86 protein-coding genes, 1 tRNA gene, 8 pseudogenes and 1 riboswitch are annotated in these 89,147 nt (G+C 35.7%); of the genes and pseudogenes, 51 read left to right on the forward strand and 44 right to left on the reverse strand.

Translation table 11 applies throughout. From position 1 onward, the window contains the following. Positions 1-135 precede the first annotated feature (135 nt). Entirely contained in the window at positions 136-1,275 is a 1,140-nt protein-coding gene (locus JMM81_RS15510) for an AbrB family transcriptional regulator (RefSeq protein WP_375162400.1), read from the reverse strand. A 313-nt stretch (positions 1,276-1,588) separates the two neighbouring features. Here JMM81_RS15510 and JMM81_RS15515 point away from each other — a divergent pair, with 313 nt between their 5' ends. After that, entirely contained in the window at positions 1,589-2,548 is a 960-nt protein-coding gene (locus JMM81_RS15515; RefSeq protein ID WP_256242471.1) for a tyrosine-type recombinase/integrase, read from the forward strand. An 81-nt stretch (positions 2,549-2,629) separates the two neighbouring features. Next, the gene (locus JMM81_RS15520; protein ID WP_256242472.1) at positions 2,630-3,076 is read left to right on the forward strand and encodes a DUF6376 family protein; all 447 of its coding nucleotides are present in this window, start codon (positions 2,630-2,632) and stop codon (positions 3,074-3,076) included. 202 nt (positions 3,077-3,278) lie between these two features. Here the strand turns inward: JMM81_RS15520 and JMM81_RS15525 are convergent, their stop codons facing one another. Further along, a complete protein-coding gene (locus tag JMM81_RS15525) occupies positions 3,279-4,691 on the reverse strand; it encodes an FMN-binding glutamate synthase family protein (protein WP_256242473.1) in 1,413 nt (470 codons plus the stop codon). A 180-nt stretch (positions 4,692-4,871) separates the two neighbouring features. Between JMM81_RS15525 and JMM81_RS15530 the strand changes: the two genes are divergently transcribed. The 4 genes from JMM81_RS15530 to JMM81_RS15545 all read left to right on the forward strand — a co-directional run bounded on the left by JMM81_RS15530 (position 4,872) and on the right by JMM81_RS15545 (position 9,180). After that, complete coding sequence (locus JMM81_RS15530; RefSeq protein WP_256242474.1) at positions 4,872-5,630, forward strand: YqjF family protein; 759 nt, start codon at positions 4,872-4,874, stop codon at positions 5,628-5,630. A gap of 347 nt (positions 5,631-5,977) precedes the next feature. Then, a complete protein-coding gene (locus JMM81_RS15535; RefSeq protein ID WP_256242475.1) occupies positions 5,978-6,589 on the forward strand; it encodes a DUF421 domain-containing protein in 612 nt (203 codons plus the stop codon). A 10-nt stretch (positions 6,590-6,599) separates the two neighbouring features. Further along, on the forward strand, positions 6,600-7,895 hold the full coding sequence (locus JMM81_RS15540; RefSeq protein WP_256242476.1) for a voltage-gated chloride channel family protein: 1,296 nt from the start codon (positions 6,600-6,602) through the stop codon (positions 7,893-7,895). A 298-nt stretch (positions 7,896-8,193) separates the two neighbouring features. Continuing rightward, positions 8,194-9,180: a Gfo/Idh/MocA family protein gene (locus tag JMM81_RS15545; protein ID WP_256242477.1), complete on the forward strand. Its 987-nt coding sequence runs from the start codon at positions 8,194-8,196 to the stop codon at positions 9,178-9,180. A gap of 93 nt (positions 9,181-9,273) precedes the next feature. Here JMM81_RS15545 and JMM81_RS15550 read toward each other — a convergent pair whose 3' ends face one another. Both JMM81_RS15550 and JMM81_RS15555 read right to left on the reverse strand, forming a co-directional pair. Beyond that, positions 9,274-9,735: a CBO0543 family protein gene (locus JMM81_RS15550; RefSeq protein WP_256242478.1), complete on the reverse strand. Its 462-nt coding sequence runs from the start codon at positions 9,733-9,735 to the stop codon at positions 9,274-9,276. After that, entirely contained in the window at positions 9,662-10,807 is a 1,146-nt protein-coding gene (locus JMM81_RS15555; RefSeq protein ID WP_256242479.1) for a DUF2515 domain-containing protein, read from the reverse strand. Before JMM81_RS15555 ends, JMM81_RS15550 begins: the two co-directional genes overlap by 74 nt. 81 nt (positions 10,808-10,888) lie before the next feature. Here JMM81_RS15555 and shc point away from each other — a divergent pair, with 81 nt between their 5' ends. Beyond that, positions 10,889-12,790 carry a squalene--hopene cyclase gene (gene shc / locus JMM81_RS15560; RefSeq protein WP_256242554.1) on the forward strand — a complete coding sequence of 634 codons (1,902 nt, stop codon included), beginning with the start codon at positions 10,889-10,891 and terminating at the stop codon, positions 12,788-12,790. 128 nt (positions 12,791-12,918) lie between these two features. On the opposite strand, the gene JMM81_RS15565 is transcribed toward shc, so the two are convergent. Then, positions 12,919-13,797 (reverse strand): LysR family transcriptional regulator, encoded by an 879-nt coding sequence (locus tag JMM81_RS15565; protein WP_256242480.1) that lies wholly within the window; start codon positions 13,795-13,797, stop codon positions 12,919-12,921. Positions 13,798-14,146: 349 nt separating this feature from the next. Between JMM81_RS15565 and JMM81_RS15570 the strand changes: the two genes are divergently transcribed. From JMM81_RS15570 to thiW, 9 genes are all read left to right on the forward strand, one after another. Next, a complete protein-coding gene (locus JMM81_RS15570) occupies positions 14,147-14,965 on the forward strand; it encodes an alpha/beta fold hydrolase (protein WP_256242481.1) in 819 nt (272 codons plus the stop codon). A 234-nt stretch (positions 14,966-15,199) separates the two neighbouring features. Then, positions 15,200-15,976 (forward strand): SDR family NAD(P)-dependent oxidoreductase, encoded by a 777-nt coding sequence (locus tag JMM81_RS15575; RefSeq protein ID WP_256242482.1) that lies wholly within the window; start codon positions 15,200-15,202, stop codon positions 15,974-15,976. Between the two features lie 48 nt (positions 15,977-16,024). Then, positions 16,025-16,192, forward strand: a complete 168-nt coding sequence (locus tag JMM81_RS15580; protein ID WP_256242483.1) for a hypothetical protein — start codon at positions 16,025-16,027, stop codon at positions 16,190-16,192. A gap of 24 nt (positions 16,193-16,216) precedes the next feature. Next, positions 16,217-16,816 carry an amidohydrolase family protein gene (locus tag JMM81_RS15585; RefSeq protein ID WP_256242484.1) on the forward strand — a complete coding sequence of 200 codons (600 nt, stop codon included), beginning with the start codon at positions 16,217-16,219 and terminating at the stop codon, positions 16,814-16,816. A gap of 74 nt (positions 16,817-16,890) precedes the next feature. Continuing rightward, on the forward strand, positions 16,891-18,159 hold the full coding sequence (locus tag JMM81_RS15590; protein WP_256242485.1) for an aromatic ring-hydroxylating oxygenase subunit alpha: 1,269 nt from the start codon (positions 16,891-16,893) through the stop codon (positions 18,157-18,159). Continuing rightward, on the forward strand, positions 18,156-18,635 hold the full coding sequence (locus JMM81_RS15595; protein WP_256242486.1) for an aromatic-ring-hydroxylating dioxygenase subunit beta: 480 nt from the start codon (positions 18,156-18,158) through the stop codon (positions 18,633-18,635). Before JMM81_RS15590 ends, JMM81_RS15595 begins: the two co-directional genes overlap by 4 nt. Positions 18,636-18,657: 22 nt before the next feature. Then, positions 18,658-19,566 carry a VOC family protein gene (locus tag JMM81_RS15600; protein WP_256242487.1) on the forward strand — a complete coding sequence of 303 codons (909 nt, stop codon included), beginning with the start codon at positions 18,658-18,660 and terminating at the stop codon, positions 19,564-19,566. Between the two features lie 282 nt (positions 19,567-19,848). Then, a complete protein-coding gene (locus JMM81_RS15605) occupies positions 19,849-20,619 on the forward strand; it encodes a DUF3050 domain-containing protein (protein ID WP_256242488.1) in 771 nt (256 codons plus the stop codon). Between the two features lie 120 nt (positions 20,620-20,739). Further along, positions 20,740-20,851, forward strand: a riboswitch (TPP riboswitch). A gap of 90 nt (positions 20,852-20,941) precedes the next feature. After that, a complete protein-coding gene (thiW, locus tag JMM81_RS15610) occupies positions 20,942-21,445 on the forward strand; it encodes an energy coupling factor transporter S component ThiW (protein WP_256242489.1) in 504 nt (167 codons plus the stop codon). 127 nt (positions 21,446-21,572) lie between these two features. Here the strand turns inward: thiW and JMM81_RS15615 are convergent, their stop codons facing one another. Further along, a complete protein-coding gene (locus JMM81_RS15615; RefSeq protein WP_256242490.1) occupies positions 21,573-22,409 on the reverse strand; it encodes a methyl-accepting chemotaxis protein in 837 nt (278 codons plus the stop codon). 403 nt (positions 22,410-22,812) lie between these two features. Between JMM81_RS15615 and JMM81_RS15620 the strand changes: the two genes are divergently transcribed. Together JMM81_RS15620 and JMM81_RS15625 are read left to right on the forward strand one after the other, a co-directional pair. Continuing rightward, the gene (locus JMM81_RS15620) at positions 22,813-23,268 is read left to right on the forward strand and encodes a flavin reductase family protein (RefSeq protein WP_256242555.1); all 456 of its coding nucleotides are present in this window, start codon (positions 22,813-22,815) and stop codon (positions 23,266-23,268) included. A 190-nt stretch (positions 23,269-23,458) separates the two neighbouring features. After that, positions 23,459-24,750: pseudogene (locus JMM81_RS15625) on the forward strand (molybdopterin-dependent oxidoreductase). Between the two features lie 120 nt (positions 24,751-24,870). Here the strand turns inward: JMM81_RS15625 and JMM81_RS15630 are convergent. Beyond that, a pseudogene (locus JMM81_RS15630) lies at positions 24,871-25,254 on the reverse strand (C40 family peptidase); the annotation flags it as partial. Between the two features lie 711 nt (positions 25,255-25,965). On the opposite strand from JMM81_RS15630, the gene JMM81_RS15635 reads away from it, so the two are divergent. From JMM81_RS15635 to JMM81_RS15725, 20 genes and pseudogenes are all read left to right on the forward strand, one after another. Next, positions 25,966-26,787, forward strand: coding sequence for a S1C family serine protease (locus JMM81_RS15635; RefSeq protein ID WP_256242491.1), 822 nt, complete (start codon positions 25,966-25,968; stop codon positions 26,785-26,787). 55 nt (positions 26,788-26,842) lie between these two features. Then, positions 26,843-26,947: pseudogene (locus JMM81_RS23300) on the forward strand (glycoside hydrolase domain-containing protein); the annotation flags it as partial. 14 nt (positions 26,948-26,961) lie between these two features. Continuing rightward, a complete protein-coding gene (locus JMM81_RS15640) occupies positions 26,962-27,147 on the forward strand; it encodes a hypothetical protein (RefSeq protein ID WP_256242492.1) in 186 nt (61 codons plus the stop codon). Positions 27,148-27,242: 95 nt separating this feature from the next. Next, the gene (locus JMM81_RS15645) at positions 27,243-29,027 is read left to right on the forward strand and encodes a LysM peptidoglycan-binding domain-containing protein (RefSeq protein ID WP_256242493.1); all 1,785 of its coding nucleotides are present in this window, start codon (positions 27,243-27,245) and stop codon (positions 29,025-29,027) included. Between the two features lie 235 nt (positions 29,028-29,262). Beyond that, positions 29,263-29,445 carry a hypothetical protein gene (locus tag JMM81_RS15650; RefSeq protein ID WP_256242494.1) on the forward strand — a complete coding sequence of 61 codons (183 nt, stop codon included), beginning with the start codon at positions 29,263-29,265 and terminating at the stop codon, positions 29,443-29,445. 65 nt (positions 29,446-29,510) lie between these two features. Further along, complete coding sequence (locus tag JMM81_RS15655; protein ID WP_256242495.1) at positions 29,511-29,768, forward strand: DUF2533 family protein; 258 nt, start codon at positions 29,511-29,513, stop codon at positions 29,766-29,768. A 317-nt stretch (positions 29,769-30,085) separates the two neighbouring features. Next, positions 30,086-31,291, forward strand: coding sequence for a Bcr/CflA family efflux MFS transporter (locus JMM81_RS15660; protein ID WP_256242496.1), 1,206 nt, complete (start codon positions 30,086-30,088; stop codon positions 31,289-31,291). A 349-nt stretch (positions 31,292-31,640) separates the two neighbouring features. Then, positions 31,641-32,114 (forward strand): hypothetical protein, encoded by a 474-nt coding sequence (locus tag JMM81_RS15665; RefSeq protein ID WP_256242497.1) that lies wholly within the window; start codon positions 31,641-31,643, stop codon positions 32,112-32,114. A gap of 183 nt (positions 32,115-32,297) precedes the next feature. Continuing rightward, entirely contained in the window at positions 32,298-32,966 is a 669-nt protein-coding gene (locus JMM81_RS15670) for a DUF4158 domain-containing protein (RefSeq protein WP_256242499.1), read from the forward strand. 705 nt (positions 32,967-33,671) lie between these two features. Further along, entirely contained in the window at positions 33,672-33,935 is a 264-nt protein-coding gene (locus tag JMM81_RS15675; protein ID WP_256242500.1) for a metal-sensitive transcriptional regulator, read from the forward strand. A gap of 87 nt (positions 33,936-34,022) precedes the next feature. Then, positions 34,023-34,133 (forward strand): annotated as a pseudogene (locus JMM81_RS15680) (DsrE/DsrF/DrsH-like family protein); the annotation flags it as partial. Positions 34,134-34,197: 64 nt separating this feature from the next. Next, positions 34,198-34,539, forward strand: a complete 342-nt coding sequence (locus JMM81_RS15685) for a rhodanese-like domain-containing protein (RefSeq protein ID WP_256242501.1) — start codon at positions 34,198-34,200, stop codon at positions 34,537-34,539. A gap of 14 nt (positions 34,540-34,553) precedes the next feature. Beyond that, positions 34,554-34,850 carry a rhodanese-like domain-containing protein gene (locus JMM81_RS15690; RefSeq protein WP_256242502.1) on the forward strand — a complete coding sequence of 99 codons (297 nt, stop codon included), beginning with the start codon at positions 34,554-34,556 and terminating at the stop codon, positions 34,848-34,850. Positions 34,851-34,904: 54 nt separating this feature from the next. Continuing rightward, the gene (locus JMM81_RS15695; RefSeq protein ID WP_256242503.1) at positions 34,905-35,450 is read left to right on the forward strand and encodes a sulfurtransferase TusA family protein; all 546 of its coding nucleotides are present in this window, start codon (positions 34,905-34,907) and stop codon (positions 35,448-35,450) included. A gap of 42 nt (positions 35,451-35,492) precedes the next feature. Then, positions 35,493-35,738: pseudogene (locus JMM81_RS15700) on the forward strand (glutaredoxin family protein). After that, a complete protein-coding gene (locus JMM81_RS15705) occupies positions 35,738-36,133 on the forward strand; it encodes a DsrE/DsrF/DrsH-like family protein (protein WP_256242504.1) in 396 nt (131 codons plus the stop codon). Before JMM81_RS15700 ends, JMM81_RS15705 begins: the two are co-directional and overlap by 1 nt. Positions 36,134-36,185: 52 nt before the next feature. Next, the gene (locus tag JMM81_RS15710; RefSeq protein ID WP_256242505.1) at positions 36,186-37,319 is read left to right on the forward strand and encodes an MBL fold metallo-hydrolase; all 1,134 of its coding nucleotides are present in this window, start codon (positions 36,186-36,188) and stop codon (positions 37,317-37,319) included. 122 nt (positions 37,320-37,441) lie between these two features. Continuing rightward, positions 37,442-37,669, forward strand: a complete 228-nt coding sequence (locus tag JMM81_RS15715; protein ID WP_256242506.1) for a sulfurtransferase TusA family protein — start codon at positions 37,442-37,444, stop codon at positions 37,667-37,669. Between the two features lie 229 nt (positions 37,670-37,898). Beyond that, positions 37,899-38,339: pseudogene (locus tag JMM81_RS15720) on the forward strand (recombinase family protein); the annotation flags it as partial. Between the two features lie 601 nt (positions 38,340-38,940). After that, positions 38,941-39,513 (forward strand): class I SAM-dependent methyltransferase, encoded by a 573-nt coding sequence (locus JMM81_RS15725; protein ID WP_256242507.1) that lies wholly within the window; start codon positions 38,941-38,943, stop codon positions 39,511-39,513. Positions 39,514-39,638: 125 nt separating this feature from the next. Here the strand turns inward: JMM81_RS15725 and JMM81_RS15730 are convergent, their stop codons facing one another. The 7 genes from JMM81_RS15730 to JMM81_RS15760 form a co-directional block, all read right to left on the reverse strand. Beyond that, complete coding sequence (locus JMM81_RS15730; RefSeq protein WP_256242508.1) at positions 39,639-40,484, reverse strand: DegV family protein; 846 nt, start codon at positions 40,482-40,484, stop codon at positions 39,639-39,641. 353 nt (positions 40,485-40,837) lie between these two features. Further along, entirely contained in the window at positions 40,838-41,056 is a 219-nt protein-coding gene (locus JMM81_RS15735) for a hypothetical protein (protein ID WP_256242510.1), read from the reverse strand. An 864-nt stretch (positions 41,057-41,920) separates the two neighbouring features. After that, a complete protein-coding gene (locus JMM81_RS15740; protein ID WP_256242511.1) occupies positions 41,921-42,697 on the reverse strand; it encodes a hypothetical protein in 777 nt (258 codons plus the stop codon). A gap of 200 nt (positions 42,698-42,897) precedes the next feature. Further along, complete coding sequence (gene parC, locus JMM81_RS15745; RefSeq protein WP_256242512.1) at positions 42,898-45,339, reverse strand: DNA topoisomerase IV subunit A; 2,442 nt, start codon at positions 45,337-45,339, stop codon at positions 42,898-42,900. Then, positions 45,336-47,315 carry a DNA topoisomerase IV subunit B gene (parE, locus tag JMM81_RS15750; protein ID WP_256242513.1) on the reverse strand — a complete coding sequence of 660 codons (1,980 nt, stop codon included), beginning with the start codon at positions 47,313-47,315 and terminating at the stop codon, positions 45,336-45,338. The genes parC and parE overlap by 4 nt, the downstream gene beginning before the upstream one ends. Positions 47,316-47,947: 632 nt before the next feature. Continuing rightward, positions 47,948-48,361: a CoA-binding protein gene (locus tag JMM81_RS15755; protein ID WP_305367826.1), complete on the reverse strand. Its 414-nt coding sequence runs from the start codon at positions 48,359-48,361 to the stop codon at positions 47,948-47,950. A gap of 145 nt (positions 48,362-48,506) precedes the next feature. Continuing rightward, complete coding sequence (locus JMM81_RS15760) at positions 48,507-50,228, reverse strand: glycosyl hydrolase family 18 protein (RefSeq protein ID WP_256242514.1); 1,722 nt, start codon at positions 50,226-50,228, stop codon at positions 48,507-48,509. A gap of 326 nt (positions 50,229-50,554) precedes the next feature. On the opposite strand from JMM81_RS15760, the gene plsY reads away from it, so the two are divergent. The 3 genes from plsY (at position 50,555) to JMM81_RS15775 (ending at position 52,359) form a co-directional block, all read left to right on the forward strand. Beyond that, complete coding sequence (gene plsY, locus JMM81_RS15765; protein ID WP_256242515.1) at positions 50,555-51,142, forward strand: glycerol-3-phosphate 1-O-acyltransferase PlsY; 588 nt, start codon at positions 50,555-50,557, stop codon at positions 51,140-51,142. 199 nt (positions 51,143-51,341) lie between these two features. Further along, positions 51,342-51,587, forward strand: coding sequence for a hypothetical protein (locus JMM81_RS15770; RefSeq protein ID WP_256242516.1), 246 nt, complete (start codon positions 51,342-51,344; stop codon positions 51,585-51,587). 481 nt (positions 51,588-52,068) lie between these two features. After that, positions 52,069-52,359 (forward strand): HesB/YadR/YfhF family protein, encoded by a 291-nt coding sequence (locus JMM81_RS15775; RefSeq protein WP_256242517.1) that lies wholly within the window; start codon positions 52,069-52,071, stop codon positions 52,357-52,359. A 118-nt stretch (positions 52,360-52,477) separates the two neighbouring features. Here the strand turns inward: JMM81_RS15775 and JMM81_RS15780 are convergent, their stop codons facing one another. The 8 genes from JMM81_RS15780 to acnA form a co-directional block, all read right to left on the reverse strand. Further along, complete coding sequence (locus tag JMM81_RS15780; RefSeq protein ID WP_256242518.1) at positions 52,478-52,771, reverse strand: hypothetical protein; 294 nt, start codon at positions 52,769-52,771, stop codon at positions 52,478-52,480. A gap of 43 nt (positions 52,772-52,814) precedes the next feature. Beyond that, positions 52,815-53,234: an acyl-CoA thioesterase gene (locus JMM81_RS15785; RefSeq protein ID WP_256242519.1), complete on the reverse strand. Its 420-nt coding sequence runs from the start codon at positions 53,232-53,234 to the stop codon at positions 52,815-52,817. Positions 53,235-53,325: 91 nt separating this feature from the next. After that, positions 53,326-55,677 carry an AAA family ATPase gene (locus tag JMM81_RS15790; protein WP_256242520.1) on the reverse strand — a complete coding sequence of 784 codons (2,352 nt, stop codon included), beginning with the start codon at positions 55,675-55,677 and terminating at the stop codon, positions 53,326-53,328. A 207-nt stretch (positions 55,678-55,884) separates the two neighbouring features. Then, positions 55,885-56,106, reverse strand: coding sequence for a small acid-soluble spore protein Tlp (tlp, locus tag JMM81_RS15795; RefSeq protein WP_256242521.1), 222 nt, complete (start codon positions 56,104-56,106; stop codon positions 55,885-55,887). 176 nt (positions 56,107-56,282) lie between these two features. After that, a complete protein-coding gene (locus JMM81_RS15800) occupies positions 56,283-56,426 on the reverse strand; it encodes an acid-soluble spore protein N (protein ID WP_256242522.1) in 144 nt (47 codons plus the stop codon). Positions 56,427-56,568: 142 nt separating this feature from the next. After that, positions 56,569-56,700, reverse strand: coding sequence for an FbpB family small basic protein (locus JMM81_RS15805; protein ID WP_256242523.1), 132 nt, complete (start codon positions 56,698-56,700; stop codon positions 56,569-56,571). 298 nt (positions 56,701-56,998) lie between these two features. Continuing rightward, positions 56,999-57,508 (reverse strand): peroxiredoxin family protein, encoded by a 510-nt coding sequence (locus tag JMM81_RS15810; protein ID WP_256242524.1) that lies wholly within the window; start codon positions 57,506-57,508, stop codon positions 56,999-57,001. A gap of 138 nt (positions 57,509-57,646) precedes the next feature. Next, positions 57,647-60,352, reverse strand: a complete 2,706-nt coding sequence (gene acnA, locus JMM81_RS15815) for an aconitate hydratase AcnA (protein ID WP_256242525.1) — start codon at positions 60,350-60,352, stop codon at positions 57,647-57,649. Between the two features lie 311 nt (positions 60,353-60,663). Here acnA and sspO point away from each other — a divergent pair, with 311 nt between their 5' ends. After that, on the forward strand, positions 60,664-60,813 hold the full coding sequence (sspO, locus tag JMM81_RS15820) for a small acid-soluble spore protein O (RefSeq protein WP_256242526.1): 150 nt from the start codon (positions 60,664-60,666) through the stop codon (positions 60,811-60,813). Positions 60,814-61,004: 191 nt separating this feature from the next. Here the strand turns inward: sspO and JMM81_RS15825 are convergent, their stop codons facing one another. Continuing rightward, entirely contained in the window at positions 61,005-61,265 is a 261-nt protein-coding gene (locus tag JMM81_RS15825; RefSeq protein ID WP_256242527.1) for a hypothetical protein, read from the reverse strand. Between the two features lie 111 nt (positions 61,266-61,376). Between JMM81_RS15825 and JMM81_RS15830 the strand changes: the two genes are divergently transcribed. Continuing rightward, positions 61,377-61,514, forward strand: coding sequence for a small acid-soluble spore protein P (locus JMM81_RS15830; protein WP_256242528.1), 138 nt, complete (start codon positions 61,377-61,379; stop codon positions 61,512-61,514). A 1,624-nt stretch (positions 61,515-63,138) separates the two neighbouring features. Here the strand turns inward: JMM81_RS15830 and JMM81_RS15835 are convergent. From JMM81_RS15835 to JMM81_RS15850, 4 genes are all read right to left on the reverse strand, one after another. Next, the gene (locus JMM81_RS15835) at positions 63,139-64,344 is read right to left on the reverse strand and encodes a CapA family protein (RefSeq protein WP_256242529.1); all 1,206 of its coding nucleotides are present in this window, start codon (positions 64,342-64,344) and stop codon (positions 63,139-63,141) included. A 983-nt stretch (positions 64,345-65,327) separates the two neighbouring features. Further along, positions 65,328-67,133: a M3 family oligoendopeptidase gene (locus tag JMM81_RS15840; RefSeq protein ID WP_256242530.1), complete on the reverse strand. Its 1,806-nt coding sequence runs from the start codon at positions 67,131-67,133 to the stop codon at positions 65,328-65,330. 131 nt (positions 67,134-67,264) lie between these two features. Then, positions 67,265-68,620 (reverse strand): type I glutamate--ammonia ligase, encoded by a 1,356-nt coding sequence (glnA, locus tag JMM81_RS15845; protein WP_256242531.1) that lies wholly within the window; start codon positions 68,618-68,620, stop codon positions 67,265-67,267. Positions 68,621-68,865: 245 nt separating this feature from the next. Next, the gene (locus JMM81_RS15850; protein ID WP_256242532.1) at positions 68,866-69,060 is read right to left on the reverse strand and encodes a hypothetical protein; all 195 of its coding nucleotides are present in this window, start codon (positions 69,058-69,060) and stop codon (positions 68,866-68,868) included. Positions 69,061-69,267: 207 nt separating this feature from the next. Between JMM81_RS15850 and JMM81_RS15855 the strand changes: the two are divergent. Then, positions 69,268-69,555: pseudogene (locus tag JMM81_RS15855) on the forward strand (hypothetical protein). A gap of 124 nt (positions 69,556-69,679) precedes the next feature. On the opposite strand, the gene JMM81_RS15860 reads toward JMM81_RS15855, so the two are convergent. The 3 genes from JMM81_RS15860 to JMM81_RS15870 form a co-directional block, all read right to left on the reverse strand. Then, positions 69,680-69,753 (reverse strand) — tRNA-Gln (locus JMM81_RS15860). 28 nt (positions 69,754-69,781) lie between these two features. Next, the gene (locus JMM81_RS15865; RefSeq protein WP_256242533.1) at positions 69,782-70,057 is read right to left on the reverse strand and encodes a hypothetical protein; all 276 of its coding nucleotides are present in this window, start codon (positions 70,055-70,057) and stop codon (positions 69,782-69,784) included. A gap of 332 nt (positions 70,058-70,389) precedes the next feature. Continuing rightward, positions 70,390-71,412: an SGNH/GDSL hydrolase family protein gene (locus tag JMM81_RS15870; protein ID WP_256242534.1), complete on the reverse strand. Its 1,023-nt coding sequence runs from the start codon at positions 71,410-71,412 to the stop codon at positions 70,390-70,392. Between the two features lie 721 nt (positions 71,413-72,133). Here JMM81_RS15870 and JMM81_RS15875 point away from each other — a divergent pair. Next, complete coding sequence (locus JMM81_RS15875; protein ID WP_256242535.1) at positions 72,134-72,313, forward strand: hypothetical protein; 180 nt, start codon at positions 72,134-72,136, stop codon at positions 72,311-72,313. 153 nt (positions 72,314-72,466) lie between these two features. Here the strand turns inward: JMM81_RS15875 and JMM81_RS15880 are convergent, their stop codons facing one another. Next, on the reverse strand, positions 72,467-74,050 hold the full coding sequence (locus JMM81_RS15880) for a hypothetical protein (RefSeq protein ID WP_256242536.1): 1,584 nt from the start codon (positions 74,048-74,050) through the stop codon (positions 72,467-72,469). 120 nt (positions 74,051-74,170) lie between these two features. Beyond that, the gene (locus JMM81_RS15885; RefSeq protein WP_256242537.1) at positions 74,171-75,355 is read right to left on the reverse strand and encodes a M20 metallopeptidase family protein; all 1,185 of its coding nucleotides are present in this window, start codon (positions 75,353-75,355) and stop codon (positions 74,171-74,173) included. A gap of 626 nt (positions 75,356-75,981) precedes the next feature. Between JMM81_RS15885 and JMM81_RS15890 the strand changes: the two genes are divergently transcribed. Further along, entirely contained in the window at positions 75,982-76,668 is a 687-nt protein-coding gene (locus tag JMM81_RS15890) for a phosphoribosylaminoimidazolesuccinocarboxamide synthase (protein ID WP_256242538.1), read from the forward strand. 122 nt (positions 76,669-76,790) lie between these two features. Here JMM81_RS15890 and JMM81_RS23140 read toward each other — a convergent pair whose 3' ends face one another. Next, entirely contained in the window at positions 76,791-76,889 is a 99-nt protein-coding gene (locus JMM81_RS23140; protein WP_375162401.1) for a DUF3953 domain-containing protein, read from the reverse strand. 42 nt (positions 76,890-76,931) lie between these two features. After that, positions 76,932-77,159, reverse strand: coding sequence for a hypothetical protein (locus tag JMM81_RS15895; RefSeq protein ID WP_256242539.1), 228 nt, complete (start codon positions 77,157-77,159; stop codon positions 76,932-76,934). 136 nt (positions 77,160-77,295) lie between these two features. Between JMM81_RS15895 and JMM81_RS15900 the strand changes: the two genes are divergently transcribed. After that, on the forward strand, positions 77,296-77,805 hold the full coding sequence (locus tag JMM81_RS15900) for a hypothetical protein (protein WP_256242540.1): 510 nt from the start codon (positions 77,296-77,298) through the stop codon (positions 77,803-77,805). 87 nt (positions 77,806-77,892) lie between these two features. Here JMM81_RS15900 and JMM81_RS15905 read toward each other — a convergent pair whose 3' ends face one another. The 5 genes from JMM81_RS15905 to JMM81_RS15925 all read right to left on the reverse strand — a co-directional run bounded on the left by JMM81_RS15905 (position 77,893) and on the right by JMM81_RS15925 (position 83,222). Next, on the reverse strand, positions 77,893-78,324 hold the full coding sequence (locus tag JMM81_RS15905) for a hypothetical protein (protein ID WP_256242541.1): 432 nt from the start codon (positions 78,322-78,324) through the stop codon (positions 77,893-77,895). A 170-nt stretch (positions 78,325-78,494) separates the two neighbouring features. Then, positions 78,495-79,067 carry a hypothetical protein gene (locus tag JMM81_RS15910; RefSeq protein ID WP_256242542.1) on the reverse strand — a complete coding sequence of 191 codons (573 nt, stop codon included), beginning with the start codon at positions 79,065-79,067 and terminating at the stop codon, positions 78,495-78,497. 273 nt (positions 79,068-79,340) lie between these two features. Beyond that, positions 79,341-80,750 carry a 23S rRNA (uracil(1939)-C(5))-methyltransferase RlmD gene (gene rlmD, locus JMM81_RS15915; protein ID WP_375162402.1) on the reverse strand — a complete coding sequence of 470 codons (1,410 nt, stop codon included), beginning with the start codon at positions 80,748-80,750 and terminating at the stop codon, positions 79,341-79,343. 406 nt (positions 80,751-81,156) lie between these two features. Further along, a complete protein-coding gene (locus JMM81_RS15920; protein WP_256242544.1) occupies positions 81,157-82,419 on the reverse strand; it encodes an MFS transporter in 1,263 nt (420 codons plus the stop codon). Positions 82,420-82,622: 203 nt separating this feature from the next. Continuing rightward, the gene (locus JMM81_RS15925) at positions 82,623-83,222 is read right to left on the reverse strand and encodes a TetR/AcrR family transcriptional regulator (RefSeq protein ID WP_256242545.1); all 600 of its coding nucleotides are present in this window, start codon (positions 83,220-83,222) and stop codon (positions 82,623-82,625) included. Positions 83,223-83,511: 289 nt separating this feature from the next. Here JMM81_RS15925 and JMM81_RS15930 point away from each other — a divergent pair, with 289 nt between their 5' ends. Then, positions 83,512-83,664: a hypothetical protein gene (locus JMM81_RS15930; protein WP_256242546.1), complete on the forward strand. Its 153-nt coding sequence runs from the start codon at positions 83,512-83,514 to the stop codon at positions 83,662-83,664. Positions 83,665-83,791: 127 nt separating this feature from the next. After that, a complete protein-coding gene (locus JMM81_RS15935) occupies positions 83,792-84,454 on the forward strand; it encodes a YczE/YyaS/YitT family protein (protein ID WP_256242547.1) in 663 nt (220 codons plus the stop codon). Between the two features lie 109 nt (positions 84,455-84,563). On the opposite strand, the gene JMM81_RS15940 is transcribed toward JMM81_RS15935, so the two are convergent. Next, positions 84,564-84,758, reverse strand: a complete 195-nt coding sequence (locus JMM81_RS15940; protein ID WP_256242548.1) for a hypothetical protein — start codon at positions 84,756-84,758, stop codon at positions 84,564-84,566. Between the two features lie 48 nt (positions 84,759-84,806). Beyond that, complete coding sequence (locus JMM81_RS15945; RefSeq protein WP_309143502.1) at positions 84,807-85,070, reverse strand: CGCGG family putative rSAM-modified RiPP protein; 264 nt, start codon at positions 85,068-85,070, stop codon at positions 84,807-84,809. Positions 85,071-85,146: 76 nt separating this feature from the next. Here JMM81_RS15945 and JMM81_RS15950 point away from each other — a divergent pair. Then, positions 85,147-85,290, forward strand: a pseudogene (locus tag JMM81_RS15950) (MATE family efflux transporter); the annotation flags it as partial. 181 nt (positions 85,291-85,471) lie between these two features. On the opposite strand, the gene JMM81_RS15955 reads toward JMM81_RS15950, so the two are convergent. Beyond that, positions 85,472-86,272 (reverse strand): hypothetical protein, encoded by an 801-nt coding sequence (locus JMM81_RS15955; RefSeq protein ID WP_256242549.1) that lies wholly within the window; start codon positions 86,270-86,272, stop codon positions 85,472-85,474. 343 nt (positions 86,273-86,615) lie between these two features. On the opposite strand from JMM81_RS15955, the gene JMM81_RS15960 reads away from it, so the two are divergent. Next, entirely contained in the window at positions 86,616-86,768 is a 153-nt protein-coding gene (locus tag JMM81_RS15960) for a hypothetical protein (protein ID WP_256242550.1), read from the forward strand. A gap of 156 nt (positions 86,769-86,924) precedes the next feature. Here the strand turns inward: JMM81_RS15960 and glsA are convergent, their stop codons facing one another. After that, positions 86,925-87,854: a glutaminase A gene (gene glsA, locus JMM81_RS15965; protein ID WP_256242551.1), complete on the reverse strand. Its 930-nt coding sequence runs from the start codon at positions 87,852-87,854 to the stop codon at positions 86,925-86,927. A gap of 182 nt (positions 87,855-88,036) precedes the next feature. After that, positions 88,037-88,885, reverse strand: a complete 849-nt coding sequence (locus tag JMM81_RS15970) for a CPBP family intramembrane glutamic endopeptidase (RefSeq protein WP_256242552.1) — start codon at positions 88,883-88,885, stop codon at positions 88,037-88,039. Positions 88,886-89,147 lie beyond the last annotated feature (262 nt).

An 89,147-nucleotide genomic window follows, 5' to 3' on the forward strand; every position in this document is an offset into this window, starting at 1 on the left:
AAACCAAGCGTTTTTTCGTGAAAATATACTATTATTTCATATGTTAAATATGTTGTGATTTAACATAGTATTTTTATAGTTGTTTTAACTTTTCTTTACAGTATTAGAACTACCGATTATTAGGATACCTATTTTTTATGCTGACACATCAGAATGCGTACGTTTCCGTAATTCCCAACGATTTAGCAGTCTAAAAAATGGTGGTAACACAAGAATAACAACGACGATGCGAAGTACTTGTACGGTTACAACAAAAGTAGAATCGGCATTGAGGACAACTGCTGTAGTGGCCATTTCTGCAACCCCTCCAGGTGCAAAAGCCAAGACAGAGGTTACGAGCGAAATTCCTGTTGTTTCTGAAACAAGATAAGCACATCCAAACATCGCTAGGATGAGAGCAATCGTGCTTAAGAAAGCAACCACTACTGTTTTTTTAATTCCGATAAACATACTTCTTTGAAATCTTGAACCAATACTAGCGGCAATACAGATTTGAGATAGTATCATGATGCTGTGAGGCCACCAAACGACAAGATCTGAACCAATAAAAAAAGAAGTGAAACTTTGTACAAAAGCCACACAAACCATTCCACCGACAAGTATCGGAGCTGGAAATTTCAACAATTTCCCTACATAATACCCTCCCCATGCTGTTAATCCCAAAACAACGGTTCCAAGAAGCTGACTCCATTGGAATTCAGAATTCTCAGAAGTAGAAGGAAGGCTTGTCACTACTTGATCAACTGAAGAAATAAGCCAAGAAGAAGCAATGATCGGGATCGTTAGGACAACAAGAAAAACACGTAAAGTTTGAACAATACTAACGGTTGCCGTATTTGCTCCGACTTCTTCAGCAATACCAGGCATTGTTGCAATCCCTCCAGGAGCAGTAGCGAAAAAGCTTGTTAGCATATCTGTGCGACTACATTTCCATAGCACCACTCCAGAAAGAAGGGAAAAAATAATCGATAAGAAAAGCATAATTGTAATGGTCAGCCAGTGATCACTAAAAGTTTCTAAAACAGATAAATTCATTTGTCGTCCTAGCTCAATCGCTAAAAGCCATTGTCCTATTTTTAACCAATAGGAGGGGAGACCATTTGATTCTGTTGTGATTTTTAACCAAACAGGTTGTCGAAACGAAAGAAATGCAGCGAGCACAATTGTCCCGATCATCCAACCAATTCCAAGTCCGGTTAAGGAGAGTAGGAACCCTCCAATACTACTTACGATCATAAATATAATACTGTGATAAAATTTTGTATTTGTTTTCAAAATAAAATCCTTCTTTCCTAAAAGTAGTTATTCAAAAATAAGCAAACGATGTTTTGTATATATGAAGTTATGAAATGATGTATTTATAAATATAGTACACTTTTGAAAATAATGAAAATGTATCGCATGAAAACCCTTTATTTAAGGGTATTTCGTAAAATATGTTTAACGTATAATCTGTCATTCTATTAAAAGTAATTCTCTTATATCATGTTTTACTGCATAACCGCGCATAATATCTCTTATGTGCGGTAAATTGATTTTTATAGTATAATAGAAGAAAGCTTAAATATCAAATCATTGGGGGATTATTATGGAAGAAAGTAGGAGTTTAATTATCTCTTGGTATGACGAAGAATTATCCATTTTTCAAACAGATATGGACAATAAAGATTATTCAGCTTTTACCATTGAAAATTACATAAGAGACGTCATCATGTTTTTATCATTTATTACACGTAATCAAAGCGATAAAGTTGATTTAGATAGCGTAAAGAAAATGCAAATCACTCTATACATGAATATGTTAAAGTCAAAGAGAGGAAATGGCGCTACCACAAGAAACCGTAGATTAACGGCTGTACGGTCATTTTATAAATGTTTAATGTCGTACGAAATGGTAAGCCGTAATCCTGCAGCCGAACTAGAAAGTGCGAAAGAGAGGAAGGGAGCGCTTCCTACCTATTTAGAAAAGGATGAACTTAAATTATTTTTTCATGAAATTGAACATGTAAGTCAAATGAGACATATTTTAAGAAACAAAGTCATGTTAAGCTTAATGGCTTTTGCTGGTTTACGTGTGACCGAAATTCATCAACTTAACGTGTCTTTTATTAATACAGAGAAAAAAGGGATCTCTGTATTAGGAAAAGGAAATAAGTCGAGGTACATTCCTTTACCTCATAACCTTTACGAGCTGCTAATGGATTATATAAAAAATGAACGTGAACTTCCGATGAAAGGACAGGAAGAAGCCGTTTTTATTTCGCGGCGAGGGAAGCGTATTTCTAGAAGAAGAATTCAAGAAATTACGGAACGAATTCGTAGTAGTCTAATAGAACAAAATGAATTTGATAGTTGGAAGGCGGGGAGAATATCAAGTCATAAACTGCGACATTCTTTTGCAACCCATTTAGTCCAAGGCGGGACCGACATTCGGACCGTTCAAGAATTACTAGGGCATTCAAATTTAAACACAACACAAAAATACACACATGTTTCAGATAAACAGAAAGAAAAAGCAATGGAAATGGATATTGGAGAGTATTTTTGATGTGGAAACTTGAGGAAGAAATTAGTAGAAGTTATTCAGTATACTTATAGGTGGACTAAACTATTTCAAGGGAGGAAAAAAATGAAGAAAATTTTAATTGCGTTTGGCATCATGGGTATCCTATTTAGTAGCGGATGTTCATTATTGGGAGAAGTGAATGATACGATGGAGTATGCAAACACGACCACTGAGTATATAGATACCGCAAACGCTTTCGCCAATGAAGTACCACAGCTCGCTAACGATGCTGTCACAAATGAAGAATCGAGGCAAACGTTAGAAGAGGAACTGACAAAAATGAAGGAAGAAATCAATCAGTTTAACACGCTAGAGCCTCCTTCCATCGCAGAAGATATCCATAGTCAGATTGTTAGCGCTAATGTAAAGCTTGAAGAAGGAATTGATTTATACTTGACGAATATCGAAAATGGAAAACTAGATCCCGCTTTACTAGAAAATTCAGAGATCATTACAACCGTAAATGAAATATCAAGTTTAATGGAGAATATTCAACAATTAGTAAATTAGTTTAATCATTATTTATCCTAAGAATTTTAAATAAGAAACATAAAAAAACAGTAAACGCTTTCGCATTTACTGTTTTTTTATGTGTTCAGTTTCCAACTTCATTTCCTCATTTTTCTTTGCTCTAAAATCTAAATTTGATGATAATTGAAGATAAAGTATTATATAACGAAAAGAATACTGATAGTTTTATGTAAATATTTGCTTATTTCTCTGTTTGTTTGTCTTCCCAAGCTTCAAATGTAAACGGAATTCCAATCATTTTAGCGGTTAGCTCATCGTATGATACTAAATCTTTTTTTGACAATTCTTTTAAAGAGCGTTTCCCCATCGCTCTTAGCGCCATTTTGATTTCTTCTACACTTGCCGTTAAGAATTTTTCCGCTGATTTTACTCCGTCTTCGATGTTAAATTGATCTTTGAATTTTCCTTGATTCCAAACAGCTTGTGTAGGTGGTTCAAATGGAAGTGCATTCAATGATTGAGTGTGTGAGACAGTAAATAATAGGGCGGATCCTACATAAACAGCATCAGCACCGAGTGCAAGTACTTTTAAAAAATGTCCGGGTACTAAAAGTCCGCCTGAAACAATTAAACTAATTGTTTCTTTCTTATTTCTTTTTTCTAAATGGTTAACAGCACGGACAACAGCATACAATGTCGGTATTCCCATGTCATCAGATAGAATGGGCGCTGCACCGAGCGTGGCTGCTTGGCCACCGTCGATTGCGATATAATCCACACCTAAGTCAATTAAATGGTCAATATCTTCTTCAATTTTTCCACCTGTCCCCATTTTTACACCAATGGGAACACCACCTGTCATGTTCCGAAGTTCCTCAACAAGTTCTTTAATATCCTCTAATGTTTGATCTTCAAAAAAATTGTCAAAAATCACGGCCTCTTCATTTTCTTTAAGTCCCATTACTTCACGAGCACGCCCTGTTAAATTAGTGGGTGAAATCCTGCTACCCACTCCGAATAATGCACCTTGTCCAAACTTAATTTCAATCATGTCAGCACGCTTAATTTTCTCTTCTTCCTTTGACCATTCTGTTTTAGAAAACTGTAAAATATATTTTCCTGCTGTGTCTAATTCTTCAGGAAGAACTCCGCCTTCTCCAGAATTAATCGCAGTTCCTACATTTTTTGCTGCTTCCGCCAAAGAAAGCCTCACTTGTTCACTGAGTGCGATTCCGTAAGCCATTCCGCTGATCATAAGTGGAATTTGAATTTCCATTGGTTTTTTTGCTTTTGGCCCAATTGTGACCGTAATATCTATTTCTTCTTCACCATCGATTGGAAACGGTGTTGTCTGTGCAGGGATAAAGGTAATCGGATCCAAATGCGGCCATTTCTTTGAAGAACCAAGTGGACGATGAAGCACATCGCCTGTTTCGGCACGCAAGCTATTTTCAATCACATTTTGAAAGCCCATATGCTGAATGCCTGGTATCAACTCCATAATATTTTCTTGATAGCTATCGGTTAAAATGATGTTTCCCATCTGCTTCACTATTCGTTTCATTAACCAACGCCAACCAATAAGCATAAATAAAAAAAAGATAAATAATATGGAAATCATTATAAAAGATAAGTAATATAAAATGTTCGACATATTCACTTCTCCACTATCAACATTAATTTAGCAGTTCATACTTTTATTGTTTCTATAAAAAAGATAATTATGTTATCCAAGGCAATAATAACCATAACTTCATAGGGGCAAGCTAATGAGGATGAACATTTCATTTTTTCTCCAACATTAAGTACATTTATAAAAGAAAGGACTATTTCTATGAATATAATGAGAGATATTGCTCACCGCCCTTGGCCATTACCTTCAAAAAATTGGATTATGAGACAAAATTGGGGCCATTTTTTGTTCGTGCATTGGCCTATCCCACTTGAACTTTTGCGGCCGCATATTCCTTCTACCTTAGAAATTGACACCTATAATCGATCTGCTTGGTTGGGAGTGGTTGTATTCGTGATGGAGGGAATATATCCTCGTGGATTGCCACCTATATCACTAACCCCTACATTTCCAGAAATTAACGTAAGGACGTATGTCCAATATGATGGTAAACCCGGTGTTTTTTTCATGTCTCTTGATGTCGGTGACTGGGCCTCCTATACAATAGCAAAGAGATGGTATCATTTACCTTATCAACCTGCAGACATTTCTTTTCAAAAAGAAGAACAAACCTTTCATTGCCAAAGTATTCGTAAAAGGAGTACAAATCCTCCTATTGCATTTCAAGCAAAATACACCCCCATATCGGAAGTGTATTTTCCGAAAGAAGGAACACTAGACCATTGGCTAACCGAACGATATTGCCTCTTTAGCTCAAATAACGGAAGCGACATCTTTTGCGGTGAAATCCATCATCGTCCTTGGCCGTTACAAAAAGTAGAGGCAGAAATAAGTAGGAATACCCTTCTAACTCCTTTTAAGATTGATGGTACTAAAGTGCAACCAATCTATCATTTCTCAAAAGGAGTTGATGCATTTTTTTGGAATATTAAGAAAGTAAGTTCTAGTCTAAAACCATAGATCGATTCATTTTTATAATTCAAGGCTAAAAAAACGAATGCACATTGTATATTTTATAAAATGAATCGTAAGTTCAGTCAATCAATGTGTTAGTTTATGCGCTTACCCAGGAAATCATACTATGAATCTCGCAAAGGTGTACAGCATACTATAGCTTTGCATTTGAAATCCACGGGTTAGGTAATGGATGTTTTTCTATTTTTAAAAATGTTGATATAAATGAAATTGTCTCACCTTTTATAATGATTCAATACTGAGTACATCTTACATAAATAAATTAGTTTCAGTTAAAGATATTGAAAGAAAAGGAAGATAGACGAAGAACTCTTTGGAATGGAGGTTGTGACTTGGATTTACATTTTATATGGAAAGCTATCGTCGTTGTCATTGGTGGGATACTTATTTTACGAATAGCTGGAAGAAAATCAATTTCACAACTGACAGTTGCTCAGACAGTCATGATGGTTTCCGTTGGTTCATTAATTATTGAGCCAGTAGGCGATAGGAATATTTGGATTACGATGATCATTACATTTTTAATGGTACTTACTCTTCTCTTTATTGAGTATATCGTATTGAAATCTGACACCCTCGAAAGATTTTTTTACGGTCAATCGATTTTAGTGGTCGAAAATGGGGAAGTTAATGAAAAAAACTTAAGAAAAATACGTTTAACAGTCGATATGTTGGAAGTGCGATTGAGACAGCAAGGTGTTCAAAATATCAGTGATTTACAATGGGCTACGATCGAATCAAACGGTCAATTAGGGTACCTGCTAAAATCCGAAAAGCAATACGCTACCAAAGAAGATATTCAAATGCTGATATCCATCATTCAATCAAACATGTCTTATTCACCTATTCAAACAACAGATATTCAATCCAATGCATCAGATAACCTATTTACGGAAATTAAAAATAATAAGCATATGGTAGAACCTCCAGATCATTTGAAATGAGGAAAGTAGAATGGACGTAAAACTTACCTATAAAATATTTATGTTAACTTTATCTAAATGGATATTTTGGGGAGGTCTTATTGGTGTAATCATAGGCTCCACAACGGCTTTCCTTTTAACTACGAATGATTTTCTTGGAGAGATTCGCGAAAAAAAATTTTGGCTTATATTTTTCCTTCCTTTAGCAGGAATTGTCATAGGCTATATCTATATGAACTTCGGTAAACGTTTGGGGAATGACTCTGCCAAAGGAAATAATTTAGTCATAGAAGGGGTACATGGTAAAGCCAAGGTGCTACGAAGAATGGGACCTATCGTCTATTTGGCAACATTTATGACAGTCTTCTTTGGTGGGTCAACAGGAAGAGAAGGTGCAGCCGTCCAAATGGGGGGGAGTGTAGCGGAAGCATTAAACCAATATTTTAAAGTAAAGATAATCGATACCAAGATTTTACTGATGAGTGGAATAAGTGCTGGGTTTGGCGCAGCCTTTGGTACACCGATTGCTGGTGCCATTTTTGGAATGGAGATGGTTTCTTTAGGAAAAATGAAATACGAAGCATTTGTCTCCTGTCTTGCAGCCAGTTTTGTTAGTCATTATGTAACCATTTCAGCCTGGGGAGTTAAACATGAGGAAAAAATGGTTATCGAAAATGCACCAGATATATCTGTCATTTCATTTTCAAAAGTGATTCTTGTATCTATTATTTTTAGTCTTGTAAGTGTTTTATATTGTCAATTAAGACATGGCATACAAAGGATTTCTGAAAAATATTTGAAGAAGAACCATATGTTACGAGCCTTTATTGGGGGAATCATCATTGTCGCTTTAACTCTTATCGTAGGTTCGCAAGACTATAATGGTCGTGGTTTAGAGATGCTTGAACAAGCTTTTAAAGAAGATGTTCCTCCTTTTGCCTTCCTGGCCAAGCTGGTATTTACAGCCATTACTTTGGGAACTGGCTTTGTAGGTGGAGAGGCTATCCCCCTATTTTTTGTGGGGGCAACTTTAGGCAATAGCATACATGGCATCATCGATTTACCTATGTCCTTCCTTGCTGCTTTAGGTTTAGTTGCTGTATTTTGTGGCGGTGCGAATACTCCCATAGCCGCTTTCCTTTTGGCTGTTGAGCTGTTTGATGGAAAAGGAATTGAATATTTTTTTGTTGCATGTCTAATTAGTTATATCTTTTCAGGACATCATGGACTTTGGCCTTCTCAAACTATATATGAGCCGAAGAGTCGATTATATAGTATTACTAATGAAGAAACCATTGGCAATATCGAAAAAAAGAAAAAACGTTAGCATTTAATACGTTCTGATGAACATAGGGATTTATATTTGATGAAAGATATGAGGACTAAGGGATAGGGTGGAGAGAATATCTTTTCGCGTTATGATAAAGTGGTGAGATAATGTGTCGATTTCTGCGCTTACCCAGGAAATTTATCCATTCAGACGATAAGATAAATGAATGTTTCAAAGATGTACAGGCACTAACGCTCTCCGTTTTTATGTTTCGATTCTTCAGAAATTCATGGATTTCTTTTGTATATACTGTAATACTAGTATGTAGGTTTAATAAAAAATGGAGGAAACAACCATGAAATTGAAAAAAGTTCGTTGGGGTATCATTGGGTGTGGGGATGTAACAGAAGTAAAAAGTGGGCCTGTCTTTCAAAAAATTGACAACTCAGAGTTGGCCGCTGTTATGCGGCGAACGGGAGAACTTGCGAAAGATTATGCGGAAAGACACCATGTTCCTAAATGGTATGATGATGCGGACAAGCTTATTAACGATCCCGATGTAGATGCCGTTTACATTGCGACGCCGCCTGGATCACATAAAGAGTATACAATTAAAGCGGCAAAGGCACGGAAACCTGTTTATGTAGAAAAGCCGATGGCACGTAATGTTGCAGAATGCCAAGAAATGATCGATGCTTGTGAGGTTGCTGGGGTTCCTTTATATGTAGCCTACTATCGAAGGGCGCAACCACGATTTTTAAAAATAAAAGAGTTAATGGAAAATAAGGCAATTGGAGATATTCGTTTCGTGTCGACTACCCAGTATCAGCAAGTATCCGAGGATATAATGGAGGCACAAAGTCTTCCCTGGAGAGTTCAACCTCATTTAGCTGGAGGGGGATTGTTTTTTGATTTAGGTAGTCATACGCTTGATATGTTAGATTTTTTACTTGGACCGATTAAGTCTGTGCAAGGTTTTGCTTCCAACCAAGGAGGCTATTATGATGCGGAAGATATCGTTACAGGTAATTATCTATTTGAATCCGGAATTCACGGTGTAGGTAATTGGTGTTTTTCAGCTTTTGAGAATGTTGATATAAATGAAATAGTGGGAAGCAAAGGAAAAATCACATTTTCTACATACGGAAATGAACCGATTGTTTTAACAACATCTAGTGGTACGGAGCAATGGAGCTTTGAACCACCACAACATGTCCATCAACCACTGATCGAAACCATTGTAGCTGAATTAACCGGAAATAAAGAACAGTGCCCAAGCACTGGAATGACAGGCATGAGAACCAACTGGGTAATGAGTGAATTAGTAAAGAATTATTATTGAGCTTGTGAGGCAACCGATTTTTTGGTTGCCTTTTTACTAAAAATAGGGGATAAATATTTAAAAGGGAGGAGTGCCAGATGCATCATGAGAGAATTAACTTCTAATCCGCTTTAACCAAGAGTAAAAAGAATAGATGACCGTTAAATACAGGGTATAACCCATGAATGAATAAATATGCTTCCATGACTCATGATGAATAAAAAGCCCCCATGCTTCAGCCTTTTTCTCAATAATAGACATAAAAAGACTTAGAACGAGAATAAGCCCTACTTTTTTCCATAAAGTTACTTTATGGCAGATAAGAAGAAAGAAACCAATCAGCAGGGGAAGACCAACTAATGTAAAAGTAATATTAATGGAAAATATCTCAGGAAAAGGTCTCATAGGAAAGGAATAAAGACCCTTTCCGACAAAATAAAGATCAAGATACGTGCCAAGTAATGAGGCAAGTAGGATAGCGGGAATTAGATTTGAAGCATTTCTAATCCAATAAGGAAATGGTTTTTTTGGTGATTGCTGCGAATTCAAGTCTTTCGAGTGTTTTGCAATAGTCATCTTCAATCTCCCCATCTACATTTTCTCCAGAATTTATCAAATACTCAATAACCTTCCAATCTTGATACCAGTCTGTTATTTCTGCCTGTTTATGCTCTTTATTTTTCCATGCAAATTCGAGTCTAGGACTATAGATACGTGATGATCCTGGAACGATTTTGCATGATTTGATCCTTGGTTTTAAAGACTTACCGGGTACTCTTTCATTTATATCATTAAAAATATGTGGCCAGTAATCCTTTCTTGAACCTGAATGGGGCTGATTATTTGCCCAATTTTCCATCATTTTTAATCGATATGGATTACCAAATAAAATGCTATACAAACGTTTTCCCAAAAGAATCCGCTCATGTAAACTTTCAAAATGATGCAGAGTTTGGCCAACTAATTGTACCTTGCCATTTATTAAATAGGGAAAGAGAATGTGATTCATGGACAGAAAATCCTGTAATTTAAATTCCAATGTATTGAACACATCTTTTTTGAAAGCAGGGTTTTTAAGTACTCTGGATTCTAAATAACTTTGTTCATTAATGATTAAGGCCACTGTAAGGATATAAGAGTCTTGTTCCTCCCAAAATTGATCCCAAATAGTTTCCATAAAAATGGAAACATGTAGATGAGGCAACAAGTAAAATAAGTTTTCCCTTCTTTTTATGCTTTCTTCATAGACCAAAAACTGTGGAAAGGCATCTTGAAAGATCAGCCAATTTCCTCGCTCTAAAAATTCAAAAAATGAAATGCGTTCCTTTTGTGTCAGCAGCCTTGATAGTAACCCACCTTTTAAATCCGTCATATTCCATCCGCCATTACGAGAGACCATATGTCCTAAAAAAGCCCAATGGATTTCTGGGTGACGATGATAAAAAGCTAGATACGCTCTTGTTCTTGTCACGTTATTTTTATTCAATAACGTTGTTTGATCTTTAATTTGCTGAACAAGCATTTTTTCTTCCGCTGAACCTTCTATTTTATGGAAGTGTTTTTTGCTTTTTTTCTTCAACTCCTTCTTTATTTTTATGAGAGACTCAGAGAGTGGTAGTTTTTTCTGCTTCATGAATTTATAGAACATGACAATCCACCCCCTTGATGAATGTTCTTACTGTTATTCGAATATTTATCAGTAAAGGAAATATAAGGGAGAGGGACGATGATGATCAGTCAAATTACGAATGGACTAAATAGGATGATAGAAGTCTTAAGACAAGATCAAACTCCCGATGGTTCATGGAACTATCCATTTGAAACGGGAATATCAACAGATTGTTATATGATCATTTTATTACGATCATTAGAAAATCATGAGGAAAATTTAATTCAACAACTTACCGAGCGAATTATTCGTAAACAAGAAAAAAATGGGGCATGGAAACTTTTTGAGGATGAACCGATGGGAAACCTTTCAGCTACAGTAGAAGCTTACTATGCACTCCTCTATTCAGGATATTACACGAAAAAGGACCAAAGATTACGTGCAGCTAAACAATTCATCTTAGCGAACGGGGGAATTGAAAAAGCCCATCTATTAACAAAAGTCATGCTAGCAATGACGGGCCAGATGAAATGGCCTAATGTAATTCTCCTTCCCATTGAAATGATTTTACTTCCGCCTTCTTTTCCTGTGAATTTTTATCACTTTTCTGTATTTGGAAGAGCCAACCTGACTCCGATCATGATTCTGGCTGACCATAAATTCCGTTTAAAAAACGAGAAAAGTCCCAATCTATCAGATTTATTCATAGGCAAGTATAATGGACAAATAAATCAGTCATTTAACTTTAGGGAATCTGAAGAATGGCCTTCACTCCATTCTTTTTTAGAAAAAGGAATCAAAAGTTTAATAGGGCTACCAGGTCATCTTCATCAACTTGCAACAGAACAGGCAAAACAATATATGCTTGCCCGCATAGAACCAGATGGAACGTTTTTAAGCTATTTTAGCTCCACCTTTTTGATGATCTTTTCCTTACTATCCCTTGGATATTCAAAAAATGACCCGATCATCATAAAAGCAGTAAACGGTTTAAAATCAATGAAGTGTGAAATTGATGGATTGCCTCATATGCAATATACAACAGCAACTGTCTGGAATACATCCTTAATTAATTTTGTTTTACAGGAAGTGGGGATTTCAGCAACAGATCCTGTAGTGAAAAAGGCTAATGGTTATTTACTCAGTCGGCAGCACTATCAATACGGTGATTGGGTTGTTCACAATCCATCTGGGTTTCCAGGAGGATGGGGATTCTCAGACATCAATACAATTCAACCAGATATTGATGACACAACCGCTTCACTGAGATCGATTGCAAGAAATGTGCAGAATGACTCAAAGTATCGTCAATCTTGGGAAAAAGGGGTCCTTTGGGTTTTATCGATGCAAAATGCGGATGGAGGATGGCCTAGTTTTGAAAAAAATACGAATAATCGATTGCTGCAACTGTTACCCATCGAAGGTGCAGAATTTCTCATCATGGATCCATCATCTGCAGACTTAACCGGAAGAACACTAGAATTTCTCGGTTCTTATACGAATCTCTCAAAAAATCATTCAGCCATCAGAGCAGGTGTCAAGTGGTTAATTAAAAATCAGGAACACAATGGTTCATGGTATGGACGATGGGGAATTTGTTATATTTACGGGACATGGGCAGCGATTACGGGATTAAAAGCTGTTGGCGTACTACCAGTAAATCACTCCATTTCAAAAGCAGTCACATGGTTGAAAGAAATACAGAACAGTGATGGAGGCTGGGGAGAATCATGTAAAAGTGATAAAGAAAAAAAGTATGTTCCATTAAAAACAAGTACACTAACCCATACAGCATGGGCTGTTGATGCCCTGATTGCATCGTCTGAAAAACCAACAAAAGCAATCAAGAGGGGGATCGAATATTTATTGGAAAATATAGATAGTAACGATTGGACGACAACCTATCCAAAAGGTCAAGGAATGGCGGGGGCCTTTTATATACATTATCATAGTTACCGTTATATTTTTCCATTACTTGCTCTATCACATTATCAAAATAAGTATTCAGTACAACAGAGATGAAACCCCGCTCCCATTTAGTGGAATGGAAGGGTTTAGTTGATAAATGTGACATCACAAAGAGGAAAGTAGTCATAAGCCGCTTCCTCTTTGTGATGTTTTAAGTCTTAAAAGTGGCAAGAGATAGAAAGTTATTTTTTTATTTCATGATTAATAATAGAATAAATAATTCTCTTGATATGTTGTTCAATCAATGTATTTTCTTTATATTGAACAAAAATCTTATTTGGTATTTTATTGATTTTTTCAATATTTTTAACGAGTAGATTATTTACTTTTAGGTTATCGATTCCAAGTGATGCAGTTATTCCTACACCTATCCCGCTCTCAACCACGCTTTTTACCATTTCGTTATTGCCCATTTCAATTCGTTTGATATCTCGTATGCCGGTCAGTTGTTGCTCGACTTCAGTCCAAAGGGGAGTATGTCGCTGGTAACAAATGAGTGTCTCTCCTTGTAAATCATTCGGTGTAATCGTTTCACAATCAGCTAGCCGATGATTTTCCCCACAAATCAAAACTAATTGATCATCAAATAAATGTTCGGAAATAATATTGGGTTTATGTGAAACAAAATTCCGCGTAAAGACTAGATCAAGTTCTCCAGATTCTATTTGTTCCGTTAGACGCATAGAATCTTTGCCTTCAAAGATTGAAACTTCTAGGTTATCAATGGATAAAATAGAAGTAATGACTTCTGTTATAAAGGAATAGGAGAAGCCAGGCGAAAAACCAATTTTTAACTTTTGATATTTAGAAGATCTAGTAGCTTCCTTTGAATGGATCATATTCGCAAGGATACTACTTGCATACTCCTCAAAAGTGATTCCTTCTTTTGATAGGACTAAGTTCTTTCCATCCTTTTCAAATAAAATACAATCTAATTCATTTTCTAAATTTTTAATTCTAGAAGAAACTGTCGGTTGAGAGACATGTAAAATCTCCGCAGCCTTCGTATAATTTTTATGCTTAATAACTGTAAAGAATGTTTCTAGCTGAATCGTATCCATATTTGTCACTCCTACCTATTGACATCTATTAAATTAACTCCATTTATGATTAAATGTTAGCAAAGGAAAAACTTTGGGAAAAGCCTTAAATCGGTAAGTTTTTTCTGTTAGATTTTTCTGAAAATATAGAATATACTTTAATTAAGCAAAAGAGATAGAAAATATTCAATTCTATCTTTTCTATACAACATTAGTATGTTATCAAAATAATGATCTGTAAAGAGGTGTTGAAGTTTAAATGAGCTTGTACATTTAGAAAAATTAGTTTAAATGCGATTACAGTAAAGTCAAAAACAAATACAGCAAGACAATGAAGCTTTAACAAAATCATACTATGAGGTGAAGGTAAATGGATAACTCTAAATATATAGACGTAAATGGGATTTCAACACATTATCATGAAAGTGGAGAAGGTGAACCTGTACTATTAATACACGGCTCAGGTCCAGGGGTCACTGCTTGGGCGAACTGGAGATTAATTATACCAAAGTTATCGGAAAACTTCCATGTGTTTGCACCTGATATTGTTGGCTTTGGTTATACAGAAAGACCCGAAGATATCGAATACGGTGTCGATACCTGGACGGATCACTTAATTCAATTTATAGAAGAGATCGGTCAAAGCCGAGTGCATATTATTGGAAACTCGCTTGGTGGAGCTCTAGCGTTACATATTGCAAATAAAAGACCGGATTTAGTTGATAAGATGGTGCTAATGGGTGCTGCCGGTTTACCATTTAAAATGACGTATGGATTAGATAAAGTATGGGGTTATGAGCCAAGTGTAGAAAATATGAAAAAACTTTTAGAAATCTTTGCCTATGATCAAGACTTTGCCACAGATGATTTAGCAGAGTTACGGTATCAAGCAAGCATCCAACCAGGTCTTCAAGAAGCATTTTCAAAAATGTTTGCTGAACCACGTCAAGAAAAATTAAATCAATTAGCCTTGCCAGAGGAACAAATCAAAAAAATTAATCATCAAGTATTAATGATTCATGGAAAGGACGATATCGTTGTTCCTTTTAAAGAAACAAGCTTAAAGTTTTTAGAACTCCTTCCAAATTCGGAGCTACATGTATTTTCCAACTGTGGTCATTGGACACAAATTGAGAAAAAAGATGAATTTGCTCAACTATGTGAAAGTTTCTTTCTCCGTAGTGAGTGAGACTAGTCATTAACATAAATCAGTAAAATGAAAACAATTCGATATAAGTTCATTAAAACAAATGAACTTATATCGAATTCACTGATCCTATAAGAAAACAAGTGAAGTTAAAAACTTGTTAATTAAAAACACCAGTAATGTAAACGGTTTCTAATAGATGCTTTGATATTCAACTATTAATCTAACTTCCATTATATATTTTGTACACTCATATGAAAAGAGGCGATATAAGTTATGCCCATTCAATCAGATAACCGTTCTTTAAAAGGAAAAGTTGCCATCGTGACAGGTTCTTCACGAGGTATCGGAAAAGCAGTTGCCCTAACCCTTTCGAAAGAGGGAGTAAAAGTTCTGATTACCGGAACAGAGGAAGAACGAACGAAGAAAGCTGTAGAGGAAATAGCTAAACAAACTGGTTCAGACATTGACTATTTTGTTGGAGACCTCTCGAAAGAAGAAAACGTAGTCGCTATGACAGAAAAAGCAATAAAGCGATGGGATAAAATAGATATTCTCGTTAATAATGCAGGTGGTGGAGTGATCCTCCCATTCTTAGAGCATAATGCAGAAACACTGAAACGAACCATTGATCGAAATCTATGGACTTGCGTCTGGTCTTGTCATAAAGTTCTTCCTTATATGATTCAACAAAATCATGGAAGAATCATTAATATCGGTGCAGATTCTGTCCGAAATGGGTTATGGGATCATGCCGCATACAATGCAGCAAAAGGCGGGGTTCATGCTTTAACAACTGGTTTGGCCAGGGAATTTGCCCAATATGATATTACCATAAATACAATCGCACCCCCTGCAGTTGAATCTGAACCATTAGAAAATATCAGAAAAAGCGATCCAGAATTAGCTGAAAAATATGTTGGGATTATTCCAAAAGGCAGAGGGGCCTATGAGGAAGAGATTGCTGATTCTGTATGGTATTTAGCGACAGAGAAAGCTGGATTTATTACAGGGCAAGTCATTAGTGTGAATGGCGGAAGTACGATGTTATAAGGAATAGATTGTAAGGGTAATCCAGCGAAAGGGGAGGTAGAAAAACGATTGATTATAGATGTTCATACCCATTTTGTCCCTGAAAACTTGCCAACAATGGCAGGAAGACTTGGTGGAGATAGGTGGTCAGCAACAAAGTGTGTTTGTGGGAAATCACATGATAAACAGGTGATGATATCCGGTAAAAATTTTAGAACGATTACAGACCAATGTTAGAGTCCTAAGCGCAGAATCGAAGATATGGATCATGAAAATGTGAACATACAAGTATTATCGCCTATGCCAGAATTGTTGTCCTATTGGTTTAGTGCGAATGATACTCTTGACTTCTCACGTCATATCAACTTTCAACTATCGGAATTTATAGCATCAAGCCCAGATCGTTTTTGGGGACTAGGAATGGTTCCATTACAAGATCCTGAATTAGCGGCAAAAATCGGATTTCCAACAGAAAATGCATTAGCCGTCGCTTCACTGATTACAGGGGGAATACTAGAAAAATCCCCTAACCTAAAAGTATTTGTTAGTCATGGTGGCGGAACGATTTCTACTATATTACCACGATTAAATTATGGCTGGGAAACGATGGAGGATATGAAAAAGATATGTCCTGAGCCCCCAATCCATTACGCACAGAAGATTTTTTACGATACATTAGTCTATGACACTCGTACTTTAAACTATTTAATCGAAACGGTTGGAACCAGTCAATTAATGATTGGATCTGATTATCCATTTGTCATTCGAGAGAAATTCCCTGGTCATTGGCTCGATCATTTAAACATCAGTGAAGAAGATAAAGAGGGTATTAGAAATAAGAATGCACTTAATTTTTTCTGAATATTTAGTAAATAATTACACCCGTAAATTACTTTTCTATTATGAATAAACAATCATTTTCAGGAGGGACTCTAATGAAAAAGTATATTGTTGATGACAAGTTAAATTCTGAGTTTTTAGTCCATCGTAGTGTATTTACTGAACAGGAAATTCTAGAAGCAGAACGAGATGAAATTTTCAGTAAATGTTGGTTATTTATTGGACATGAATCGGAGGTACAAAACAAGGGTGATTTTCATCGAAAAAAAGTAGGTGGTCGAAATTTACTATTCACACGTGGAAGTGATGGAGTTGTTAGAGCCTTGTATAATTCTTGTTCACACCGTGGTGCATTAGTTTGTCGAGAAAATAAAGGAAACGCAAAAGTATTTAGATGCTTTTATCACGCTTGGAGCTTTAATAATAAAGGTGAATTAGTGGGAATGCCTGGTAAAGAGGCTTTTCCAGAAACTTTTAACTGTGATGGGGCTAAAAATCTCCAAGAAGTAGCACGATTTGAAAATTTCCGTGGTTTCTACTTTGTTAATTTTGATAAAAATGCGATTTCTTTAGAAGATTATTTAGGAAACGCAAAAGAATATCTTGAATTAATAGCAGACCAATCAGATTTAGGAATGGAAGTTTTAGAGGAACCCCAACAATACAGTGTACGGGCAAATTGGAAGTTATTAGCTGAAAATAGTGTGGATTCCTATCATGGAATGCCAACACATAAGACTTATTTCGATATCGTTGCTACTCGTGGTGGTGAATTATCAAAGGAGGATCTTAAAGGTGTTGGAAATGATTTAGGAAATGGACATGGGGTGGTTGAATACAAAGCTCCATGGGGAAGACCAGTTGCAAAATGGATACCTGCTTGGGGAGAAGAAGGCAAGAGAGAAACCGATGAAATAAAAGCTAAGTTAACCGAAAAGTTTGGAGAGGAACGAGCAGACAGGATCGCTACGTATAACCGTAATCTATTAATATTTCCAAACTTAGTTATCAATGACATTATGGCGATTACGATCAGAACTTTTTATCCAACCGAACCGGAGTATATGGAAGTAACCGCCTATGCTTTAGCATCAAAAGGAGAAACGGATCAATTTAGATATAGAAGAAATGATAATTTCTTAGAATTCATAGGTCCAGGCGGATTTGCGACGCCAGATGATAATGAAGCACTTGAGTTGTGTCAAGAAGGCTTCTTAAATAATAAAGAAGTAGAATGGAATGATATTTCCAAAGGGATGATGAGGGAACAGCCTGAATCAAATGATGAAGAACAAATGCGTGCCTTCTGGAGACAATGGAATACCATTATGTCCCAAAAAGAAACTGGGAGGGTTCACGTATGAATATAACACGTCAAGAAATTGAAGCGTTTTTATATCAAGAGGCAGAATTACTGGATACCTGGCAAATGCAAGAATGGGCAGATTTATTTTCAACAGAGGGAACTTATGTGATTCCGCCAATTGGAAGTCCTGATGCAGATTTTAAAACGTCACTATTCTTAGTTCATGATGATCGTGCACGTCTAGAACAAAGGGCTTTACGTTTGTTGAAAAAAGAAGCCCATGTTGAATATCCACATTCACAGACTCTTCATAATGTGAGTAATGTAAGAATCGTGAATAATACAGAGGATGTGGTATCTGTAAGATGTAATTTTACAGCTTATCGTGCAAAACGTGATTTTCTTGATACGTATGTGGGTGTTAACGAATACGAATTTGTGAAAGAAGACGGCAAATTAAAAATTAAGTCTAAGAAAGTAATTCTTAAATTAGAAGCTTTACGTCCACAAGGAAAAGTAAGCATTATTTTATAAAAAGAAAAGGTGGTTGATATATATGTTTCGTTATAAAAAAATAGGTTATGTGGCATTAAATGTAACGGATGTTCAGAAATCAACGGAATTTTATGATAAAGAGGTTGGATTGTTGCATGTTGAAGAAAATGAAAAGGGTCTTTCATTCTTCCGTTGTAGCAATGACCATCATAATGTCATCTTATATCCTTCTACAGAATCAGGAATCAAGCGAGTTGGATTTCAAATGGAGAATGATCAAGAACTTGAAAAGACATACAATAAATTTGTGAAAAATGGATTAGACCCAAGGGAAGTTTCTGAAGCTGAATTAAAGGAACTTAAACAAGGAAGATCTTTCCGTATCGTGGAACCAAATACCGGTTTAGAGTTAGAGTTTTATAGTAAAATGATGCATATGATCAAGAATTTTGTCCCAACACATACAAAAATTCAAAGATTGGGACATGTGGTTCTTAATGTCATCGATGTCGATAGCACAATAAGGTTTTTTGAGGAAAACTTAAACTTTATTGTTTCAGATCATTTAGGTGAAAATGCATGGTTGCGTTGTTTCCCAAATCCTTATCACCATTCCTTTGCATTAATTAAAAATACTGAGAATAAATTACACCATGTGAACTTTATGGTAGAAGATATTGATGACATTGGGATTGCAAGAAATCGAATTTTAAACGGAGATGTTCCGATTGCCTTTGGGCCAGGCCGTCATGAACCTTCGGAGAGCATTTTCTTCTATTTCTTAGATCCTGATGGAATGACATTAGAATACAGTTTTGGAATGGAGGAATTTCCAGAAGAAAAGGCAAGGGATGCTCGTTTACTTGAGCCCTCTCCATGGACACTTGATCGATGGGGGGGAAAACCAAGTCCTCAATTTGCATCAAAAGGAAAGATTGAAGAAAAGTTTGAAAGTATGACAAATAAATAAGGATTTTGAATAGACTAATAGCTATAAAATAATTCGAAACAATCTTATTGAAAGAATAAAAAGTCTAGTAGCAAAACAGACATGTCGTGATGATATGTCTGTTTTGTTTGTAGTTACAGACGTATTTATAGGATAATAAACCAAAACAATAGTTGTAAAAACCTCAAAAAACTTTTATGAATCCTGTCCAATAAAATATTTAATAATTGGTAATTTTAGATTAGTATTTGGGTAATGTTGTATAATGAAACAAACTGAAATAAAAAATAAGGAGATTTTAACATGACAACTCAAGATTTAAGTAATTTAGAATCGATTCGAACAAAACTGGTATCTCATCCTATTTATCAAGAGATTACAACACCTGAAAGAGTGAAGGTGTTTATGAAACATCATGTATTTGCTGTGTGGGATTTTATGTGTTTGTTAAAAAGGTTACAAAAATCGGTTACATGTGTAGATGTGCCATGGTTTCCCTATGAAAAACCTCTATTTTCTCGTCTTATTAATGAAATTGTTGTGGCAGAAGAATCAGATATTGATGGGAAAGGTGGGTACAGTAGTCACTTTTCTCTTTATTTAGAGGCCATGGCTGAGTGTAGGGCAAATGCAGGGCCCTTTAACTCCTTCTTACAAAGCTTGAAAGAGGGAGCAGATTATCAAACAGCATTAGCAGAAAATAGCACGATAAGAAATAGTATAAAGGATTTTGTAGCATTTAATTTAGATTTAGCCATAAACGGGGAAGTTTATGAAGTAGCTTCTGCCTTTTTCTATGGACGTGAAGGGTTAATTCCAGAAATGTTTAAACCGTTAGTCGATTCATTGATGGAGACAGGCTCTTCAAGTGAGCGATTAGTTTTTTACTTAAATAGACATATAGAAGTAGATGAGGATCATCATGGTCCATTGGCGGAAAAGTTACTTCTTGAATTATGTGAAAATGATCCAACAAAAATAAGTAGAGCAAATATTATTGGAGAAAAATGCTTGGAGACCCGTACTAAATTATGGGATGGTGTGTTGGAAGAGATTAAAGAAAAAAATTTATAAAGGAAAAAACATAAATACGAGGAACAACTCGTGTTTATCTATCTATTGCTTGTATGACGAAATCTCAAAATAATCTTTACATTTTTTAATGATAGTATTATGATAGAAAAATAATATTTTAATAACTACTAGGGGTGCCCAAGTTAAAGGGCTGAGAGAAAGACGTGCTGTTTTTCAACTCTTTGGACCTGATCCGGCTTATACCGGCGTAGGAAAGTAGAACTGCTAACAACTTTTCTTCTTACTAACAAAGTCAGGTCCTACATTGGGTCTGGCTTTTTATCTTGCCTCATTATCTAATAACAATAAAGGAGAGTTTATTTTGAACAAAACATTAAAATTGACCATGACTGCTATGTTGGTTGCAATCGGGACATTAACAAGCCATCTTATCTACATACCTATTGGATTTACAAAAGTATTTCCCATTCAGCATTTTATCAATGTATTATCAGCTGTCTTATTAGGTCCAGCATATGCTGTCTTGCAAGCTTTTTCTGTATCATTGCTAAGAAATATCATGGGAACAGGTTCCATTTTCGCTTTTCCTGGGAGCATGATTGGAGCATTTTTAGCGGCTTATTTATTTATGAAAACAAAGAAACTATCGATGACGTTCTTCGGTGAAATCATCGGTACAGGGATTTTAGGAGCGATTGCATGTTATCCGTTAGCAACTCTTCTATTAGGGCAAGAGGCCGCTCTATTTGGTTTTATCCCAGCATTTATGGTTAGCTCGTTTGCTGGTTCCCTTTTTGGATATATCATGTTAAGTATCATTCTAAAGAATTCTGCTTTTAAGGCTCTTCAACAAAAAAACTTTTAGGAAGATGAAACTAGAAGTTCAAAAAATACTTTTTACATCATTTTAAATGATGTAGGCTACAATAAAAGAACAGCTATCAATGATAGCTGTTCTTTTATTGTAGCCTTTTGTTCTCGATGAAGCGCTATTATAATCGATTAGATAATTCCATCAAGAGTTTTGATATCTCTTCAAATCGATCAACCCGTGCATTAATTTCTTTCGCTTTTTCTAACTGGTTAATCACTGTATTATTAATGGAAGTAACTTCCTCTGTAATGTTCTGTAAATCCATTTGTAAATCATTTAATGTTTTTTCAATTTCTACACTAGCATCATTACTATTTCCTGATAGTTTTCTAATTTCATTTGCCACAACCCCGAATCCTCTACCCACTTCACCAATTCTAGCCGCTTCAATCGCCGCATTTAAACCAATTAATCTCGTTTGAGAAGAAATCGCTTTAATTGACTCCAAAATTTGATTGGTTTTTTGAAATTTAGTATTAATCTCATCAGCTTTTGTTTGTAGTATGATACTATCATTATTTAATTGGGAAGCTACTTGTAGAAATTGATCAATAATATTTCCTACTTCATCACTAGATACTAATAATTCTTCGGCACTTTTGTTTAATCCTGTCCAGGTCTCAATATTTCTAGCAATTCCTACAGAACCAATCACATTCCGAGTCTCATCAAAAATAGGATATCCATAAATTCTAACTGGAATCCCATATAAAGAAGCATCCATATTCTTTGCAGCAGGAGTTCTTGTTCGCATGGCCTCAGCCATTGCAGATTTAGGATTAACCGGATCTCCAGGAGAAATATTCAATTTAACGGTTTGACCGTCACGTTGAATGATAAACTTTTCTTTATCTGTAACGGCAAAACCCATATCAGTTTGCATCATCTCAGCAATCCATGGTGTAATCGCAATCAATGCTTGCATTAGTTCATTTCCACACACTCTCTTTTCCATTCTGTTCACCTTTCTTTATGTATAAAATTTATTTAGAAACAAAAATATACTCATTCTTCACCATTTATTATACATGAAATAACAATAGAGTAATATTCTTAAATAGGAAGATTTAACATTTTTAAATATATCTAGTTAAATACAGGAGAGATCATAGGCTAAAGCAAAATTATGGAAATAACACTAATAAGCATGTTATATTTAATATGTTTATTAGCATATTTATAGTAGAAACAATTCTTTATTTGTCATCTGAAAATTATAAGGAAAGAAATGCATTGTAAATAGGAATAATTTATCCGGTTACATGCCATTTCTTTATTTTACAACGATTTTAATAACGTTTAAGGAAGGTGTGTTTTAAGTGGATAAAAGTACAAATGAATCACGTTTCAAAGAAGTAATGGGGAATTACCCTACCGGGGTAACAGTTGTAACTACGGTTGATAAAGACGGCGCACCTGTTGGATTAACGGTTAATTCATTTGCTTCCGTATCATTAGATCCAACACTCATTTTATGGTCTATTGATCATCGAGTTTCTACATTAGATATTTTCAGAAATGCAGAGAAATTTGCTGTGCATACATTAGCTAGTGATCAAAGCGATATTTGTTCCCTTTTTGCCTCCAAAGGAACTGACCGTTTTGCGAACTGTGACTGGGAAATCTCTGAACATGGTCTACCGGTTATTTCTGGTGCTTACGGCGTGTTACAATGTAAATCGTTTAAAAACATAGAAGCTGGTGACCATACCATTTTAATCGGTGAAGTCATTGATATTCAAAATGAAGACAAAGAGCCATTACTATACCATAAAAGAAAATTCGGGAAAATCCCTAGTGAATTTTACAATTAATTTCAAAAATAGATGAATGGATTTAAAGTCTATTTATTATGAGAAAAACTCCTGTTGGTACTAGCAGGAGTTTTTACGGTACTCTGAAATCTATATTAAAAAGGAATTTCGTATTTTTTCAAGATACTATAATGATTTCTCTATTATGGTATCATTTATAAAAATTTTTATTAATGAAAGGATCTTAGATATGCAATCATATACTAATGTAGAAAATGGTGTTGTTCCTTAGGTCTGTTCTCTTGATTGTCCAGATCAATGCGGACTACTCTTACATAAAAAAGACGGAAAAATTATCAAAATCGAAGGAGACCCTGGTCACCCTGTGACAAAAGGGGATATTTGCAACAAAGTTCGAAATATGGGTGAACGAATATATGATTCTAAGAGACTTAAAACTCCCTTGAAACGTGTTGGACAAAAAGGCGATGGGAATTTTATCCCTATTAGTTGGGAAGAAGCAATCAAAACGATCGCAAATCATTGGAAAAAACTGATCGCAAAAGAAGGTCCAGAATCCATTCTTCCCTACAGTTTTTATGGAAATATGGGGAATATCACTGCAGAAGGAATGGATCGACGCTTCTTTAACCGTCTTGGATCAAGTCAATTAGATCGAACTATCTGCTCAACTGCTGGATCAGTAGGATATAAATACACAATGGGTGGAAGCTATGGTACTGATCCAGAAGAAATGACAGAAACCCAGTTATTTATCATGTGGGGAGTTAATGGCGTTAGTACAAATATGCATCAAATGATGATCGCACAAAAAGCTAGAAAAAAGGGAGCTAAAATTATTGTCATTGACGTTCATAAAAATCAAACTGGACGCATGGCTGATTGGTTTATCCCCATTATGCCTGGGACTGACGGGGCGCTCGCATTAGGAATCATGCATATTCTCTTCAAAGAAAAATTAGTGGATCAAGCATTTTTAGAAGTGTACACGATTGGATATGAAGAACTGGAAGATCATCTTGAGCAATATTCACCACAAAGTGTTTCCGATATTACAAGAGTACCTGTAGAAGATATCTATACATTAGCTCGGATGTATGGAACAATTTCTCCTCATTTCTGTTTATTCCTGCACCAAACCATAACTTTTTAAATTCTACGTTTTCGAATAATGAGAAACATATCCAACTTGAGAAAACATCTATATTATTTATGAACGGGCAAGATGCTGATCGTCTAGGAATAGAAAATGACACCGTTGTCCGTATATGGAACGACCGCGGGGAATGTGAATTAACGGTTTCTGTAGGTGATCAAGTTCTATCGGGAGTGGTTGTTAGCCAAGGCCTTTGGTCAGATATGCCTGGTAAAAAACAGTTGGTTAATGCATTAACTCCAAGTCGGATTGCCGATATGGGTGGCGGGGCTACATTTTTTTCAGGACGTGTAAATGTAGAAAAAATAGATAAAGAGATAGAAACGAAACTTTGTTCAATCGTTCAAGATAAGCTTCAAAAATGAATGAAGAGATAAACGGTTAAGAATCATGAGGATAGTAGAGTTTTGTCTCTGGCAAGGTTCTACTATCCTCATTTTAGTTAATGGTTTACCTGTTCATACAGCATTTCTTTTTTATGAAATTCATTCAACAATTCGAACGACTCGTCCATTAAATCTCTTTTTCCAATAACCCTTGGTCATATCTGCAATGGCCACACCCGTAGAACTTTGTGAACCGATAAATTTACCATTTCCAATATAAATGCCCACATGACCATCCTTTTTATAAGTATCAAAAAAAACGAGATCCCCTGGCTTCAATTCTTTTTCTGAAACTTGGCGACCAGAACTTTTTATGTAATCTGTACTAAGACCGACATCGATCCCTACTTGATTAAATGCCCAATGAACGAAGGCGGAGCAGTCAAATCTTCCATTGGCAATATCTTCTTCAGATCTTCCACCACCAAACACATAGACAGAATTGCCAATGTATTTGTAACCTGCTGAAATAACAGATTCTATATATTCTTGAGCTATGGCTGGAGTAGCCTCTATATCGGGGAAAGTTGATTCATGTTGTATTTGTTGTTGAGCGGAGTCAATACCCGTTTCATTACCACTTAAGTGATCAATCGATTCAGCATAACTCGTTGGAATCGTAGATTCACTCCCCATCCCTAATATGAATGTCGTACACAGAATCGTTAACCTCTTTTTAATAACTTGGCACCTTCTTTCGATTCTTTATTTGGTATTCTTTCTACTGAAATATTATCTAATGAAAGAACAAATTTATTCATTATTTAACTTCATTCAGCAGAAGTCCTCCACTTCTGTAAGTGGGGGATGAATGCAAAAAGCTCTCTGATTCAGTGGGGGTTCAAACCCCGACTGAATGAAGTTAAGCCTCCGGCGGATGCCTCGGATTTTTTAAAGGTCATTGATCGAGCGAGCTCGATCAAAATCCGGACGCAAATTCGGCGGGGCGAATTTGATAATAATATTTATGAAAAGGAAATGTCTGCTTAACGATCAAGCAAGTCATTTTTTCCCAGATGATAACACTCTAATAAGCCCACGACGACCTAGGACTAATACGTCGATAGCAATTGAGTTAAGATCTTTTTCATCGTCAAAATAACTCATTTTAGAAACAGGGTTTACATAAAAATCGGTATTTTATTATACCTAAGATATAATAAATACATACAGCCATACGATAAGGGGGAAAAAGTGGATAAAGAAAATAAAGATATAAATCTAGAACAAACGGATGAAGAAATGGATTGGGATGCTTTTTTTACAGAAGAAAATAACGAAGAATGGGAAGAAAACAAAAAAAGAAGGAAAAAGCGAAAAAGATTTATCGTTAAAATTGTTAGTTCTTTGCTAGTATTGGCTTTGTTAATAAGCGGATTAGGGATGTGGGTGAATATATTTAATATACCTGCTATTCACTTTGTTGAGGTGTCAAATAGACTATCAAAGAATCCAGAAGTGAAAGAATACAAGAACTCGATTGTAACGATTGAATGGGAAGGGGTAAAAGGAACAGGTTTTAATATCGATGCTAATGGATTAATTGTGACAAATGAGCATGTTGTTGAACATACAAATAGAGTGAATGTCCATTTTAAATCAGGAGGTTCTTATGCAGGGAAAGTCATTTCTAAGCACCCGAATTTAGATATTGCCATTGTTGATATCGAAGCCAATAACCTGTCAACCCTCCCGCTATCTTTTGAAAAAAAAGAAGAACAATGGGAAGGAGAGAGGGTTGTATTTATCGGGAACCCGTTAGCTTTTACTCAAATAGCCAATGAAGGAAAGATTGTGGGTGAAGTTGTGTTAAAAGACTGGGATATCCCCGTTTTGATGATTGAAGCCCCGATATATAAAGGCAATAGCGGCAGTCCTGTTATTAACCAAAATGGGGAAGTAATCGGCGTGATCTTTGCCACTTTACAAAATCCTTCCATCGAGACGAAAGAAATTATTGGAGTTGCAATACCATCACAATACATAGAGACGATCTTACAAAATGTAATTGAGTAATATTATATGCCCTCCCCAAACAAATTGAATCATTCACATTATGAAGCGACGGAAACCGAATTGGGGAGGAAATGTATGGTTATGGCAATATGGAAGAGATGCAAAAGGATGTCCAATTGATACAAACCTTGCTGACTCTAGAGTCTTAGCTTCTTTATGATAATAAAGGAGGGGATGGAAAAAGAATACCAAAATGGTTATAATCCAAAAATGGAAAAAACTTGTGATTGTTGTTTATACTTTCACCATGGTAATATCATCTTACAAACAACGCCAACGTTTGATACGCAATCATTTATCCGATATACGTTGGCGTTGTTTGAAACAAAATTGAAAAAAGCAAACACTGAAGAGCTATGATTTTCAAAAATCATAGCTTATTTTAATGTCATACAAAATATTATAACTAAAGGAAACGATAGTAACATTCTATTTGGTTAAAGGAGAAGAGAGGAATGGAACCTTATCAAAGACATGAAATTAGAAAAATCAGCACACAATCAGATGGCTTTTCCTTAATTCTCCATCTTGATAATTATTTAACAGAATTTTCAGATGAGTTAGGCAAAGATCCAAAAGTAAGAAAAGATCTTTTAGGCACTGCACAACGAATATTAAAAGAACGATACCCAGATTTAAAGGTATCTATGGTCAAGATTATAATTGGCGGGATGGTTGTTTCATCTATTTCATTAATTGATCAAATGAATAATGCACAAGCAGCTGAACTAACGGTAAAAACTTCTCAAGGGGCACAAGCGAATCATATTTACTATCAGGTTTCATCCGGAGAAACGCTTTGGATTATATCAAGAAAGTTTAATACTTCCGTTGATCATATTAAACGAGCAAATAATCTCACATCAGATGTGTTGCAATTAAATCAACGGTTAATCATCCCGAAAGCCTTTCATATAGTGAAGACAGGTGATTATTTAACGGTTCTTGCAAAAAAATATGGAACAACGGTGGATGGGATCAAAAAAGCAAATATTTTAGCGAGTGACACAACTCGTCTTGGTCAAACCTTAATTATTCCTACTTTAATTGGTGAAATGCAAAAAACAAACATAACACCGACGCCTGTATCTTCACAAGCGGTAAGTACATATACGGTTATGTCGGGTGATAGCTTATCTGTGATCGCCAAACGATTGGGAGTATCAACCGAATCGTTACGAAGTTCAAATAATCTCAAAACCGATATCATTCGAGTAGGACAGGAGTTGAAAATTCCTACTAGTGGTGAAGTTACTCCATCAGCATCTACTTCTACAACAGTTTCGACATATATGGTTGTGTCAGGTGATAGCTTATCTGTGATCGCCAAACGATTGGGAGTATCAACCGAATCGTTACGAAATGCAAATAATTTAACAACCGATATCATTCGGGTGGGTCAAAAATTAACAATTCCTTCAAAAAATACAAATACAGTGCAACCAACACCAGATCCAGTTGTCCAAGAAAATAGAACAACTTTTACCTATTCTGTTCGAACAGGTGACAGTTTATCTGTGATTGCTAACCGATTTGGAGTAGCCATTGCTGCCATTCAAACAACAAATAATTTAAAGACGGACACATTACAGGTAGGTCAAGTCTTAACGATACCCAGTGGGATAGACGCACCCGCACAAACAGGTGCAAACACCATTACTTATCTCAACCATACCATCGCTTCTGGTGACAACATTTGGGATTTAAGCGTACGATACGGGATCCCACAAGCCGAATTGTTACGTGTAAACAGCTTAACTATGAATAGTAGACTTTCTATTGGACAAAAGATAAAAGTCCCCGTACACAATATTGCCGTAAAACAAGTAGTGAGCGAAAAGAATGGAGAGTATTTGGATTGGCGGACAGAAGCGCAATACATTTTTACGATAAATAAAACAGCAAAAGTAACAGATATTGCAACAGGAAAAATCTTTGATATCAAACGCACCATTGGGGCAAACCATGCAGATTCCGAAACTGTAACGGTTAATGATACAAATGTGGCAAAGTCAATTTGGGGCGGCTTTTCTTGGACTCCCCGAGCGGTCATTTTAGAAGTAGACGGAAGAAAAATAGCGGCAAGCATGAGCTTTATGCCTCATGAACGAGAATATATTGCCAACAATGGAATTACAGGCCATTTTGATGTGTATTTTGGTAATAGTACACGACATAAAGATGGCAAGGGAGACTCTAGCCATCAAGCACAGGTGGAAAAAGCGGCAGGTATGCGTTGATATTTCAGTAGTAAGAAGGATATCCCTGCAGTAATCTTTTTGGAAAGAAGCACAACTGATACAGTAAAAAGGATCGAATCCAATACTAGATTGACGAAACTCGTACAAAAAGCAGCTGATGATGTATCTAAACAGTTGCTAGTAAGAAAAGCCCGAGAAAATAATCAGTGAAATTTTTATATTTTAGTATGATTTTTTATAAAATACACGTTACAATACAATTGGGGGTGATGATATGAATATTTCAGAACTATTAGGAACTAGTTATTTTAGCTTAGAGGCTGCACAAGTGGATAAAAGCCCTGAAGAACTAGTCGTAACGGAGGACAATGCAAAGTACTACATCGTTTCGCCTGAGGCATACGAAAAAACATTGCAATCGTTAAATTATAAAATTATCGTGAACGCGGGAGAGTAATATTGAGAGAGAGGAGATTTCAGATTCCTCTCTTATTACATTTTTAATTATAGGAGTGAACGATCATGAGTGTACATAAAGACATTACGTTACATGCTCAAAAACAAAATGAGCTTTTTACCCAATTTACGATCTTAGATCAACAACGTGAAGAGTATATCCAAGAGGCTCTCGAGTTATGTAAAGCAGGTAAGCCGTTTACAACAGATAAGATTAATGAAATCACAAATCAAATCAATATTCTTGCAAACCAAAGGTTAATACCTACTCGTAAGATCGTTACACCAGAAATGATTCGTGTATACGTAGAATCATCGAACTAAAATACACTATTTTCGGTTGCTACTTGTTGCCTGACAAGAATCAATGAATTTAACATTAGACAAAGAAAAAAATCAATAGACTGCCCCTAACAGCTATTGCTAAGGTAGATCACAAAAAAGGAGTAATTCGTTCTTTTTGAGGACTAATTACTCTTTTTATATTTTTTTCGAGTTACCCTCTTTTTTCCTCATAGGATTTTTAGGATTAATATGTATAAATCGGTTATATTAACTAATTAAGGAAAAAGACTAAATGAAAAGTATAAAGAAACTACTGAAAGAAAAAGAAGAGTTAGGTAGGAAGGTGTTTAAGATTCATGCTTCATAACCCAGCAGGAAAAGAGCGCTTAGTATTGGCGTTTCTTCTCAGCATGCTATCAATATTAGGGCCGCTTAATATTGATATGTATTTACCCAGTTTTCCCGATATTGCGTATGATTTAGGCGCACGTGCCTCACTTGTACAGCTTAGTTTAACCACGTGTTTGATCGGACTTGCGATCGGTCAGATCATTATTGGACCGATTAGTGATGTCCAAGGTAGAAGAAAACCCTTATTGATATCCATTTTCTTATTTGTGTTATCATCCCTTCTCTGTGCACTTGCACCGAATATTACTACGTTGGTGGTAGCTCGGTTTCTACAAGGTTTCACTGCTTCAGCAGGGATTGTCCTTTCTCGTGCTGTCGTACGTGATGTATTTAGTGGAAGAGAGCTTACGAAATTCTTCTCGCTTTTAATGGTCATAACTGCTGTTGCACCAATGATTGCACCAATAGCTGGTGGAGCCATTTTGCTCCTGCCCTTTGCAAGCTGGCATACGATTTTCTTCTTTTTAAGTTTATTTGGCCTTTTAATTATTTTGATTGTTGCTATGCAATTAAAGGAAACACTGCCACAAGAGAAACGAATTCCAAGTTCAGTTGGGCATTCCATTCGTACGATGGGGAGTTTGTTGAAGGATCGTTCTTTTATTGGTTATGCACTGATCGTCGGGTTTATTCACGGAGGGAGCTTTGCTTATGTGTCAGGAACTCCTTTTGTGTATCAGGGGATCTATGAGGTTTCGCCTCAAGTTTTTAGTATCCTCTTTGGCATTAATGGTTTAGCCATTATTACAGGGAGCTTTATCATTGGGCGCTTTGGTGGAATCATTCATGAAAGAAGCCTGCTTCGAGTTGCTGTCATTATTGCTGTAAGTGCAACCTTAATCCTTCTTATCATGACAATTATTGAAGGTCCATTAGCGACTCTTGTGATACCAATATTTATTTACATGACCTCTATCGGAATGATCTTAACAAGTACCTTTATACTAGCAATGGAACACCAAGGACATCGCGCAGGAAGTGCAAGTGCTGTGTTAGGCATGCTTCCATTATTAATCGGAGCTATCGTTTCTCCTCTCGTTGGTATTAATGAGGAGACAGCAGTACCAATGGGAGCCATATTGTTTATTACTTCTTCGATTGGTTCTATAGCCTTCTTTCGATTAACAAGGAGGACTACAGAACCAGCATGAAAGGAACATCCAGAAACAACCTTGAATTTATTTAAGGCTATGCTAAATAACAGTGTTGTGTTCTAATAGCCTTTGGTGTACGCGTCTATTACGTTATTCATACTGAATCAAACACATGACCGCATACATCAAAAGCCATTTATCAACAATAATTATTAACATAGCTATTTAAAAAGCAGAAACGTAACCACTGCTATTGATTTATCCTCTAATTTTAAATATCTCGATGGATTTGGGAAATAATAGCTTATGTAGGGTTCCACTAAATTTTCCGGAGGAGAACTAAATGACTTTTTAACTAGTTTCCAATTATTTAATAAATAAAAAATAGTTAAGGGATAGAGTACGTATGGGAAACCCAACAGAAAAATTATTATGGAGCATCGCTTTTCCAGGATTCGGTCAGTTTTTAAATGGAAAATATCTAAAAGGCTTTTTACTTGTTTTTTTGGAATTCTTAGTGAATATTCAAGCGAATTTTAACGAAGTAATTATGTTAAGTTTTCTAGGAGATATCGAACAAGCAATTGTACATACAGATTATCAGTGGTTAATGTTTTATCCCTGTTTATATTTTTATGCGATGTGGGATGCATTTAAAGATGCAGGAGGGGGAAAAGACCACTACGCTTTTTTTCCTCTTGTTTTTACTGCCTATTCTGTTACGGTCGGTTGTATTTATTCTTCAACTATCCAATTATTTGGTGTTCTATTAGGACCTGTTTGGCTTCCGATGTTATGTGTAATACCAGGACTCTTCTTGGGATTACTATTACGGACTATTATAACGAATATGAATAAGGTTAAAAAAGCGACCGATTGATACTGTCGCTTTTCTTTGCGTTTAGAGCCATTTTTTCTGTTTAGGGGGTACGGAAACGATTCGTAGATTGAGGGGCCACATGTGAAAATAATAGAATTAATAGCCGAACCTATCAAAATGATAGGTTTTTATTTTATTATAAAATAGGATTGTCGAAAAATTTAGATAAAGAAGGGATTTAAATTGCCAAGTATTCAGGATACCATCTACCCTAGATTTAAGAATAATCTAACGGAAAAGGACTTTGAAGAAGTATATACCCCCGAAATGAATGAAATAGAATGGGCAGAAGCTAAATCTAGAGGAAATTTGCAGAATTTAGCATTACTGGTATTAATTAAAATCGTACAAAAGCTTGGATTCTTTATACGTGTTGTCGATGTTCCAGAAGTGATTGTCATACATATTGCGAAAAAAGCACACTTACCTATGCCCACCAACGAAGAGTTGAAAATGTATAGTGAAACGAGAACAGCCAAACGCCATTTTCGCTTTATTCGAGATTATCTTCAGCTACGACCGTATGATCATGAAGCCCATCAAATAATAATTGATATAATGGGTAAACTCGCATTTAGTAAAGATGATCCGGCCGACTTAGTCAATGCTGCCATTGAAGAATTAATACGTCAACGATACGAATTACATGTTTATAATACATTAAAAGATACTGCTAATGATGTTCGAAATAAATCATATCGTGCCATCTATCATCAGATTGATCATGCACTAAATGATGAACAAAAAAAGAACATAGATCAACTTTTTCAGATACCTGAAGGCGCTACCTACAGTCCTTGGAATGAAATAAAAGAGGACGCAAAAAGAGCCACTTTATCACATCTAAACTGAATGATGAAAAGATGAAACAATTTGCTCAGGACATTGAAGATCGGCTAATTAGTTGTATAAATGGTAGTATTTAAATTAGTAAAAATAGTTCTATATAAAAAATAATAAAATGAGCCTCGAATATCGATGCTTATTTTATTGTCTTTGAAAAGGAAACACCTACTCCTCAGTAGACGGCATTTATCAACCACCTTCAATATATAAGTATTGATCTACCCACTGTATTATTTAACTTCATTCAGCAGAAGTCCTCCACTTCTGTAAGTGGGGGATGAATGCAAAAAGCTCTCTGATTCAGTGGGGGTTCAAACCCCGACTGAATGAAGTTAAGCCTCCGGCGGATGCCTCGGATTTTTTAAAGGTCATTTATCGAGCGAGCTCGATAAAAATCCGGGCGCAAATTCGGCGGGGCGAATTTGATTTTAGTTGACATTATACCCATATAGGTATAATGTAGAACTTGTTAATGTTGTTCCTTTTATCGGCAAAGGGACAATCAATATTCCAACTGCCTATCTTAAGAGAAACTTTAATGAATTTCCAAACATGTAGTTGTATCAGGCATACTCGAAAAAAATATTGGAATACGCTTTTTAAGACAAAGGGGTTTTCGGGTCGTGGATATAGAATTGCTGATCATAACAAATTACCCTTTAAGGAAAACTTTTTAAAAATAGAAACGAATGGTTAAAGGGAGGTAAGGACATGGATTATAATGATCAAATTAAAAATAGAGTAAAACGGGTTGAAGGACAGTTAAGAGGAATTTTAAGAATGATGGAAGAAAATAAGGACTGCAAAGAAGTCATCACCCAGTTATCTGCAGCAAGAACAGCCATTGATCGTACAATTGGGGTTATGGTTAGTTCTAATTTAGTGGAATGTGTACGTAATGCAGAGCAAATTGGTGAAAAGAATACAGAAGAACTAGTAAAAGAAGCCGTAAATCTGCTTGTGAAAAGTAGATAAAATAAAAGGGTTGACACCCTCTTTTATTTTAGTTATCATCATACCCATAGGGGTAACGGTAAAATGTTAAATGAGGAGTGATAAAACATGGATTTATTAGGACTACAAAAAGAAGAGATTTTGGATAATATCGAATATGCAGGGGTTGCTGCGTATTTAGCTGATGCAGAAGATGGTAACGTGAACTTATTTATCTAAATCAGTTAGGGGAAATTTCCCGTTCATGAAGGAGGGACTAGGTTTGTAATATCTAAGTTATTTAGTGATTGCACTTTTCCTATTCTTTATCATAAATCGAATAATCCCGGCCAAAGGTGTTAGACAGATTTCAACATCAGATCTAAAAAATGAATTAAAAGATAAGAATAAACAATTTGTCGATGTCCGAACTCCAGGGGAATTTAAGGGGAATAGTATTAGAGGATTTAAACATCTCCCACTTCATCAGCTTGCACAAAAAGCAGAGAAGGAGCTGTCAAAAGACAAAGAAGTAATTGTCATTTGTCAAAGTGGAATGAGAAGTCAAAAGGCTAGTAAAATGCTTGAAAAATTAGGATTTACAAAAGTAACGAATGTAAAGGGCGGTATGAGCCTCTGGAGATAAAGGGAGGAAAAAGAATGAAGCAATTAACTGCAAAAGAAGTAGAAATCTTACTATTAGAAGGTAAACCATTAAACTTAATTGATGTTCGTGAAGTAGATGAAGTTGAGACTGGAAAAATTCCAGGAGCAATTCATATTCCACTAGGATTATTAGAATTCCGAATGCATGAATTAGGTAAGGCTAAAGAATATATTATGGTTTGTCGGTCTGGTGCACGAAGTGGTCGGGCATCTCAATTTCTTGAAAGTCATGGATTTAATGTGATTAATATGTCAGGCGGGATGCTTGCATGGGAAGGCGAAACTAAGTAAATTTTTTAAATTAACATAATACCATTGGGGGTAAAAATAGGAGGCTTTTATATTATGGAATCATTAAAAACAGACTTTTTATTAGATGTAAAAGGGTTTGCTTGCCCAATGCCAATCGTGAAAACAAAAAAGGCAATGAATGATTTACAAGCTGGTCAGGTCTTGGAAGTTCAAGCCACAGATAAAGGGTCAAAAGCTGATATTCAAGCTTGGGCGAACAGTGCTGGTCATCAGTATCTTGGGACAATCGAAGAAGGAGAAGTACTAAAACATTATCTAAGAAAATCATCTAATGATGGTTTAATTGAAAGAAAACATCCCAATGTAACTAGCAATGAAGAACTTGAAAAGAAGCTAGATGCTAATGAAAACATCGTGGTTCTTGATGTAAGAGAATCAGCTGAATATGCATTTAACCATATTCCTAATGCTATTTCTATTCCGTTAGGAGAACTGGAAGAGCGTCTAAGCCAATTAAACACAGATGATGAAATTTATGTGGTATGCCGAACAGGAAACCGCAGTGATCTTGCTTCTCAAAAATTAGCTGAAAAGGGTTTTGCTAATGTGATTAATGTAGTTCCAGGCATGAGTGCTTGAACAGGAAAAACGGAAACTTTAAACAAATAGGAGGTTATTAATATGAACACAGTGACAGTCTATACTACTACACATTGCCCATATTGTGTTATGCTAAAGAATTTTTTAGTAGATCAAAATATTCCTTTCAAAGAGATAAATGTTGAAACCAAACCAGAGATAATGAACTAACTTGTAAACAAAACAGGGCAAATGGGAGTGCCGCAAACAGAAGTTAATGGTAAGTGGGTTATTGGCTATGATCCAAATAATATTATGTTGGCATTAAAAACTAGGAGGAATGAGTAATGAGTAAAAAAGTAGCAATCATCGCAAGTAATGGTGGATTATTTGATGCATATAAAGTGTTTAATATTGCAACAGCAGCTGCAGCGACAGATCAAGAAGTAGCTATTTTCTTTACATTTGAAGGGTTAAACTTAATTCATAAAGATGCATACAAGCAGCTTCCTATGCCAGAGGGTAAAGAACACTTTGCAGAAGACTTTGCAAAAGCTAACGTGCCAGCAATCCCTGAGTTAGTGGAAATGGCACAAGATTTAGGAGTTAAATTTATTGGTTGCCAAATGACAATGGATGTTATGGGATTAGAAAAAGAAGCTTTTGTAGATGGCATCGAAGTCGGTGGAGCAGTAACATTTTTAGAGTTTGCAAAAGACGCGGATGTAACATTAACATTCTAATCAACTTACAAAAATTTTTTAACTATAATAATACCTAAGGGGGTAATTCATAATGGCAGTACGTAAAATGTTAGCAAAAGAAGTAACGGATAAGGTGTTAAATAAAGAAAACTTATTTATTTTAGATGTTCGTAATGTGAGTGATTTTAACGATTGGAAAATTGAAGGTGAAAACTTCGAGTATTTAAATATTCCATATTTTGAATTACTTGATGGAGTTGAAGGGATTTTGTCAAAACTTCCATCAGATAAAGAAATTTTAGTCGTATGTGCAAAAGAAGGTTCATCTATGATGGTAGCGGAAATGCTTTCTGATGAAGGAATTGATACAGCTTACTTAAGCGGTGGGATGAAGTCCTGGAGTGAGCATTTATATAAAGCGAAAGTTTATGAAGATGAAGATATTAAAGTTTATCAATTTGTACGAGAAGGGAAAGGTTGTTTATCTTATATGGTTGTTTCAGATGATGAAGCATTAATCGTAGATCCAGCACGTTTTGTGGATGAGTATATTGAAGCTGCAAAAGAAGAGGGAGCAAAAATAACCCATATTGTTGATTCACATCTACATGCAGATCACATTTCCGGCGGTAAAGAATTAGCAGATAAAACAGGTGCTTCGTACTACCTTATGAAAAGTGAAGGTGCAATCTTTGATTTCAAACCGTTTGAAGAACACGAGAAAATTAAATTTAAAAATATTGAATTAGAAGTGCTTGCAGTGAAAACACCTGGACACACACCAGGAAGTGTATCATTTTTTGTAAATAAAAAATTATTATTCTCTGGTGATACTATTTTCGTAAGCGGGCTAGGTCGCCCTGACTTAGGAAATAAAGTAAGAGAATGGGCAAACGACTTATATAACACTGTATTTAATAAAGTATCTGAAATTGCAGATGATGTGATCGTATTGCCAGCACATTATGCTAACTTTGACGAAGAGATGAATGCTGAAGGTTACATTGGGGATACGTTAGGAAACATCCGTACACGTAATGAGAAAATGTTCAATGCAACAAGAGAAGATTTCTTAAACGATGTTGAAAAATCAGCAAGTTCTGTAAAACCACCTAACTTTGAAGAAATTATTATGATTAACCGTGGTGTTCAAGAAGCCGATGTTGAAAGAAAGCAAGAATTAGAAATTGGTCCAAACCGTTGTGCAGTACATCATACGGACTGATCTTCATAAGCATGTCATGCGCTTAAGAAGAATCCTGTACTGAAGGACAGAGTCCGGGTACGGTTAGAGGAAATTTTACAGTCAAGTTTAACAGAATTCAAAAAATATGGAGGGTACAACAAATGAATGTCAATAAAATTTTAGACGCAAAAGGTTTAGCTTGTCCGATGCCTATTATAAAAACGAAAAAAGCAATGAATGAATTAGCATCAGGAGAAGTTTTAGAGATCCATGCAACTGATAAAGGGGCTAAAAATGACCTGACAGCTTGGGCAAAATCTGGTGGTCATGAATTTCTAAAAGTTCAAGAGGATAACGGTATATTTAAGTTTTGGATAAAAAAAGGTTGAGGGTATCATCAGGATACCCTTTTCTTAAAAAGAAATATATATTAATTCACTTATAGGATTACCAAACTATCGAATTAAACTAGTAAAAATTATATCTTTATTAGTTTGTAGGATTTAATACTCTCCTTAATAATGTAAAAAAGTACCCTATTCATTTCCGGATAATTCGTTTCAAGGAAACAAAAAAGAGGTGAATATTGTGGGAAATCATACTACATATAATGGCCCTTTGGATGAACTTCTTTCCAAGATTGCTACTGATGATACCTTAGTTGTGACTAGAATGGATCGTCTTGGTCGAAATACTGTTCAGTTGTTGTAGCTGGTTGAACAACTCCGTGAAAGAAACATACATTTTGTTATCCTAAACTTAGGAATTGATAGAAGAACACCTACTGGTAAATTCTTTTTAACTGTTATGGCTGCATTTAGTGAGCTAGATCGAGAAATGATTAAAGAAAAGCAGCGTTCGGGGATTAAGTTGGCTAAGCAAAAGGGCGAATATCGAGGAAGGGTAGAAAAATATACAGATAAACACCCAGGAATGAACCATGCCATTGAATTACGAAAGACAACAGATAAAACTGTAAAGGAGATTTGCGCTATTACAGGGGTTAGTCAGGCAGCGTTTTATCGCAAGCTAAAGGAAATAGAGGAAAAAGGGGTATAATAATTGGAAATCATTTCATATGTGTCCCCTCAATCCCCGAATCGTTTCCGTACCCCTTTAGAAATAAATTGTTGGTTGGCTTACTTGAACAAGCCTTTATGTACGTAGTAAAACATAAGCATTGAAAGTAGGTCAATCGACATTTACATACTGGGTTGAGAGTAGATGCTCATGAAAGTTTTGTATCACTATTTCCAAAAAAAAATTTGATTATATTAAAATAATTTTTAATAGGTCATAACTCGTAATTTTTAGCATTTAAGTCGAATTTAGCTATATTAATATAAAAAATAATCATCATACAAGGAAATGAAAAAGTGGCCATCTATACAAGTAACCCAAACTTATTGTAACAAGAGTTCATTACGTACATGACTGATTTATTTATCCTAACAGCTGGCCAATTAAAAACTCAGACAGTTGGCGGAGTTATTTCCGTCTTTTTGATATCTACAGTATTTAATGCGGTTGATGGCTTTCGTAAGTCTAGACTTCGTTAAATATTGAGGAGCATAAAGGGGAATAGGTATAATAGAAATAAAAATTTGATCGTAGCTTACTTACATGTAAAATATGATCGATAATCCAAAGGAGCTCAAAAATGGATCCAAAAAGGAAATGGAATAGTAAATACAGTGATCGTCTTCATCATTTAGATGAACCAGCTCCAAATATTAGGTTAAAGAACCTTTCAGCGTATCTAAACGGAGGTTCTGCTTTTGATCTTGCTTGTGGTCTTGGTGGAAATAGTCTGTTCCTCGCACAATTAAACTATCAAGTTCAAGCATTCGATATATCTGACGTGGCTGTGGACTTTTTAAAAAATCAAGCAGTAAAAAAACAGCTCTCCATCCATACTCATCTATGCGACCTGACAGAATGGCATAAACTGAATTTAAACAAGGCTTCATTTGATCTTGTTGTCGTTACGTATTATCTTGATCGTTCAATATTCCCTTTTATTAAATCAGTCATTAAGGATAATGGGTATTTTTTCATGGAAACGTACTATTTGTCCCCGCAAAACGAGGATCAAGGAGTGTCCAATCAATATAAGTTAAGATCTAAAGAGTTACTTTCTGTATTTGGAGATTGGAAAGTTCTTTATTATGAGGAAAACGAACAAGAAGGGTGGCAAACTATTTTTTGTCAGAAATGCTCATCCCGATTGTGAGTAATTCATCGGTTACCCACAATATAGAACGAAACAGAAAAACCCCTTAATTAAATAAGGGATTTTTCTGTTTCGTTTTATTTAATTTTAGATGGATTAACATAACAAAGGTCAATAAATATCAATTATTCTCTAAACCAGGTAAGCGCAATTGTACCTGCTCCAGCATGAACCCCAATAGCAGAACCTAATGGACCAATTACAATTTCAATATTAGGGGATAGGGAACGGATTTGTTCTTGAACATTAAGTGCTTCTTGTGCAGCGCTTCCTTCTAAGATAAAAACCGTTTTCACATGCATTCCTTGTTCTAAATCACTTTTCAAACGAGAAACCATATAGGATAATGCTTTCTTTTGCGAACGTACTTTTTCATGAGGGATTAGTTTCCCTTCTTGAAACGTAAGAATAGGCTTGATTTGAAGAAGACTTCCCATCATCATTTGCAGAGCGCTAACACGCCCACCTTTATGTAACTGTTCTAATGAACCGACCATCACATAAAGTTGATTGGATCCATACATAGTTCTTAGTTTATTCGCTACCTCAGCAGGGGAAACCCCTTGATCAATCATTTCCTGACCTTTTGTGATCATATAACTCATAGGCATAGAAATAAGCTTAGAATCCACTAATTCAAGAGGAAAATCCGCGATGTCAGCCGCTTGTTTCGAAGCGTTAGCGGTTCCACTGAGTTCGGATGATACATGTATGGCGATGCCTAAATCATATTCTTTTTTCAGTTCTTCATAAAGTGTAACTAAATCTCCCATCGCAGGTTGTGAAGATTTGGGCAGGTTACGAGAAGAAGTAAGTTTTTGATAAAACTCTTCTTCTGTAATATCGACTCTATCTTTATACATTTCGCTATCAAAAGAAATGCCCATTGGCACAACAAAGATATTATGTCGTCTCGCAAATTCAGGTTCTATATAACACGTACTATCAGTGACCCAAGCAATTTTTTTCATATGATTCCCCCTTAATACTTTATCAAGAATATGGACATCTTTAGTTTAAGTTTTTATATAATAGTTAATTCTAACATTTGATAAAAATACCTGTTTAAATTAGAAATTAAACGGATAATCTCTGTGAAAGTCGCCATCATAGATACAAGAAAGACGAGGAGTCTAACTAGGCTCCTCGTCTTTAGCTTTGCCTTTCATAAGCGATACTTTAATGCCAACTTTATTTAATATAGTATTTATTTGTTATTTATCCGTTATTTTTCATTTTAGCGAAATTAAATTATATTGATAGACTCTAATACGAGAAGAATACGAGACTTTCAGCAAAAGTGAAATAGGGGGATAAATAAAAGTTATCGTTTTTTCTTTTTAAGATCTTTTGATAGGGGCTGATTTTTAATAACTTTTTCAAAAATTACATGTACATGAACTAGATCTTCTTTCATCATCTTAACACTTGCAACTTTTCCTTTGCGACCTTTAATTTTTATATTCTCATCCACAGAAGAAATATGGTTTTGCAATCGACTTAATACTAAAGTATTATTTTCAAAAAAATGAATGGTAACCATCTTTTGATCTCTCCTCATTATTCCAATTTATTCACGAAAAGGGGGATAAGATGTTTTTATCAAGAAATTCATCATCTCTTTATAAAATATTAAGCGAAACTTAGATTTAGACCGAAGTTTATATGAGATTTTTTTCGATATGATGGAATCACTAAGAAAATTAAAAAAGACCTTGAAGGATTAGGGATATCGGCCAATAAGTCTTTAACCGTTCCATTTCCAGATGTACCGCAAGAATTCCTACCATCATTTGTAAGAGGAGTGATTGATGGGGGTGGGTAGATAATGAAGGGTGTACTATGAATATAACTACTGGCAGCAAACTATTTGTAGAAAGATTACTAATTCTTTTGCAATCATGGGATCTTTGTACTGCAATTACTCAAGAAATCTCTCAAGTAGGAAACCCTATTTATCGTATATGGATTAAAGGGAAAAGTAATTTATCGTGCTTAGCTGCAATTATTTATAAGTATGAAATCGGAATTTATATTAACTATAAAAGAATTAATATATCTCAACACTCGAAAGAACAGATGTTAACTTTAGAACGAATGTGAGCCAATCCATACTGTAGCAATCGAAAATGATATTCACATTAATTATTTAATTGAAAATGGATTACAAACAGTTTTTTTTTTCTTTTTCTAGTTTACATAATATATATTATACGAACCAATTTTAAAAACCGGTTTTTTGTCTCAATATAAAAGTAAACTTATAATAGTGAGACAAAATAAAAAATATTGATGGATTCTTGTTTTATGTATTGAATGGTTTTTCATTTGGCGAGTTCATACTTTTTTATAAGAAATAATTCCTCAAGTACTTGAGGAATTATTTCTTATTGTATAGTTACTTTTTCTAATTTTGTTCTCGTTCTATTACTTTTGTACGAATAAGATTCCATTTTTCATTTTCGTAATACCATGTAGATTCAATAAAAGCAATTCCATCTGCATGATAAGCGCCACTTATTTGTTGAACTCCTTTTAACCCATTGGAGTCATTCTTTATGATAACCGGCTTTAATGTACTATATGGATCGACCATGAGCTCTCTTGGTTCATTTAATTTTCCTTTTTGATACAGCCCCAAGCGTTCATACTCTTTTTTTCGACTCATTACATCAAAAGTAACCGATTCTCCTGTATTATCAATCGTTATGATTGCTTTATAATCATCTTGAAATTCACTTGTAATCATAAGTGGATCAGGGGCACCAATTTCTTTTAATTGAAAATCTTTTAACGTGTATAGAAAGTAATTCGATATCCCACCGCTTCCACCGGTTGGAATACTAATAAACATATCTGCTAAGCCATCTTGATTTAAATCCACAAACTCGAGCGTGGGATCAAACCCACTGTCTAATCTAGTTTTATAAGTTTGACCATTCGTTGCTATAATCTCTAAATAAATGTCTTTGAAATACGAACTCCCTTCTTCATATCGAATTCCTTTTATTTCAATGGTATCAGGTTTCCCATCCCCTGAAACGTCCACTTCTTGTTTGATGATGGTATTTATTTTTTTAATATTCTTATCTTTATTTTCATTTTCAACTGCATATGCTCCTGTAATGGCATTCAAAGATAAGAAAAAAAGCGCTAACAAAGCTAAACCGAATTCCTTTTTCATAATTGAATCCTCCTTTGTGAATTACATTAAATATTATGTCCATTAATGGAAAAATAATGTAAAAAAACCTCTTCTTTTTTAATCAAGAAAAGGTTTTTTTTACATTATTATTTAACTAAAAATTCATATCAGCTTTTATTTCAACACATTAGTAAAAAATAGAACATCCTTTAGTATTTAACGATTCTAACTTTTGCCTATTACGAATCCGTTGAAGAATTATTTTCTTTCAGTTTCCAAATTGATTTCGCTTTTCCGTTATCATTTTCATCAAATAAGAATGAACCATTTGAATAGCGATCATTATAACGTAAATCAGCGGCAGCAACTGTTTCAATCATTCCTTTTTCTGTTTCAATGAAAATGGTATCATGATTGTTTGCAAACACAAATCCAACAACATGATGTGGGTTTGCTTTCAACTCTCTTAAAATAACAACGCCACGTTTTGCACGAGATGTGATTTCGAATTCACTTAATTTCATCCTTTTAACAGATCCTCTTTGTGTAACAATTACAACGGAAGGATTACTGTCAGTAGCCTTTATTTTTCCACTTGTAACAAAGTCATTTTCTTTTAAGTTAATTCCTTTTACACCTGCAGCCCTGACACCAATTGTGCTTACTTCATCTTCTTTAAACCAAAGTGCATAGCCCAAATAGGTTGTCATAAATAACTCTTTCGTTCCATCTGTTTCATGTACAGCAATGACTTCATCATCGCCTTTTACATTGATAGCAACAAGGGATTTAGAACGTCGCTGTGCTTTGTAATGTTTTAACTCTGTCTTTTTGACCATTCCATTTTTTGTGACAAACAATAGATAGGCTTCTTTCTCAAATTCCTCTACCGGTATAGCCGTAATAATCGATTCATCACGATCAATTGGAATAATATTGGAAATATGTTGACCAATATCCTTCCAACGTATATCAGGTAATTCATGGACCGGACAGTACAGATAGTTTCCTTTATTTGTAAAAAGAAGTACAACATCGGTTGTATTCACATCAAGCTTCTCTATAATTCGATCTGAATCCTTCATACCGAAATCTTGTCCATTTGAAGCAGAATAAGAACGTTGGCTTGTTCGTTTCACATACCCTTCTTTCGTAACGGTCACAATAACATCTTCACTAGCAACTAATACTTCAAGATTAATCTTAATCTCTTCAATTTCAGCTTCAATTTTTGTCTTTCTTCCATCTACAAAGCGCTTTTGCACATCTCTCAATTCTTTTTTTATAACAGAGAAAAGCTTCTTCTCACTACTTAAAATAGCCGTTAACTCATCAATTTTCTTTCTTAATTCTTCTGCTTCGGCTCTTAATGCTGTAATATCTGTATTGGTTAAACGATATAATTGCAAGGATACAATGGCTTCTGCCTGCGGCTCGGTAAATTGATACCCGGCAATCAAATTATTTTTGGCATCACGTTTATCTTTTGAGGCACGAATCGTAGCAATGACTTCATCTAAAATAGATAGTGCCTTCATTAATCCTTCAACAATATGGGCACGCTCACTTGCTTTTTGTAAATCGAACTCAGATCTTCTTGTAACGACCTCTTTTTGATGAGCAATATAAGCATCTAACAATTCACGAAGTCCCATTAATCTAGGACGTTTATTATAGATAGCAACCATATTAAAATGATAGGAAACTTGCAGATCACTATTTTTATATAAATAGTTTAATACACCTTCAGCGTCTGCTTCTTTTTTTAGTTCAACGACAATTCGTAATCCCGTACGATCCGTTTCGTCACGCACTTCCGCTATCCCTTCTACTTTTCGATCAAAGCGAAATTCATCTATCTTCTTTACCAAATTCGCTTTATTCACTTCATAAGGAATTTCGGTAATAACAATTTGCTGTTTGCCACCGCGAATCGTTTCAAACTCTGATTTTCCTCGAACAATAACTTTACCTTTTCCTGATTCATACGCTTTTTTGATGCCATCAATCCCCTGAATAATTCCACCTGTTGGGAAATCTGGTCCTTTGACAAATTCCATCAAATCGTCGACCGTACAATCAGAATGATCCATTCGATGGATAACCGCATCAATGACCTCACCAAGATGGTGTGGAGGAATTTCAGTCGCATAGCCTGCAGATATACCCGTTGAACCGTTCACAAGCAAATTTGGGTACATAGCAGGTAATACAGTTGGTTCACTTGACGTATCATCAAAGTTTGGCACAAATTCCACTGTTTCTTTATCAATATCACGTAAAAGAACCGAGGAGATGGCCGAAAGTCTTGCTTCTGTGTAACGCATCGCAGCAGGAGGATCACCGTCGACACTTCCGTTATTCCCGTGCATTTCTACGAGAACATTACGCACTTTCCAATCCTGACTCATCCGTACCATGGCTTCATAAACGGAGGAATCACCATGAGGATGGTAGTTACCAATGACATTTCCGACCGTCTTTGCTGATTTTCGGAATCCCTTTTCATATGTATTTCCCTCTACATGCATAGCATATAAAATTCGGCGTTGGACGGGTTTTAAACCATCACGCGCATCAGGAAGTGCACGTTCTTGAATGATATACTTACTATATCGACCAAATCGATCACCAATAACATCTTCTAAGGGGAGATCACGAAACGTTTCAATAGAACTCATGATGGCTCAACCTCCTCTGTCACTGAAATATTCTCATTTTCGAGAATACTATCACCTTCTTCTTCCAATCCGAATTTCACATTTGATTCAATCCATTTCCGGCGTGGTTCTACTTTATCACCCATAAGCGTTGTCACTCTCCGTTCTGCACGAGCTATATCATCGATTCGAACGCGGATTAATGTTCTTGTTTCTGGATTCATCGTTGTATCCCACAACTGATCAGCATTCATTTCCCCGAGTCCTTTATATCGTTGCAGTATATGGCCCTTTCCTACTTTTTTGATCGTATCCTGAAGATCATCGTCACTCCAAGCATATTCAATGACTTCTTTTTTACCTGTACCTTTACTAACTTTATAAAGCGGTGGAAGAGCAATAAAGACTTTTCCTGCTTCAATCAGTGGTTTCATATAACGATAAAAGAATGTTAACAACAGAACTTGAATATGAGCACCATCTGTATCAGCATCCGTCATAATAATTACTTTATCATAGTTGACGTCTTCAACTTGGAAGTCTGTGCCAACACCCGCTCCAATTGTATGGATGATCGTATTAATTTCTTCATTCTTAAAAATATCAGATAGTTTTGCTTTTTCGGTGTTAATCACTTTTCCCCGTAATGGCAATACTGCTTGAAATCTTCGATCACGGCCCTGTTTAGCTGAGCCACCAGCAGAATCTCCTTCGACTAAATAGAGTTCATTTTTTTGTGGATTTCGTGATTGAGCAGGCGTCAGTTTTCCCGATAGAATCTCTGACCGTTTTCGTTTCTTTCCACTTCGCGCATCTTCACGCGCTTTTCTTGCTGCTTCACGTGCTTGGTACGCTTTAATGGATTTTTTAATTAAAAGTGTACTAATATCAGGGTTTTCACCGAAAAAATAAGATAAATGTTCAGAAACAACCGAATCAACAGCAGATCGAGCCTCGCTTGTCCCAAGCTTCCCCTTTGTCTGCCCTTCAAATTGGAGCAACTCTTCTGGAACACGAACAGAAATAATAGCTGAAAATCCTTCTCTCACATCTGATCCGTCTAAATTTTTATCTTTTTCTTTTAATAGATTCACTTTACGCGCATATTCATTAAAAACCCGTGTAACAGCTGTTCTTAATCCAGCTTCATGTGTGCCGCCGTCTTTTGTGCGGACATTATTAACGAATGATAGTAGATTTTCAGCATAACCATCATTAAACTGAAAAGCAAAATCGACTTCAATACCATTTTGTTCACCCTCAAAACTAATGACAGGTGAAAGAACATCTTTTTCTTCATTTAAATATTCCACAAATGCTTCTAATCCGTTTTCATAATGGTAGCTATCATGAACATCGTTACGTTCATCAAAAATATCTATTTTTACACCTTTTAAGAGAAAGGCTGATTCACGAAGACGTTCACAAAGTGTTTCATAATTATAGCTAGTTGTTGAAAAAATAGTAGGATCTGGTTTGAAGTGTATGGTCGTTCCCGTTTGATTGGTCTTCCCTTTTCTCTCTAATGTTGTAACAGGTTTCCCACCCTTTTCAAAACGTTGCTCATATACACCACCGTCCCGTTTAATGGTCACAACGAGCCATTCTGATAGGGCATTCACAACAGATGCACCAACACCATGCAAGCCACCACTTGTTTTATAACCACCTTGACCAAATTTCCCACCTGCATGAAGGATGGTTAAAATAACTTCTGTCGTTGGTTTACCAATTTTATGCATTCCTGTTGGCATTCCTCGTCCTTTATCTTGGACACTAATCGAATTGTCTTTATGTATTTTGACAATAATGTGATTACCAAAACCGGCTAATACTTCATCAACTGAATTATCTACAATTTCGTATACGAGATGATGCAGTCCTCGAGAATCTGTACTTCCGATATACATTCCTGGACGCTTACGTACAGCTTCAAGTCCTTCCAGTACTTGTATAGCATCATCATTATAGTCAAATAACTCTTGGTTTCTAGCCACGAACATACCCCTTTCATTTCTATAAAAAGAACTAAATTGCGTGTTTTCACGTCTCTAATTGATTTGCGTTTCATTCATACTTTTATCGAACAGCTGTGAGTTGAATTTGTTACTAAAAGGGATCATCCTCTAAATCGTTACTCTTTTTTGTTTGATAGATATCTCTATTCTACCGTTCATCTATGTGAATGAACATGATAATCATAACAAAGCTTGTTCATTAGCTATTAGTATTATTTTATAATGACTGTTCTGATACAAAGAACAAACGTTCCTCGTGTAATCATAACATATTAAACTGAAACGTCTACGTATTATTTTATCGATTTATTTTTATTTGGCAAATTGGAATTTATATAAGAGTAGAAAATAGACTAATTATTGCCTATTTGAGGTAGTGATTGTTTACAAAAAGGAACAAGATAGCTTATGCTTAAAAAGGGAAAAGCATGTACCCTTAGATTGGTACATGCCTGATGATCATTTCTTAACATACAAGCCTACTAAATACACCACAGTGCTATAAAAGCAAGCGATTTTCATTCATGCATTTGTTCAGCTTTTATAACTTTCCTTTTTCTATGACAACGCTGGACTCATTTATCCGCTTCTAGTCAGGAATGAACAACCATTTATTTTGTCATAGCATGTTCTACTTTAATACAGCGGTCCATGATGACAGTATAGCCTTTTTCTTTTAAAAATTGGTATGCTTCTTCGTTTTCAAGACCTTGTTGAGCCCAAAAGATATCTGCATCCATTTCAGCAAATTCCTTTGCTACTTCGGGTAAAAATTCCGAACGTCTAAAAACGTTTACAATATCTACATGTCCTTCTATTTCCTTTAAGCTAGAAACCGCTTTTACACCAAGAATTTCAGCAGCTGTCGGGTTTACAGGAATGATTTCATAACCAGCATTTTGCATCGCTTGTGAGACCATGTAAGAAGTACGATCTGGTTTATCACTTAAGCCAACAACCGCAATACGTTTTGCTTTTTTCAAAATGTCACGAATTTCATCTCTTGTCGGATTTTCAATTGCCATTTGAATCCCTCCATATTACAAATATTTTATAGATATGACGATCATATCCAATTGAATTAAGTGTATCATAGTGTGTCCATAATCAGAACTTATTTGCTATAGAAAAGAGGAATCCATTCTAATAATGAATTCCTCCTTTTACCATTTATTCGTTTTGTGCCACTTGTTTATTTTCCAATGACAAGGCTAACCAAGCTGTTTCATCAGCAAAATAACGAGACCAACTAGCAACACCTTTTAAATTATATTTTAATGCGAGATCTGCGCGTTTTTGTAATGACAGCTCATCTTCCAACCAAATGCGATAGGTAGATTTCGTATCGGGATCATAGTACTCTGCATAGTTTTGACCACTGATTTCATCATATTGCGGTGTTAAACTATTCGCTGCTAACCATTCCTTTACTGTGTCCATTGATAAGGCATGTGATGATAGTTCACCCGTTTCTTTTTCTTCCCATAAACGAGCATACAACGGAACTCCAAGAATTAATTTTTTGTTGGGTACTACTTCCAACAGTCTCTGTAAATTTTGTTCAACCCATGGAAAACTCGCAACACTTCCTGCTTCTGGCGATGTTGCCCAGTGCTCGTCATAGGCCATTACGACTAAATAGTCAACTGTTTCTGCCAATTTCTCTCTCTCATAAAAAGCAGACCAATTCCCAGTTGTAATAAACGTAATATCCATTGAAACAATCAAGCTAGCTTCATGGAAATAGGGCGTTGCCTCTCTTACGAATTGTGTAACAAGTGGACCATCTTCCTCTCTTACATTCTCAATATCAAGGTTAATCCCATCTAACTGATACATTTGACTGTAATGAAGAAGTTGACGAATGATCTTTTGGCGTGTTTCAAAATGTTTCAATGTTTCATGCGTAAGATCAGGATCGAATGCATTTGAAAATAATCCCCAAACTTGATACCCTTTCTCTTTTGCCCAGTTTACATAATCAAGAGAACCTAAATTTTTAATCGATCCATCTGATCCACTTAGTTCAAACCAAGTTGGTGATACAACATTGACTCCCGGCATCTCCGGGATAGCCGTTGTATCTGGGTTATACGTGTAAACCGCTTCCCACGTTAAGTGAATTGGACCATCAATCTGTGGAGGTACCACTTCATTCTGTTCATCTTTAATTTGAACCGTCTCTGTTTTACCTTCTGTTACATATTTTTTATTCAAGTAACCAACGGTTCCGTCCTCTTTACGAATAGAATAAAATTCTTCTTCCACTTTTTCGATCAAGACCTCTTCACCATCGGTGGTTTGAGCGGTATAGGGAGATTGGAGACTAGGTTCTGTTCTTAAGCGTAGTTTTTCTTCATGTATATCTTTAGCATTTATCGTCCCATATGTCTTTTCTGTCCCATCCTTTATAATCTCAACTGCATTTGTTTCCGGTAAGATGGCGTACTCCATATCATAGTATGCAAGAATCTCATCCAGAGCGATATAGAGCTCTCTATTTTGATCCTTTAAAACAGGCATTTGTAATTGGACTGGCTCTTCATTCACAAAATAGGTAAGTGATTCTGTCGGCATCTGAACAACTTTATTACTGGTTGTAATGATCATTGAATTTGATTTTTCGTCAAAAAAAAGTTGTTCATCAATTTGATTTTTCATAAAGGTTAGTGGTAAATAAATCATGTCGCTATCCATCAAGGCGTTTCCTGCCTGTTGCCCATTATATAAAATAGGATTCTCCCCATCAAAATAATCCACTTTTTCTTTTGATGCAAAAGGATAAAAAATGAATAGAATACTAGATATAATAAGGATTAATGCAAATACTAACCCACCTAGTATCCAACTTTTTGTGATGTTTTTTTGTTTCTGATAAACTACATTTGCCATTTAATCTACTCCTCCTCTATCCTATCCTATCGAAATGTAACAAGGTTGAAAAGAAGTATTCATAAACCAAATAAGACCAGCGTTATTTTAAAAGTTAAATTCCCTTCATCCCTTCATAACAAAATAAACTAGTTTACTAACTATGTTTTCCCTTTACTTCAATCAATTCATTGGAAATGATTAAAGCACACACGAAAATTTTATTGTCTGCCAATGGTTTCTTACGGTGATTACATGGTAAAATATTTACGAACTTTTTTATCCCTTTGTTTGAAAGGTCATTTAGAATTAACAAGGACTATTTAGTAAAGAAAAGGAGCGTTTACATGTTTGTGTACGGAATGATTATCATACTGGCTTATTTAATTGGGTCAATCCCTTCAGGTTTAATTATTGGGAAAAAATTTTTTGGAGTCGATATTCGCCATCATGGGAGCGGTAATTTAGGCGGAACAAATACATTTCGTGTCCTAGGTGTAAAAGCAGGACTCACGGTCACGATTGCTGATATTTTAAAAGGGACACTCGCTGCAGCACTTCCGCTTTTCTTTCAATCAGATATGCATATATTACTAGCAGGGATTTTTGCTGTAATTGGTCATACATATCCTATTTTTGCGAGCTTTAGAGGTGGAAAAGCCGTTGCTACTTCTGCAGGTGTTTTACTATGCTATGCACCACTCATGTTTCTCATTATGATCGCGGGTTTCTTTGCCTGTTTATACATGACAAAATATGTTTCTTTATCCTCCATGTTTGGTGGACTTGTTGCATTTATCTATTCGATTATGCAGGATGATCTCCCACTAATCATTGTCGTAACCATTCTAGTAGGGTTTGTTATCTATAGGCATAGAGCAAATATTAAGCGAATCATTAATAAAACAGAGCCAAAAGTGAAATGGCTAGGATAAGAATAAGAAGCTGAAATCATATAGGCAAAACAAAAACGCAAGTTTGGTTATAAACTTGCGTTTTTGTTTTGCCTATATGCTGTTCATTTATTTGTCAAAAATTTGATGTTGTTAAAAAATAGACATAATATAGTGAAAAAAACAAAGTTAATTGCTATAAAATAAAAATAAAAGATCATACACATTGGAGGTTTTAAAATTGGGAAAAACAGCGATAAAGGATCAAAACTATATGTTCTCAACATCGGTTGACCCATCTAGTAATCAAGATGAGTTTCTAATTGAATTGTTTTCTTATTCAGAAGATGAACACGATGATAAACACTCAGCATCAGAACCGAAAAGAGTAATTCATAACTTTGATGAATTAATTTCTTTCTTTGGAGATTTCGATCAAGATAAGATTCGTGAATTATACAAGGACCCATTAACCGGTACAAAATAAATAGATCACGATCCTATTTATGATAAATAGGGTTCTTTTTTTCGCTATTTTTAAATTTTAATTAAGTGAAAACGACCTTTTCCGATTGTATCTCTCGTGTAATCAAGCTTTGTATGATTAAAGTAAACAAGATCATTTTCGTGAATTAAGATATCGATAGGATCAAATGTATACAAATGATCACCCTGAATAGGCTTCTCTTCCAGAGACAGCTTTAATTCAGGTCCCCCTCAACCGATTCCCATAGTAAGGCGAACATATAGCTTTTCGTCCTCACTATCTCTTCCTTTTACAATTGCTTGATCTAATACTTCAAGTGCCGAATTAGTAACCTTAAACAATATTGTCACCCCCTTTCAAAACCGCTCCTCCATAGGTTTATTAAAAATGAGATTCCTCTCCAAGGTTTCTTTGTCCTAGAAATTGCGATACAATATACTTTAAGTGAAGCAGAATGGACTACACCAAGGAGATGAGATTTATGAAAATATCGGTTAATGATGAAGCAGTAAAATGGTATCAGGATGAAATGGGACTAGAAACAGGCGATTTTGTTCGTTATTATGCTCGATATGGTGGATCAACCAAAGTACAACAAGGGTTTTCCATTGGAATCTCTACTGAAGAACCTGTTGATATTGGAACGCAAACAACGAAAGCTGGAATTACGTTTTATATTGAAGAAAAAGATCTATGGTATTTTGATGGACATGACCTTTTAATCGAGTTTAATACAAAGATAAGTGAACCAGAATTTCACTTCCAAAAATAAGCAGACAAGTCTATTGTCTGCTTATTTTTCTACCTTTTTCAAGCCAATCTATCTCTTGTTAGCTTGGTATAGGGCGTAAATCTGAGTGTATCCTTCTAGTTACCCGATAGAAACCACTTTATGACCTCAGGTGGTGAGTTAATCCTTCGTTTTTAAGAATTTCACTTTGTTTTTGTCCCAATAAATCAAAATGAGAATAACCATCTTTTCTTTTGTCAATCCATTCTGGTTTAAGCCCGTACTGAATTCCCCAATTAATCAACTTGTTTAGATCCTTACAGCCAACCTTTGTAACCGTTTTACTATCCGGAAATCGATTATCCAACCAATAGTGAGTGAGAAAAGCAATCTCACCCTGATCAACTTTCGTTTTCCATTCTTTCAGTTCTTTTCGTGTAATACCAAAGGCCATTTCTGTCCTGCTCCCCCTCCTTAAAAAGAGTCATGACTACAGACTATTTTTTCTTTACTTCTTCATATTTATTAAACCATTCAGGAAAAGCCTTTTTAAATTGAACAGGCCTAAAATTGTCTTTTTTTACAACAATATGTGTGGTGTTTCCTTGAGCACAAACTTCATCTTCCCCATTTACAATGTGATACCCATAAACTGTTTTCAATCCATCGTTTTTTTCAATCCATGTTTTGACAAAAGCCTGTTCTCCATATCTTATGGCTTTCTTATATGTAATTTGAGCATCATAGACAGGAGCGTAATATCCCATTTCCTCCATAGCAAGATAATTGAATCCGAGGTCTATAATAAGCTGGGTTCTCCCTAGTTCAAACCATTTTAAATAATTCGCATGATAAATAACACCCATCATATCCGTATCTGCATAAAGCAACTGAATTTCTTTACTTGAAATAAACATGTTTTGTTCCTCTCCAATCATTGTGAGTATCTTTCATCTTTATCCTTTCTTAGTATAATGACTGAAACAGTATCTGTATCTATTAATAGGGTTACTCCACTTTTCCTAATTTATTGAGCGCTCTTTCAATATCTTCTTTCTCAATTAGAGTAGCTACTTCTAACAAGGGAGTCGAGGTATTTTCAGTCATTAATCGAAGGGCCTGTGATTGAAATGCTTCATTCATTAAGTTTGTAGCAAACCGTCCATTTCCATCATTGAAGTAGGTATTTAGTTCAAATCGGACAAACTGTTCGGCTTCTTCCGTCAAATAAAAATCAAATTGCTTTCCATATGATTTCATGATCTGCAATAATTCTTTACTTGAATAATCTTCGAAGTGAAGAAACTTCTTGAAACGAGATTGTAAACCTGGATTACTTTCAAGCAAGAGATTCATTTCATTAGGATAACCCGCCAACACGACGACGAGATTCTCATTATGTCGAGTCATTTCATCGACTAATGTGTCAATCACTTCTTTTCCAAAATCACCAGAAGATTGCCCTAACAATGAATAAGCTTCATCAATAAATAATACACCACCGAGAGCATCGCGAATTTTACGTTTTGTTTTAATCGCGGTTTGTCCAACATATCCGGCAACAAAATCTGCACGACTTGAAATAATTAAATGACCTCTTTTTAATAAGCCACATTCTTTTAATAACTCTGCATAAATTTTGGCAACTGTCGTTTTCCCCGTGCCAGGATTTCCCGTAAAGACTGAATGGAGTTGTATCGGTACAGCAGGCAACCCATGATCGCGCCTCATTTTCTGCATTTTAACAAAGGAAATAATCGAACGAACTTCATCTTTTACATTTGTTAAGCCGACTAGGCTATCTAATTGTTTCTGTGGATCTGTTCCTCCTGCTCTATCCTCATGGATAAAATCCTTTTTATCCAATAGTGAAAATTGTAAAAGGTCATCTTCTTCATCGAATGCTTGTCCTGACCCTTTTTGAAAAATAGCATCAAGAATAAGATTTCGCGCCGTTCGTGCATTTCCAAATGAATCATCGACTCTTTCTTTTTCAATTCGCTCTTCAAGAGCAGTCTTTGCGGCGTCTGTTAGAACATAATCATTATCAGCGGCTAGTTTTTCACCAATCCTAATTAATTCTTCATTTGTATAATCAGGTAATGAAATATGGTTAGACATCGGAAACCTGCTTCGCAATCCTTGATTTGCCTCTAAAAATTGCCGCATTTCATCGGGATATCCCGCAAGAATAACCGCAAATTTCCCTCCATATTCTTTACCTGTCATCAATGAAACGAGCGTATCGATTGCGGTTTGACCATAATCATTACCGGATTGTCCTTCTCGCTTTAAATTATAAGCTTCATCAATAAACAATACGCCCCCAAGAGCCCGTTCTACTACTGAACGTACATTTTCCTCTGTTTGACCTACATAGGCGCCCACTAACTGTGCACGGTCAACCTCGACCACTTCTTTGCTCGGTAATACACCTAATTCATGATAAATTTTTGCAAACAATCGAGCAATCGTCGTTTTCCCTGTACCTGGATTTCCTGTTAGGATCATATTTAAACTGACTTCGTCCTTTGTTTGAAACCCTTTTTCCTTTCTTAACTTTTGATACTTAAAAAATTGATAAAAATCATTTACCCTTCTTTTAACAGACTCAAGTCCAATCATTCCGTTTAATTCATCTAGTGAACTAACAACACCTTCTTCCTCGCTGGCCCTATCATCAATAAACAGAGCTGACCATTGCTGTTTTAATTCGTTAATGGAAGAAAGATGGAGCTTCATATTCTCAAAATGAACAGCAGTATGAAACGCACCAGCTAATGATTTTTCATATTCACTCGTTGCTTTTAATAATGAAGCGCTTTGTTCAATAACCTCTTCCAAAATCCGGATCATTTTTTGATAGAGAACAAGTGAATCATCATTTATGATTTCGGTTGATGACTGTGTAAAAGAAGTTAATTTTTCCATATGTAGTTCTGCTATCTTTAAAAATTGTTGGCATATAGTGATATAGAGATCAACCGCTCGTTTTCTGGCTTGACGATTATCGGTTTCTCGTATGGGCGGAAATGTTAATCCTTCTAATAATTTACTGCTTTTTTTCCATTCGTAACAAGCTAAATATTCATTTGCTCTTTGATTAGATGGATTTAATTTCTTCGCTTTTTCCATCCAGCCAAGAACAAGAGAGTCCTTTTTTCCTTTCGCTGCTGTAGATAATGCGACAATCGTCAGTAATTGCGAGGCAAGCATATTGTTTTTATTTTCTTTTATATCAATATCTTGCAGTAATCTTAATAATTCTCCTTCGTTTTCAATAAAACCATGCTTATTGAGTTCATTTTCCCATTTTTGAATGAGTTGTTTTTGTTCATCTTGTTTTTGTAATTTATTCATAAACACCACTTCTTTATCTTGTTGTTATGATCTTAAGGAATCTCTTCTATTCTAACATATTTACTTAAAGGAAATAGGAAAAGTCTTTTAGAGCATAAAAGTTGATCATAGAGGATATTTCAAACGTTTAAGAGGACCCCACCCAAAGAACGGTTTTCTTTAAGTAGGGGTTTAAAAGGATCATTTTCTAATTTAGTTCATTAATGATTAACGAGCTCCATTCTCATCATGTATTTCTGAGCGCATTGCCTCAATACTTTCCCGACGACGCTCATTTTTTGCTTCCACTTGTGCTCTTTCGTCGCCACTTAAATTGTCCATTGTTGCTTCCGCTTTTCGGATATTATCATCCGTATTGACAATCATCTGTTGTAGCTTTTCAACATTATCACTACGATCATCTGGGTTCGGTTTATTATTGTAGGGCATAACATTTCCTCCTTGTAATGAGATTTAATCGTACAAAATTAGTTTGTCAACTTCTTTTGAAAAATAATCAGAAAGCAGAAACATAATTTTTATTTAACATAATTTTATTATGTAAACTAAAAAAACATAGAGAAATGCTGTATCTAGCGTTTCTCTATGTTTTTTAATTTATTTAATTATTCTCCCTTAGTCTGCATCACTTGGGCGTGTTCTCCAGATGTATCTTGCATTTTCTTTCCTTTACTGCCTCCAAAACCGCGCGGTTGTGTTCCAATATGACTTGGAACGAAATGTTTACTATCTTTCTTTGGATTACCCATTCGATTCCCTCCTCAAAGCGTAAATCTTTCATGAGAATGTTATTACCAGCCACTCTATTTTGCTGATGTTACTCCTCATGTAAAGTATCTCCTATGAAAGGGGGTTTCATTATTGGTAAAGAATGTTAGCACACTCTTATATTTATTCAGCTTTGCTTAAATGTTTTTTCTCTAAGCGTTCTTCGATTTTTTCTATTGCAACTTGGTCACGTAATAATTGTAGTTTATTTTCGTTAACTAGTTCTGCAAATGAACGTTTTCTGGGCTTTCTCATTTCTTATTCACCTTCCTTATTTACTATTGTAACGGTTATTATGGTCTAAAACCGCTTAAATTATTACAACTTTTCGAAAATTAATTTCTTTGCAATTACTTTTTTTTATTAATATCATTGAAATTATAGCATTTGTTTATTAACTTAATTGTGAAAAATATCACATCTTTCGCAACTTTTTGTGTAATTTTTGTTTCCATGATTACTTAGCTATATAGGCTAGGAAAAGTTTACATCCCTTGTTATTAAAGTAATGTATCATAAAAGGAGCACCGATCCTGTTAGACCAGTGCTCCTTTTACATATCTTCTATATATTGTTTCATAATATCTTCTGTCATTGCCGTTAAGTATTTATGACGAATGATCCCCTTTTCATCAATAAAATAGGTAGTTGGAATCGTCAACACTTGATACATTGAATTCACCGTGTCTTTCTCATCGAGCAAAATAGGAAAAGTAATTCCCATCTCTGTCACAAATTTATTTACATTATATTGAGGATCAATATTAACTGCTAGAATAACGACATCCCCTTTTGCTTGTTGATAAAATTCTTCCATATCAGGCATTTCTTCTTTGCATGGAGGACACCAAGTTGCCCAAAAGTTCAACATCACTTTTTTGCCTCTATAATCGGATAATTTCACTGATTCACCCGTTAACGTTTTCACCTCAAAATCAGGCGCGTTTACTCCTAGACCTAGCCCAGGAAGGTTGTCTGGCTTTTCTTCCTTTTCCATTGCTTGAACAATTGCAACGGTCATCAGTGCAAGTAAAAGAACAGATGCTGCAACTTTTTTAACCATGAAAAATCCCCCTTCATTCCCAATTCATTCTATGTATATTGTAACCTAAAGCATAAATATAATGAAATAATTTATATACAGTGTTTATCTAAAAAAACACCATACAAGAAAAATGTATGGTGTTTCAAGAAAATCTAATTATTTTAATTTCTCACGAAGAACCATTTGAAGAATACCACCATGACGATAGTAATCGATTTCTACTTCTGAATCAAAGCGAACAAGTACGTCAAATTCTTTCTTATTGCCTTCTTCATCTGTAGCCGTTACTCTAACGAAGTCACGTGGACGAACGTTTTCATCAATTTGAACATCAATTGTTTCTTTACCCGTTAGGCCAAGTGTTTCAGCACTTTCGCCATCCTTGAATTGTAATGGAAGGACACCCATAAGAACAAGGTTAGAACGGTGAATACGCTCATAGCTTTCAGCGATAACGGTTTTGATTCCAAGTAAGTTGGTTCCTTTTGCTGCCCAGTCACGAGAAGAACCCATTCCATAGTCTTTCCCAGCAAAAACAACAAGACCTGTGCCATCTTCTTTATACTTCATACAAGCATCAAAAATAGAAGTCACTTCACCAGTTGGCCAGTAAGTTGTGAATCCACCTTCTGTACCAGGAGCGATCTGGTTACGAATACGGATGTTGGCAAATGTACCACGCATCATCACTTCATGGTTACCACGACGAGATCCGTATGAGTTAAAGTCACGTACGTCTACACCATTTTCACGTAAATATTTACCTGCTGGTGTATCTTTACCGATTGCACCCGCTGGAGAAATATGGTCCGTTGTCACAGAATCACCGAACTTACCAACAACACGTAAACCATTTAATGGTTTTACTTCATCTGGATCAGGGTTTAAGCCTTCGAAGAACGGTGGATTTTGGATATAAGTTGAATTTTCATCAAATGAATAAAGTGGTTCATTGCTTGTTTGAATTTTATTCCAAAGAGCATTATCACCAAATACATTTGCATATTCGGTACGGAATAATTCTGGTGTAACGGTTTGTTTCACAACTGCATTTATTTCAGCAGTAGTTGGCCAAATATCTTTAAAGAATACATCATTGCCATCTTTATTTTTACCGATTGATTCGTTCTGAAGATCGATATCAACGGTACCTGCTAATGCATAAGCAACAACAAGCGGCGGTGAAGCCAAGTAGTTTGCTTTTACAAGCGGATGGATACGTCCTTCAAAGTTACGGTTACCTGAAAGAACAGATGTAACAAGTAGATCGCTATCAGCAACTGCTTTTTCAATTTCTTCTTTTAATGGGCCAGAGTTACCGATACAAGTTGTACAGCCATATCCTACAGTGTTAAAGCCAAGTTGATCTAAATAGGGTAGAAGACCTGAATCACGTAAGTATCCTGTTACCACTTTTGATCCTGGAGCTAAAGAAGTTTTCACAAATTTAGGTACTTCCATACCAAGTTCAACTGCTTTTTTCGCAACTAAACCTGCACCAACTAATACATAAGGATTAGAAGTATTTGTACAGCTTGTGATCGCTGCGATGGCAATAGCACCTGTTTTCATTTTCGTTTGATCGCCATTTGCAAAATCAACCGTTACTTCTTTGTCAATTTCTTTCTCATCTAAACCAAAACCTTGGTTTCCTTGAGGAGCTGTAAGTGCTTCGTTAAATTCTTTCTTCATAGCTGAAAGCGGAATTAAATCTTGTGGACGTTTCGGACCAGAAAGATTTGCTTCGATTTCAGATAGGCTTATTTCAACCACTTTTGTATAGACTGGCTCAAAAGATGGATCAAAGAATAAACTATTTTCTTTACAATATGTTTCAACAACTTTGATTTGCTCTTCTGAACGACCTGATAGACGCATATACGTAAGTGACTCATCATCTACTGGGAAGAATCCACAAGTTGCACCATATTCAGGAGCCATATTAGCAATCGTTGCACGGTCAGCAAGTGGTAATGCAGGTACACCAGGGCCGAAGAATTCAACAAATTTACCAACCACACCATGGCTACGAAGTACTTGTGTTACTTTTAAGGCAAGGTCAGTAGCGGTTGCACCATCTGGAAGTTCACCAATTAACTTAACCCCTACAACTTCAGGAACTGGGAAATAGGAAGGTTGTCCAAGCATTCCTGCTTCCGCTTCAATACCGCCTACGCCCCATCCAAGAACACCGATACCATTAATCATCGTCGTATGAGAATCTGTTCCTACTAATGTATCAGGGAATGCATCATATTCTCCGTCTTCATTTTCAAGTGCATGCACAACATTAGCCAAGTATTCTAAGTTGACTTGGTGAACGATTCCTGTCGCAGGTGGAACGGCACGATAGTTATCGAATGCTTTTTGTGCCCAGCTTAAGAACTGGTAGCGCTCCGCATTACGTTCAAATTCTAGTTCCATGTTTAAACCAAGAGCTTCTTGTGTACCGTACTTGTCAACTTGTACAGAGTGGTCAATAACAAGGTCAACTGGTTTAAGCGGATTAATTTTATCAGGATCTCCACCTAAATCAGCCATTGCTTTACGAAGTGATGCAAGGTCAACAACAGCAGGAACTCCTGTAAAGTCTTGAAGGATAACGCGTGAAGGTTTGAATGGAACATCAATTTCTTTTACTTCATTTGTACCCCATTTTGCTAGGTTTTCAACATGTTCTTTTGTAATCACTCGGCCATCTTGTTGGCGAAGAACGGATTCCAATAAAACCTTAATAGAGTAAGGCAATTTTGAAACATTTCCCACTCCCGCTTGTTCTAAAGCACCTAAGTGATAATAATTGTAGCGCTTCCCGTCTAACTCAAACGACTTACGGGCATTAAAAACATCATTTTTTGTCATATGTATTTTCCCCCTATTCATGATATCCGTAATAATCATATACAATTTTTATCAATTTGTCGAAAAATTTGAATTTTTACTTTTGTGACAAACTTCTCCAACTATTCCATTCTAATATATGCCCTTGTATATGTAAATAACAAGAAACCACAAGAATGTTAAGAACATATTTATTATTTCAAAAAAACAATTATAATATTTATTTAAAATATGAAAATCTTCCCTAGAGAAGTAACACTACCTGAATCTTATTGATGAAGAATAATTTTTCGATATAGAAGGGATAATATCGAAATGTGGAGGTGATAATCATGGCAAAAAGAAAAGCAAACCATATTATTCCTGGAGCTAATGCAGCCAGTGGACAAGGTAAAGGTACCGGATATAATGAAGAATTTTCTAACGAACCGCTAACAGAGGCTCAAAAATTAAATAATAAAAAACGGAAGAAGAACCAATAAGTATTGTGAAACCGATAATTCTCGCTTTTTTAAAAGGCTTGTAATAGTACTGGTGCTTTAAAATTTATATGTAAGTTATTTAATAAAACAAAACACATGCTTACATATGCCTAAGGACATCTTCCAACAGTACGCATCAATAGTGCTTTTAAAAAACAGCCCCCATCTTAAAACTTGGAGGGCTGTTTTCATTATGGTGTTTGGTTCACTTCACTTACCATGCTTTGTAAATCATTTTGAAACTTTTCTAATTGAACACGTTGATGTTCAGAAGCTACTTCCATTGCATTTTCAATTTGCTGATACGCTTCATTTACTTCTTGTTTTAAATGTTTAAGCTGGTGTCCATAGCTAGCTGAGTCTTGTACAATCTCATAATAAAGCTCTTCAGCATCCTCTACACCTTGTTGTGCTGCTTGAAACGCCTGCTGTTTATTTTTATGGTATGGCATGTCTGTTCCCTCCTTTACTAAATATGTACCGTTAAATTGTGCAATCATGAAATAAAATATTCAGCATAAAAAAAAATCATTTTCTCATCCTAATAAGGAGGAGGGATGAAAATGAATAAAAATGATGGGAAAGATATGCGTAAGAACGCACCAAAGCAATCAGGTCAACCTGAGCCACTAAGCGGTTCTAAAAAGGTGAAGAACCGCAATCATACAAGACAAAAACACAATTCTCACCACGATATGTAATCAGCAATCTATGGTGATTTTCTCTACCTTGCTATAAATGAAATAAGCCCACGACTCATAAAAGTGAATCGGGGGCTTATTTTTAATTGTAAGGAAGTATATTACAGTTGAAAATCAAACTAGTTTGGCACTATACTCTACCTTAACCATCATGATTTTTTACATAAATATGATGGTTTTCATTTTCGTTTAACCATTTAATAAGAGAAAATGCTAATAAGCGGTAGAGGCAAAGCATTTAATACGGCTACAATAACCGCTTGCTCGGTTAAAATTTCTGTCAGTGCTCAGCGAGAAAATTCTGGTCGGTCTTGAGCATCACCTAACTTGACTTTTCTATATTGTCCAAGATTAGCCATATTAAAATAATAAATAAACCGATTGTTAGAAACTCAAAAGCCCAGTCTAAGCGGTAGTTGATCGCATTCATCATTCCTTCTATTATAGGTCCAGCTGTTTCTCTCCATATAACTAGTAAAAAGGTTACGATAATAACTAATAATAAAGATGGCCAAAAAAACCATTTTATCATTTTAGGCGAGAAGACTCCCACTTCAATTTTGTGAAGGGCAACGCCCAAAAATAAGTGGGAGATGAATCGTCTTTTTGCGTAGCGAAACATGTGTTTGCGTGGTATAATATACCTGTACATATACCTGTACATATACCTGTACAAGTTGTTCTTTGAAAACTGAAGATAGGAGGTTCTAGCAGGAAAAACGTCTGCTAGGTAAAATCTTCAACGTTCTTTCGTCCCACACGTACCGAAGTTGCTAATCCTTAGCTAAAGTAGGACGTGTGGCGAGTCAACGTACAAGTTTGCATGACTGGCAGGAGGCTAAATTAGTCGTTTGTACTGCTAACCGTCGGTGCGACGGGGTTAGCCTGCTCAATATCTGTTCGATAGAACGGAGTTCGCAGGAATCCCCCACTTCAAATTTCGTCAGAAATTAAGTGGTGGGTAGTTCAACAATTCTAAGTTTCATATCGTGTTTACATCCCTCCATTTTATATGGTTATACCCTCCTGCTATTTAAAACAGAGAATTGTTACACTCTATCTTCTACACTGGTAGAAAATAATTTGGACATAATCTCTTCATCAAGAGTGATTAGCATACCTTACACGAGAAAAACAGCCAAATCATGAGATAAATGTATTTGATCTCGCTTTCATCAAGAATGTTGTCGTTTTCACCCGTAATGTTACCGTTTCCATGCGCATTGTTAAATATTCTAGAATCCTTCATAATATAGACATAGATACATAAGACATAAATAAAGAAAGAGGGATAACAAATGATAAAAAAACTGATCGAGACTTTTAAAGAAGGTTATGAACTTTACGCGGATGCTTACAGTAAAATAGAAGGATTAGGAAAATACAGAGTATCAGAAGACAACAAAGAAGCGAAATAATCTAGATTTAGGTTTATAATAGCCAACAGTAAGGGTGATACGATGATTTCACTTCAAAAAATACAAAGTGACCCACTAACCGATTCTCAATGATAACCAGAGAATCGGTTTTGTGTTTTCATTATCTATTTTAATGTTTTAAGTGTAATTGAAGCATTCCTAACTACAATGCTCTTTATCTGACTGACCTTGCGACTAACCCCTCTCTAAATATTTTCAATAAATTCTAACTCTGGAACCCATTGTGACATATGTGCTTTAATATCTTCATACAGACCTTGTGCATTCATTAAATCGTCATTAGTCAATTGATTCATAGGAATAATTTTGTAATCTCTCCAATTATGAAACTTTACATAGGTTGGTAAAAACTTTGGGTTTTGTAAGGTGATCTCTACATTATCGCCGTCTATCACTTTTTGAATTTCAATATTTGCCATTCCCCCAATTTGTCTATATAACTGATCTTGTGCAGATACAAAATTGCCAAGTGAATAGATAACAAAAGCTTTATTTCCTTCTTTTCCCTGAATCCAAGAAACAGGTTGCAAGACATGGGGATGTGTTCCGAGAATGATGTCTACACCTTCATCAACTACATATTGAACTAAATCCTGTTGAGATTGATTAGGCATTCTTTCATACTCATTACCAAAATGAAGACTTAACACAATGACATCAGACATTTCTTTCGCTCGATCAATTTCCTCTTTAATTTTTTGCTTATCAATAATATTGACAAGAAACTCTTTTCCTTCTGGGACTGGGATTCCATTTGTCCCATATGTATAAGCAATAAAAGCAACTTTAATCTCATCTTTTTCAATGACTCTAATTATATTTTGATCTTCAAAAGAATCATAAGCACCAGTATATAGCATATCAATTTTATTCCAGTGTTCAATAGCAAGTGGAACGGCTTTATCCTTTTTATCTAAAGTATGATTGTTAGCCATTGATACAAGATCAACACCAGCATCTTTTAAAGCATCACCAATTTCTACTGGACTATTAAAAGCAGGATAGGATGAGAGCCCTAAATCAACTCCTCCAATAACCGTTTCTTGATTAGCAAATGTAATATCAGCGTTTTGCATATAAGGCTTTACTAGTTCAAACATAGGGATAAAATCATATTGGTTATGACCAACATAGGCATCTTCATAAACCGAATTATGTATTAAAATATCTCCCACCGCTGATAAATGAATCGTTTTCACGATTGGTTCTGGTTCTGGTATTTCTTTTAGATTAGAGTCTGTTTCTTTTTTTTCTATATCTTCTGCTCCTCTTTCTTTTTCATTCATTGTTTTTCCTTGTTGATTTTGATCCTTAATCGGGGTACTACACGCACTAAAAATTAGTACTATTATTATAAATAGCACAAAATATGAAGTACTTCTTAATTTCATTAGATATCTCCTCATTTCCAATCATTATTTGACAATACAAATACGTCTACATATTTCCTTAGATCTTTCAATTTAGTTGTACTATTTCTCAAATACAGATATTTTTGTATATTTGCATATTTGATATTTGTATTATAACAATAATCGACAAAATAAATGATCGTTTCCTGATAAAAGAAATAAAAAAGAAGATTTTTTCACTCCCGCACTCGATAAAAAACATCCATAGTAAATATTAGAGTACAAACATGTTGTCGCTATATTATTTACTTTCCCGTATATGGTGAAACATTAACATCTCCTCAAAATAATAACTCTATACAAACAAAGGAGCCTCCATATAAATAGAGACTCCCTTGTTACCGAATAATGGATAATTAAATAAACAGAATTTAATAAACGAACCCTTCTACTTATTCCCACTCAACTGGACTATTATTGGAATGATTTGAAGCGCCTTTCCCAGACGTACGAAGCTTAGGCATTGTTACACCGAGGTTCAGATCAATATTTACAGATCTTCCGAATGAGAAAGCCCATGCAGGTCGCAGACCGTTTTTAGACATGGGATGATAGTGAGGTCAGATGTGATGTATAGATAAATATCGAAAGTATGTTCTGTACATCAAGCATCTGAAGTGGTAAAATAGGCTTATAGACAAAAACCAAGTCTATAAAACATTTTTGCTCTTTGATCATTAGATATTGTATAAGGTTCGATAGCCTCATTCATGCTATTGGTAAAACAATAGGTGTCATTATGCGAAAGACGATAAAACACTTATACTAATTCGGTCGAAGGACTGAACGTTTTCGCTGGCGGGCAGCCAGTTTGAGCTTGATGGGGATACAGGAAGTATCGTATCCATCCTTCTTTTCTCAAAGGAGAAAGGCGACCCAAGAAAACCACACAACCACAATTCGTCTAATCGATTCGTAACAGCTTTGGGGTAAGGATCCCACTGCTTTAGCTGTGTGGAGTGTCAAATTACTTCATTTGTTAATCGGATAAATTCTTCCGCATCTCTTTCCATTAATTGAATACCAGCCTCCCAAAAAGCTGGTTTTGTCATGTTCACTCCTAAATGTTTCATGGCTAATTCTTCTACTTTCATCGAACCCGTGTCACGCAATAACGCTACATATTTGTTTTCGAAGCCATTTGGATTCTTTAAGTATTCAGCGTAGATACTAAGGCTAAATAAAAAACCAAAGGTATACGGGAAATTGTAGAATGGTACATCATCAATAAAAAAGTGTAATTTACTGCACCAGAAATGTGGATGGTAACTTGATAAAGAATCACCATACGCTTCTTCTTGAGCTTGGACCATTAATTCATTGATTCTTTGCTCCGACACGATCCCTTTTGAACGTTCTTCATAAAAGGACTTTTCAAATAGGAAACGAGCATGAATATTTAAAAACATGGCTGTTGCATTTTCCATTTTTGCATTTAAAAGGGTGATTTTTTCTTCTTTCGTTTTGGCATTGGTTACTGTTGCATTGCCGATAATCGTCTCGGCAAAGGTACTGGCCGTTTCCGCAACATTCATGGCATAGCTACGGTTTAATGATGGCAAATCTCTCATAACATAACTATGAAAGGCATGGCCTAATTCATGGGCTAATGTGCCGGCATCCGAAGAAGAACCGGTGAAGGTCATAAAAATCCGTGATTCTTCAAATTCCGGAAGTTCCTCACAATAACCACCCGGCCGTTTATTTGGACGATCCTCTGCCTCCACCCAACGATTTTCCAAAGCATGTTTGGCAAAGGCTGAAAGTTCAGGTCCAAAGGTAGCGAAGTTTTCGATCACAAAGTCGCAGGCTTCGTCATAGGTAAAGCGCGGCGGTTCCACGTCACCAAAAGCAACAGGAGCGTCCACATCCTGCCAGCCTAATTTCTCCATACCCAATATTTTAGCCTTTTGATTTAAAAATTTAATAAAAGGTTGTTTATGATTAGAAACAGCTGTCCACATCGCATCGAGAGTTTCTCTGGACATACGGTTATATTCTAATGGCTCATCGAGGAAGTTCTCACGACCGTGTGCTTGTTGTAGCGTAATCCGGTAGCCATCTAAATGATTCAATGTATCGGCAAAAATGGGCGCAACTTTAGTCCAGGTCCCCTCCCAATTTTCAAAAAGTTGTTTGCGCACCTCAGGGTCTGGATCAGCATACATCCGGTTCATGGCCTGACCCACTGAATATTCCGTTGTTTTTCCCTCTTGATCCGTAAATGGGATAGTCATGATCGAAACGGCAGTATCGTATAAATTACTCCAACCCGATAGACCATCATTGTTTAAATCGGTAATAATTTTTTCTTCTGCCTCAGATAACAAGCGTTTCCCTTGATCCCGAATCTCATTTAGAGTAAAGGACACTTCTTTTAATACTTGATCTTGTAAGAGAGTTTTCCAATCTTCATCCGAAAGGGCGACCAATTTTTTGGTAAAGGTAGTAGAAAGATTTTCTACTTCACTGGATAAGTCCATCACTTGTCCCATCACCACATTGGCATATTCATCATTCATATAGGCATCGTGCCACATTTGCACAAACGTGCTAGATTGACCTAACCTTTTCTCAATGGTTTCCTGTTTTTTTAATATCGCTTTTAATGGATCCGTCAATTTGTCTTCAGCAAAGTTCCACTCTTGAATTAGATTTTGATATTCTTGAATTTCTTCCTTAATCGTATGTAATTTGGTTTGCAATTCCGGTGATTTCGTTCCACCCGGAAAGATCGTATCTAAATCCCAAGTATCTGTATATTTCATTTAACTCAACTCCTTTTCTTATTCCATTTTAAACCTTTATTTAGAGAAAAAACCTGTACAGAATAAATTCTATACAGGTCTTCTAAATTCCTATTAGATTATCAACAGTCTCTAATACTCGCTTTTTTTCGTTAAAATTTAGATTGATAGTTTTCGATTTCCCATGAGTGAACAGCTGTGCGATAGCTATCCCATTCTGCTTTTTTCATTGAGACATATTCGCTATATACGTGCTCTCCTAATGCTTTATAAGCAAATTCGCTTGATTCTAATTCACTGATTGCTTCTTTTAAGCTACTAGGTAGGTTATCAATTCCGAGTACTACCTTTCTTTCATCTGTCATATGAAAGATATCTTCATTAATTGGATCTGGTGTTTCTAGTCCTTGTTCGATTCCATCTAAACCTGCAGAAGCAATGACTGCAAATGTTAAATAAGGGTTAGACGATGGATCTGGACAGCGTAACTCTACACGTGTCGCAAGACCTCTTTTTGCCGGAATACGAATAAGAGCTGAACGGTTAGAAGCCGACCAAGCAAGATAACAAGGTGCTTCAAAGCCAGGAACTAATCGCTTGTAAGAGTTTACTAGTGGGTTTGTGATTGCTGCAAAGCTCTTCACGTTTTCTAGTACCCCTGCAATAAATTGATAAGCTTTCTCGGATAATTCTAACTCATCTGAAGGATCAAAGAATGCATTTTCGCCGCCTTCAAAGAATGACATATTCACGTGCATACCAGAACCGTTGATTCCAAATGCTGGCTTGGGCATAAATGTCGCATGCAATCCGAATTTCTGTGCAACAGTCTTCACGACCCATTTATACGTAGTTGATAGGTCTGCTGCTGTTAGTGCATCTGCATATTTAAAGTTGATTTCATGTTGTCCTTCTGCTACCTCATGATGAGATGCTTCAATCGTAAAGCCCATTGCTTTTAAGGCACGATAGATTTCTAAGCGAACACGTTCTCCAAGATCATGTGGAGATGGCTCGAAATAGCCTGCTCTATCGCTGATTTCTTGTGTTGCGTAACCATTTTCATCCGTTTTAAATAGGAAAAATTCTAACTCAGGCCCTACTGAAATGGTAAACCCTTTATCAGCTGCACGCTCTACTGCTTTCTTTAGCACATTCCTTGTGTCTCCCTCAAAAAGCGTTCCATCTGGGTTCTTTGCAGAGCATAAGAATCGTGCCTCCGCATAACCTTCTTCTTCTGTCCAAGGAAGAACAGCAAATGTCGCTAAATCTGGCTGCAGATAAAGGTCTGATTTATTAATAGGTGAAAAACCTTGAATAGAAGAACCATCAAACATCATTTTGCCTTCTACTACATCTTCTAATTGTTCAGTTGTTACTGTTACATGCTTTAAGATTCCTTCAATATCTACAAATTGTAAGTGTAGTAGTTCAACACTTTTTTCTTTAATGGTCTCTTTAATTTGTTCTAAAGTTGTCATTTCATTTAAAATAAGCGTTTCATTCATGTTAGATTACCCCTCGTTTATATGTTATGTTTCATTACATTTGATAGTTCGATTATAGAGTAATCTACATAGTTTGACAACCATTTTTTCGAATATTTATGCTAATTTATTTAGAAAGCGATTTCAATTAAACCAATCTTCTCCTTTAATCGAGAGACAATTCATCCTCTCCTAACAGCATAAAAAAACACTCTGGTTCATCCCGTCCCCAGAGTGTTTTGAGTTTCTATTCTTTTCAATAAACATTATGAATCTAGCACTTCATCATTTTTCCTTTTCTTATGTTCGGTAATCGCATCATATGCAAAAAAGGCTAATAATCCGATAGAAATCAACTTTATATATAACGGAATGTCGAGTAAGAAGAAACCACCGAGGATTGATGCAGCAGCTGTTACAATACAAAACCACAAAAAGGTATATCTTAAAATCTTATGCATAGTCAAAACTCCCTCTCATTAGAATGAGGTGATATTTAATCTAATCACTTTCCTAAACAGAAAGCAGTTGAAACATCTCAATTCTCCCCATTATAACATGATAGCTTATAATAGTGTTAAAGATTCTCTTCAAGTGAAACTGGAATGCTGGTTGAATTTTGTTTATTCAAAAGAAGAACAAAATAATTTTCTAGAGTCTCTTGAGGCATTAAAGAATCTTTTGAAAAGCTACCTGTTCAATTCCCTCCCCAACATCAGCCATTTCATTCAGGGGTTGAATGGTTAATGGTACCAAGACCTATTTCAGAAATCGGCACCTATCGAGCAACAGGTAAATGACAAGGAAAAGTAGCAATCATTTCAGGTGGGGATAGCGGGATCGGAAGAGCAGTTGCGTATGCATTTGCTAAGGAAGGGGCAAAGATAGAGTTCTATAAGAAGCAGTGTAATTACAGAGTATTACCAAAAATAAAGATTCATTATTATACAAAGTAAAAAAAGATGTTGAAGCTCTCCACGCTTCAACATCCAAACAGTTTAAAATGAACAAATCTTCAAGCTAGAAATTAAACAATTGTCTATTTATTTATATATAGTAGATTATATTAGGTGAAAATTTTGGCTGGACTAGCTGGATTCGAACCAACGATCACGGAGTCAAAGTCTGTTGCCTTACCACTTGGCTATAGTCCAACAAAATCCCCTTTGAAGGGGATAAGTATTATTGATAACGGTTTTGGTTTTGTGAACCTAAACTTTGTTGTGCTTGCTGAACTTGTTGTTGAGCCTGTTGTAATTGTTGCTGCTGCTCTGGAGTTGCCGAGATATCTGTTTGGTTTTGCGCTTGTTGCAATTGTTGCTGTGCTTGCTTAAGCTGTTGCTGTGCTTGTTGCAATTGTTGTGGATCTGCACTTCCTTGAGCAGATTGAACAGCCTGTTGTGCTTGTTGAGCAGCTTGAATTGCTTGTTGCACTTGTTGTTGGTGTTGTTGTGTCATAAATCATTACCCCCTGGTTAAGTATAATGTGATATAGTTGAAATAAAAATCAACAATCATTAAACTTCACAAATTCAGGATCATTTATACAAGATTAAAAAAATAAATCCCGCACGCCATGTTATAGTAATAAATAGTTAAAAAGCCGATTCCTATTTTGGAATCGGCTTTTTTTGAAAGGTTGTACGCTAAATCATCTTACACCATGAATTTCCTCATCTTCATTTATCCCACTCTTAACAGACAGCGAAACCCAACATATCATTCATAAAAGCTCTTAATAATAGAGGAAAGGAGAGCCCGATCAATACTGATCACTCCCCTTTCCTCTATTATTCTATTTCCGCTGTGGTTATTTCTGTTTCTACACTAATTTCATTCAAGTTTTCTAAAACGCGCTGTGCAATTAGTTTGTAACCGCTAGTGTTTGGGTGAAAATGATCATCATCTAACAATTCTACGTTGGATTGAACAAATAAGTCCGCTATCGGAATATAATTCACATTCTCAAATTCTTCTGTAACTGATTTACCCACATCGTTCCAGTTATTCATGATCACTCCAAATTCCTCTATATCACCAAAGGGACGTTCAAATGGATTGTAAAAACCAATCAAATAAATGTGTGTATTTGGATTTAATTCATTTATTTTATTCAAAATGTCTGTTAATCTCTTACTATATTCTTCTCTTTCTTTTTGAAAAGGCTCTAAAGTAAGGTTGGTAAAATTATTTTTAACCACCTTCATAATGTCGTTAGAACCAATTGTTATGAGGACAGTATCAGCCTTGCGAATGGAGGATGCGATATCTTTATTTTCCAACCGTTTTAATAATTGATCTGTACGGTTTCCTCTTTTTCCATAGTTTTCTATAGTGACATTTAATTTATTATCTTCAAAAGTATGGTTTAGGATCCCGACAAAACCCCCGCTCTCTGTCTCATCTCCTACACCTTGAGTCAGAGAATCACCGATAGCCACGATCTTTAGATCTTTTTTGAATAAACGAATGGTACCCTCCACTACTTCCCTGATCTTTTCCTTAATTTTTTGTGTTATTGTTTGTTTATCATTAGTGTTATCTGCTTCTAGCTGACCCTCTTCTGCTGCTGCGATATCATTAGAAATATTGTCCATTTGATCCTCTTTTTCAACTATAGTATCACTAGAAATATTCTCTTGTTGATCTTCTTCTACAGCTGCAGTATCTATATCCATTTGTTCATTCATATTCGACGTTTGAGTTTTCAAACTTACTTGTTTTGTTTGATTGAAATCCGAAAAAAGTAAATATAGAAGGAAGCATACTAATAGCAGACTAGCAATAATGATTATTGCTTTCTGTCTCTGCATGTTGAGACTGCACCTACCAATATCTTATTCTATTTCCCAAGAATCAACCAAAAACCATTCTTAGTTTGAAATAGTCTATTTATTTTAGCATGTATACAAGCACTATATAAGACAACAAAATGTAGTACTAGCTTTGCTCTTATTTTATCATTATATACCTTTGGATTATAAAAACTCCATCCTAATTACGTTCCCTTTGACGGCCCGAATAATCATTCTCTCGGAAAGATAACCTCGATATCAGCGCATTGCCCTTCATATCTGTATGCAATTCGTAATCATCGATGTAAGGATGTTCCATATCACGACATTCATCATCATGTTTTTCATAATAGCCTTAGTCACCACACTCATTTGCTCAATATCTTTCATTCACTTCACTTTGACAATATAAGCACATCTTCTTCCTTGCCTGCTCCTCCTCAAAAGTTTATTCATTAAAACTATATATAGACTTTTTATTTTCTGTTACGGAGGTTTTATATTGAGGAAAAAACTCTGAATTTTGAAGGGTTTCTACATAAAAAATACCTCGATTATTCTAAAATCGAAAAACTATACTAGTATGGTTGAAGGAATTAAATTTTTTGGTGAAGAATATATATATTTATACGAAAGTAGAAAGGGATATACATATATATAACGACGTATACATTGGTATTTTTCATTTTAAATTCATTTTCTCAGAATAGTAAATGATGTATAAGGGAGTTAGGAAAACATGAAAAAACTTGTTGAATTATTCAAATACGGACTAGAAATGTATGCAAATACTTTATATGGAGATATCAATTGCAAAAATAAAAAAGAGGAAGACCTGAGCAAAGATTTAGATAGAAGAAAGAAAAAGCAAAGGAAGAAAAGTGTTCAATCCTATTCACACCTTAAAGTAATTAAGTAAATGTTTTCTTTTTTGGGCAGGACAGTAAAGGTTGAAGGCCACTGAAAAAGCCCCTCTTATAAAGATTAAAAAAGTTGGTTAGAGTTTTTTACGGTCATGCTTCTTTTTATACACAAAAAGCTTCCTCTATTTAATGAGAAAGCTTTCTAGAATTTAGGACTGAGATCCATTCATTTGTGACATTATTAAATCTGCTAATCCATAGTTTTCATTTTCTAATTGCTTGATTTGTTCCATATAGATATCATGCTCTTCATTTAAATTTCTTAAACCGGTTTCCCACATTTGTTTTTCCTCTTTCTCTGTGATCAAATCCCTTTTCAACTTGTTTACTTTCCTCTCCATGCGATGAATCTGTTCCCGCTCAAGCTCGACAAAAGAACTCTTTGAAAGAAGTACATCATTGACCATTTTGTCCAACATAGGCTCTACCTTTTTTTCCTCCTCCAGTATATCCAATGGATTCGTGAAATTCGTTAGTTTGCTGCCTATTTTCCTCAAGAACCCCACTGCGGCAGTCTGTTTTTCCTTAGCACCCCTTAGCTCTTTAATTTTAGCCACCACTTCTTGGTATTCCTTTTTATGTGCCTCAAAAGAAGATGAAATATCTAACGCGTCAAGATTTGAAACGATTAAGGCAGATAAAATATGCTGCTTCTCTACCCCGATTTTCTCTAATTCCTCGTCAATCTGCATTTCATAGTCCTTAATCATGGTGTCATTTCGATGAATGCCGTCTCTTAGTTCTTTTTGTTCCTTTTCGATTCTGTCTAATTCCACATGAAAACTCCGGTACTGGTTATAACGTCTTGCCCATTCTTGAATGAATGGCTCAAACTCGGCAGCGTCCTCACCCCCACTCATATAAGGTAGGGATAGTTGCAACAGAATAATCGGAAGTAACTTTTTCTTTAATGATTTATTTTGCTGATTAATGATTATGGCACCGCCACCTATTAAAAGCGGAAAGATAAATAACGGATTCGTCAGTACAGCGATGGTTGATGTTACACCCGTATAGAAACCAAACGGAAACGTGAGACCGAATAAACCTGCGAACCTTGTTACTAAAGAGGTTACAGTTGAATAAAAAGCGGATCCACTAACCTCAGCGATAATAGCGAATACCCTACTTGTTCCGCTTGTCGTGATGGCCTTACGAATCATTTCATCGGTTAATTCCGTTATGTCTAGCTCTTCTTGAATGATTATTTTCTTTTCTTCTGACAAACTATGAATATATTCATTCACTTGAGAAGCAAACTTCATTTGATCTTCTACTGTAAAATCTTGAAAACTACCGTCTAATTCACGAAATACTTTACTCATTTGAAAACGAATCATTTGTTGCAGCTTTGTTAACGAGGACCCGCTTTCCACAAATGAACGAAACTGCTTATCTTGTTTTTGATACTGATCATATACCTCATTCACTATGGTTATACATTGGTCCTCAATATCTTGTTGGAGTGTATATTTTCTCCCTTTGAGTTTTAATAATTCCGTCAATTCTAAAAATAGATCTACCTGCAACTCTTGATCCTCTTTGTTTTCTATTTTCTTTACTTCTTCCTCTAAGTGCTTCGTAAAATGGTCTTGTCCTTCTTTTGAAAATAAATCCTTTGTCTTTGATGATAAAAGGTGACCAATATTTGTTTTGCATAATAAGGCATATACCATTCGAAGATCATTTCCCTTTAAAGAAACGATACTATTGGCAAGAATTTGACCATCCAAGACATCCACTCCTCATTTTCTGTTAGATACTTCCATTATAATAGGCTTTTACAAGGAAATAAATAAAACCACTCCCAATTTCTCTACTCGGGAATGGTTCTGATTAGCAGGACACTACTTTTAAAACAAATAATGCTCAACAATTTTCACAAATGCTTTTTCTACATTTAGCAGCGCTCTTTCGTCAATATCGAATTTCGGGTGGTGATGCGGATAAGCCGTATGGGATGTTTCATTTTGTGAACCCACTTGGAAATAGGTGCCTGGTTTTTCTCGTAAAAAGTATGCAAAGTCTTCCGCCCCCATGCTTGGAGTCAACTCCAATACGTTCCCTTCCGAAAATTCCTGTACAAACAATTTTCTCACCAAACTTGTTTCTTCATGATGATTATACAAGGCAGGATAGCCATTTAAATAATCAATCGAATAGGTTGCTCCAAATGCGGATGAGATTCCATCTACGATACTCTTAATCTGATTTTCTACCTTCTTCCGGACATCACTATCAAAAGTCCGTACCGTTCCTTCGATCGTCGCTTTATCAGAAATGACATTAAAGGCAGTACCCGATTGAAAAATACCAACCGTCACTACAGCAGATTGAAGTGGGTTGACTCCTCGGCTCACAATTTTTTGCAAGGCACTTACGATTTCACTACCAATCACAATCGAGTCAATTGCTTCTTGCGGCCGCGCTCCATGACCGCCTTTTCCTTGTAGATGAATCGCAAATTTATCGACGGCCGCCATTTGATGGCCTTCTCCGACGCTGATTTTTCCTAAAGGCGTCTGTGAATCTAAATGAGCGCCAAAGACATAATCGACCCCATCCAAGATTCCTTCTTCAATCATAAATTTCGCCCCGCCTGGAGGTGTTTCTTCCGCTGGTTGAAAAATAAACATGACGTTTCCCTTCATTTGTTGGCGGTACTGACTGAGAACTTGCGCGGTACCAAGCAATGCAGCGGTATGACCATCATGACCACAAGCATGCATCACACCTGAATTTTTCGATTTATAAGGAACTTCCTTTTCATCCTGGATCGGTAAAGCATCAAAATCAGCTCGTAAAGCGATCGTTTTTCCTGGTTGATCACCTCGTAGAATCCCGATCAATCCATGTCCACCAATATTGGTCTTCACGTCCAACCCAAAATCGATTAATTTCTCCTTTATGTACTGAGCTGTCTTCGTCTCCTTAAAGGACAATTCCGGATTCTCATGCATATACCTTCTCCAACTCACTACCTCATCAAAATTCCCAATGAGCTTTTCATTGATCTCATTCACAAGTTTCGTTTCCATGTGTATACTCCCTTTCGTAGGTGGGACGGGCTTAGTTTTTTCATACATTTAACACCGTCCCTTCCATTTTTTTAAAAACGATCAATCTATAAAACGATCAATCTATACATTGATTGATCGTTTTGATATTTATTTTTCTATTAATAAGAATTTTATGCCATTTTTAATAGATGTGCAAACAATAGAAGGAGACGTTCTATTCAAATCCCGAACTAATGGCTCGTACCAAAAAAAGGTGACTAGGTTCCATCCTATTCTAGAGGTACCTGTCACTCAAACTTTTTGAAGGATCGTTACGATTTCCTCCTTACAATCATCATTCGCTGTTATCTAACGGAAAATCCATTCTATTAAGATTTCTCCTCTATTTTAGTCAAAATCACATTGGCTGCTTCTACCGCTTCGCCCGCTTTTCGCAAACTCTGCGATAGCTTCTGCGCATTTTCCAGGTAGGTTTGATCACCTAGTACCTTCTTTTGTACAAGTCATTCCAACTTAAAATACAAAAACATTACTTACAATGAGAAAAAAATGCATAAAATTTATTGAAATAGCGAACATTTATCACTGCAAATAAATTAAATATTCGTGTATAATAAAAATATAATTGAATTGGAGGTTTTTTTGTGGAATTAATGTATACAGGTAAAACAAAAAATGTATTTAAATTAGAAGATGGACACTATTTACTAAAATTTAAAGATGATGTAACTGGAGAAAACGGAGTATTCGATCCAGGTGCAAACACAGTTGGATTAACCATTGATGGTGCAGGACTTGCTGGATTACGCCTTACTTCCTTTTTCTACTCTAAATTAAACGAACAAGGTGTCCCTACTCACTATGTCGATGCAAACTTCGAAAGTGCAACAATGACTGTAAAACCAGCAACTGTATTCGGTAATGGTTTAGAAGTCATTTGTCGTTTTAAAGCTGTCGGAAGCTTTTTACGTCGTTACGGAGCATATGTGGAAGAAGGACAAGATTTAGACGCTTTCGTTGAAGTAACCATTAAAGATGACGATCGTCAAGATCCGCCTATTTCTGCCGATGCATTAGCTATGTTAGGTATTTTATCACTAGAAGAATATGAAGTTTTAAAACAACGTACAATTGAGATTTCTAAATTTGTAGGTTCAGAACTTGCTAAAAAAGGGTTAACATTGTATGACATTAAATTAGAATTTGGTCGCGACGCAAATACAAATGAAATTTTATTAATTGATGAAATTTCTGGTGGTAATATGCGTGCATACAAAGACGATACATACATTGAACCACTTGAACTTGAAAAAATTATGTTAGCTGAATAAGAAAAATAAAAGGGGACTAATCTGTAAATCAATATTTACGGTTTAGTTCCCTTTTATTTTTGATTTTTTAGTTCATATTTTCTAACGAATCTGTTTGTTGAATATAATCTCTATTTCCCCATTTAAAAAGTATATAGAGCAACAAAAAGAACAAATACTGATGTAAGAATAGCCATAACAGCATATGACTTTCGTTTTGCTCGTATTTCAGAAATCCCCATTTCTTGACTTAAATGGCTTCATTTTATCTTTTTCGCCATACATTAATGTAAATCTGGAAGCTCAATGTCTCCTTTATCCAGTATCATCACATGTTCCATATCCACTGTCCCATTTGAATATCCATTTCCGTTTACAGAACGTTTTGGAAAGGTTTCTTTATCCGCTTGATCATATGGAAGCCATCCAAAAAGCATATATTGTTCAGGGGGAAAATCGTTAAAAAACACATTAGGTTGTTTTGCTGATTCTACTTTTGTGAATGTACTCATGAAGTTTGCATCGTAACACCTTAGTACATCGCATTACAAGGTTAAATGTAGAAGTTTTATCAATTATTAACTTCGATAGCGTAATAAATAAGTGCTGTTGGATAAGAATATACAAAAACGGAAAAGGAGATAGCATATGATTAAAAGAATTCTTCAAGTTATGTCATTGTTACTCATATTCAATTTTGTGAATACAAATATGACCTATTCTGCATCAAGTCTTGAAAAGGATGAATGCTGGAAGAACTTAAACCAAAGAATATTACACGATATAAAAGTGAATTTTCCAGAGTTAAGTATCTTAGATCAAGATAAAGGTCGTGTTACTCAATATACAATGGATGATTTACATAAAGTAATAATCATTGAGGGTAGAGAAACTTCACATCTCAAATCGTTATTACCTTTGTTTACTGGATCTAATCAAGGAGAAAGAAAATTATTCATTGTAAGCGGAGAGGAGTCAATTCCTCCGAAATATGATAATTCCTTTGTTGGCTATCTCTTATATAAGGAACTGGATGGAACAAACGTTATGATAAAATTAAGGAGAAGTGATACTTCTTGGGATGTAGTAAGTTCGAGAAAAGTTAATGGGGACAGACTTTTTCTCTCTAAAGAATGCCAATGTAAATTAGACGAATAAGAACTTGTTTTCCAAAAAATTGCTGGCAACAAGTTCTTTTTTCTTAATTCATAATTAAGCAAACTACCGTTAATCATGTTTGTTCAATTACGAACTTCCCTTTTCAGGTACATAATCAATTGAATTAGCGATTTCAATAAATGTTTCTGGTGTTACTGTATCTAAAACTCTTTTACTAACACTAAGTATATATTGCCAATTATCATGTTCAAAAACGAAAAAGTTAAAATATTGATGTTCGAAATAAATCACCTTTTGCCCATTTTCGAGCGTATAAGTTGTATGATTCTTTTCATTCTTGAAATTAATTTTGTATTTCAATTGTCGAATATCGAGTTTGTAATGATATTCTGATGACTTTTCATTTATAAATTCAATATCCAAAGAGTCGTTTAAATTCCCTTCCAAATCATTAAATCGTCCAAAATAATGAGTAAAAGGAATAGAAGGCACTTTAAATGGCAGTTTCACATCTTTCTTGAAATGATTTTCAAATGTTATAGAATCGTAGTCTCTCATAAATTCCTTCTAAAAATAACCAACCTCTTGAATTAGAAAAGTGATCCTTCGTTATAGAAATGCTACCTTCTATTTTTATTTTTTATAGTTTTAGTGATCCTCTTTTCATACTCTTCTTTCATATAATCCATTTCTATATTGTTCAATCGTTTGATGAGGCTTTTCAATCATTAGCGATTTACCTCACTTTTATTTTTTCTCCAATAAATAAAAGTCAAAACAATACCAATGGCTACAACCACTGCAATCCATAAATATAATTTTTTTCCTTCATGTTTATCAGTTAGATCAACTTCTTCAATTGGGGGTTGCCCTTCACTAAGAACCTCTAAATCTTTCTGTGACGAACTCAATTCGTTAGTTCGATCACAAATGACGGTTACAAGTGATTTTACGCCGTACATCGTTGATTCATTGGCATAAACCAAATATTCTTGTCCTTCTTTAAAATCAAATCCACAGTCTCCACCACCCTGACCAGTAGTAATGATTATTTGTGACTGCTCTACGCCTTTCCATGTGTTAACTACTTCAAAGAGAACTGACTTTGATGTATATCCCTTTAGACTCCGCTTCTCTCTGATATCAACAACTTTCCCACTAAAGACAGCCTTCGAACGATCAAATTCTTCCTCTACACTCGGTAATTCTGCACACGAACAAGCACTTGCATTCGATGGAAAAGAGCCTATTAAGAACATATTAATGAAAATGAATACGAAAAATAAAGTCGTCTTCTTCAAATAATCACCTCAATCTTTACGATAATAATTCTTCCAAATCATTAGAAAATAACTGAGTAAATAAGCAAAGCATGTAACGCCAAATAAAGTAAAAATGCTTGGAGTCATAGATACATACAAACTGATTGGTAACGACCATATGAAAGCAATTAAGCAGTTAAAATAAAGATTTGACACAAAAAAGACCCCGAAATCGCAAAAGATTTTTTAAACGAAATCAGGGTGGGAGTAGCAAATGTTTATTTTAACAGGGAAAGTTTCTGTTTTGTTAGGTCAGATTAAAGTTAGTTGTGCCACACATTCTACATGAACCGTGTGAGGAAATAAATCCACTGGTTGAACCACATTTAGAACATAACCAAATTGTTCTAGCTCCTTAATATCCGTCGCAAATGTATCCGGATTACACGACACATAGACAATGCGTTCTGGTTTGGAACGACCGATTCTTCTCATGACTTTCCCGCCTGCACCAGAGCGTGGTGGATCAAGCAGTAATAATTCCGGTCTTCCAAACTCCTCTATTACTTGATCAAATCCTTTTCTTGCATCTTTTGCCAAGAACGATGTATTAAAGATTCCATTATCTTTCGCATTGCGTTTGGCTGATTCGATTGACGTTTCAACGATTTCAATTCCTACCAGTTCCCCTACTGCATTCGCAAACGGAAGAGAAAACGTACCAACTCCACAGAAAAGGTCAATCATCTTTTCTGTTTTCTTCGGCTGCGCCTGCTCAATCGCTAAATCGACCAATTTTTGCGCTTGGGTTGGATTGGTTTGGAAAAAGGTATCAAACCATAGACGGAAACGGTAACCATCCATTTCATCATAAATAAAGTCTCGTCCAGCTAGAACATGACTTTTCTCTGATTGAGTACGGTCCGCCCATTGCGTATTTTCAAGCCATAACAAACTTTTCACTTGAGGGAACTTACCCGAAATACGTTTTACCAAATCGTCAGCTACCTCTTTAAGATGAGCTTCAGGTCCCTCTGTTGCAAATAAAGCGAGCATGATTTCTCCTGTTGCAAATGATTGTCTGACCATCAAATGACGAAGCAAACCCTCATGAGCATCTTTGTTATAGCCTGTCAATTGGTGGTGTTTCGCCCAATCCGCTACTTCCATAGCGGCCTCTACCATTTCCTTCCCTGCAATTAAACATGTTTCAAGTGAAATGACTTTTCGAAAATTCCCTTGTTCATGCAAGCCCATCGAACCATCTGGAGCAAACGTAAATTCCATTTTATTACGATAATGCCAAGGCTCGTCCATCCCAATCGTATTTCGCACCAGATTTGGATCAAACCCTTGTGCTTTAATGGCCTCTTTCACATGGTTCGTCTTTTGTTGTATCTGCCCTTGGTAGTCCCAATGCTGCCAAACACATCCACCACACTTTTCAAAATGAGGACATGCAGGCCCGATTCTTTCTGGATGAGACTCTAGAATTTCTTCTGCCATTGCCTTTCTTCTTCTTCGTTCAGGCTTATCCACTGTTACTTTCACTTTTTCACCTAGCAGTGTTTGCGGAATCGTAAGTCGTAACTTTTTCGGATTCCCTTGTTCATTTTTACGCCAAATGACAGCCTGTCCTGAACCCTTTTCATCTAATTTACTTATTTCAACAACCATTGTTTCTCCTCTAGTAATAGTCAATCTATTTTCCTCCTCAATCATAGCCGTTATTGCTCTATTAATATCAAATATATCGTATCAAACTAAATAAAACTTGTAATCAATTGAATACACATTATTTCAGTATAAGAGATAAACACCGAATATGGAATGAATTCGTTCCTAGTAGATATTGGTTACACGCTAGGTACGTCTCGATGAATACACAAGATTCTTTAAGCATTCACTACACAGCAGATTACGTGTACAGGGCGGAATCTATCGAACCTATCTACGTATTCACAACAAATATAAACATAAAAAATGGGGAAAAATTAGATGATTTGATCATGTTACATTTAATCCCACAAAAAAGAACTTGGGTATTTCCCAAGTTCTTTATCGTTTGTTGTGGAACTAAGTGTAGGATCGTTGTACTATTACCTGAACTTCTTACCTTTTAGCGACACTATTTAAGATAAGTGGGTATTGGTTCTACATCCTCTTGACACTTTTCCTTCATTAAAATCACTCCCATCAAACCAATCATGGAAAAAATAACAGGCGTGATGAAACCGTAATAGTATCCATCAATGATACTGCCTAAGCTAGACTGAAAATGATCCAATACAACGCCAAAAATACTGGGGAGCAATACAGCACTTAGAAATCCACCCGTATTGGCAAAACCAGAGGCAATGCCAGACTCTATGATTGGAAACGACCTGCGAACTGCAGCAAAAGTTAAAGCATTTGCCCCATATGCAAGGCCAATAATAAAAAAAAGCGTAGTGAGCAAGAAAAATGGTGGATTCCCATGAAATAAAAGAAAGGTAGACCAACTCAGTAAAAGAGTAATATGCACAACAACATAAGGTCGTTTAATCATTTCTAACCGACTGGAAATCCAACTGGCTAAAGGAGCACCAATTAGCGCCCCGATCAGACCAATCAAAATGAGTTGACTCGCCCCTGAACGTGTCATTCCATACACATTCATTCCATAGGGCACTGCCCATGAACCGATAAATCCTACATATGTTCCGACAATCCCAAAGTGACAAAAGAATAAAGCCCATGCTTGCCGATTTGAAAATATTCGTCGTAGTAAAACCAACGTTTTTTCACGTTTTGTTTCATTTTTTACAAATACCGATTGTTTTGGTTTTTTTACGAGTACAAAATAAAGGAGAATGCTACATAAACATAATAGTAGTCCCGTTGAAAAAAATGATGCCCTCCACCCAAGAAAGTCAATCAATAAGGAGAAAGGAACTGTCGCCAAAAGAAAACCAAGACTTCCAGTCATTGCCGTCACACCGAGTAATCGAGTAAATTCCTTTGCATTAAACCATTGGCTTAAAATTAACACCATATTGACCCAGATGGTTGCATCCCCTATTCCCGTCAGTACTCTAGCAAAAAAAAGGAAAAATTCATGCGTACCAAGACTATAAATGATTGTACCTAAACCTGTAAGGATTGCGCCTATAATGAGAAAAAAATTGGGCCCAAAACGGTCAGCGAAAATACCCATCGGAATTTGCAAACCAGTGTATACAAAAAATTGTATACTTGTCAGTAACCCAATTGTTGCTGCTGTTACATTAAAATCCCTCATTACTTGGTCTGTAATCAATCCTGGAGCAGTTCGTTGGCTCGACATGACTAAATAAGTAAACAATACAGAAGAGAATACAACCCATCTAAACTGGCTATTTTGTTTGTCCAATGACCTCTACTCCTGTTAGCTTTTACTCTTATATATATGGATTTCCTGTAACGGTAGAAGCCAGTATTTTATAGAATTATTCAGTGTTAACTATTCAAAACGTATAACCTCTTACTTAAATGATTCATTAAAGAAACATTAATCAAATGAATTCACCAACATTTCCACGAAATTGATGGTATCTGTTTCTATGACATTATTGGTTAAGGGGCACCAATACCTTTCATTACCTGATCCACTAATGTATCAATAAACTTCGAATCTACTTTTTTCTTATAGACAAGGATCCGGTAGTATACAGGAGCGTATAACAGATCTGATACTACATCTAAATGAATCGTAGATTGAATTTCTCCTTGAGCAATGGCACGTTCAAGAATCCGTTTCGCATCCTCACGGCGAAATTTAAGAAAGTTACTATAAAATGCTCTAGCAATTTCTGACTCTTCCCCACTTCCTGCTACAAGACCTACCACTGTTCGGCCAAGAGTACCATTAAGAATATTTGCAAGACTGTGAAGTTGTTGACGAAAATTTTCACGAAGAGATGCTTTTTCAAGAAAGTATAAATGTGTGTCGGTCGACATGAGAAAGGCATCAAAAACGAGAAAAGATTTATTCGGCCACCAACGATAGATGGTGGATTTTCCCACACCTGCCTGAGCAGCAATGGCTTCAATGGTCAAATTTGCATATCCAAATTTCTCTAGTAACTCAACGGTTGAGTTAAGAATAGCGATCCTAGATGCCTCACTTCGAGGTCTTCCTACTGAGTCCTGTTTCGTTCGTTTTTTTTCTGACATGTTCATCCCTCACTTACATGGATACTAGTATAATATTCCACTTTACTTACTATGATTGTAATGAATTGCACTATATAGATTCAATAATAAAAATTTTTAGAAAGTATTGAAAAATATTTTCTTATATGTATAATATGATACAGGACGTATCGTATCGAAAGCAATATATGCGTTCCTATTTTTATTTTGGTATGGTGATAGATTGCATCTCTCTTACGTTCACAACTCATTATATTTTTTCAATATTAAAAATAAAGGAACAAAACTTCCATCAGCGGTGGTTTGACTTATGCACAAACAATCAGCTGGCTGTTCACTGTTTATTTCTTTAGCGGGTTTTTATTTAGCCTTAAAGTATCGCCAGCCTATTACGGGCGTCTATACCATTGCTGGAGCAGTACTAGTGGCTGGATCCTTAACACATTTTTCATTAATTAAATGAAGCTATTGGGGCGTATTTAATCGCCAATATCCTTAAAGTTGAAACAAGCCCTTAATGACAAACGAACATCCTTTTATGAAATAGAAGGGTGTTCGTTATTTCTTAAAGGGGAAGGAAGGTGTCACGAATGGTGATCAGATTAGCAGTTTATTTAATTGGATTGTCAATTAATGCCTTGGGCATCGCATTGACAATTTTTTCAACAGCGGGAGTCGGTTCTTGGGATGCGGCCGCCATCGGAATGAACAATTATTTTGGATTAACGATTGGCACTTGGACGATTGCCATACAAGTACTGATCGTCGTTACCACGAAAATCATTGAAAGAAAAAGATTCCAATATGGTTCCATGCTTGCGATTATCATCCGTAGTATTTTTTTAGATGTCTGGATGTACTTAATATTTAACCATATTGAAATCCCATCTTCTTTGGTCATCCAGTGGCTCGTTTTTCTGCTTGGAACGCTTGCCATCGGAATTGGAATCGGCATCTACATTGAAGCAAAGTTTCCAAAATCTCCAGTTGATGGACTGATGTTAGCTTTACACCATCGGTTTCATTGGAATTTAAATGTTTCTCGTATTGTTGTTGAACTAGGCGGCACGTTATTAGGTTTTTTACTTGGCGGACCAGTCGGATTAGGAACATTAATCATTGCCTTGTTTGTCGGGAAAATTATTCAATTGGTTAATAGTAAAATCAAAAAGATACTAAATCACGAAAGAATGCATCCTTCAGCCAAGATGAATTCTGACCCAAATACCCCAAAAAGTGCCGAGTCATTATGACAGGCATTTTTTATTCCCCTGATCAATGCTCTCGTTAGTTGAAATACTTATTCAATAAATATACTCGGATATTCAACAACCCACGAAATTTTATTAAGAGCATTTTTGATCATTCAATGGTTCTAAATGATTCATCCCATACTTCAAAAGATGCTTTAATCCCCCATGAAGATGCTTTTTTGAAATCCAGCTTAGAATCATATTCTGGATGCCCCAAGACAATAACAGACTTGTATGCAAAATAGAAAGAAACGATCAACAAATACAAGTCTTTCGCTTCATCCCTACTCATCCTGATAATCATTGATGATGACTTGCCGATTATGATAATTTATCAAAATGGATAAATCTGTTATTTATTTTTCCATACCCTGAGCACATATCCTCCGCATCCGCATTGATCAATGAATTGAGCCCTAATGGTATCTTTGAAATGCAACTCTAATACCTCTGTTAAATATTCATCGGGATTTCCAAACCCTTCTGGAGTAACTAGATTCACATAATAGCCTGCTAAAGTGTTCTCAACCTCTTCGATGGCATCCTGTACGACAAGATCCACGTTTTCTTCATATTCATCATGCTCAAATGAAACAGACCGGTTCTTTTTCATCATCTCACCTCTTTTTCTTCATCGTACAACAGCAAGGTGATAAGAGAGGTGATATACATCATATTTAAGTTCATTTAAGGTGTATTTACAAATCAATTTTCTCGGTATTTTATTTTTAATGAGTTACAACTTTATCGTAACTGTATTAAAGGCGTTAGGGGATAGTAAAACACCCTTGAAGTTTGTGCTGGTGGCGACTCTTTTAAATACTGTATTAGATCCTTTTGGATTATAATAGACATCAATATGATATTCAGCCACCGTTCCATCTACAGAGACAAGATCATCTACTTCCACATCGGCTGCCTTATTCCTTGTATAAACGACGATTCCTTCAGATTCCTATATGGAGTTTCACGTAAGAAAAACAAAAGGCACCATCCAATTTTGGGATAGTGCCACCTTCATGACCATGTTTCTTCTATTGTTACGTGTCTCTCTAAAACCCTATCAATTTGTAAAATAAGCTCAATAAACTCTTGATAATCATGATAAATTTCTTCTTGAGCATGGGCGGTATTATTCCTTAATACCTCGATGTTTTTGAAAAACTCCTTACATTTCGAAGTTGAATCAAACCCTAATTTTTGTATAAGATCAGGCGTTTTTCGAACGATTGTTCCTTTATCGCCTAATTGTGTATTATCCAACAACGTTAACGCTTGATTTTTTTCGAGTCTCTTCTGTAACATTTCCTGTGCTTTTCCTAACCGTTCCTCAGACAAAAGCTGAGTCCAACTGCCGTCTAGATAAGTATGACTGATTAGCGCAGTAAGATGCATTTCTAATAGAGAAATCAAACTAAATGCCAACATTCTGATCGGCTGCTTATGTAAATCGGCAACGGTCACAATCTTACTTACTTTATTTTTTTCGAGGATAAAAATGTAAGATCTCTCCCGAAGGATATCGAGTAATTCGATTAAAGAAGTAGAATCCGATATCAAATCTTCTGAGTGAAACGGTCGATAATAATCCTTGATCACGCCTTCACCTAATTCTTCTCGCAACACATACCTCGTCAGTTTCCCATTATCCTTTACACCATATACGTCAAAATCTCTTTTGCTCATTTCTTCTTTTACAAATAAGGAGTTGTCAGAGCTGTTACAGATAGAGATATCCTCAGCCAACAAATCAACGCTTAAATTTTCTTCATAAATCACCTTTAGCTTTTCATAATTTTGTGTAGTTTTCGACTTCATCTCATACCCCTTCATTTTTCTCCATTTTGCCGAACTAAGGCAGAGTATTATTAAAAACACCTATCACTTGTGAATACTCTTTCCATACTATCATAGAATGGAATGAAAAGGATGAGCAAGACCGTCCACTTTTTTAGATTGAATGGGATAAGTACATCTTTCTCTATACTGTAGTCAATTGCAACGTTTGCAGTAACAGGTTAAAAGTAAAAAGGCCACTTTAAAAAAACTAATAAAAGTCAGAAAATTTTAAATAAAACAGTGGCATTTATTAGTTATCTGTTATATAATAATAAAAAAGATAATATATCTGTTATATATTATAAAAGGAGGATGATGGTGAATGCTTTCAAATCAAGAGCGTGATAACATAATCCAATTTTTAGTGAATTATTTCGGGGGAAATCCTATCCAGTTAGAGAGAATGAGTGATCATACGCTAGAAAACACTTATGAATTTGCCTACGAAAGAAAAGAAATGGAAAGTCATTTTTAAAAAGTCTGTCATGAAATCTGTACTGTTGATACAAAGTTAAATCAGGTATTTGGCATTCAGTGAAGCTTTCATAAGAAAAGAGTATTTTGATAATTCAGAGCAACGGCTACCTAGTCGTTGCTCTTTTACAATGAAAACAGGAAAATGTCAGCCCCTTTAAAACATACTCAGTTGATAATTTCTTGATAAAAGTTCGAGAAGTTTCATTCCTGCAATACTGTTTCCTTTTTCATCCAATGCAGGTCCGAAGATTCCGACTCCAAATTTTCCAGGAATAGCCCCCATGATACCGCCTGACACACCACTTTTAGCCGGAATACCAATTTTTATGGCGAATTCGCCTGATGCATTATACATGCCACACGTAACCATGAATGTTTTGCAAATTCGTGCAACATCATCGGGCATAATCCGTTTCCCACTAAGCGGATCAACCCCATCCATCGCAAAAATCATTCCGATCCTCGCTAAATCCAAACAATTCATTTCAACAGCACATTGTTTGGTATATAAGTCCATTAATGGTTCCACATCTTCCGTGATGATAGTATGCTGCTTGAGAAAATAACATAATGCTCGATTTAGATCAGCTGTTTCAAATTCGGAACGGGCTACGTTTTCACTATAGCCAATGTTAGAGTCGTGAGCCAATTCCCGGATAAAACCTAATAAACGATTAGACCGCTCCTCCACCGAATCCCCTTTTATCATATGGGTTACGACAAGGGCCCCAGCATTAATCATCGGGTTTAACGGTTTGGCCGGTGCCATTGTTTCCAACTTGGCAATCGAATTAAATGGGTCTCCAGTAGGCTCCATACCAACCCGTTCAAATACATAGTGAAAGCCCCTTTCCATCAAAACAAGGGCCAAGCTTATAACCTTTGAGATACTTTGCAACGAAATCTTTTTATCAATATCACCCGCTGAGATACACCTTCCGTCAGGATAGTTAATCGCAATGGACAAATCATTTGGATTTGCTTTACCCAACTCGGGAATATAGTTTGCAACCTTGCCATCCTTTGTATATCTTTTTGCTTCTTCTACTAATTGCTTTAATTCTTCACTTGATTGACATGGCATTAGCATCACCCATCGTAGTATGTGTGAATGATATGTCGATTATTCTCTATTTAATTAACATTGAGAGGAACGGTTTAGAAACCTTTTATTCTGATTTTGAGTAGATTAATTGGTCTTCTTTTTCTTGTTGAACTTACCTATGCATAGCAAATCAATCTCTTGTTGAAAGATGTCTCTGCTATTCATTTTTTCATTGATGATTTCTCCTTTAGATATTTCTTGTAAATCACATAATAGAAACATATAAATAAAAGGATATTGAGGATTGTTGAAGGTGCAGGATTGGAACTATTAACATAGAATAGTGCCGGGAGTCCTTCTCCTATTGAATCATCCATTGTAATTAACCAGTATATCCACATATTGTTTGCTGCGTGAGCGGCTATTGAAAATTCCAAGTTCCCTGTTTTTGCAGATATATAAGTAAGCATAAATCCAACGAAAACATAATCTAGTCCAACCCAAAAAGCAGAAGAATTCATTTCTGGATTGGCAAAATGGAGTCCTCCAAAGATTCCTCCAATGATGAAGGCTAACAAGAAAGGGTTCTTTATGATTTTTCCTATCCATTGCAACAATATGCCTCGAAACATTAATTCTTCTAAGGTAGTTTGTATAGGTGTCAAAAAGAGTGTAATAAAAAACACAAATACGTAATCTATCCATTTAAATTTGTACAAAGAAACATCTTCTGGTGAAATGATATACCCTATGAAAATAGAAATTAAGAATAATATGGAAAACACTTTAAATGACCAAAAGATTTTCTTCCAATCTATTTTATTTTCTCTTGTTATCAAGGTTCTTAAAGGTCTCTTTAAAATGAACTTAACGGATAACCAAATAATAGCTAAAACCAAAATCAGTGAAATATGAAATATAAAATTTTCTTGTACAGGTGGAATGAAAATAAATTGGTCTGTTTCCACATCTATATAGGTGGCAGGATTCCCATCTACTGCAACATAAATGAGTGATGCTATGGCTGGAATGAATGTGTAAGATAGGATGGATATAATAAAAACCAACAAATATCTCCACCAACTGTTTTTACCTTCCGTAACATTGATATAAGACCTACTCAGAATAACTCCCCCCTATAAAGAATCCACTATTTCTTTTATATGTTTTGTCGATAAACCTTATGTATTGTATCGTCCATTTGAGAACCGGATTTAAATTTGTAATAAATAATAGGATTCGGTACCTCTAGATCATGTCACCAAAGTTCTTGGATCTAGTAGCATGTTTGGAAAGAATGTAGAACAAAAGAAAAAAACGCTAAACTCAAAA

It is taken from the genome of Bacillus sp. V3B (assembly GCF_024494465.1).
Lineage (GTDB): Bacteria > Bacillota > Bacilli > Bacillales > Cytobacillaceae > Bacillus_BD.

Coding starts and splice junctions, on each gene's coding strand:
- JMM81_RS15810 (WP_256242524.1), bottom strand. CDS start 57,508: ATGGTTAAAAAAGTTGCAGCATCTGTTCTTTTACTTGCACTGATGACC.
- JMM81_RS15565 (WP_256242480.1), bottom strand. CDS start 13,797: ATGGATACGATTCAGCTAGAAACATTCTTTACAGTTATTAAGCATAAA.
- JMM81_RS15755 (WP_305367826.1), bottom strand. CDS start 48,361: ATGGCAATTGAAAATCCGACAAGAGATGAAATTCGTGACATTTTGAAA.
- JMM81_RS15925 (WP_256242545.1), bottom strand. CDS start 83,222: ATGTCAGAAAAAAAACGAACGAAACAGGACTCAGTAGGAAGACCTCGA.
- JMM81_RS15545 (WP_256242477.1), top strand. CDS start 8,194: ATGAAATTGAAAAAAGTTCGTTGGGGTATCATTGGGTGTGGGGATGTA.
- JMM81_RS15515 (WP_256242471.1), top strand. CDS start 1,589: ATGGAAGAAAGTAGGAGTTTAATTATCTCTTGGTATGACGAAGAATTA.
- JMM81_RS15620 (WP_256242555.1), top strand. CDS start 22,813: ATGGGGAATTACCCTACCGGGGTAACAGTTGTAACTACGGTTGATAAA.
- parC (WP_256242512.1), bottom strand. CDS start 45,339: ATGAGTTCTATTGAAACGTTTCGTGATCTCCCCTTAGAAGATGTTATT.
- glsA (WP_256242551.1), bottom strand. CDS start 87,854: ATGCCATGTCAATCAAGTGAAGAATTAAAGCAATTAGTAGAAGAAGCA.
- JMM81_RS15725 (WP_256242507.1), top strand. CDS start 38,941: ATGGATCCAAAAAGGAAATGGAATAGTAAATACAGTGATCGTCTTCAT.
- JMM81_RS15780 (WP_256242518.1), bottom strand. CDS start 52,771: ATGGCCTTTGGTATTACACGAAAAGAACTGAAAGAATGGAAAACGAAA.
- JMM81_RS15645 (WP_256242493.1), top strand. CDS start 27,243: ATGGAACCTTATCAAAGACATGAAATTAGAAAAATCAGCACACAATCA.
- JMM81_RS15790 (WP_256242520.1), bottom strand. CDS start 55,677: ATGAATAAATTACAAAAACAAGATGAACAAAAACAACTCATTCAAAAA.
- JMM81_RS15600 (WP_256242487.1), top strand. CDS start 18,658: ATGTTTCGTTATAAAAAAATAGGTTATGTGGCATTAAATGTAACGGAT.
- JMM81_RS15945 (WP_309143502.1), bottom strand. CDS start 85,070: ATGATGAAAAAGAACCGGTCTGTTTCATTTGAGCATGATGAATATGAA.
- JMM81_RS15690 (WP_256242502.1), top strand. CDS start 34,554: ATGAAGCAATTAACTGCAAAAGAAGTAGAAATCTTACTATTAGAAGGT.
- shc (WP_256242554.1), top strand. CDS start 10,889: ATGATCAGTCAAATTACGAATGGACTAAATAGGATGATAGAAGTCTTA.
- JMM81_RS15655 (WP_256242495.1), top strand. CDS start 29,511: ATGAGTGTACATAAAGACATTACGTTACATGCTCAAAAACAAAATGAG.
- JMM81_RS15705 (WP_256242504.1), top strand. CDS start 35,738: ATGAGTAAAAAAGTAGCAATCATCGCAAGTAATGGTGGATTATTTGAT.
- JMM81_RS15695 (WP_256242503.1), top strand. CDS start 34,905: ATGGAATCATTAAAAACAGACTTTTTATTAGATGTAAAAGGGTTTGCT.
- JMM81_RS15660 (WP_256242496.1), top strand. CDS start 30,086: ATGCTTCATAACCCAGCAGGAAAAGAGCGCTTAGTATTGGCGTTTCTT.
- JMM81_RS15800 (WP_256242522.1), bottom strand. CDS start 56,426: ATGGGTAATCCAAAGAAAGATAGTAAACATTTCGTTCCAAGTCATATT.
- JMM81_RS15590 (WP_256242485.1), top strand. CDS start 16,891: ATGAAAAAGTATATTGTTGATGACAAGTTAAATTCTGAGTTTTTAGTC.
- JMM81_RS23140 (WP_375162401.1), bottom strand. CDS start 76,889: ATGGGGATTTCTGAAATACGAGCAAAACGAAAGTCATATGCTGTTATG.
- JMM81_RS15595 (WP_256242486.1), top strand. CDS start 18,156: ATGAATATAACACGTCAAGAAATTGAAGCGTTTTTATATCAAGAGGCA.
- JMM81_RS15615 (WP_256242490.1), bottom strand. CDS start 22,409: ATGGAAAAGAGAGTGTGTGGAAATGAACTAATGCAAGCATTGATTGCG.
- JMM81_RS15665 (WP_256242497.1), top strand. CDS start 31,641: ATGGGAAACCCAACAGAAAAATTATTATGGAGCATCGCTTTTCCAGGA.
- JMM81_RS15540 (WP_256242476.1), top strand. CDS start 6,600: ATGGACGTAAAACTTACCTATAAAATATTTATGTTAACTTTATCTAAA.
- JMM81_RS15525 (WP_256242473.1), bottom strand. CDS start 4,691: ATGTCGAACATTTTATATTACTTATCTTTTATAATGATTTCCATATTA.
- JMM81_RS15960 (WP_256242550.1), top strand. CDS start 86,616: ATGCTTTCAAATCAAGAGCGTGATAACATAATCCAATTTTTAGTGAAT.
- acnA (WP_256242525.1), bottom strand. CDS start 60,352: ATGACAAAAAATGATGTTTTTAATGCCCGTAAGTCGTTTGAGTTAGAC.
- JMM81_RS15605 (WP_256242488.1), top strand. CDS start 19,849: ATGACAACTCAAGATTTAAGTAATTTAGAATCGATTCGAACAAAACTG.
- JMM81_RS15940 (WP_256242548.1), bottom strand. CDS start 84,758: ATGATTATCAGGATGAGTAGGGATGAAGCGAAAGACTTGTATTTGTTG.
- plsY (WP_256242515.1), top strand. CDS start 50,555: ATGTTTGTGTACGGAATGATTATCATACTGGCTTATTTAATTGGGTCA.
- JMM81_RS15775 (WP_256242517.1), top strand. CDS start 52,069: ATGAAAATATCGGTTAATGATGAAGCAGTAAAATGGTATCAGGATGAA.
- JMM81_RS15735 (WP_256242510.1), bottom strand. CDS start 41,056: ATGGTTACCATTCATTTTTTTGAAAATAATACTTTAGTATTAAGTCGA.
- JMM81_RS15875 (WP_256242535.1), top strand. CDS start 72,134: ATGAAAAAACTTGTTGAATTATTCAAATACGGACTAGAAATGTATGCA.
- JMM81_RS15870 (WP_256242534.1), bottom strand. CDS start 71,412: ATGCAGAGACAGAAAGCAATAATCATTATTGCTAGTCTGCTATTAGTA.
- JMM81_RS15785 (WP_256242519.1), bottom strand. CDS start 53,234: ATGTTTATTTCAAGTAAAGAAATTCAGTTGCTTTATGCAGATACGGAT.
- JMM81_RS15570 (WP_256242481.1), top strand. CDS start 14,147: ATGGATAACTCTAAATATATAGACGTAAATGGGATTTCAACACATTAT.
- JMM81_RS15955 (WP_256242549.1), bottom strand. CDS start 86,272: ATGAAGTCGAAAACTACACAAAATTATGAAAAGCTAAAGGTGATTTAT.
- JMM81_RS15550 (WP_256242478.1), bottom strand. CDS start 9,735: ATGACTATTGCAAAACACTCGAAAGACTTGAATTCGCAGCAATCACCA.
- JMM81_RS15640 (WP_256242492.1), top strand. CDS start 26,962: ATGGAAAAAGAATACCAAAATGGTTATAATCCAAAAATGGAAAAAACT.
- glnA (WP_256242531.1), bottom strand. CDS start 68,620: ATGAATGAAACGCTTATTTTAAATGAAATGACAACTTTAGAACAAATT.
- tlp (WP_256242521.1), bottom strand. CDS start 56,106: ATGCCCTACAATAATAAACCGAACCCAGATGATCGTAGTGATAATGTT.
- JMM81_RS15835 (WP_256242529.1), bottom strand. CDS start 64,344: ATGAAATTAAGAAGTACTTCATATTTTGTGCTATTTATAATAATAGTA.
- JMM81_RS15555 (WP_256242479.1), bottom strand. CDS start 10,807: ATGTTCTATAAATTCATGAAGCAGAAAAAACTACCACTCTCTGAGTCT.
- JMM81_RS15520 (WP_256242472.1), top strand. CDS start 2,630: ATGAAGAAAATTTTAATTGCGTTTGGCATCATGGGTATCCTATTTAGT.
- JMM81_RS15585 (WP_256242484.1), top strand. CDS start 16,217: ATGGATCATGAAAATGTGAACATACAAGTATTATCGCCTATGCCAGAA.
- JMM81_RS15715 (WP_256242506.1), top strand. CDS start 37,442: ATGAATGTCAATAAAATTTTAGACGCAAAAGGTTTAGCTTGTCCGATG.
- JMM81_RS15930 (WP_256242546.1), top strand. CDS start 83,512: ATGCACAAACAATCAGCTGGCTGTTCACTGTTTATTTCTTTAGCGGGT.
- JMM81_RS15710 (WP_256242505.1), top strand. CDS start 36,186: ATGGCAGTACGTAAAATGTTAGCAAAAGAAGTAACGGATAAGGTGTTA.
- JMM81_RS15865 (WP_256242533.1), bottom strand. CDS start 70,057: ATGACACAACAACACCAACAACAAGTGCAACAAGCAATTCAAGCTGCT.
- rlmD (WP_375162402.1), bottom strand. CDS start 80,750: ATGATTGAGGAGGAAAATAGATTGACTATTACTAGAGGAGAAACAATG.
- JMM81_RS15740 (WP_256242511.1), bottom strand. CDS start 42,697: ATGAAAAAGGAATTCGGTTTAGCTTTGTTAGCGCTTTTTTTCTTATCT.
- JMM81_RS15895 (WP_256242539.1), bottom strand. CDS start 77,159: ATGAGTACATTCACAAAAGTAGAATCAGCAAAACAACCTAATGTGTTT.
- sspO (WP_256242526.1), top strand. CDS start 60,664: ATGGCAAAAAGAAAAGCAAACCATATTATTCCTGGAGCTAATGCAGCC.
- JMM81_RS15530 (WP_256242474.1), top strand. CDS start 4,872: ATGAATATAATGAGAGATATTGCTCACCGCCCTTGGCCATTACCTTCA.
- JMM81_RS15850 (WP_256242532.1), bottom strand. CDS start 69,060: ATGCATAAGATTTTAAGATATACCTTTTTGTGGTTTTGTATTGTAACA.
- JMM81_RS15825 (WP_256242527.1), bottom strand. CDS start 61,265: ATGCCATACCATAAAAATAAACAGCAGGCGTTTCAAGCAGCACAACAA.
- JMM81_RS15760 (WP_256242514.1), bottom strand. CDS start 50,228: ATGGCAAATGTAGTTTATCAGAAACAAAAAAACATCACAAAAAGTTGG.
- JMM81_RS15885 (WP_256242537.1), bottom strand. CDS start 75,355: ATGGAAACGAAACTTGTGAATGAGATCAATGAAAAGCTCATTGGGAAT.
- JMM81_RS15575 (WP_256242482.1), top strand. CDS start 15,200: ATGCCCATTCAATCAGATAACCGTTCTTTAAAAGGAAAAGTTGCCATC.
- JMM81_RS15675 (WP_256242500.1), top strand. CDS start 33,672: ATGGATTATAATGATCAAATTAAAAATAGAGTAAAACGGGTTGAAGGA.
- JMM81_RS15905 (WP_256242541.1), bottom strand. CDS start 78,324: ATGAGAGACTACGATTCTATAACATTTGAAAATCATTTCAAGAAAGAT.
- JMM81_RS15840 (WP_256242530.1), bottom strand. CDS start 67,133: ATGAAATATACAGATACTTGGGATTTAGATACGATCTTTCCGGGTGGA.
- JMM81_RS15650 (WP_256242494.1), top strand. CDS start 29,263: ATGAATATTTCAGAACTATTAGGAACTAGTTATTTTAGCTTAGAGGCT.
- JMM81_RS15830 (WP_256242528.1), top strand. CDS start 61,377: ATGAATAAAAATGATGGGAAAGATATGCGTAAGAACGCACCAAAGCAA.
- JMM81_RS15935 (WP_256242547.1), top strand. CDS start 83,792: ATGGTGATCAGATTAGCAGTTTATTTAATTGGATTGTCAATTAATGCC.
- JMM81_RS15805 (WP_256242523.1), bottom strand. CDS start 56,700: ATGAGAAAGCCCAGAAAACGTTCATTTGCAGAACTAGTTAACGAAAAT.
- JMM81_RS15900 (WP_256242540.1), top strand. CDS start 77,296: ATGATTAAAAGAATTCTTCAAGTTATGTCATTGTTACTCATATTCAAT.
- JMM81_RS15730 (WP_256242508.1), bottom strand. CDS start 40,484: ATGAAAAAAATTGCTTGGGTCACTGATAGTACGTGTTATATAGAACCT.